Here is an 89,823-nt window from a genome sequence, read left to right on the forward strand (position 1 = left end):
AAGTTTTCTTCATAAATTACGTAAGTTTGCCTGTTCATTTATTTGTTCCTTTCACCGGAACAAAATCAAATATAGTTGATAATTTTCAACTAATCAAAAAACTTTTGAAGATAATTATCTTCTATATGAGAAATATTTTACAAGTTTTCACTGATATCGCCCAGAATGAAGGGATAACTATTACCAATTTAGAAAAGAAAATTGGTGCAAGTAAGGGTGTCCTTTCCCGTGCAATAAGTAAAGGCACAGATATTCAGGCAAAATGGCTAATTGCACTAGTTGATAATTATCCCCTATATAGTGCTGAGTGGATACTAACCGGTACTGGTCCGATGCTTCAAAGAGATTCCGCTGAATCTATTAGTAAAGAAACCGATCCAGTTGTTCTTCGTGAAAAATTAATTAATCTCCAAAATCAATTGGATGCTCTTGAAAAAGCAAATAATGCTTTGGAAGACGCCAATGAATCTCTAAAAGAAACTAAATTGATACTGCAAAAACGGATTGCGGAACTCGAAGGTAAATAACAGATTGAAAACTTTTTGATAGGTCAGAAGATAGACCTGTGACAAAAGCCGATCTAAAGGATGCTGGAGATAGATTTGAGAGAATAGCTTGACCTGAAATGGCATTTCCGCCTTTAAGGCCAATACTCAAAAGTCACCCAACTAGCAAAAATGAAGAGAATGGCATTAATTGAAATCTGCCTGTAATAAACATTGAGTTATCATTTAATCATAAAGTCGTGAACCGATACCAATTCAAAATTTCTCTTCCAATGTTGGGTTTTAATTGCCTGTGTTCAAGAATATTTAATCTCCCAACAGCACACTGATGTTCCCGTTGTCTAAAATTTTTGAAATCCGGAGGTACTGAAGCTTCCGAAGGATAGAGCAGCATGGCACGAACCGACTTCCAGTAATCATTATAAACATACATCTGCCGCAGGTCCTGGGTGGAAGGATTGAAATTCTGAATATTCTTCCATTTAGTATCGATGACAAAATACTCGTCATCCTTTTTCACCACGATATCAGGGCGAATGGTTATCCCCTGCCAGAATTCTCTTGACTGCTGCCCGTAAACCTCCACATTTTCAAGTGAAGCAGCCTCCTGTTTTAATTTTACCAGCACATATTCTTCCCATAAGTTATTCATATCAAAGAGAAGTGCGAGCATCTTTTCATCGCCTGCAGAAATATTGGGTGCATAATTCAAAATGATGAGACGGGCGATTTCCAAAGCAGTAGCATAAGGAGCTGTTTTTCTACCTTTTTTGACTCTCAAAAAAGTGGTCTTATCTACTTTGATCTCTTTCACCTCAGGAAAATCCAGGCGGACAGATTTACACATGGAATACAGGTAAGTACCTTTCGTAAAATCTTCTATAATATATAAAGCTTTAGAAAGTATCCGGTGAATGAGGTGATCCTTGTCGTAGATCTGGTGTGTAGTATAAAAACGTTCCTTATGGATCAGGTTCTTCCTAAGGTGGCCGGCAAACTCCAGTTTTCCTTTAAGTGTCTTTACATTCTTCGTTTGCTTGTAGTACTGCTTAATTAGGCCGTTATGGATCAATAGCTCCAACTCATTGAGAAACCATTCGAAATATATATCGAGGAGGTGAATGTTTTGCCGGGAGACATTCGCGTTTCCCACTTTTTGAACCTGTAGCTTCCGGGTGGTCTTTAGCATCTCGATGAGAACCGACTGCCATAGCTCTTCATTGGTTTCAGCAGCATCGATCTTGGGAAGGATCTCGACCGTCAAACCATCTACCTGGATCACCCCAACAAAGTTTTTGAATTTTATCCCGTTGTACCGGAGATCAAAATACATATCATTATGCAGGGCATTCAGTTTGGAAAAAGCCTTTAAATGCTTTTGCTGAAACTGCTCCCCTACCTGCAGCAATTCATGCTCAAAAACCTTTATGATCTTATTCCCCTGCCTCATCTTCCCGGTTGAGTAAGATTCGGACAGCTGATTCTATATCCTCCACTTCTTTAAGATGATAAGAAGGTAGAACTTCCGGAAGATCCAATTTTGGAAATTTCGCGAAGCTAACTTTACCCTCTTTTCGCTCCACAAATCCGGCACCGAGTATAAGAGCAACTTTTTCGTAGTCATGATAAAAATACTCCTGCAGTAAGGGAATGATCTTATTCTCAAACGCCTCCTGAAGTGCTTCGGTATCTCCGCTATTGGTCTTAATGAAATAGGAATGCCCAATGGTATGGTCACGATCCAGAAGGGCCTCTATTCTTTCGTTGATCGTACTTAATAACTCCTCTAGGTTGAACCTTTTAAATTCAATATTTCTCAGCAGTTCGGGGCGAGGCATGATTTCTTCAAAGACAAAGCGCCTTCTCAAAGCTGTATCCAGGGCTTCAACTGAACGATCGGCGGTGTTCATGGTACCAATGATATGAAGGTTTGGCGGCACTCCTAATTCAGTTTTTGAATACGGCAATTTTGCCCGTAGTTCATTTTCTTCTCCTAGCCTCTTATCATCTTCTATAAGGGTGATGAGTTCGCCAAAAATAGACGAAACATTACCGCGGTTTATTTCATCTATAAAAAGAGCATAAGGATTTTCCCTGTCAGCATCTGCTTTTAGACACATTTTTTTAAAAATTCCATCTTCTATACGATACGAAACATTGTTTTCTTCCTCATCTAAATTGGGTTTGATTCCCTCAATAAAATCTTCGTAGCTAAAGGATTGATGAAAAGTCACAAATTCATAGTTCTTTATAAATTTATCTGGATTAGGATGGTAATTTTTTACCTCTTCCAAAAGAGTATAAGCTTCGGGGTAAAACTGCTCTAAAAGATCTTCCTTTACTTCCCAATATGAATTTTGATCTTTATAAAAAATTGGATTCGAACTCCTGTCCGCGACCTTTACATACTCACATTCGGGATCAGTATAATGCTGTAAATAGCCCCAAATTGTGGCATTAGGATTTTTACTATTCGAGAGCTTTGTTTTTATCAGCAAAAGCTCATGAGAAACAATATCAGTTACTTTTGATTTCTTAATATCCAATAAAACTATAGCAGCAACCTTCCACCATTTTAAATCTGAAACTATGTTTTCCAGGTATTGCTCTCTGCTCAAGGAAGTTTCCTGAACAGTGAATTCTTTGAAATAGCTATCCTGTAATTGAAACGTTTTTCCGGTTCCGGGAGGTCCGTAGAGGATCCGGTTTAATTTTTCGCTATAATCCATTCTTGCCGCTGACTTATCTCCTGACATAATTCCCAGGAGTCGTTCGTAATAAGTATTATAATTTGGATCCTCTGTTTTGTACGGAGTAATATCGGTAAGGGTTTTAGTCACGATATCAAACTGAGTATTCCAGGATCCTTTTTGTCTCCAATCCACTTTTCGGCATTTTTGAAAGTATGGACGCTGTGCATCGTAAAAGTAATCTGATGTTACCACACCATAGCCAAGTAGGGTTCGCTTTCCTTTTTTAACAATGATAACATCTCCGTTTTTTACCTTTTTCAAAAAGTCATCACAAGCAGTTGCATCGTTTTTTTTAGAAGAATCGGAATTCTCCCATTCCTGAAGTTTCTCAATGATTTCTTCCTTTGTGGAATATTTTTGGAGATCTCCAAGTCGATCCCAGCCTATGGCTATTATTCCTTCTGAATAGAATTCTTCCCAGTGCTTAGCCTGTTTTCCTGGAGAATATAACCAATATTGCCTATGAGAAATCTTGACAGACATCCTTTTGATTTTATTATATTCCTCTTCGGTAGCCGTGAAATTAGTACCCTGGTTCCCTGCTTTAAAGTGCTGAAATTCGGGCAGTTCTTTAATGTCAGCCCACAGCACGGGATCATCTGCCAGATAGTCGATAACTTTGATTTTTACCCGTTCTTCTTCTTTTGAAGCTGAAACAGGACCTTTATAATACTGTTTCTCATAACTTTCTTCCTCGATATCTCCCACCTCAGAAACAACGTCGGCCAACGCATAACACCCTGCTTTATCTCCCGTTTGCCAAAGAATAACCTTGTCACCGGGTTTTATTCTGTCTTTATGAGCTGCAATTTTCCAGGATTTAAGATGTCCTGCACGTAAGGCTCTTTCAATATCATATATTTCAGGACTTCCCTGGAAGATCCAATAGTTGGGCTGGTCTAATGACTTGGAACTAAATTTTTCCTCAATAAATCTGAGATAGTTCTCCTTTCCTAAAAGTGCTCGCGGGCGGTGATGGCTCACTCCGGCGCTATAGCTATTGAAGGCTCCATCTTTCCGATATAATTCTTTTTTTAGATAGCTGAGGATTTCCTTGTAATTTGACTCCTGTACGTCAAAAATATTTCGGTCAAATCTCTTATTTGATTCTTCCAAATCCTGAGAAACAGTATTTTCATTTAAGGATGAATATCTCCCGTTAGCATTCTTAAAAAACCACTGTATAAATTCTTCTTTAAGACTCATTTGTTTAGGTATTGGTTCTACTTAAAAAGCAGCTGCAGTCATATGTTTTACCTCATCTTAACAAAAGCATTTGCTTCGGGATCATAGCGCAAAGTATCTACCCTGTATTTGCCTACCGTAATTCTGAGAATAAACTCCAGCTGAAATAACTCCTCTGTATTTCCTTCAATTAAAATTTGAATATCTCTTTCCAGCCTGAAAGATTTAATGTCAACTAGTTTGATCTGACTATTCGTTATTATAAAAAGTTCAATACTTCAGAATTTTTCATGTCTAGTCAATTTTTTATTCTTCGACAATTAGATTATATTCTTTATAGGCGTAAATCTCGATATGTTTTTTAATTCTTCTAGATTGTACAAATGGTAGTAAGAACGTCATTAACAAGAATACAAAGGAAATGGTGGCAATGAAGGTATCTTTCTCATCTTTAATGTAAAAAGCCAATAACAGTAAAATGAAGAATAAGAAGACCTGACCGCTCAACAAAAGTAATTTCAATCTTTTCATTTTTTTCCTTCCTTTTTCTTTGGCCTCAGCAATTTTTTGCTCTTTTAACTCTCTAATTGTTTTTTCTTGTTGCTCGGCAGTTTGCTTCAACTCATCGATTTTCTTTTGTCTTTCCGCCAGTTTAGTATTTTTGGCTGATTCATTTCTTAGATAATCTTCTAAATCATTTTTCTTATAAATAAATTCAATCTGCTCTAAAATATTTTCTTTGTTTATGTCCTCTGGGCGGAAAGTATTATTTCTTAATCTTAAATAATAATCTTTTACTTCTTCTTCCTTTCGAACACCACTTTTTACATCACCTAAGAGTTTCTCGTACCTCTGTCTTACATTGTTATTTATTTGACCGGTAATTATTATCTGAGCCTTGTTGACAATGTCTAAAGTCGCAGGTAATTTTGATGTAAATCCTAAACCGCGATTTAACCTATACCAGAGCTTTTGAGTAACATAATATATATCTGTAGCAAAAGAAAAATCCAGATCTTCCACCTTTACATCAAGATCTGAACTCATTAACCTAGTGATCCTATCACCTGTAAGGATAATATGTCCTATTTTCTCAAATTTCCGGTTATTCCTTCCTCTCCTTAAAATATTTATGTATGTAAAGCTTTCAAGAATTTTGTTAATCTCTTCTTCCTCTTTTTCGTCTTTATATTTATTTAAGGCTTTCTCATCTACAACATTAAATTCAGTATTTTCAAATAAATCAATTTCATCAGCTAATAGAATATTCAAATTCTTAAGGTCTGAGAAAAATTTACTTTCTTTTTGAGTTACGTCTGTACGAGTTTCACAACCTTCAATAATTGACATAATTGCAGTCTTCCCAGGCTTAACAGCTCCATTACCTTCAACTATCTTTTTACATGCATAAAATAAATTTTCTACTTCTGACCTAACAGAAGAAGTGTATTTCAATTTTATTAAAGACTTTTGATATTTTTCTCTTGTTATTGCATTTATTTGTCTTACAAGCTCATAAAAATCATATAGAATACTCTTAAAAGTTTCACCATTAAATCCAATGATGCTTAACAAATGCTCTGTATCTAAATACATTGTAAGCTCATCATTCCAAATACTAGTATCATTAAAATCAGAAGAGTATTGGATACCTTTTAAAATAGTAGCTCCTTCTCGGATTAGATTCAAGGCCGTTAAAAATTCAGGTCTATCTTCATTTCTTACAATAAATGCACTTACGAGCGCAGCATATTCATCATCAATATTATTATCGAATAAAAATTCTATAAAGGTGGATTCTAATTTCTTGAGCTGGTCTTCGTTTAGTGGTCCCTTTTTCCATTCAATAAACTTTATTAAATCTTTAAACAAGTCAGAATGTTCTTTTTGTTTTTTAAGGAAGTTATCATTTATATGGGTTTTTGCACTCTTCGCCTTGGGATCAATAATGTATTGTCCATTGACATTATCAAAAATTCCTTCACGTCTCAGACCTTTTAATTGAGTTCTAATTATAGCCTCAGGGATATTTAGATCAAACAACTGAATCAAGTTATTTCTTATTTCCGTCGAATCCTGTGAATATTTTTTAATTAAAACAAAAGTGGAAATAATAAACTCATCGATAATTTTTTTTAAATCGATTTTGTTATTTGCCATTTCAGCAAATAGTGATGTTGATGCTAAAAATTCTTTATTCATGATATTATTAATATTTTGTCAGCGCAATTATCCTCAATTTTTACGTAGTATATTCACCTCTCGACATCCACATTAAAAATTGGAAAAAGGTCTGCAACCATTTTATCCTCAATGTAGAATCTGTTCAGAGAGTTATTTACCTCTTCGTTATCTTCCAACTCCAGCCAGGAGATGGCAATATTTTTCTTTATATAATCTAAAGAATGATCATGGAAAATACGCTCTAAGCCAATCCTCAACTGGCTAACTGTATTTGGTTTTTTCTCAAATGAAAAGGGTTCTTTAGTTCGGCAATTACCCTTTGAATCCGTCCAAATGTCTTTAACTGTGTATCGCAGATGGCCAGAAATCCTTTGGTTCAAATTGGTGGTTTTCCCAACGTAGAGGCAGATCCTGTCCTCACAGGTGGCTGCTTTTATCCAATCCTCACAAATTATAATTTGAATATGATCCTCCCGGTTTGCCGGTCCCTTTAATTGGTAACGCTGTTTATTTATTTCTTTCCTTAATACTGTAGAATCACCTACCCACCAGAAGGCGTACACTCCTGCTTTTTTCCTAAGCCGCAAGAACTGATCTTTAGATTTTCCTTCAAAAAATTCTTTTACGCGGACCGGTGAAATAGCCTCTAATTTTTGAACTGATTCATCTATGGTAACTTTATCAAAGGTTGCTGTGGCTGACATTATTTGTTTTTATTGCTGTAGCTGGATCCACTCTCTGCTGCCGTATTAATACTTTCGTGGTCCACGGGGTATTCCGATGACAACGTTTTATTAATATTCTTCATTAACATTTTACGAACAGAAGCTTTTTGAACCAGGCTTTCTGTGGTATTTCTAATCTCCTCCAACAACTCCCTCGCATCTCCATCACTTTCCAATTGCGGCACTAACTCTCCTTTAAAAGCCTTTTGTAAAATGGTTTGAGGAAGACTATTTACTTTACTTTTAAGAGATTCGAATTGCAGTTCGATAGCATCAGCTTTCACAAAAAATCCCTTAAGTCGTCTGACAATTTCCTTTTGTTCTTCTTCGGATGGAACAAGAACTTCCATGTTTAAAAGCTGTGTTTTGGTAAGAGCCTGACGTGTAACACCGTAATTTTCTTTGAAAATAAAATCCTGAATAACATTTGAGGCGAAATAGAAATTTAAGAATTCCGGAGAAACAGGTTTTTTTGGTCTAATGATCGAAACATGTTGGTTTACTCTTGCGCCATGAAATTCCTGAGGTGCCAAGCAGACCCTTCCAATTGAGGCACCAGTAATGTTTAATAGAACATCATTTTCTTCAACAATGACATTTTTAAGTCTAGCTCCCTGTCCTTCGTCAATAAAAGCCAATCCCTTTTTCTTGATCCCTGAGAAATGTATATTCATAGATCGAATTAAAGGTATTCCTGAAGATTTATACGCTTCACTGCCTCCTCTAGGAGTAGACCCACTTCCTACTTTAGAAGTAAATTGCTTTACCTTTAGCTTTTTCCATTTATCTACCTCCTTCCCTTTCCTCCATTCCTCGGTCAACTTCCCGGTTACCGCCTGAGTAAGCACCTGCTGCCTGAAATTTTTAAGCAGTCCCGGAATTCTTTCTAAACTGGTATTAATCCCCTCGAGCTGCTCAAAAAGAGTATCCAGTTTAGCTACTATTCGAATTTGTTCAGGAAGAGGTGGAAGGGGAAACTTTAGTCCTTCAATGTATTCCTTTCGGATATTATTAATATTTATTCCTCCTGCTAACTCTCTAATTTTTTCTCTATAGTTATCACTTAGAAAGTAATAGTCAAAAAAGCTGGCATTAATGCCTTTTACTGGTCGTATCACCATTAGAAAAGCCCCAAAAGAAACATTCTCATAATCTTTTTTAGCGATACCAGCCTTGCCTATTAGCTTCTTACTTCCAGTAGAACCAACAATTACAACATCACCTTTATGAATTTTCTGATTCTCATTTACAAAGCTTCCATTGACATATACCTCTCCTTCATTATCGACTATTACTCCGTCTTGGATATTGCCCCCTCTGAGTATGAGATAATCATCTTTCTCCTTCGTGGACTTCGCATCAGCCTTTTTATATGAAACACCTCTGATTAAGTAAGAGAGTACTTTTACTTCTGTTTCGATCCAACTTTTTGGCAATTCCTTCTCCATTAACTCAACTCCTTTATCATTGCATTCAACTGCTTTGTAATTTCCTGAATTTCTGCCAGTGCTTCCTTTGCAATTTCAACCGGTTCTCCCAGATCTTCTCCATTGCTAATGCTGCTATCTGCAATTAAACCCAAATCCAGGCTGTCGTTCTTTTTTGCAATTTTTTCACGGGAGATTTTATTCCAGCGTTCGTCTTTAATTTCCTCTCGCCTTTCATTACTTACCAGTCCGTCGTAATTTTCCTCTACTTCATCATAACCTATCCCGCCGGTGTAAGCCTTTATAAAATCTTCAAAAGCTTTTTCTGTAAAAGGGGTGCGTTTACCGTAATTGGGAACATTAGTCCGCATATCGTAAAACCATACATTTTTAGTATTGCCGGTTTCGCTGGTACCACGGGTAAAGAACAAGACATTGGTTTTTACACCTGCGGCGTAAAAAATTCCTGTGGGCAAACGAAGAATGGTATGCACATTACATTTATCCATCAGGTCACGCCGAATTCGCTGACCGTCGCCATCCTCAAACAACACATTATCCGGTAAAACGACCGCTGCGCGAGCTTTGCCGTCTTTCTTTAAACTTCGATAAATGTGTTGTAAAAAATTGAGCTGTTTATTACTCGTAGGAAAGGTAAAATCGTCCCTTGTTGGTCGTTCACCGCCTTTTTTGGTTCCGAAAGGTGGATTGGCAAGTACTCCGTCGAAATTTTTGAGCCCTTTACCAAATTCAGTTAATGTATCTGCCAGATAAATTTTGCTTTCCATTCCGTGCAGACGGGCATTCATAAGTGCAAGGCGGTGCGCATCTCCTACCAGTTCCACTCCACTAAATGCCTCCTCTTCCTGGAATTTTCGCTCCTTCTCCGAAAGTTCGTAATAATCATCATGCTTCTGCCGTAGATAATGATCTGCAGAGATCATGAAACCAAAAGTTCCAGCGGCGGGATCATTCCATTTTTCTCCCAGTTTAGGAACTAACAGATCCACCATCACATTGATGAGAGGCCTAGGTGTAAAATACTGTCCTGCCCCACTTTTCTTTTCTCCGGCATTTTTTTCCAAAAGGCTTTCATAGATGTCACCCATTACATCCCGGTCATTCTCTTCGTACCAGTCAATTTTATCAATCGCCTGAACAAGTGTATTAAAGTTCACCGGCTTCCGAAGACTTGTAGAAGCATCGGCATAAATCTCTTTAATGCTGTCACTGCTAGTTTTGTTACTTATTTCTGCCAGGAACTTCCGATATCGAACAAAAGCTTCATTATTATCTGTCTCATTTACAAAGCCTCTCCAACGATATTCTTCGGGGAGATGTACTTCAAAACCTTTGACTTCAGATAATTTTAGAAATAGTATATAAGTTAACTCGTTTAAATACTGGTGGTAGGTTACTCCGTCATCCCTTAGTACATTACAAAGGTTCCAGAGTTTATTGGCAATTTCTTCTGCGCTCATGTGTCGATTCTCAGTTCTTAGTTTTTAATTACTTTCAGCATTGGCTACTGCTCTACATCTAGCTTTATCTTCTATTAATTCTTTTAATCTCAAGGGATTATGAGTATCATTAAGCAAAGGAGTATACTTTCTAATCAAATCATTTTCAATATTAAAATTGCCCGTATAGTGTATAAAGCTTACTTCAAGATTTTCATTAATCCATTTTATTATTTTATACTCATCTGCCGGTGCGAACTTGTAATTCTTCTTATTCTTATAGCTTAACAATGAACCTTTTTCCGGACAATATCCTAAAACAGCTCCTATACTTCTAAAGAAGGTACCATGTCCTCTGGCTCGTAATTCCTGGTTTAATAATCTCTTGCGGAGAGTCTGTCCTTCAGCCTTACCAAAATAAATGATGGAATGCTTTCGCTCAGCCAAATGAACCTGATATGGTTTAGGAAGTGTGCTTCCACTTTTAAGTTTTATCGAATAAAATCCGGAACAATCGAGATTTTGCTTACTATCGAGGTAAGCTGCCGAGAAATACTTTCCTTTTATTAGTTTCTCTTCTAAATACAAAAGAACCTCCTTTTGTTCTTCTGGTTCTTTAACTGAACCCTTTGACTTCTCAGATTTATCTATAATAAACCTATTCTTCTCTTTTATGACCTGGATCCTACCTGCTTTAATTAAAGATTCAAATTGACCAATGTCAATATTCTCAATACCAAAATGAGAAACATAAAATCCCTTATTCCTAAATTTCCGCCTAATAGTTTTTCTTTCTCCAGCAGTATTGGCCTGACTAAATTTTTTAACTAAAACTCGCAGTTCCTGTAATTCCTCTCTGTTAAATTCGTTTTTCCTCTCCATCTCTTAAGCTGAATATAGATTTTCATTTAGCCTTTCAAGGATCTCATCCAGGTTATTTTCAAAAATTTTATTAAGGCGCTGATAGCCACCGTCTCGTTTAAAGGGATCGTCATTAAGATCCTGTTTTGTAAGTACTGTTTCTTTTAAAAGTTGCTTTTCAAACCTGTCAAGCCACCGCAGCTGAATCTTATTCCAGTTCCTCATGGTTTTTATCTTTTCCATGGCATTTTGAATCCGCTTCTCATGACTTACCAGATCCTGATCCAGAGCCATGGTTCGAATAAAGGAAATGATATCGGCAGCAATGTCTTCGTTCCTGGTCGATTTCCAGGCCGTGCTTAAGGTCCGGGCGTTATAACCTTCCTGATCAAGTGCCAGTTTTAATTCCTTCAGAGATTTTCGGTCAAGTTCTGTGGGTTTGGTGCAGATGATTTCAAGTGCGGCAAGTCTGTTGCGGTTTTCACTTATAAAGCTTCTGAAATCTTCAATGTAATCTTCAGGTTTTTTTGCTTTTCCATAGCCTCTCTCCACTCCCAACACTTCATCTTCATGCTCGGACACCAACTGAACTTTTGGATTATAAATTTTTGTATCAAGAAAATCCCATAGCCTGCCATATCCAGACAATACCGCCTGCACCTGCTCTCCTTCAACTGCTTTAAAGGATTGGATTAATTCCTCCGGACTTTTTCCTTGAGCTACATACATAAACTCTTCAAGGCTGCCGGCTTCCAGTTTCTTCTTTTTTCGCTGAAGTTTAGCAATAATTTGTTGCATCTGCTTCTTGGCCCTATCAGGCGTTTCAATATGTTCCAGCTCCTCCACAAGCTTTTTAAAAGTAGCATGAGGATTAGAAACGGTTTTCATTTGAGTATAATCTTCTAATGCCTCATAAACACGTACGGCGTCAAAAATGCGGAAAAACTGCTTGTCTATATCGGGACATAATCTGGTGGCCCGGCCCATCATTTGTTCAAATAAAATTCGGGAGCGAACTCTTCTAATAAACACAAGATTTGTGATTTGGGGCACGTCGATTCCGGTAGTCAAAAGGTCAACAGTAACTCCGATATTGGGGAATTTCTCATTTTTGAAACGTTTGGTGAGATTTTCAGGGTCATAAACATCTCCCGTAATCTTTGCAATAGCATCATTAGGCACATCCACTCCTATCGCTGCGAATTCCTCGAATAACAAATCCACTATTTTGTCAGCATGACTGTTTCTAACAGCAAAAATTAAAGTCTTTTCATCACTTTCTGGATCAAGTTCCTGCACAAGCTGCCTTATCACAACCCGATTAAAAGGTTCTGTTATAACCAGTTTATTGAACTGCTCGACTTCAATACGTAATTCATCTTCAAGCGCAGATAGCTCCTCAATTTCATTTGTTTCGGGATTGTAAGCTTTAGGTTTCTCACCCTTCTCCCAGAGAATACCCTCTTCACTTAATCTCGTTTTAATGAGGTATGGAGGCTCATGATCTACAAGGAAGCCATCAATCACAGCTTCTCTGTAAGAGTAGCTGTGAACAGGATCACCAAAGATTTGTTTCGTGTGAAGCGCCGGAGTAGCCGTAAGTCCAATAATGTAAGCATTGAAATATTCTATCACCCTTTTGTACTGGCCCACATAATCCTGTTCGTCTTTAAAGTGTAAATCTTCCTCATCAATTTCCTTATCAAGATTGTAACCCCGGTGTGCCTCGTCTATAATGATGCAGTCATAAGTGTCAATGGGTAAAGGATCATTTTCGGAATAAAAGAGACGTTTTACCATACTTTGTACAGTAGCAAAATGCAGCCGTGTATTTGAATCCGGTACTGAAGTACCTAACTCTTCCAGCTGATAGGTTTCCGCAAAGGTGTTCAGGTTCTCAATCTTGTTATCCTTAAAACCATCTGATGCCTGGGTGGCTAGCAACCTGCGATCTGTAAGAAAGAGGATTCTTTTAAACCTGTCCGATTTAATAAAGCGATATGCCAGCCCCATTACTGTCCTGGTTTTTCCAGTACCGGTAGCCATCACTAACAAAGCTCTCTTATCTTCAGGAGTGGAAATGATCTTATGTTCAATTCCTTTTATAGCATCGATCTGATAATATCTCAGATTTAGGCCATTCTTACTTTGCAAATAATCATACTCACTTTCCTGTAGCCGTTGATTGGCCTTGTCAATATCCCTGTTATATAGCTCCACCAATCCATCCGGAGAAAACCAGCCTCTTAGAGCATCAGCGTGATTTCGGGGGTTTCGAATATCAAGAAACCATATTCCACTTTTAATTTTAAGTTGCTCCAGGTAAGAACGTCCGTTGGTCGAAAACAGAAACGGAACCTTATATTTTTCCCAAGTCCCTAAAAGTTGAATTTCAGATCGGTCTTCAATACATTCTGCATATACTTTAGACTGATGAAGATCGGTTGAAATGTCTGTAGCGTATTTTTTTGCTTCAACGATTCCGTATAATTTAGTCCCGATGAACAAAGCATAATCTGCCCATTTACCTTTACATGGCCATTCGGCGATAGCCATGTTTCTACCCTTTTCAGGAAAAGTTTTATTAGATTTAAAGTTTAACTCTGCTGTATCACATTCCCAACCTGCCTCCCGCAGTTTCTCATCAATAATTTCCCGGGTTTCTGCTTCAGATTTCCCAAGATTTTTTGCAACACGGTATGACCGTTCCTTCCTCTCCTCTACAACAGTTGCAGATTGGTTAAAGGCAGCAATTTTTTCTTCATAGTTGCTTACCTTTTGCGAAAGAGTAGCCAGTTCTTCTTCAAGACTCTCAACAGATTTTTGTTCCTCATTTGCAGGAAGAATATAATCTTCTGGTTCTAAATAATCATTTTCATATGTTTCGTAGAACCACCTTGCCAGCTGAAAAGATTTTTTTAGAATAAATAATGCCTCCCGTTCCGAACTGTTTCCGTCATGTGTAGCTTTATTCCCGGATTTCCGGATTATATGCAGAAGATCTTTTATGATCTCCGGGATATAACTTCTGTAGAAAAGCTGATTAATCCGCTCAACCTGTGTTCCCTCAAATCCATCAAGATTCTCGAAGTCCCAAATCAGGACCGTTAATTTCTCAGAAAACAATCTAGATTTCGCTAATGAGGAACTTGGATCAATGTGGATCAGCCGTTCTGACAATTCACTGACTTTGAAAAGCTCAGGATACGAGGACTGTAAAAAAGAGAATTTGGAGGAGTTATTCATAGTTGCTGAGTTTATACTCCTTCAAAGAATTGAACTGCAAATTTACAGAACTCAATAATGGTTTCTTTATCTAGATCAAATTCATTTCGATTACCTAAATAATTCTGCGACTTAGGTGTTATCTCTTTTCCCTCATACAGCTCATCAACAGTAATACATTTAATATGTTTTTTCGAGACTAATATGATGAAAGCGTTCTGGTAAGGGTAACTCGCCGGAAGATCTTTCAATTTAAAACTCCCATTAGCCCGGAATTTCACTTCAATAAAATATACCTTTTTGTCATTAGGATTTTGAATTACAAAATCAGGCATTCTTCTAATATCATCCGCAACATCAGTACGAACGCCTTTTAGAAGATCCATAATCCCGGGAATAGTATTTTCCATTCCGTAACGGAATACATTATAATCAAGGCTAAGAAACAATTCCTGAATTAAAGTTTCAGCAATCCTTCCTTTAATCATGTTGTAACGATAATTTCTATCACTTTCAGAAAGACCCGTTGTTACCTCTTCCTGGTTTTCCTCCAGAACTTCAACTTCATTCGCATTATCGGCTTTGTAACAGGAGTAGCAAAGTCCGCCATTAAATTTTGTATAAGAACCGCATTGAATACAAGCTGCCATTAAAAAATTCTTTTAGTGGTTATATTGCGGTAGGGACGCAGGTTAGTGCAGTAAATATAGGAAAAATCTTATAGGAATATTAATTTACCGCGCTGGCAGAATAAGGTTTCTCATTTTCTTTAAATAGGTAAGCCAGAATTTTATTTTTCTCAATTTCCGTTCTGCTCTTACAGGTATTTAAATTCCACTCCGGATAGGTAAGATGGAAGTTCTTAATAAATGGAAACTTGCTTGTATGATATTGCTTTATCTTTTCTATGTAAGGTTTATTTTTAATTCCTCTATTAATATTGGATTCTAATATTATTAGATTTCCTAAGGAATTAATGTCTTGTCCCCATTCTGCATGTAACTCGACTCTCTTTGATTCTTCAATGTGATTGTAAGCTTCTATATGTTCTACATCTAGAGGTTCATCAAAAATCCTATTAATTATGTCCTTAATTTGAGACTGTTCTGTGGATTTATAGTTTTCTTCCAACATTGCTGATAACCGGCAAATCAGATTTTTTCGTTTAGCATTTTCGACAAGATTAGTAGTTAGAGAATAGTTCAGATTTTTCCATCCTGTATTGTGAGAAGTTTCCTTGCCAATTTTATCGTTAATTATGGACATAACCTCCTCATAACTTCCGTTCACCAATCGGTCAATTACCCGGTGCATCAGGGTAGAATAAATTTCATTAATCCTTTTATCAAAGCGTACACTGTAAATAAAGAATAGCCTGTTTAGTTGACGAGTAAAATACAGCAGTTTTTCCCAACGATTCTCATCCTCCTTCAACTGGAAAAGAAAAACAGAATATAAATGCCAGAATCTACCGTAACGCGAATTCCAAATCAATTTGACAGCACCAGCATCCTCTGCACTGAAGTTCTTTTTATACTTCCAGTTTCTATGCCATAAGAACCTGCAGTCAATAATTTCATCCAACTCCTTTAAAGAGATCTCAACATTGCTTGCTTTGGAAAAGTTCTCCCATTTTTCAATTTTGAATATGCTATCAAACAGTCTTTCAAAAAAAGTATTTGCTCCAAGAGAGTAAAGTGTACCAGGTAATTGATGGCGTGCAACAATTACGTATTGATAAATGGCTAGAATCTGCTGGATGTCAGTCACCTGATCTCCAAATTCCTTATTTTTTTTATCAATTTTTTCATATAAAGCGCTAATATCTTCAAAAATGGATTTTTCCTGCTTCTTTATGTCGTGCAAATATTCATACATCCTAATCTTGAAAACATCCCCTCCATTTAGGTCGAGCCCCGTGGTATTTATCGCATCAAAAATTTGTAAATTTTTGGACAATCCCGCGCGAGTTTCAATAAGTACAAAATATACTTTTGAAAAAAGAAAGTCTAAAAAATCCTCAATATTAAATCCGAGCTCTTCCTCCATGGACTGCATTTGCTCCTCGAAGAAATGTTGAATTAAGTTATAGTTATTCTTATAAGGGTTTAAAGAACCCTCTACTGAAGATGGGCTCTCAATTACCTCTTTTAGGAATTTTTGTTGCTCTCCATTATTAACCTCTGTTCTTAACCAGTCAAATTTCTCCTCTTTAAGAACTGAACTCTCAGGAAATTTTTCTTTTAAAAATCTCAGCAGCAAAAAAAAGGTTGTAAGTCGTTGTTGTCCATCAATGATTTGGTGTTCTCCTTCTTTTATGGCAGATATCTGCATAGTACCAATGAAAATTGGCTCAGCCTCGCCTTGTTCCACCTTGGAAGAAAAGGCACTAAAAAGATCACTTATAAACTTCTTCAACTGGATTTCGGTCCAAGAGTATGTACGCTGATAAATAGGGATACAATATTTTTTATTTTCTCCTAAAATAATATTACCTCCTTCCTGAGAATTTTCCTTTAAGGTACAACTGGAGGCCTTAATTTCAAAAGCTCGTTGTGCAGAAGCTTTAGTATTAATAGATTCTACAAAAGCGGGAGATGTAACTGGATTATTCATTATTTTCTTAAAATTTATGTTGGTTAATTCTGTTTAGGATATGATTAAAGGATTCAGTGCCCAAGTTGTTTTCAGACATAACAATATTGCCATAGCTGTTGGTAAAATGTAAATCAGGATAATGTGCCAGCTCCGGTATAGCCTGAAACCAGTATTTCTTGCTTCTGGGAATTATAATAGAGGAGTTTCGTTCTATAGCTTTTCTCACAAGGTGAAAATTGTATAACTGGCTTACAAGATAATGAGATGAAAAACCATCTTCTTTTAAAAGCTTTTTTTAAAGAGTCTTGAATTTTTTAGAGTGATACGGAAAGAACTGAATTTTAGCTAGATTAGCAGCGACTTTTTCTCTTCCTACTAATGCTATTAAAGGCTTCAGTTTTTGACCCCAGTAGGGAGACTGTTCTTCATATTCCTTCTCAAGGCAGAACAGAGGCCATTGAGGGCAAGGCAGCTTATGTTGAATTTGCTGCATCCACCAGTTTTCATATTTACGATAATATCCTCTTTCTTCCTCCTTCTCATCATATCCCGGATTTAAACCAAGAACAACTACAGGAGCAGTGTGAACATTTCCCATAAATGGGGCTGGGAAAATTGAGCTGTGAATTTTATATTGGCTCGAAACTTTAGTGTTAAATTTCCGAATGATAGATTGTTCTTCTCGTAAGATGAAACTCTGATTATTTTCACCATTAGCTAACTCGATCCACGGATTTAAAGTAGTTTCCATACGTTCTCCTTAAGGATTAGGCTTCCTTTAATCTTTGAATAATTTCTTTTTCAATTTCTAAAGCCCTATCAGGCAATATTCCTAAGTCATCTCTCTCTAGCTCCAGTAACTGACGTTCTTTGTCGCTTATCTCACCATCATCCTCAAGGCAAAATTTTACTTCTTCAAGGTACTGTAGTTCCTCACTGGAATAAGCAGGTACGAATTTTTTAAGAACCTGTTGCTCTAATTCAATTGCTCTTTTCTCGGTAATATTTAGTTTCGCTCTTACACGGTCAAGTATTCTTCTGTCTTCATCCAGAATCTCCCGATTATCATCTACTAAAATTTCTACTCTGGACTGATATTTAATTTCTTCGGCGGTAAGAGAATCTAAGTTATCACTCATTTGTTCCCTTACATTCAGCTTCTCCTGAACAATATCTTGAGATGTTAACTCTGTATTAGTCAGATCACTGCCCTTTTCCTTTAAAGTTTCTATTGGGGCAAATTCAACATTTATTACCCATTCAGTAGTTTCTTTTTCACGGAACATGTGATCCGCATCTATAGAATGTGAAGCTCCTGCTTCTACCAAATAATATTCTAAAGATTGCTGAATACTCCTTTTTTCATTCTTGGTGATCACCTGATTTTGTTCTGTGGAAATTATTTCACTGTGGTTAAGAATGTTGCCATTTACTCTTTGCTCATACAATCTTTGCCATGATGTCTCGTGGGGATACCATACCAGGTTAGAAGGAAGGAAAGGCTTTTTGACCGGAGAAAACGTTTGTGTTCTGGAAATATGCTTGAAGTTTTGAGACTGTAATTCCTTCTTACTGGAATACTCATTAGTTGTTTCCGATTCTGCAACTAAAGTATTAATCTTTAATCCGGTTCTGCCGGAAATTTCTCCCACTTCTCCTAATTCTCCACCTCTTTTATTAACAATGGAAATTTTAGTTGCTCCCAGGGATTGAAGAAAATAAGAAAACTCCTGAAACCGATCCATGAAAAGATTTTCTTCAAAAGTTGAAACAGGAATATAGACATCAGCATTATATGGATGACCTACATAAAGTTCTTTACTAATTGGATGTCCCACAGGAAATTTTAAAGCAGGTAATTTGTCTTTAAGGATTACTTTAAATTCTTTTGAAGATAAATCTGCTTGCTCATTATCTACAAGAATTAATTTTCTGCTCGAATAATTTAATTTTAAAAAGTTTTTTTGAAGTTGCAAATTAGCCGCTCCCACTTTCGCTCTGAATAAATTTACCTGGGCATAATCCGAATAATTTTTTAAAACTCCCGAATAAGCTGTCACAGCTCCATATTCCTGGCCTGATTTTAACAGTATATCTCCTTTTGTTTTTAAGACATCAATGGCAAGATTGTCATCAGTAATAAAACCTTCTTCCAGATGATGTTCACAACACTTAACTTCTTCTAAAGCATTATCAAATTTATTTTCTCTGAAAAAATATTGCGCGCGCAGCAAATGAATGTTATTAGAAAAGTCGCCGTCCTCACCATAACATTTTAAATACTCACTGGATGTTTGTTCGAAGGATTTTGTATCCCCTTCCTTAAGTGAAGCCTTAACTTTTTCAAATTTATCTTGATCTTCATTTTGAAATAATTTAGCAATCTCCGTTAATAGAGCGGCGAAATGATTTCCAAGATTACTATCTGATAAAAGACTTGGTAAAATATCATCTTTTTTAAATTGAAAATTCCTACTTGGATCAGAGCTACTATACACAAAGTCGAATTTATTTCCGTAATAACGTACTTCTTGAATCTTGTCCCATCCCATTTTAAAATATTCATCCAGATCAGAATTCTTAAATGAGAAGTATTTATCAGTTATAACACAACTAGAATGAACAAAACCTAATAAGGAACCGACTGAATGAAAATAGACTTTTTGTCCATACTCAATAGTATGGTTTTTAATCAATTTGTTTAACTTTTTTTCTGGTATGTTCGGATAGAAGTAGGCGTCGGATACTTCTACAAACCTTGGCTTATATTTTTTTAAAATTGATTTTATTGAATTTTCCATTTCTAATATTATGATTTAACTAGCTTCAATTCTTAATTTCCTAACGAAAATTTCTAATCTACTGAATGATGAACAGACTTGATCCCATAAAAAAACAAACGAAATTCCTGAGATATTTAGGGATATATCCGTGATAAATTTCGCTGAGAGATCCTAAGGAAGGGGCTTAAAATCGTGTTAAATATAAGCTAATATATTTAATTAAAGTAGGAAAAATCCTCTTCAATATTTTAAGAAGTTGAGTAGTTTTAAAGTCTAAGAAATTTAACAATTGAAATTCCCCACATCCTGGGCGGTATGCGCTAATTTGAGAAAACCGGCATCTATCTCGAGTATCTGCTGTTCAACCTGCCCGGCACCCGGCAGAATTGGAAAGTAAGAATTCCACAAAAGGGTATAGCGATATTATACAATATTCATTATACAATTTAAAACGTCAGCTTTTGTCGCTACCTCTCTCTATCTTTAGTCAAATAATTATTAGACAATAAACCTTAAACCTTAATTCTTCATGAGCCGTTTCCTCACCAAATCCCGTTTTAAACAAGCCCTGGAATGCCCTAACAAGCTCTTCTACACCAAAAAAGAGGAGTACGCTAACAGCAAACTGGAAGATCCCTTTTTAGAAGCTTTAGCCCAGGGCGGTTTTCAGGTGGAGGAACTGGCACGGCTGCATTATCCTGATGGAATTCTGATCGAGAACAACGACTGGAAATATGAGCTTTTGGCTGCGCAGACAGAAGAACTGCTGCGGCAGGAGAACGTGGTGATTTTTGAAGCGGCTTTTAAATTTGAAGCGTTGTTCATTCGCACGGATATCCTGGTGAAGCGGGGAAATGAGATCGAGCTGATAGAGGTCAAGGCGAAGTCTTTTGATCCGGAAGATGAAAATCTACTGGTGGGCAAGCGCGGAGGTTTGAACGGTAGTTGGAAACTTTATTTGTTTGATGTGGCTTTTCAGAAGTATGTGATCCAAAAATGTCATCCTGAATGGAAAATAAAGTCCTACCTCATGTTGGCCGATAAATCGAAGGAGTCTCCCATAGAAGGTCTTAATCAGCTATTCAGGATCAGTAAGACAGCAGAGAATCGCACAGGAATCACGAAAAAGATGAACAGCCTGGACGAGATTGGCGGCAGCGTATTAGGCAAAATAAACATAGATAAGATCCTCGATGAAATAGAAGCAGGAAAGCACCTGTGCTATGAGAACCTGAATCTGGAACAAAGCATCAAGATTTTTTCAGAGCATTATGCCGCCGATAAGCTTTTCAATTCTCCTGTCTCCTACTCCAACTGCAAAGGCTGTGAATTTCAGGCCACAGAAGAAGAACTGGCCGCAGGCAAGAAGTCCGGCTTCAGGGAATGTTGGAGCAGTCAAATGGGATGGACAGAAAAGGAATTTGCTAATCCGGTGATTTGGGAGATTTGGAAGCTACATTACTTAAAAGGTCCAAAGCTTTTCAAAGATGGGAAATATTTCTTCCAGGATCTCAATGAAGATGACATAGGAGTAAGACCCGAAGCGGGAAAGCTTTCTCCTTCAGAGCGGCAGTGGATACAGGTAGAGAAAACCAGGACCGGAGACAGCGAACCTCATATTTTAAAGGAAGAGCTAAGGCAGGAAATGAGCAACTGGAAATATCCACTCAACTTCATTGACTTTGAAACCAGTGCCACTGCCCTGCCCTTTAATAGAGGTCGGCGGCCTTATGAGCAGGTGGCGTTTCAGTTCTCCCATCACACCGTAGACGAAGCCGGAAATGTAAAGCACGAAAGCGAATATATCGACTTCGAGCCCGGGAACTTTCCCAACTTTCAATTTGTGCGGGAGCTAAAAAAAGCCCTGGAAAAGAATAACGGCAGCATCTTTAAATACGCGGCTCATGAAAACACGATCTTAAACGTCATTTTTCAGCAGCTAAAGGAAAGTAACGAACCGGACAAAGAGGAACTGCAGGAATTTATAAAATCCATCAGCCATTCTACAGGAAACGGTCCGGAGGAATGGTGTGGAGAAAGAGACATGATCGATTTGTGTGAGGTGGTGAAGCATTATTATTACGACCCGCACATGGGCGGCTCCAATTCCATTAAAGCCGTGCTGCCGGCAGTGCTAAACTCCTCTAAACACCTGCAGCAGAAATATTCAATGCCGTTGCAGGAAATCGACCTGAGCTCCATGAATTTTGATTCCGGACACGTATGGCTACAAATAGAAAACGGCAAGGTTTTGAGTCCGTACAAGATGCTCCCACCCCTCTTCGCCGACTGGACCGAAGAACAACTTGATGCCACAGTTTCAGGTATGCAGGACATTGCCGACGGTGGTGCTGCCCTAACCGCCTATGGCAAACTACAGTACACGGACATGCCGGAGGAAGAGCGCCTGGCAATTAAGCAGTCGCTCCTTAAATACTGCGAATTGGATACGCTGGCAATGGTGATGATTTGGGAGTATTTCAGGGAGGTTGTAAGCCTGTAGTCTTTCTTAGCTCAACCTCCTTTTAACACTATCAATTGCTTTTAGAACAAACAGAACAGCAAAAAATTGATATATGATAGAAAATAGTGCAATAGAAAAGCTACTTCTGGTCCAGGTAACAAAAAATGTCCAAATCCAAAGGATAAAAGCAGCGATTAACCACACAAATAGGGATCCATCTCCTGTATCAAGCATAACAGCAAAAGTGAGGCAAAAAAGGGACGCCACCCCTCTTATAATTACTCCAATTCCAAATATGTTATGATCATACTTCTCGAGTGCCGTATTCCATAAATAATAGCCAAGCCATAGGAATGCGAGGATACTAAGGATTATTCCTATAATTATTAGTGCTGTCATTTTTTTTGTTTTTTGCTACTCATTATTTCATATAACTTTAAATTTTCTTTTTTTACCATATTGGGAAGGGCAAAGAAAACTTGTATAGCCCAAGCTATGAATATGGTAGAAAGTATTAACATTACCACAATATCCGCGATCTCGGTTTCCGTATCATCAATAACCCCGAAGAGAGTTAATGTGGCAGAAAGAAATGCCATGGCACATAGCCAGTACAAGAGCTGGTATACCCATTTATTGAAGTAAGCATAAGGAGCCTGGAAAAAAAAGCATAGATATGCCACTGATAATTTGTGGGATTCTGCCTTTAAAATTTTTGTATTCATACTGTCGTTAAAATTCGGTTTAATTTAATTTTTTATAATCCTGGACGCTTGCAGGAGGTCGTCTGCCGTTGTGGCTTCGTTTAAGCTACTCCCGACGGTTTCTGCCTCCTGCCGGTCTTTCTCAAATCTAATCTTCAAGTCGTCCATCGCTCTCTCGAATTCTACGATGAATTCCTGATCCAGCCTCTTGTTCAATTCCGCAAGAAAATTGGTTTCGGCCTTTATTTCCTGAGTTCTGAGAATACTGAGAAAAATTTCCGACCCCAGGTCCACCAATCTTGCAGCTTGAATATCATCTAGTTTTGAATGCCGGGAAATTTTGTTAGTCAGATGGGTCCTTACTTTAGCATATTGTTCTGCTATGATCTGCTGTTTCTTCTCCCCAACAAAATTGCTGATAATTTCTCCGGTAAAAGCCATCTCTGTAAATTTCAGCAGCTCGATCTTCACCTGCATTTTCTCATGTTTATCAAACAGGTAAGAAACGGATTCATTGGAAACTCTCGGCATGGTGGTAGCTGGAATTCCTGTAGTGCCTTCAGAAAGTGAACTCCCATTAAGGATCCCCTGCGCCTGCACTTTGACCAAGTCCTCCTGAATACCCCTGGACATCAAATTTCTTGAAGCTTCGGAGATCTTTCGAATGTTCTTTTCCAGAGATTCCAGCTGCGGTTCGAAATTGCCTATTTTGATACCTTGCGCCTGTATATTCGCTTTGTTGGCTTTTCGAAGTTCTTTTATTGTCTCCAGCCGGTTTTGCATTTCAAAAATAAGCTGATTGTACTTTTCTATGGTTTCTTCTTCCAGTTTTATGGATTCGACGTAAGAAAAATAGGTTGACCTCACAGGCTGTGTAATTGTTTCCCATTTGGCCAGATGTTTCTTGTACATGCCTGTTGCCAATCCAAAGGAAAGCTTGTTGTGAATATCTTTGGGAGGATCTGGTTTAATAGAATTCACATAATCATATTCCTCCTGAATTTCGGCAATTAACTCCCTATATGCTGTTATTTCCTCTGCACAAACCTGTTGCCCTTCCTTTTTGTCTTCGATCTCCAGGTGGATACGTTTTTCTTCTACAACCAGCTTCCTGTTCTCCTTACTCAATTCGGCAATATTTCCACCTTGCACTAATTGAGAATAGGTATCCTTAATGGTGGCATTATAGATGCCGTTGGCCTGTATAATAAATTTCCTGGCTTCGGGAATCAGGATGACCTTCAGTCGGTTATAAACTTTCTGTAAACGCAACAGGTCCACGGCTATTTTCTGGGCATCTTCTTTAAGGCCCAGCTTCATCTTTTCCACATCCCTTTTAATGGCAGCCACCGTTTCTTCGGCATTCTTTCTGGTTTCCATTATTTCCAGAGCAGCATCGAAGGCAAATCCTATGGCGGCAGTGGCTACTTGCCCCTTAACATCTGCTTTTGAAGCATAACCTTTCCTTTTCATCGTTTTGGAATATCGTTTCAGGGCCTTATCGGCATGCTTTTCTCCGGCGCGTTTTATGTTACTCATACCAAGCTTATAGGCTTCCTGAAAAACCTCGAAACTGTTGTGTAAGGTATTATATGCAAGATCAATATCCCTCAGTATTCTGCCGGTCTCGACATACTCAACTTTGGAAAAATCAAACAGTTCCGGATGAGCTTCCTTCTTGTCTTCCCCTATGATGTCAAACAGTAATTCGGTCACATCATTTCGGAACCGCCCCAGTTCATTCCGCAGGAACTTAAAATCCTCGATGAGTTGTTGGTTCTGTTCTTTTGCCCAGTGATAATACGCAACGAGGTTTCCGTAGCCCTCCAAGACCTTTTTCCCGTAGTTAAGGTTATCGTTCACCTTGGTTTTTCCGGTAAGGGAGAAGTTGTTTTCGGGAACAAGACTTTCTATGGCGGTCTTCATATCGGTTATTTCCGCAACGGAATCTGTATCGCCTAATGCTACCATTTTCCTGTCCAGGATATCGCTGATCTGGCTAAATTTATTGAGGTTTACCATAACCTCGCCCGAGCAGGTGAGGCTCAAACTCACGTCCGAGATACTCTCCGGATCATAGACAGGTCTGTCGGTAAGATTGTTTCGGAAGCTCTCTGCTATCGCTTTTTGTAACACCGGAGAAGGAGTTTGCAGATAGGTTTCTTTTACCAAAGAATTCACAATCAATCCGTCAGTAAGGTGCAAGCCGGAAATTTTGGAGTCCAATTCCTTCACCAGATGTCGTCGGGTCATATATTGATCATTCTGGCTTAGCCGAATGGCCACCTCCTGAATCTCCTCAATTATACGAGGCAAGAAGACCCGGTTCTCTCCTAAAGTTAGTTCGTCAAGATTCATAGTAAGAGTTTTGGGCTAGTTGTTATTGGATATTTTTGTCCACGAATGGTGAGAAAGTGAAGCAGGGGAATTTACAGGTCTGCATCTTCCAAGAACTGTCATTTTAGAAATTAGAGTGTCGTTTTTTGTTATTCCACAAGTTCTACATTGGTAAGTTGCCATTGTTTCTGGTTTTATTGGGGTTAATAAGAATTTTTCTAAATCTAAATTTTCTGTTAAAGCAAAACAGGCCGGTTTAGTAAACGTGTGGATATGGAATGTAATCGTAAGAATTATCTTATCAAAATAACGAGATGCCTCTGATTCGAACCGATTTATAGGTGCTTTATCGTAAGACTAACAAAGTTTTAGAGCTTCATCACAGCCTCATCTAAACCCCACCGCCTTCCGCTGCGGACTCTTATACTGTTCTTCTTCGCTTATGTTGTAGATATCTGCCAGGGTCATCTCTTCACTTGTAGAGTAGTTTCTGTTCTGTTCTTGCAGTAGAAGGTTTGCTTTTTCAGCAGTAAGGGCTTTAAATTCATAAGCCGATTTTAATCGGCCTTTACGCTTCAGGGCCGGATCAATATTCTCGACATTCGTATTAAAAGTTGCGATGATTTGAATGTTGAGGGATTCTCCCAAAATACCGTCGGTGATATTGAGGATCATCGCCAAATTGGAATTTCGTTGCTGGCCACGTGAGACTATGAGCTCTTCGGCATCCTCAATGACCAGAATACAGTTTGCATTATCCTTCAAATATTTGGTCATGGCAATATTATCCAGGTTCTGTGCCATCTGTCCGGGGAGAAACACGATCTCTTTTTTTACGAGTCCGCACAAATACCTGATGTAGGTGCTCTTTCCGGTTCCCGGTTTTCCGTAGAGCAGGTGGAGCCCGCTTTTGTCCTTCTCCTGCAGGATCTCCAGGATCTTGTAATGAAAAACAGAGAAATCGTTATTATAGCTTTTCCTGAGATCGAGACTGGGTTTATTAAAATCAATTTTTTTATTGTCAAATCCATGGGGCTGCATGATGATCAGGTTGATATATGCCTTGTCGGGTTTTTCCTTCCTATACCGCTTTATAAAATCCAGCAGTTTAGGCAGCAGAGTTGTATGTTCATTCTGAAAATATACAATGACTTCATCTTTCTCCTGCTCCAGCATGATCTTTTGCTGCAAAAATTCGGGTTCTTGATTATTTCCGTAGTTCATGATTTTTCCGAGTTGGTTTGGTGTTAGGAAATAAAAAAATTCCGCCCCGGTTTACTTTTTCGTTACCCCTACATCACGAAGAAGCAGTGACCGAAGCGGATTTACTTTTTGATTCTGTGATCCAAAAATGAAAATGGACAGCGCCAAAGGATGACGCTAAAACTTTATTTGTAAATTTCCAAAGCCTGCTGTAACTGTTTCATAATAGTTTTCTTTAAATCAGCAGGCTCTAACACCTTCACCTGATCCCCAAATGAAAGCAGTTCCATTCGAAAATCATAGGTAGGCCTGATGAAATATCTGAACCTGATCTCCCTGTTATTTTCCAGAACCAGCTCCTGACTGTGATGCAATGGGAGCGATTCCACGTACCGGCCTTCCCTGGGAGTAAAAGAAAGAATTACTTCTTCTGCCTCTTCATCGGTTCCATTGATGATGCCAAAACTGTCTCTGAATTCCCGGTGAACATCATATGCTACAGGAGGAAATTTATATTTAGAAATGACTAAATTTCTTATTCTGTCCAATGCGAAGTTTTTCACCCTTTCCCCATCCAAGAATCCACTTCTTCCGGATTCCCCAGGATTTTGCGTTTCTTCGAGCTTAAGTTACTTTTCAATCCGTGCAGGTAAAGAATGTTCATAGTTGATTCTCTTGGTTACGGAAGTAAAGAAAAATAAATATAGCGACAGATTATGTCGCGCGAGAAGGCAATTAGATTTATTTAGTAGTATGAGGATTAAAATGACACTAATATTATGTGATTTTCTTACTTTTATACTGCATTATCAGTTAAGCAATTATTAGTAATAATATGTAATGACTAAATATTTGGTAACATTTTATCATTTTTTTTCAACATGTTGCAATGGCCGTGTACCTAGATTACACCTCAAAATCTGCTAATCCCGCAGCCTGCTCGAAAAGATAACTTCTGTATTGGAAAGTAATAAATTCAGAATAAATTTTTCTTAATATTCTTATCGGGTGACTTCAAAAATATGTGGTGAGATTATTAAAAGAAGTTTTTTGTAACCCTCAATCCTATTCCGGCGTTAGATGATTCAGAGGAGTGAAGATCGGCTCCAATCTGTACGTTCACATCTACATATCTCTGCCAAACATTTGCGTCAAGGTACATAGATATAATTCGTTCGATGGGTTTGGAGGTACCACTTTTAGCACCATAATTTCCACGATAACTGGCCAAAAATTTATAAGGATATTCATAAAACGCCGTACCAGTTAACCCTATGTGATGTGCAACAATATTATTATGTGCCACTCTGAATCTATCTTCGTCGAGCATTATGAAAGGTAGCCCTATAATTCTATTTTCATAAGTCCAGCCAGAACGATAAAGATTATTGTTAAAATAATTATCCTTTCCGTCTATAGTTGGATAATTTTTACTCTGATTGCGGGTAAAATAGTATTCATACATAAAAGCCTGTATCCATTTTTCTGGCTCCCTATCAGAAATATAGATACCATAGCGACCGTCCGGAGTATTTCGAAGTTTTATGCCAGAAAAATCTTCAAAAATAGTATTATAGATCAATGAAATATCGAAATGCGAAAATGTGGTATTTAATTGGATTTCATACCCTCCCAGGTGATTTCCCAATCCGTTAATTTCCTGTTCACCTACAAGGCCACCACCTCCTGCGAGGCTACCTCCTGTTATGACTTTTATGTAGTCGTTAAGTCCTGCAGGTAAATCACCATATTCTGAGGACTTTCCACCCCATTGAACGTAATGATGTCCACCTGCTATTAATTCTACATTATCAATTCCAGTATATATTAAATGAAAACTTTTATGATGGATTCGGGGCATTTGAATAAATCTGTCACGTTCTTCCGAAAAAAATTCTTCCCAGGAAGCCTTTACTCCAATTCCGGCACGTTTAAAAAGCATTAAAGGCTTCACCTTAAAACTCAAACCTGGAACTGGTCGTGAATTTAAAGACCATAACACACTTTCATTAGTAGCACTAATTCCTCTAAAAAGTTCATCTCTTTGTTTTCTTCCTGCATATGCTTCAACCCATTTGTTTTCGTAGTTTATAAAAAACTCGTCCAGTTTCATTTCGTCCGAATAACCATCACTGTAAAGAAGTCCAATACCTACAGAAAGAACTCCGTCATTTCGAAACTTGTAGGTTCCTATACCGGTTAACCATGAACTTAAATTAGTTTTTTCATCGATCCTTCCACGTTGATTGGAATGTAGCCAGAAAGGACTTTCTTCACCCGAATAGACAAGACCTTGAGCAGTACCTCTAACTGAGTAATTTATTTCCTGTGAAAAAGCTGCCGAAGCAGACAGCAGTATCAAAAAGGTGAGCTTTCTTATCACATTTTTATTTTGTATCGTAAAAGTAGTATTCTTCTGCTAAAGCCCAATAGACTATGAAATAAAAACATTAATTTTAATCTATAAAATAATTAAATGTTTAGTTTCTTTCAGAAAAAAATATTCCTCAAAGATTACCTTGACGGTTTTATTGATATCCACAACCACGTTTTGCCAGGAATTGACGACGGCGCATCAGATGTAGATACTTCTATTCATCTTTTATATGACTATCAAAAACTGGGAATTCAAAAAATAATTGCCACTCCCCACGTCATGAATGATTACTACGCTAATACTCCTGAAAGTATTAACAAAGCTCACAAACTACTTATGACAGAGTTAAATAAACTTAATGATTTGAAAGTGGAGATAAAGGCTGCAGCTGAGTATATGATGGATCAAGATTTTATGGCCCTTATAGAGAAAAAAGAATTACTTTGTTTAAAAGAAAATATGGTTCTGGTAGAAATGTCTTATTTTCAGCCACCAATAAATCTTAATGAAATTCTATTTCAACTTCAAACTTTACAATACAAACCGGTTCTCGCTCACCCGGAACGCTATGCTTTTCTACATTCTAATTCTCTTAGTAATTACAAAGAACTTAAAGACAGGGGATGCCTCTTTCAGTTAAATGCCCTTAGTCTCATCGGCCATTACGGAAAAAATATGAAAGATATAGCTTTCCGGCTTTTAGAAGAAGAGATGATCGACTTTATAGGTACTGATACACATCAGAAAAGACATTTAGAAAAACTTTCAACAGCCAGCATCTCTTCAAAAAAAGTAGAGATGCTGCGTTCTATAATAGAAAATACAAAAAAAACGTTTAAATTTTAACTTCTTCCGAAGAAACGTTTAATTGAACCGACAAAACCTTTCCTGTCGTCATCAGCACCATATCCATAACCATACCCATAGGAATAACCGTATTTAGCTCCATAAGAAAATTTGGAGTAATCAACATCATTAAGAACAATAGCCAAACCTTTAAGTTTACCTTGTTGTTTTAGATCTTTAGGAAAATCAAGTAATTTCTTTTCGGTGTAACCTGCTCTTACCACATAAAGAGTAGTATCGGCAAGTTGGCTAATAAGAAGGGTATCAGTAACTATCATCGTTGGTGCTGTATCTACAATGATAAAATCATAATTCTCTTTCTGACTTTTCAGTAGTTCCTCCATTCGGTCATTCATCAGCAGTTCTGCAGGGTTTGGAGGTATTGCTCCTGAGAAAATAACATCTACAGGTATATCATCCTGTTTCATTGGCTGAATAACATTTTCAGCTCTAATGTCCATATCATACAAAAAATCTGAAAGACCTTTTGTTTCTAAAGAATTACCAGCAAATTTGTGTAACCTTGGATTACGCACATCTGCTCCAATCAAAAGAATCTTTTTACCTGTACTGGCTAAAGTGCGTGCAAGGTTAAAGGAAATAAAAGTTTTCCCTTCCCCCTTTATTGTTGAAGTAACAAAAAGCACTTCTGCTTTATCTTTATTTCTTGACTGAACCAGATAAGCAAGATTGGTTCTGAGAATCCTAAACGATTCTGCTAATGGGGAACGGTCATTTAATTGTATTAATTCTGCTTCATCTTTCGAGATCTTTGGAATTTCTCCCAAAAATGGAACATGCTTATTCAGATATTGTAAATCACCTTTATGGTGAACTTTGGTGTCAAGAAAATTAATTACAAAAATAATTAGAAGTGGAATTAACAGACCAATTATCCCTCCACCCGTAAGGACCAACCATGGCTTAGGATCTACTGGTTGATTATAGGTAAAAGCTGGATCAATAACTTTAGCTACCGGAGAGGTAGCTGCAAAAGAAATAGCAGATTCTTCACGCCTCTGCAGGAGAAAAAGATAAAGCTGTTCTTTTATTGCCTGTTGACGTTCAATACTTCTTATCCCTTTTTCAAGTCCCGGAAATGAACTAAACTGTCCTTCTGCTCTCTGATCTAACTGATTTAATTCCCTCAATTGAATACGAATAGAACTACGTGTCTGCTCAATATTATTTAAAATATTTTCCCTTAAGGCATCCAATTGATCACTAAGAGTCTGCACAACGGGATTCTGGGTAGTACCAGTTTTTAAATACGCATTCCTCTGAAGCACTAGCTCGTTGTACTGTCCTATGGCAGATCCCATCCCCCCTTGTTCCAATCCGATTCCTTCAGGTAAAAGCTGATAAGGTTTAGTGGAACTAAGCGTGCTTTCAATTCCTTCCAAAATCATGAGTTGGGTTTCCAAAGTGAAAATTTCTTGTTCAGCCATAGTAGATTTGGCCATATACTCACCTGCACTACTTCCCACATCCATAAAGCGATTTTCACTTTTAAAATCTGCTATTCCCCCCTCAACAGAATCAAGCTCCTGGGAAATCAGTTCCAATCGCTGTCTTATAAACTCAGCTGTATTTTCGGCTACCTGCCTTTTATCAGCTACTCCATCGGCATTAAAATGAACCATAAGAGTATTAAGAAAATCTCTGGATTTTTCGGGCACTTCTCCTGTGATGCTAAGTGACAGAATGTCTTTAGCTTTTCCTTGTGGTGTTACGATCATCTTTGAGATATACTCATTGGCTATCGTACGTATGGGACGAACAACAATATTTACAGTATTATTAGCCCCTAAAGAAATTTGATTTGGAGCAATAAGAAAACGAAGCCCTCCCATTTCAAGTGGCTCACCAAATTCATAAATTCCAGAAGAACCATTTTCGGTTTCTAATCGAAAAGTCGTAGCCGACTGGGGTGTAACTAATATATTTAGCGAAGATTCATGAACAACTTTTACATCAGTTAAGAACTCAATTGAAATGGGATTATTTTTATAAGCTTCTACAGCAATAACCTTTCCTTCTATAAAATAGGCAACATTGAAATTTAAATCATCAATCACCTTTTCAACCAAACGTTTGGATTTGAGTGTGACTATCTGATTATCCAGCGAGTTATCATTAATAGCTAAAATTGAAGTACCACCAGAGGGAAGGGCCCCTACCATTCCATTTTTTTCATCACTTAGAATCATCATTGACGCCTCTGTAGTATAGGCAGGAATGGTATAACGGTTATAAAGATACGCAATGAATAGGCCGAGTAAACAGCCGAACACCAGCCATTTCCAGTGTTTCAGATATTTAAATATCTCTGCCTTGAGATCGAAATTGGATTCTTCTTTCTCTGAAAATTCCTGTAATTCTTCCATTAAATGTTATTGAATAATACAAATAAACTAAATGCTGTGGTAACAATAGAAACCAATCCCTGCCAGCTTGTTATAAATCCTGCAGATTTCACTTTGCGATATGTAGGCTCCACATACACAATATCATTTTGTTTCAAATAATAAAAAGGGTTTTGAAAAATATCAACACTGGTGAGATCAAGTATTTCATATTTCAACTCTTGGTTTTCCTGCCTAATGACTAATATTTTATCCCTCTTCCCGTCATAGCTAATGTCACCTGACATTGCAATAGCCTGAGGTACTGAAATACGCTCATCTGTAACATCTATTACCTGACTTCCCGTTTCTCCCATCACAGTCACTTTAAAGTTCACAATACGAACTCTAACTACAGCATCTTTCAAATATTTTTCACGAAGCTCACTACTCAATTCTTCCTGAAGTTCTTCCCTGCTTTTCCCTGCAACATGGAGTTCTCCTAAAACAGGAAAATTTATATTTCCATCGGAATCAACTAAATACCCTGTTAATGCAGCGTTATTACTTCCACCTCCACTACTTTGGTTATTAACATTAAGCTGAAAAGGTGCCGCCAATTCTTCATTCATTGAAGAAACATCAATACGTAAAATATCATTAATTTCAATTTCAGCCTGAAAATCATCAGGGGCAGCCATATTAGGAAGCCGTTCATAATCTTGAAAATAAACAACATCTTTCCTGCTAGAACATGAAGAAATTAATAAGACTGCTAATAATACTATTATGTAATTAGACGAAGTACATTTTATGGACAGAAAATTATAAGATTTAGATATTACCATTGTTTATTTGGATTTTTCTTGGGAAGGATGTTTTACTGGTTCCTTATCTAACTTTTCAAAAGTGGAATTATTGCTCTTAAATTCAGGAACTAGAGCTTTTAGTTCTGCAACAACCTTATCGCTTTTCAATTTTGCGGCCACCCTGATAATTGTTTCTATCGAAAAATTTATTTTTTCATAATTTCCGGGTTGATCAATTGCAATCATGATCTTCTTGTGATGCGTGGGTAAAGTTTTACTTTTATTGCTCAAAAGTTCTTCAAATAACTTCTCTCCAGGCCTAAGACCTGTAATTTTTATACCAATTTGTTTGTTGGGAACAAAACCTGCTAATTTAATCATCTTCACAGCCAGATCCATAATTTTTACCGGCTCGCCCATATCAAAAATAAAAATCTCTCCTCCATTTCCCATTGCTCCTGCTTCAAGAACTAGCTGGCAGGCTTCAGGAATAGTCATGAAATAGCGAATTATATCTGGATGAGTTATAGTTACAGGCCCGCCATTTTCTATTTGCTTTCTAAATAGCGGAACCACAGAACCATTTGATCCCAAAACATTTCCAAACCTGGTTGTTATAAATTTAGTTTGCCCTGTTTCTTTACATGCTGAATGATAAAGAGCCTGCACATACATTTCAGCTGCTCGTTTAGAAGCACCCATAACATTAGTTGGATTCACTGCTTTGTCTGTAGATACCATTACAAAATGTCCCACATTATGTTCCACCGCAAGATCTGCAAGATTTTTTGTTCCCTGAATATTTACAAAAACTGCCTCATGAGGATTCTCTTCCATTAAAGGAACATGCTTGTATGCTGCCGCATGATAAATCACATCTATTGATCTTCTTTTAAAAAGAAGATCAAGCCTTTTACGATTTCCAACATCGCAGATTATACATTTAAAATTTAGATCGGGAAACTTAGACTGAATTTCTAGTTGTAAATTATGAAGTGGGGTCTCAGCCTGATCTAAAATAAGAAGCAACTTTGGCCCATATTCCGCAACCTGCCTGACTATCTCACTTCCGATTGAACCCGCACCACCAGTCACTAATATTACTTTCTCTGTTAGTTGCTGGCGCTTATTTTCCTTGTTTAGCAAAATAGGCTCACGATCTAAAAGATCTTCTATCTGCAAAGATTTAACTTTGTGAGAAACAGACCGCTCATCTTCATAATCGGCCACAATAGGAGCATTAAAAACTTTAATATTGTTTTCCAAACAATCTTCTACGACCGCGAATTTTTCTTCAGCGGTTAAAGTATTTTCAGAAAGAATTAGAGCTGAAGCTTCTAATTTTTGCGCCTCTTCACTTATCTTTAGACCATTATATATAACGGGTTTACCTAAAATCCTGATGTTTCGCCTGGTATTATCATTTGTAATAAACCCCCTTATATCAAAACGCTTTGGATGCTCAATTTCCAAAGCACCTGCTATAGAAATGGCGTTTTCATCGGCTCCAAATACTATAGCTTTCTGCAAACTTTGGCTTCTTTGAGTCCTTTTAAAATATTCATAAACCTGTTTTACTGAAAGTCGAAAAAGAAACAGGAGAATAAAAGACACAAGAAAATAAAAAATAAGACCAGCTACCAGATAAATTTTTTCTCCAATAAGAAAAAAAGTAAAATAATTTATAAACAATAGCGTAATAAACGTGCTAAAGCAAGCGAGCATAATCTTTAGTGCATCCAGATACGAGGAGTGTCTTATCAATCCGGCGTAAGTTCTAAAAACAAAGAAGAAGAAAATATTAACTCCTATTGCAAGAAGCATTCGCTGGGAAAGAGATAGAAAATTATAAAAATGAGAAGTGAGATCCTGTAAAGCTACGACAGTTAAAACATCAGCCATTACAATTATGGCAATATCAATCCCCAAAATAGCCCATCTGGGTAGATATTTAATATTTCTAATATCCAGCCGATTTTCAGAGGCCAAGATTTGCTCAAGGGCTTTATTTAACTTCTTACCCATAACTTTTATTTAGAGCATCTTTGTTTTCAAGAAACTTAAAATAGCATCACTAATCCGTTTTTTTTCTTCTTGACTTAAATTTGAACCGGAAGGGAGACACAAACCATTTTTAAAAGCTGATTCAGCTACTCCATTACCGTAAAACGGAGCATCTTTAAAAACTGGCTGCAGGTGCATGGGTTTCCATAAAGGTCTGCTTTCGATGTTTTCATTTTCTAAAAACAATCTCAAATCCTCAGTTTTAAAAACTCCATTTTCTTCTGATTTGATAACTGTGAGCCAATGATTGCTAAAGTACGTATTTTCGGGCTCACTAAATACTTTTACTCCCTTAACTGTGCCAAACAAACCTTTATAAAATTGATTCATCTCTCTTCGTTTTGATACATGTTCCTCCAAAACCTCCATCTGTCCTCTTCCAATCCCCGCAGCTATATTACTAAGCCTATAATTATAGCCTATATGGCTGTGTTGATAGTGAGGAGCCTCATCTCTTGCCTGTGTCGCCAAGAACACGGCCTGTCGTTTCAATTCTTCACTTTTAGTCACCAGTGCCCCACCTCCCGAAGTGGTTATTATCTTGTTCCCGTTGAAGGAAAGAACAGCAAAATCTCCAAACGTGCCACATTTTTGCCCTTTATAGGAGCTGCCAAGTGCTTCTGCACTGTCTTCAATTACAGGAATACCATAGCGAAGAGCAACTTCATGTACCTCATCTACTTTATAAGGCATTCCGTAGAGGTGAACGGCAATAAGAGCTTTAGGTTTTTTACCTTTTGAAATTCGATCTTGAATGGCTTCTTCCAGAAAAACAGGAGAAATATTAAGTGTTTCCTCTTCACTATCTATAAAGACAGGAGTTGCCCCCTGATATACTATGGGATTTGCCGAAGCGGCAAAAGTAAGACTTTGACAAAGCACCTCATCCCCTCTTTCAACACCTGCTAAAATCAGGGCCAGGTGAAGTGAAGCTGTTCCTGAACTCAAAGCAGCTACATGGATGTTCTCCTTCTTTAAATAACTCTGTAAATCCTTTTCAAATCCATTAACATTGGGTCCAAGGGGAGCTATCCAATTCTGATCAAAAGCCTCACTAATATATTTTTGCTCGCTACCTCCCATATGAGGTGAAGAAAGCCATATTTTTTTTTCACTCATCTTCTTTATTCAATATTTTAATAATCCTACCTGGGTTACCTACCACCGTAGCATTATCTGGTACATCTTCAATTATTACAGCACCAGCACCAATAGTACACCATTTTCCTATTTTTATTCCTGGAATAACAAGGGCACCAATACCTATATGGGTTCCTTCTCCTATTCTAGCACCCCCAGCCAAAATTGCCCCTGGAGAAACGTGTACAAAATCTTCCAAAAGACAATCATGCTCAACCACACATCCTGTATTTAAAATACAATGTTCCCCTAGAATAGCATCAGCATTAATGGTAGCACTAGCCATTATAACTGTTCCTACACCCATCTCAACAGTTTCATCAACCACTGCCTCTGCATGACTTATACCACGATAAAAATTCCCCTTGAGCATTGATGAGATTTTCTTTCGTACCCTATTATTCCCAACAGCGATTATAGTTTTTTTTTTTAAAATTTCCGGAGTTACTTCATGAACTACAGGGTAATCGTAAATCCCTGTTATAGAAGCATTATCATCAATAATATTATGTATTTCTAACAATCTAGAATGTATTAAATTTATGATAACCTTTGCATGACCGCTAGCTCCGTAGATATTCATATCAGTTATTTCCGTTAAAGGGTTCTGTTGTTGCCATATTCGCTGTATTTACACCTTCAGATTTAATTACTTTTAGAAGTGTCCTCCACAAAATTTTTATATCTAAAAAAAAAGAAAGGTTTTCAACGTACCATACATCCAGATCCAGTTTCTTTGTCCATGAAATGGCATTCCTCCCGTTCACCTGTGCCCAACCAGTTATACCCGGTCTTACTAAATGCCTTTTATGTTGCCTTGAGGTATAGAGTTCTAAATATTCAGGCAATAGAGGACGTGGGCCTACCAGACTCATATCTCCTTTTAAAACATTAATTAGTTGCGGAATTTCATCAAGTGATGTTTTTCTTACAAGCGAACCAATCACGGTAAGACGCTGCGCATCAGGCAGCAGCTCTCCATTCCCTCCTCTTTTATCATTCATTGTTTTGAACTTAATTATCCTGAACAATTTTCCTTCTTTACCAGGTCGCAATTGAAGAAAAAAAGGATTACCCTCATTTGCCAGGATCAATAAAAAAGTTAATAATAAGAATACAGGAAAAAGAAAAAAACAAGCTAAAATCGCAACAGAAAAATCAAGAAATCGTTTAAAAAATATTATGTACACAAAACTTTTTTTCAGGGACAAACTAAAGGATTTATAGCTTTAATTAAGTGCAAAGATATGTTAAAATGATCTTTTAAGGTTACGGAAATACGTAATTGTCGTAAAATCGTTAATTCGTTAATTCGAGATTTGCAATTCATTAACTGGTTAATTTGGTATGTTAATTTAGGAAACTTTCATCTGATTACTGAATCATCCTCTCCCCCCACCACGGCGTACAGACTCTCCTTAGAAGAGGGAGCCTATCCTAAATTTTCAACAAAAATTGAACAGCCAACTTCGATTTGCCTGATCCCTGAAAACCGCTTTTTTTAAGTCTCCTTTTTTCGTTTTACCCCTCACCCTAAAGCCCGCCTACCGGCCGGCAGGGGAGCCGAAAAAAGGATTCATCCAGGTTCTTTAATCCTAAAAAGTTCCTCAACCTCAAGTCTATATATTGATTTGGCTCTTGGAGCTTGAAATTTTTGAGGTATCGTCACGGATTACAAATCCGCCCCAACGGTACTCCTTAGTTCCCGGTCTCCAGTCACCTCCTCTCCTAGTCCTCCCGACCTAATCCCGCTTCCTTCATCTGTAACCAGTATTCCTCCAGCAATAGATCCCAAAAAACTTTTCTTTCATACTTTTGAGTTATCACCTCACGGGAATTTGCGGCGAGCTTTTGGCGCAGTTCAGCACTTGTTGCCAATTTCTTCATAGCTAATAAAAGAGCTTCCTGATCTTTTACCGGAATAATTAGTCCGTTCTCATCTTCCCGAATAATTTCATTGCACCCATTAATATTTGTCACGATAGATGGCAACCCCATGGCACCGGCCTGCATCACCACATTTGGAAAGCCTTCTCTATAACTTGGAAAAACAAGCACATCTGCAACAGCAAAATAAGGGCGGACATCGACCTGATAACCTGTAATGACAATTTTAGGATGATTCCTTATCATCTCAAAATTTTCTTCTGTAATAGGATCCAGGTCCTGTTCAAAGGGTCCCACCAGAAGTAGGCTGACATTTTTATTTTCTGAGGCTAATTGCTTAAAAGCCTGCACCAGTTCATTGATCCCTTTATCCCTAACTAATCTGCCGACAAAAATAAAAATCAGATCATCTGAGCAAATGCTTAAAGATTTACGGATTTGCTCCTTTTGTTCTGCCGTAAAATCTTCCGGATTGAAATATTGAGTATTAATTCCGTTAGAACTCCCCTCGCCTAAAACCTTTAATTTTTCTGTTTTAGAAAAGTTTTGATCCAAAATGACATATTTGAGACCTTTCGAGTTTGGATAAATTTTTGTTGCCAGGCTATAGGTAAGCTTTTCAACCTGCTCCAGAATTTTTCTTTTAGTTCCGGTTGCTTCCATCAAAGGCATCCCTGCCACTGTATGCAACCTGATTGGCACCCCGGCCATTTTGGCTGCCATCATACCTACTATCCCGGCTTTAGGAGTGTGGGTGTGAACAATAGCAGGTTTTTCCCTTTTAAAAAACCTGTAAAGTTTAAATAAAGCTTTTAGGTCTTTTGCCGGAGTAATTTCACGGGTCATCTCCACATGAAATGTTTCCACTCCATTGTCAAGACCAAACTTCTCAAGACGACCTTTTTCAGAAGCAACAGCAGTGACCTTGAAATAATCATTCATGAAGGTTAGCTGCCCTTCAAGGAGCTTTTCTAAAGACAGTGGAATGGTGGTAATGCGGATAAGCTTTTGGGACATGAAAAATTTTAGACAAATATAATTTTTCCTTCTGTGGAAAAAAATAAAGGCTGTCAATTGACAGCCTCTTCTATGAAAATTTTAAAGCTATTACTAATCCTGGATTACATAAATTGTTAGTTCAATTGAATCTGAACATTCTCCTTCAACCAGGGTATATGTAGTAGTATAAGAACCAACTCCCCTTTCATTAAAGTCATTAATCAGGTCCCAAATGGAGGGATCAAATGATCCACTTCTACTTACTCCCTGTGGCAGAAGGCTCAAATAAAGTTTTCTGACTTCATCCCAACTGGGAATAGCCTCAGCTTCGGAAAAAGTTATAGACTTTGAGCTTTCTGTTACTGAGATTAAATTACAGGATGGATCTGCTTGAGGGTCTGCAACCACATAAACAGTTAGCTCCACCGAATCTACACAACCCCCTTCAGTTACAGTATAGGTAGTAGTATAAGTTCCCGGTCCTGTGTAAGAATTAATAATGTCCCAAATAGAAGGATCGAATTCTCCGTTGCGTGAAACTCCCGGATCTAATAAACTTAAATAAAGTTTTCTAACCTCGTCCCAACTCGGAACTGCATCTGCCTCAGATTGTGTTAGAGTTATAGAAGCGTCTGCCCCTGCACTTAATTCACAGGTAGGATCTGAAGAACCATCAGGAACCACGACAATAGTTAACTCAACTGAATCTGAACAATCTCCATCAGTTATAGTATAAGTAGTAGTATAACTTCCGGGGCCAGTATAGGAGTTGATTATGTCCCAGATAGAAGGATCAAATTCACCATTACGTGCTACACCTTCTTCTAAAAGGCTTAAATAAAGTTTCCTGACTTCATCCCAACTTGGAACAGCATCTGCTTCAGAGTTGGTAAGGGTTTTTGAAGCATCGGCACCTGCACTCAGGTCACAGGTTGGATCCTCAACAGGCAAACTTTCTACCACGTTTATGGTAAGCACCACAGAATCGGAACAATCACCTTCGGTCACAGTATAGACAGTAGTAAATTCTCCCAGAGGGTTTTCATTAAATGCGTCAATAAGATCCCAAATGGAAGGATCAAACTCTCCGTTCCTGCTCACACCTTCCTCTAGCAGGCTTAGGTATAATTTTCGCACTTCATCCCAACTTGGAATCGCTTCGGCCTGTGCAACTGTAATAGTAGTTGATTTATCGGCTCCTGCGCTCACTGCACAAACGTCATTTTCCTCAGCAGAAGCAGTTAAGGAATGAAGGTCGCCATATTCCATATAGCTGTCATCTTCAACAGAACAGGAATAAAAAATTGTGACTATAACTAACAAGTAAATTTTTTTCATAATAAATTGATTGAGTTTCTATTATGATGAATTTACACCTTAGATTTACTTGTGGTCTAAGGAAAAATCTAATTTCGATTAAGGGATAATTACCTCGGGAGAAGGCAAAATATTTAGATATTTTAATAAGAATTTACAGGATCCTTATAGGAAAAGGATGTCTAATATTTTCTGCAATTCTGATAATTTTATTAAAAAATATGTTAAAGAAACTTCTCACTCCGACAGCTGCAGGTCTTTTAGTCCCAAAAAGAGAATAAAAAGTTCCGCTTTAGCTATATTTGACAGAGAACAGATTAATTCACATGGAGAAAAAAAAACTCATTATTTACGGAGTAGGACGATTTGCAGAGTATGTTCAATATGTATTTGAGCAAGATAGCAGTTACATAGTGGAAGCATTCTGTATTGAAAGCAAACTAATGGATCTTCAGACATGGAAATCCAAAATTCCATTAATTTCTTTAGAAGTTTTTTTAAAGGAATATTCTGTTGAGAATTATTTTGTATTTGTAGCTGTAGGAAACAATAATATCCGGAAACATTTTTTTTTACTTTTTAAAGAAAATGGATTTAGCTTGGCTAACTATATTTCTACCCAATGCAGTTCATGGCCTAATCTTAGGCTTGGAGAAAATATATTTATAGATGAAGGATGCGTACTCCAACCTTTTATTGAAATTGGTGATAATTCCATATTATTTACATCGCAAATTGGCCACCACACCCATATAGGAAAACATAGTTTAATAAGTGGAGCCAAAACCGGAGGTAATGTAAAGATAGGAGATAACTGTTATGTCGGCCTTAATGCATCCATAAAACAAAACATTTCTGTAGCAGATAATTCGATAGTAGGGATGGGCTGCATTATAGAAAAAGATACAGATTTAAATGAAGTATATACCCATAAAGGTACGGTTAAAAGAAAAATTGATGCTACACAAATTTCATCCCGTTTCTTAAGGTGATGAATTTCGAAGCTTTTAAAAATAAATATCAAAAGACAGAGGTAGAACATTTTCCCCATCAGGTACCTTCTAATCCCACAGTGTCTGTACTTGTACAAGCTTATAACCATGAAGCTTTTATTGAGCAGTGCCTGGAAAGTATTCTAGTACAAAACACTGATTTTGATTATGAAATTTTGCTGGGAGAGGATTATTCTACTGATCGCACCAGGGAGATTTGCCTGGAATACGCCACTAAACACCCTGAGAAGATCAGGCTCTTTTTACATCACCCTGATAACAAGATCAAGGTTCTTAACACGACGACAGGAAATTTCAATGCTTTTTACAACTTGTTTTCAGCCAGAGGCAAGTATATTGCTTTTTGCGAGGGAGATGATTATTGGAATGATCCTGCAAAACTTCAAAAGCAGGTAAATTTCCTGAACTCTAATCCCTCCTATGTACTGGCATATCATGGCTTTAAAGAAGAGTTTGAAGAGGGGGGAAATCGAAAACCTTTAGAACAACCTTTAATCGATCTTTCCTCAAATGAATTGGCTAAACTTATCTACCATCCTTTATTATCTACGACATGTTTTAAAAATTTTGGAAAAGAACTACCGGAAGAGATATTTGAAGTGCTGAATGTGGACAGTTTTATTTTGAGTTTATTGGGAAATTACGGGGAAGCAAAATATTTAAATGTAGTAAAATTAAGCTCATACCGTCGACATCTGTCCGGTGCCTGGAGCTCAAAATCAGGAGATCTACGACTTTTGCAAAAATTAAATACCCTAAAGAAAATCCAGTTATATTACAGAAATCTGAATAAGTCTAAACTTGCATTCCATTTTAAGAGGCAATCTCAACTATATTATAAAGCTTTGAGTCGTCATTATTTTTTAAAAGCTGATTACAGAAATTTTTTAAAATATATCTTTAAAGCCATTTAAACTGGAGAACTTTAATAAGTGCCTTAAGATATACGGGCCTCACTTTCCAGGCCTTGTAAAAATATTCTCTAGCTTCAGAGTTTTTATTAATTTTTTCAGATAAATAACCTAATTGATATAACAAGCGGGAATAGGAAGCAGGGTCTTGCTCATACACATACTTATGTTTTTTTGCCAGGTATTTTAGGGCTGCTATTTTATTTAACGGCAAGGAATTTTCACGAATAGCTTTTATTTCATAGATCAAAAATATATCATCAACGACTTTATATTTTAACTCCTGAATTTGAGCAATGCGCATTCCCAGTTCATAATTCTCACCGAAATGTAATTTTTCATCAAACCCCCCGGTTTCTTCAAAAAGTGATTTTCTATAACACGCACTTCCGGACAAAAAGCTAGCAGTAATATTATTGTAGATCTTTTCCAATTTAGATGGTTTCCAGACCTCTGTTCGGTCATCATAAAGTTTTCTAACCTCCCAGAAAATAAGATCTAAATTTTCCAAATTTAAGGAATTGAGCTTCGTGATCAAACCCGGTAAAAGAAGATCATCTGAATCCAGAAAAATTACAAAGTCCCCATTAGATTCAGCTAAGCCTTTATTTCTCGCAGCGGAAACTCCCCTGTTTTCCTGAAAGTAATACCTGATCCTTTTATCAGCCAAATATTTTTGAATTGCATCACCAGTATTATCTGTTGAACCATCATCTATAATAATTAATTCCCAGTTTTTTGAGGTTTGAGCTAAAACACTCTCTATGCTCTTTAATATCAAATGGGAACGGTTAAAAGTCGGTATGATAATGGAAAAAAGTCTATCCATTTGAGCCATTATTGTGCAGAGATGAAAGCGTCTCCATTGTGACTGAACTAAAATCATACTTAACTTTCAGTTTTTTATAATTATCCAGAATATGAATTAACTCCTTCATATTATTTTTCGGATCTCCTCCAAAATTATGCGGATGCCACCAAAGATGATAGATCTGATTGTGTTTAGCAGCAGCTTCCATTTCAGAAATAATCCTTTGAAGCCTCTTTTTATTCTGAAACCTTTTGCGACTATATGGTCTTAACAACCTGCTCGCTTTTTGTCCTTGTATCCCCGGAAAGATCTCGGGCAGATCTGAATAGGATTTATCATTCAGGCCAAAATAAGCATCGCCTGTTCTGAAGACTTTTTGCAGCAAGCTATCCTTTTGGGTATCTTTCCAATACCAGTTCTCGGGATTGGTTCTAACTGCACCCAAGCCAATCTGTCTGCAAATCTCGAGGTATTCTTTATTATATTGATTCCTAGGGAAGACCAGGGACTTTAATTCTATCCCGAACTTCTGCGCTATCCAACATGCCATTGTGAGGTCGGCATTAAAACCATCAATACCCTGCCCCGGTTCAAGACAATAATAATGAGAATAGGTATGGGTACCTATCTCCTGTCCTGGTGTTTCTTTAATTCGTTTTATTAGATCTGGTGCGAAACACAATTCTTCGGTTTCCTTACTTTGGATGGATTTCCCATAAGAATAAGCAGAAAGTTTCTTGTTCTCGTATTCCGGCAGGACATCGGGAATATTCTGGTTCCATTCTTCCCAGCTCTCATTGAACAACATGCCCACCGTCGCCCAGGTGCATGAGATTTCGTTCTTTTGAAATAATTGAAGAATCTGAGGAATAACTTGTCGGGTCTTCAGAAAGTATTCTTTCTTCTCTCTCCAATCCACCTTATCAAAGACGCCCCACAGCAATTCAAAATCCAGTGATATTACTAAAGCGCCGTTACCTATCATGTTAATTGGTTAATTAGTTTCTTGGTTAATTTATTAATTGGCGCATAAGATACTCTAAATTCCCAAAGCTTTCCATACCATAAACTCCATGTCCCCTCGTCTCAAAGTCTCCCTGTCTCAAGTAGCAACTTCCACCTTTCTTGACTTTAATGTTCTAATCCGTCTTAGCCTCATGATTCTGTCATACTTTTGTTGTGCTAAATAATAATAGATCACAAAAAACAGAAAGTACATCACCATTGATTTTTGCCGCATAATGATTCCGAGGTTTGACATTACAAAAGACATTGCAATCGAAGCTAAAAGAAAAACTGCAATGCTCATCTTTACACTTACCGGCGATTTTTTTAAGAAACTCAAAAAATTTTTCTTCAGAATTTTAAAAAATAATAGTAAATATACAAGATTCTCAATAGAAACTATCAACCCTAATAAGCCCGGGGCATCTATGAATAAAGGCCTAAACCAAAAGGTAAAAAGTTTTAAGAGAAGTGGATAATTTGCCATATCAACTCCTGACCCGGATTTCGCGAGCTCTGCTCCACGATCCTCAGAAAATTGTTCAAAGCCTTGCACAAGATTTCCGGATTCTTCCAGTCCTGCCATTCCCAAAATAGTATCCTGTACCAAAATTAAAGCCCCAATCATTCCTGCATAGATCGTCACTTTTTTCCACAAAGCAACTTTCTCTCGTCCTGTCATATAGCCCAGTACTGTTCCAATACCAACGAAAAGGAACACATGTGGTCTAACGTAGTAAGTAATAATTGAAGAAATAATTAAAATGCCCCATCTACTTTTAGGTTTTCCTATTGCATAAGCAAACATCATTAGACTCATAAAGATGGGAGCCCCCTTTCCAAGTGAGGCAGTCCAGAAATGCATATTGGGAAGAAAAAGAACTAATGTCAGAAAATCAAAATTAAAGACTTTGATTTTCACAGGAATGTTTTCCCTAAAAAAAAGATAAGCATAAACAAATCCAATATATCCAAACCATGCAAACAGCAGCATCATCATTTCATAATTAAAGCCCAATATATTCACGAAAGGCCAGGTCAAAAAGTCAATAAAGGTCGTACTCGTTCCAAAGTGATTGAACCAACTTCTACTGACTTCAACTCTTCCGAAATAGCCATAGGAGTCAGAATTATTAAATTGTGCATAAGTGTAATAAACACCGAAAAAGAACAGGTGATATACAAATAAGATATTCATCAATTTCTTAGAGAACCAGATATGCTTTTGGGCAAAAGCCTTGAATAGCCCTTGATTAATAAGAAACAGGATTAATATGAGAACAATGGCTCCTATCATCTAAAACAATTCAAGATCTCCCAGGCTATAAGCCCAGGATTTGAGGTTTAAAAACTCCTGTTGATGTTCCTTTATTGGCCTATAGGTAAGAACCGGACCAAAATTCCCAGTAATTCCGGTTTTAAAAGGAATTACTGTATCCGGAGAAATACTTAAGAATTTTGCACCCGATAACTTTGCTAACCGGAGAATAGCTATTTTAGCCGGTTTCGTACCGGACTTAGCAAGAATAGCATCCGACACTCTTAATTCATTAATTTTTTTACGTTCTTTCACGTACCCGGCTATAAAATATTTCTCATCGAATATCACTTTGTATTTCTGTAATGGATTGTCAAGATAACGCCATTTAATATAAGCTATATCCTTCGGAGTAAAAATTTGCCCGCTTGCCTTCAACTGCTCATGGTGAGTTTTTAGCAGCTCGTTAATCACATCTTTATTACCGGAAACCCCATATTCCATTTTACTATTACTAAACTGCAACAAATTCAGAGGACGTAATGTTATTTTAAGCTTATCTACTTCTTCCCATCCCATTTTTAGGTATCCAGGTTTGCTTTGGTCATTCGGGGTGTTGAAGACAAAATGATCTCCTCTTTCTTTCCCTATTTCCAGAGCCTGTAAAGTTAATTTTTTAAAAATTCCCTTTCCCTGGTGTTTCGGGTGGGTTGCAGTATCAACTGCCCGAAAAGCAGAAAACACCTCTTCCCCTCTCTGCCACCGCCAACGCATAAAGGCGCGAACCCCAACTATTTTTTTTTCCTCTTCAGCCACCAACACCAAAGATTCTCCAAAAGGATTATCAATATGCTTATACCGCCAGACCTCTTCAGTTTTTTTAGAGGAAGTTTCACCCAAACTGGCTTTAAGTACCTTTAGGATTTGAGGGATGTCCTTGTGTGTAGCTTCTCTAATAGTCATCGGGGATTGATTAATTTGGGATTCGTTAATTCGTTAATTCGGGGTTCGGTAAATCCTTATTTCGAACTCCAGATATTATCATTTCTTTACAAAATCACTATATATTTTTTCCAGCTCATCAACCATCTTGGTCAAACTAAAATTATCTACAACTCTTTCTCGGGCGGCTCTTTTATAGTTCTTTAATTTTTCAGGATCATCTATAAGGATTTGACAAAGCTGCGGAAGTTTTTTCCATTTATCAACTTCACAAGTCAATCCGTCTTGTTCATTTCTGATCACCTCTTTTATCCCACCGGCATCTGTGGCTACCACAGCGCACTCCATACTCATGGCTTCCAGTAAGGCTATTGGTAGTCCTTCAAAGGAAGAGCTCATCATAAAAATGTCCATAGCTTCAAAATAAGGCTTAACATCGGTTTTTAGCCCCGGAAAAAACACCACATTTTCCAGGTCCAGATCTTTCCACTCTTTTTTGATCTCCTCTTCCAGAGGGCCGGCCCCTACAATTATACCGTAAACATTTGAATTCTCTTTCCGTATCTTCTTAATTACCTGCAACCATTCCACCAGGCGTTTCTGAAACCTGAAAACAGCGACATTTCCAAAAACAATCGCGTTTTCCGGAATCCCTAATTCTTTTCTAATTTGTGAATCACCTGTTCTTTTGAAGGATTCTGTATTCACACCATTTAAAAGAGTTTGGACCGGAATTTCAGGATGGATATTTTTATTAATTGAGCAGGTCACATCTTCTGAAACCCCCAGAGCCAGGCTTTGGGAGTTAAATGTTAGTTTATTAATATTTTTGGTGGCAATATGATAGCGTTCCTGCATATTGTGCTCGGTATAAACTACAGGGATTCCTATCCTGGCATGAACCAGCCGGCCTACAAATCCGGCCCAGGGAAGATGACAATGAATCAGGTCAATTCCATGCTCTTTGGTATAGGAAATGATATTTTTGTACTGAAGCAACAATCGAATATTGTCTTTCGCCTCCAGACAAGTTATCTTCCCGCCGGCTTTTTGTAGCGCCTCTACCATTTGATCCTTCCAGGGTAGAAAATAGATGTAATGAAATTCGAAATTTTCCCTGTCGTGAAGCTTCAGGGTTTCAGGAAGTAACATTTCCGCCCCTCCTCTTCCCAAAGATTTAATGATGTGAAGTATTTTAGTTTTTGCCATAGCTACAGCAAAGTTAAGGCATTATGGCCCCTGGCCAAGATTTTAAAATATAATTAGTATTCAGTGATGCTCAGGTCTTAAGTTGAGAGGGTTTTCTCCCCTTTCCAACTCCATATAACTGGTTAAGAAATCTTCTTTAATATCAGTATTCAGGAAATTTTCGCATATAAGGGCATAAGCATTTTGGACTATGGAAACCATAAGTTCTTTATTCCTCTTTAGCTCTATAACCGCATCGGAAAAACCTTTTTCGTCGTCAAACTTAATAAGTTTTCCGGTCAGATTATTTGATAAAACTTCAGAGACTCCACCGACATTATATGCCACAACGGGAGTTTTATAGTACATAGCCTCCAATATTACGCCGGGAAGACCTTCTACCAGGCTCGGTAATAAAAAGGTGTCAGAAAAAATTAAATAATCCCGGGGATTTTCAATTTCTCCTAAAAAATCAACGTTCTCAGAAAGTTCAAGGTCTGATACCAATTTCTTGATGTTGGGGATTAAAGGCCCTTCTCCGATTAAGCTCAGGTGAAAATTATTATTCTTAGCAACGGTTTTATTAAAAATCTTAATAAGGCCTATGTGATTTTTTTCCCGTGTAAAGGAGCCTATATGTAAAAGATTGAATTTCTCTTTGTTTTTAAAGGGATTTTTTATTTTTTTTTTATCCAGATCCAATGTTTCTTCAACACCCACTGGAATAACTAAACTTTTATTTTTTGTAAAAGGAAATAAAATATTCAGGTCCTTCAGGGAGGCCTGGGAAACTGAAATGATCAAATCTATTTTTTTCAATAGAAAGGCATTTACATTTTTGGTGAGTTTATTTTTTATATAGAAACTGGAAGTACTGGCATTTCGATAGACCAGGGGGGCTTTCCATCTAAAAAATAATTTCGAAAGCACTGCATACTTTAAAGTATCAGAAGCATTGGCCTGAATTATATCAGGTTGAAAAGATTTAACGATCTCATTAAGTTTTCTCCATCCATTTGGATCAAAGCTCCTATGCCGTTTATTCCGGTTCAGGGATTCTATTTTCCCGTCAAATGGAAGATGGGCCGTACCATCATATATACTGATGATCTTAACTATATGCCCTGAACTCTGAAGGTGGTTACCCAGTTGAGAAGCAAATACCTCTGCCCCCCGCAGTTGTTTTTTTTGTATAATTTGTAAGATCCGAAGTTTTTCCTTTTCTAATCGCTTATTTGCTAAACGGGTATATAAGACTTCAAACTTCCTGGCATTCCTCAAAGGATTAAATTCATTTTGAACCAGCCTAAAGGCATTTTCTCCCATTTCCTTATTGATTTCAGAATTGGAAACAAGAGAAATAAGACGTTCTTTAAATTCCTTTTTGTCAAAGTTATCTATAATAAACCCTGTCTTCCCATTAATTAATACTTCCGGCACTCCACCCACATTAGTGGCCACACTGGGAACCCTTTGACTTGCTGCTTCCAGGATCACTCCGGGAACTCCCTCTATTTTACTTGCCAAAATAAAACAATCAGCTTGAGACAATAATTCAGGGATGTCCTTTCGAAACCCCAGCAAGAAGACAGTATGCTCAAGAGACTGCTTTTTTATCTGGTGTTGTATCGAAGAAAAGTTTATCCCATCTCCTACACAAACTAATTTTATTCCGGAATTTTCCTTCTTTATCCTGGAAAAAATATCTAAAAGAAACTCATGATTTTTCTCGGGACTAAAATTCCCTATATGCATTACAATCTTGTCTTTATCCTTTAATTTTAATTCATCCCTAAGGCTATGATCAATTTGTGATGTTTTTATTTCCTTAATAGGAATGCCACGCCTTATAACTGAAGTTTGCCCTTCAGGATATCCCAAAGTATTTATTAGATCCTGTATAGATTCAGATCCCACTGATGTCACGTGAGCTACTCTTTTGAATAGGTACTTGTATACCTTTAGCTTGATGGGACTGTCTATCCATTCGCTGATAGTACTTATGTTGCGGTAAGTTATCGGGGTTTTTGGAGTAAAGAAAGAGGCTACCACCATATATTTGAGGGTGTCGGAGCCATTACATTGTACTACGTCCGGTTTTTCTTTCTTTATGAGTGCAACCAGGTTCTTAACCAAATAGAATGAAAAATTCCCTGTTTTTTTGGTACAAAGGTCAATATTAAGTGCATTTTCAACCTCCAAGATATCAGAATCATGCTGATAGAGCCCTGCAAAGATAATTTCATGCCCGAATTCTATAAGTTCAGAACTTAAATTTGCTGCGAAAACCTCTGCTCCCCTGTATTGCCTTTTTGTTACTAATTGTAGAATTTTCATCGTTGCAATAATTGATCATAGGTCAATTCATACTCATCAACAATTTTATATATTGAAAAATCGGTCAATGCTTTTCTATATGCTAAATCCAATTTTCCATTCCAGTCAATCGATTTTGCCATTTCCATTTTGGAAACCAGATCCTTAATATTTCCCGGTTCAAAAATTAAACTTGTCTCTTTGTTAATACATTCCAAATTCTCAGGTATGTTGGAGGCTATTATCGGAGTCTTGGAGTACATGGCTTCAACCAGAGCACCGGGTAATCCTTCATAATACGATGGGAAAATAAAATAGCTTGATTTAGATAATAATTCCGGAACATCACTTCTCTGACCAAGTAATTCAACTTTGTCTTTAAGATTTAATCTTGTTATTTTAGTTATCAACTCTTTTCTTAGAGGCCCTTCTCCTACTAAAATTAATTTAGAATCAGGAAATTTGATCAAATGTTCGGCAAATGCATGAACTAAATCTAATTGACCTTTTCTTTTAATCAATCTACCTACACAGATATAAAGATCAATGTGATTTTTACCTGAGTTACTAGGCTGTTTCTCGATATTTACCTGATCGAAAATTTCCGGATCTCTTCCACGGTAAATCACTTTTACTTTACCAGGATTAAGCCCAAGGGCACTAGATGTAGTTTTTTTTATAGTTTCTGAATTGGAAAAATAGAAATCGACCTTTGAAGATGATTTTGCATCTTTAATTTGAGTATAGAATAATTTTAGGGCTCTTATAGGTGACAACGTTTTGTAACGTTGCATGCCATAGGTGTTATTTACCAAGCTGTTTATTAAAACATATTCATGTGATCTACTTATTTCTCGGGATAATAAACAAGATCTGATTAAAGTTGCATGAATAACCAAAGGTTTTATACTGGAAACGATTTTATCCAACTCCGTTTTAAGAAAAGTTTGTTTTGTTTCTTTTTCAAAATCAAGACTGATTACCTTAATACCTCTTTGAACATACTCCTCTTTTAGATGTGAACCTTTAAATAAAGTTACAACGATTGGTTTATATCTTTTAAATCTACTTGAAATCTCTAATATGCTGCGTTCTGCACCCCCAATTTCTAAAGTATCCAGTATAAATAAAACAATAGGTTTCTCTTCCAAAATTTCCATTTTAACTAGACAACTGTTTGTGAAGCTGGATAGCTTTCTTTTTTGGAAACATTTTAAACAACATATATAGAATAGTGGGTTTAACGCCGTCAAATCTAATTATTGAATAAGCTTTCTTGGCTAATTCTATATCTCCATCGTATAACGAAAGCCAGAGCAATTTATAATACCATTTAAACCTTAATATGTCATCATTTAGTATTGTCTCTTTATTTTTTTCAATTATTATGTCATAAGATTTTTTCTTTTCTGAAAAGTCTGATCTAACACTCCCGGGCTGAGTATTTATAGAAAGTAATATTTCTTCTAATACAGTATATTGAAATTTCATCCGGAGCCTGATTAAAAAATCCGTATCTACTGCTGTTCTCAATCTTTCATCAAATCTTAAATCCGAAAAACATTTTCTTTTAATAAGAAAACCTCTACCAATTCCTACATGTAACTGATAAAGAAATTGATCCGGATGGCATTTTGTCTTTGGTATCCAAATTGAATCAGTGTAACTTCTATCTATTGCAACGGTTCTTGTACCGGACCAGAGAAAATCAGCATCTTTACTATTGCTCAGTTTATTAAAAGCCTTTTCTAAATAATCCGGTAAATATTCATCATCACTATCTAAGAAAGCGATATAATCACCTTTTGCGTTTTCCACCCCCACATTTCTGGCTACAGCATTTCCTCCATTTTCTTTATATCCAATAAAGCGAATTCTTGGATCCTCAAAACTCTTTACTACCTCCTCAGTATTATCGGTAGAAGCGTCATCAACTATTAAATATTCAAAATTATCATAGGTCTGATCAAGAACACTTTTTATAGCCCGTTGAATCAGGTGCCCACGATTATAGGTAGGTGTAATAACACTAATTAATTTCGGTTCCATTAAACTATATTCTTAATTTTTTCTATTGTAAGATCATTTTCAAAAAGTGATTTATTCCTTTTGATTCTTTCCTCATCCCAATCCCACCATTTAATTCTTTCCAGCTCTTTTTGAATTTCTTCATCAAATCTGTATTTAATTATTTTTCCAGGATTACCTCCCACAATGGCATAATTCGGTACATCCTTCGTAATAACTGTATTTGCTGCAATTACCGCTCCATTCCCAATCTTAACACCAGACAGAATAACAGAATGGGCCCCTATCCATACATCATTTCCAATAATAATATCACCTTTAGATGATAAATCCTTTTGAGATTTATCATTGAAAAATCTTTTAAAAATGAGATAAGTCGATAAAGAATGGAATTTATGATTAAACTCCTGTATTGATACATTTCGGGCTATAGAACAGAATTTTCCAATTTTCACTTTATTTATCCCCGAAATAATATCAAGATTAGGACCATTTATAGATGTATAATCATCAATCTCAACATTTCCCGATACATAAACTCCTCCAACGAGCCTAACACTCCTTCCAATCCAGATCTTTCCCTTTAAATTTACCTGGTTTAAATAAGCCGAATTGTCTATATAACTCCCTCTGGTAAGTTTTCGATAATTATAGAATCTTAATAATCTAAAAAGGTAATTACTTATTATTGTTTTTATTTTCCCTAGCATAAGAGTTTTTATCTAAATGGATCCTTTTTCATAAACCTCCTCATTTTTTAAAAGCTTATTAAAATGCCAAACTAAAAGGCTTCCAGTGAGTAAAGTAAAAAGGGAGATGAGCAACTTTATATAAAAATTTAATTCAACAGCAAAATAAGCAATCACCGTAAGGACTATTGTTGTAAAAAGCCATAAGAGAGGATAATACTTAACTTCTGTATTATCTTTAAAAACCTTAAAATAATAGCCTGCATAGCCCATGAACATATAAGCTACAAATGTGGTGAACGCAGCTACTTCAAAACCAAATAATGGAAGTAATAAAAGATTTAAAATTACATTTATTATTCCTGCTGTTAGAGTCAATTTCCACATTACGTTTGTAAATTCATAGAACATCGTCTTAGAACTAAATGCTAAATACATGGGGCGATAATTATAAGCCATCACTATAACAATCCCCAGATAGTACATTTTAGCTAGTTCCTCATTTCGAATTAGAAAATCAAAAGCCTCTTTCATCCATAAACAAACACCAAATGTTAAAAGAAAAAAGCTGGTTTGTAAAATAAAAATTAGATTGCGAGCTTTCTTTTCCTGTTTTTTTTTATAAAATCCATTAATCAAAGGCCCCACCGCCAGGCCACTCGCAGTCCCCAATGAATTCATCACGTTGCCAACCGTATAGGCAACATTGTATTTTCCAATATCTCCTGTTCCTATTTTCATTACATCCATAACCATCTTATCAGAGCTATTTAGAAGATAAGAAGAGTAATAATGAGGAACTAGTGGAAGGCTTACCTTTAGAGAGTTCCTTATAAGCCTCCTTTTAAAATTATAAATAGGTTTAAACCCAAGAACAAAGTTCAATGGATAGAAAAAAGAAACATTATATATCATTCCAACTATAAATGATGACCAAAACCAACCCATATAACCCATTTTATAATGGGATATAAAAAGTATATTTAAACCAATTCCAAGAAAACCAAAAATGGCACTTCGGGATGCGATTTGAACAGGTTTCTGCTTCAGTTGATAATAAGCCGTACCAATAGATTTTGTGGGCCCAAAAAATATAAGAGGCCCCATATTTAGAAATAATATGGTCCACTTATCTTTTTCGGCAACATCTGGGATTACCATATAAATTAAAAGTCCTAAGATAAAAGCATATATAATATTCCAATAGTTAAGAAAACCATATATCTGCCTCCAGGCCCATTTATATTGACCCGGGGATTTAAAAAATGCATTTACCAGAACAACTTTTAATCCCAAAGTAGCTAATACTGATATAGCCGAAGTATAGGCTGTTAGGACTCCTGAAACGCCATAATCAATATCGGTTAGATCTTTTGTGATAATAGGAAGAGCGAGAAAACTGCCGATCTTGGTTATTTGAGGTGCCAGGCCATAGATAGCTGTATGAGAAAATAGTTTTTTTATCATTCAGATTCTTTCTTCTTATGGGTTTGATTTAGGCGTTCCAATCTCAGTTTACGCAGCAAAATAATAGGTTTTATATTCCCTACTTTAATAATAATTCAATCGCAGAAATCATTTCATTTTTTACACTAATTTTTTTTCTTCCTTCCAGACTCTCAATCAAAGGCCAAAGATCTCCTTTAGTTTGTTTAAAATTCATCTTCTCATCTATGATATCAGAAAAATACACTTCACCTAGCGGATCAACTATTATATTTGGAGTTCCCAACATAGAAGCTTCCAATACACAGCCCGATGACTTTGAAATATGTACACTTGCATTTTTTAAAACAAGAGGTAAGGGCAAGTTTGTAGCGTCATCAAGATTAACTAGATGATCTAAACTACGTTCATTTATCACTGCCTTTATTTCCAGAATATCATTCTCCGTCATTCGGGGGTGCATTCTTAACCACCATTCGTATCCATCCTTTGTACTCTCAATAGCATCTAAAAGGATATCTGGAAGAAAGGGTAAAATTGGTTGCAAAGAAAAAAGGAGTATTTTTTTTTCTTCAAAATGCTTTAGGTCGTAATGTTGTGATTCCAGAAAGTATACCCATGGATTCCCCCCCTTAATCACATTGTGGAATGAAGTATTATTCAACCTATTTTGTAAATTGCTTAAAGACATGTCATCCCAAACCCAGAAATAATCAGGCAAACAGGTATATCCGGCATTGGGTACCTTATTAAATCCTGTATATGCCGCATGTAGCATACCCTGAGGGCCATGTTGAACATCAACTGATCGAACTCCCTTTCTACTAGCGGCCAGATTTAAACCATACATCGCATCGTGATAATAGCATAATTCAAAGCAAAGCTTTGCGTTTGTAGCCTTTAGTAAAAGTTCATAAACTTTCGCCCAGTTTAACACTGCGATAATTTTTTTAAAAAAAGCCTTTTTATTAAAATGAACTTTAAAAGAATGTTCATACTCAGCTATTATAATTTGTAGTAGCTCATTGTTTGCCAATGAAGTCCACGTATCTTTTCTTTTAGTTATTCTTTTAAAAAAATAATAAATCGAGGTTAAAGGAAAATGATTTTCTTTGAGTGTATAATCCTTTCTATTTTTTACAGAATAGTCTGCGTTCAAAAATTTTACTTTCTCATGATCTAAATATTCACTCATGGGATCATAAAACCTGTTTACGAACTTACTCCTATAATATGACCTGTGAGTATGAGAAGCAGCAAAGATCACATCAACTTTGTTTATAAGGCCAAATTTTAGCTTTAAATACCCAATAAAACCTTTTACATTTTCTAGAATATTATATAATTTAAATTTTAGAGCTTTTGAGCTTTGTATGGGTTGATTAGTATTCTTTATATATCCTTCTCTTTTTACAATATCCTTAAAAAGAGACCAACGTAATATCGGCCAAATATGAAGATCATTTTGCTTAAGTTTCCCACAATCATAATTTACTTCTACCTCATTAAGCCAATCAATAATCTCTTTTCTTTTTTCAAGCATATCCAAACTTTTCCTAAATTAAATTTTAAATGGCTCACCTCTTTTAAAGCTTCGAGGAGATTTAGTCCCAATTAATGATTTTAAATGCTTTGGATGCATACCGAAGCCAGGTCGAATAGATTTGACATTTTTTTCAGTAATAGGCTCTCCCTCTTTTATATCATCTACTACATATAAAGATCTCGAGAATTCTCTTCCTTTTTTCTGTTTTTCTGTTAGATGATAGTCCACCTTTCCAATTGCCTTTCCAGCATTACGAACAGCCTTTACCATTTCAGAAAATTCTTTTTCATCTAAGGAAAAAGAGGCATCGGGACCTCCAACATTCTTATCCAGAATAAAATGTTTTTCAATCACCCTTGCTCCAAAACAGGTAGCCACAACCGGCACCGTAATACCAAGTGTATGATCAGACAAACCACTAATAACATTATATCTTTCTGCCAGGTCCCTTACCATTACCATATTTGCTTCTTCTATAGGCGCCGGATATGAGGAAGTACACTTGAGTAATATGATATTATTATTACCCATTTTTTTACAGGCTTCCAGTGCTAATTCAATATCCTGTTGTTCTGCGATCCCGGTGGAGATTATAACCGGTTTACCTTTAGACGCTACTAATTCTATAAGTGGTATATCGGTTATTTCAAAGGATGCTATTTTATATGCAGGAACATCAAGGTTTTCCAGGAATTCCACCGAAGTAGGATCAAACGGTGAAGAAAAACATTCAAGACCTTCCCGTTTCGCTTCTTCCATTATTATGGGATGCCATTCCCAGGGCGTATAAGCTTCTTTATACAGGTCGTACAAATATTTTCCGTCCCAAATTGTACCCTGTTTTAACCTGAAATCTTCCCTCTTGGAATCTATTGTTATGGTATCTGCAGTATACGTTTGCAATTTAATGGCATCCGCGCCCGCCCTTTTTGCAGCTCTTACAGATTCCAGGGCGGTATCCAGACTACCATTATGATTGGCTGATAGTTCCGCTATGATAAATACTTCATTACTATTCTTACCAATTGAAAAGTTTCCTATTTTCATTTCCTAATCTCCTTTTTAAATTTTACTTCATTTCCACTGCCAAAACCTTCTTCATAACCCAGTTTTCGAAAAATTTTTAATGATGCAATATTATTGTTCATAACATAGCCGGTTACATACTTAATATTATTATCAGTTATTTTAAGTTTTTCCACACCTAATTTTAATAGGGATAGCCCGAGGCCTTTGCCATGAAATTCAGGATCTAAAAGATAACTGACTATTGCCTCTTCTCTATTATGTTTGTCAAATCTAATTGAACCTACAGCACAATCATTTATTCTTGCAATAAAATAATAACAATTATCGTCTTCTATTTTTGCAAATAGCCAATTTTTATGTTCTTCATAACCAATTTCTGATTTTGAAAAAGAATATGCCCTTACCTCGGGATTTTTAGCCCAGTTATATGTGACCTGCAAATCATCAGCCTTAGCTTCTTCTAAAGAAACGTTGGCCTCTTCTAATAGTGCAGAGAATGTCTTTAATAATCGCTGGGAAGATTTGCCGTCGATTAAATTGGAATTCTTTTTTTTAGTAAACTTTAAACTTAGCAAGGCTTCTCTTAAATCCCTTTCTTCAAAATTGCCTGCATCGGCAAACGCGTTTATTGCCTTATAATTTTCATAAATAAATTGCTGATTATTTATATACATGCCAGCAACAGGAATTAATCCTAAGGCCATAACTTCCAGTAAAATGCCGCTTGCAGGTACCAAAGCATGACTACAAGACTTCATTACAGCAATCATAGCTTCGGCCTGCAAATTCTGGTACAAAAAAATCTTGTCATCTTTTTTTGAGGAAATATAGTCTACCAGTAGTCCATAATTTGAATAAGCACTACCGGTCACAATTTTTATTTCATCAAATAATTTGATGTCAATTAAAATATCCAGACTTCTTCTTGTTAAGTCCTCAGGGTCACTCCCGCCAAAGCAAACAAAAACCCCTTTTTTAGATAAGTTTGTTTTCTTTTCTTTTTGTCTGGCTAATTTTAGAAATTCTGGCCTTAGCATTGCATATTCTATTCCAAGAGCATACTGGGTATAGCTTTGTGCTTTATAATCGGAGGGAAGTATTCCTGGAGCGTGGTTAATTATCAAATCTGCATAAAATTCTTTCTCATGAAGATCGTCTATACACACTAATTTATTGCCTTTTTCCTTTATGATTTTCTGGAAGGCGGTATCCAATCCGTAATGGTCCAATACCACAATCCCATCACCATTTAGTACCTCCAAAAACTCATCTTCTATACTTATTATATTTACCGCCAAATTCTTTTGTTTAAAGGCATTCAAAAGAGAATTTGGCACTTCCTTACAAAAAAAATCAACAGTAAATCGAGATTTTAGCATTTCGGCCAAAGCATAACAACGCATTAAGTGTCCATGACCAATACTTGAATTTCCATCCACCCGAAACAATATTTTATTTACCATTATATTTTTGAATAATTTTAATATTTAAAAATTAATGAGTGTTCTATTAATCCAATTTATACACAAATCCTTCATACCCAATATATTTTTGACCTTATAAATAAGAAGATAAAATTTGGTTAGGATGTTTTTAATCAAATAACTTTGAAACAATTAGATCAAAATAATCATGCTGATCTTCTTTAGTTAATATTAAGCTGGGCGTTAATGCTAAACCCCTTCTTTACGCCACCGCATAATATCATAGCGGTCTTCATATCGAATTGGAACAATTGATAAATTTCCTGATAAAAATACCTGATTACTAAGTGCCTTATAGTTATTCACGTATGTTTATTTAGTAATGAAAGGGTCCGAGTAAGCTCATATTTCTTTAATAATGGTATAGCAATCGAAAGTTCTTCTGATAAGGAATTAAGTTCAGATTTTTGATAATTATTAAGGTTTACTTCAAATATCCAGGGATATTTCTCCAAACATAACTCCACTAAATCCATTCCTCCCACTTCCATATCATATTTTAGGGCAATACTTAAAACAGATGAAAGAACTAAAAAATCTGATGGGTAATCTAATGTTAATCTTAAATTGCTTAAGTCTTTATCCTTAAGAGGGTAAATAAAATTAACTCGGTACTTTGAATCCTTTTTAAAAAAAGCAGTTACATGCTCCTTATCATGTTCCGATAATTGCTCATGTTTCAAACCCAGTAATTTTTCAGTAGTTATTATTTCCATATTCATCCCTGCTGGTAAACCCTTTGTATTGGTATAATCAGCATTAGCTGAAAAATGTTCTCGCAAAGCTGTATTTAATACTTTTAAATCAACGAGGGGGTTATCGCCTGTCAGCCGCACAATAAAATCAAAATTATTTTTGGATGCAATTTCGATGTAACGACTTAAAACATTTTTTTCATCTCCTCGAAAACAGTTAACTCCCTTTTCCTTGCAAAAAGATTCCAAAACATCATTTTCTTTGTTCTTTGATGTAGCTATATATATAGACGATTGGGGTATATTAAATTTCTTTAATTCATCAATTATCCAATCAAGTGTACAAAGTTCACTACCAAATGGAATAGGCATCAAAATCTTACCCGGCAATCGTGTAGATTGCATCCTGGCTTGAATAATGAAGCCTATATTCAATTTATTTAATGCTCCACCCTCCATCTACAATAATATTTTGTCCTGTAATATAATTTGAAGCATCTGAAGCCAAAAAAACAAAAGCTCCGGCAAGATCTTCAGGTTTTCCTATTCGACCCAAACAGGTTTTCCTTTCCAGGGCATTCACAAATTTCATATCCTGCTGCACTGAAGAAGAAGGAAAGGGACCAGGCGTAATAGTATTAACATTAATATTTCGGTCACCTAAATAGCTGGCATAATACTTAGTCAATTGGACGATTCCTGCCTTTGCAGCACCATAATGAGGTGGATTCAAAAAATCTGGAGATGCCTCATAGACGTTAAAATCTGGGGCAACAATCCCATACATGGAGGCAACATTAATAATTTTACCACCTTTATCGAAAAACGGTATAATTTCCCTTATACTATAAAAAACGGAACTTAAAGAACCGTCTATCCCTGAAGACCAGTCCTGATCACTCATTTTTTCAGGTGATTGGCCGGACAAATAAAACGCATTATTAATTAATACATCGATTGGAGTAATTTCGTTAATAGAGGAAAAACTTTCTCGAATACTCTGAGAATCCGAAATATCACAATACTGGAATTTAAGTCTTTGGTTTAATTCAGGATTCTGAGCAAAGGTACTCTCAAATTTATCCTTACTTCTGGCCAACACAAAGACCTTGGCATTATGATATATTAAACTTTCGGTAATGGCCTTCCCTAAATATCCATAGCCACCGGTTATCAAAACTATTTTGCCGTCTAGATCAAAATTATAAATCATACTTCCTTTAATTTGGCCAGTTGCTAGGCATTAATATTTTTTCACTAATATTTTTATTAAGACAAGGCAGATCAGCGGCATTTTTCAAACTCAAAATATTCCGTAACAGTTGATCGGAATTTTCAATACCTATTACTACCTGATGTATAAAATCTTTCTCAAGCACAAATTTCAACAGGCTTCCCGGTAAATTATCAATGGAGTTTTGTAACTCTCTTAATAATGGCTTAATTTCTTCAAAATAATTATTCAGTTTGTCCGGGGGCATAAAAAACAATCCCTGCATAAATACAGACCTGGTATGGATTTCACAAGTATTGCTAATCTGTTTCAAAATAGCTTCAAATCTTCTATCAAAATAATTATATGGCACCTGAATTAGATCTGGCTGAAATCCTATATCCAGTAATTTGGTTAGCTCATTTGGGCTGTTTAGTGAATAACCAATCTTTTTAACCAATCCCTTCTCTTTCAACAAAACTAACTCTTCCCATCGTTCAGGTTTCTCCAATAAATCCTGAGGTCTATGTGCTAAATAAGCATATAATTGGTCTATCCTTAAGTTATTTAATGTCAAACATAATTGATCTTTTATATGGTTTTTGCCTTCAGGCGGTAAAAATTTAGAAATAATCTGAAAGGAGCTTAAATCATATTTCCCTAAAATTTCTTCAGCATTTCCATAAGCCGAAGCAGAATCTAAAAGAGTAATATTACTTTCTTGGGCTAATTGGAGTATTTGTAAAACTTCCCTTTCAGATGTTTGACCATTTTTATTGGAAATTCCATATGGCATTCCAAATTGAACTGTTCCTAAACCTATTTTAGAAAAGTCTTTACCCATAAAAAGATTTAATTATTTCTATGACATATTTCTGTTCCTCTTCAGACAGGGTAGGATACATTGGTAAACTAATACAATGCTTATAGTAGTTTTCGGCAGAAGGCATGTCTCCTTCTTTCCATCCAAACTGACGATAATAAGGCATCAAATGACAGGGGATATAATGAATCTGGGCAAAAATATTATGATCCCTTAAGTGATTATACAACCCAAGCCTATCCTTAACCTCTATTATATACAGATGATAGGCATGACCCTTTACAACTCCTGACTGGCCAAGAATAAATGGTTTCTCCTTAAAGGCTTCATAGTAACCGGCGGCTATCTCACGTCTGCGTTTTATACCTTCATCAGCCCTTTTTAACTGACTTGAACCAAGGGCCGCCTGAAAATCGGTAATCCTGTAATTAAAACCAAGCTCCTGCATTTCCATATACCAGGCAGGGTATTCCCCATTGCCTCCGGCAAAATCAATAGAATTTTTATAGAGTTGGTCTCCCTTTACTATTCCATGAGTTCTGAGCTGCTTCAATTTCTCATATAACTCTTCATCGTTGGTGGTTATCATACCACCTTCTCCACTGGCAATATGTTTTACCGGGTGAAAGGAGAAAATTGCCAGATCGGCGAATTTTCCATTGCCACAGAATTGTTTTTCACCTTTACTATCTTCAAAAAAACCTCCTGGAGCGTGGCATGAATCTTCAATAATCCATAGATCATGTTCATCTGCAAGTTCTCTCCATTCTTCTAAATTTACGGCTCTGCCGGCAAAATCCACCGGAATTACTCCTTTATAGGTGCCTTTCGGGGAATTTTGAAGCAAGTCCCTTGTATTATCAATATCAAGCAAATAGGTTTCGGGGTTAATGTCTCCAAACACAACTTCTCCTCCACAATAGCGGACACAGTTGGCAGAAGCTGCAAAAGTTATGGGAGTTGTAATCACCTTATCTCCCTCTTTAATATTTAAGGCAAGAGCACATAAATGAAGGGCAGCAGTGCCATTAGAAACAGCAACAGCATACTTACTTCCAATATATTGCGCAAAAGCCTCCTCGAATTCATAAATCCTGGGACCCTGTGTCAAAAAATCTGATTTAAGGGTTTCAATTACCGCAGCAATATCTTCTTCTGTGATATTTTGCCTTCCGTAGGGAATAGGTTTTTGCATAAATCAAGCTTCAAAATTAGAATCTACGTGTTCTTTTATCAATACCCTTAAATTCTCCACAGTCTCCCAATCATCATTCTCTCCCGAATTATACTGGAAACCTGGTTCAACCTTTTCAGCATTAAAGGTTTCAATGAATTCTTCAAGTTTCCATTTTCGTGTGGCTGGAAGAATGGTATAATATTTCCCTAAATCGTAAGTATAATAGGAATCTGAAGAGGTAATCATTTCTTCATGTATCTTCTCTCCGGGTCTAATCCCAACCACCGGCTTCTCACACTCCGGACCAATAGCTTCAGCAATATCAGTTATTCGATAAGATGGAATTTTTGGAACAAAAATCTCTCCTCCCCATGCATTTTCAAGCGCATGCATAACCATATCTACCCCTCCCTGTAGGGAAATATTAAACCTTGTCATTTTTGGATCGGTAATAGGAAGAATACCTTCCTTCCTTTTTTTAATGAAAAACGGAATAACGGAGCCATTCGAGCCCATTACATTTCCATAGCGCACTACAGAAAATTTGATTGGATTCCAACCTGTAATATTATTTGCTGCCACAAATAATTTATCGGATGCCAGTTTAGTGGCTCCATACAAATTTATGGGTGCAGCAGCTTTATCAGTAGAGAGGGCAACAACTCGTGTTACATCTGTTTCCAGGCATGCATTAATAACATTCTCTGCACCAAGAATATTAGTCTTTACACATTCCATTGGATTATACTCAGCAATAGGGACATGTTTCATTGCTGCTGCATGAATAACATAGTCTATTCCCTTCAAAGCTCTTTTTAATCTTTCAAAATCTCGAATATCGCCAATAAAAAAACGAATTTGAGGAAATTTCTCAGGAGGATATTGTTGAGCCATTTGAAATTGTTTCTGCTCATCTCTAGAAAAAATAACTAGTTTTTTTATATCCGGATAATTCCTAATGATATGAGAAGTTAATGCCTTACCAAGTGAACCAGTACCTCCGGTAATTAACAATGTTTTATTTTTTAAATCCAGCATTTTTTGTCTTTTAAATATTGTATAAAATATGTTATTCTAGGTAATACGTTTTATACCAATTTACAAACTCTTCTACCCCTTTGGATATAGTCGTATCTGGTTTGTATTCAAAATTCCTTTTTAAAGATTTTACATCTGCCCAGGTTCTTTCCACATCTCCAGGTTGCATAGGATACATTTCCTTCTGTGCAGACTTCCCCAGTTTCTTTTCTATTTCTTCAATAAACTTTAATAGGTTTACGGGCTCACTATTTCCAATATTATATAGGGAATAACCGTGGCTGTTTTTTTTATTAACAATTTTGACAACCCCTGCAACAATATCATCAATGTATGTGAAATCTCTTTCCTGATCTCCATTGTTGAATACTTTAATAGGCCTGCCATTTATTATAGCATCGGTGAAAAGGAACATCGCCATATCGGGTCGACCCCAGGGGCCGTAGACGGTAAAGAATCTTAATCCTGTAGTTGGAAAGCCATACAAGTGACTATAGGTATGAGCCATCAGCTCATTGCTTTTTTTTGTTGCAGCATATAAGCTGATAGGATGATCTACATTATCCTCAGTAGAAAACGGCACCTTTTTATTCTTTCCATATACACTTGAACTACTGGCATAGATCAAATGCTTAACACCATGCTGCCTGCAACATTCCAGTATGTTTGCAAAACCTACAATATTACTATCGATATAAGCAGCGGGATTCTCTAAACTATAACGAACTCCCGCCTGTGCCGCAAGATTAACTACTTTGTAGAACTTCTCCTGAGAGAACAAGACAGGAAGATTAATACGATCCTCAAGGTTTAACTTGATAAACCCAAAGTTTTCAAATTTATCACTCCCGATCAAAATATTATAGTCTGATAACTCTTCAGCGGGTATTCCTAATTCTAAAAGCCGGTCCTTTTTGAGCTGAGGGTCATAGTAATCATTCAGATTATCTAATCCAACAACCTGATAACCTTCTTTAATTAGAATTCTCGATAAATGAAAACCTATAAAACCTGCAGAACCTGTAACAAGAACTTTTTGCCGCTTTTTATTCTCTGACATTATCTCTTAAAATTTTAATCGCAAAGATAGAATAAACAACCGGAGCCTACTCTAATTAAATCTTAAAGAACTGTGAAAGTAAAGCTTTCTGCAACTCTATTTGACCAAACAGGAGAAGGATCTTTAGGAATTTATTATTTGGCACATTACATCTAACTGGCTTAGAGTCATGTCATATGACAGAGGTAAACAAAGAATATTATTTGAACTTTTTTCTGATACTTCACATTTTGTAATTTCCACATATTTTAAGGTATTGAGGGCGGGATAAAAATACCTTCTGGGGAAAATATAATTGTCTTCTAATGCCTTCTTAACTTTAAATAACTGTTTTTCATTGTCTAAAAGAATGGGATAATAAGAATAATTCCAGGCCGTGCTTTTTCTCAAGGTCATTGTAGCGATAGAAGAAAAATTCAAACGCTCATTATATCCCTCAGTAATCTCTCTTCGGGCTTCCAGAAGTTTTGGCACATAAGGCAAAACGGCTAATCCCATGGCGGCCTGTAATTCACTCATTTTGGCATTTATTCCCAGGCCATAAAATTCAGTTGCTCCTTTATGACCGAAATTATGGCTGTAAAATAATTTCTTAAATAATTGTGGATCTTTACAAAACATAGCACCTCCTTCTCCTGTATGGAAGATTTTGGTTGCATGAAAACTACAGGTACTCACGTCTCCAAAGTTAAAAATGGACTGACCTTTATATTTTACCCCAAAACAATGTGCTGCGTCATAGATTACCTTAAGGCCGTGCTTCTTTGCTATTCTATCGATCTCCTCCACATTACAGGGATTCCCAAAAACGTGGGTCGCCAGGATAGCAGTTGTTCTTTCTGTGATTGCAGCTTCTATTTTTGTCTCATCAATAGTAAGATATTCAGGATGAATATCTACAAAAACGGGTTTGCAGTTTTCCCAGACAATCGCTGCAGTTGTGGCCACATAACTAAAAGGGGTGGTAATTACCTCTCCGTTTCCTGCGAGCACTTTTAAGGCTATCTGTAAAGAAAGGGTACCATTAGCGGTAAGAATAAGGTCCGGGGATTCAAGATACTCTTTAAGTTTTGCCTGTAATTCATACCAGAGTTTTCCGCCGTTCGCGATCTGATTGGAATCCCAAATCTGCTCCAGGTATTTATGATATTCCTCCTGCGGGGGAAGAAAAGTTTTTGTAACGTTGATCATTCAATTTTTATTATCTCCTCCCAAAAAGTGAGGAATTTGATTATTTTCATTAATCGGAGAAAAATTATTATTTCCCGAATCTCTCTTTAAGTAATTCTTTCAATTGTGCCAATTGTTCGAACCTACCAAGAACCGAAAATAAAAAATATACTCCCAGGCCAATAACTCCTCCTGCCATTACCCGAATGAAATCTGAATAAGAAAAAAATAAAAGACTATCTCCCAGCCATACAATTAGGCCACTCAGCGTTGTTATAAGATAAATAGGAAAAACATCAGACAGTTGCTCAATAAGAGGATAAGTGATAAACTTTTGAGTGTAATACGCATTGACAAAATATGCTATCATTGAGAAAACGACCTGCCCCCATAACAGACCATAGATCCCGAATGGAATAATTAATAGAATTGAACCCACGATTAAAACTTTTTTAATGATCTCCAGCTTCAGGAATAGATCACTTCTACCATAAATATTCAGCAGGCTTAAGTTATAGCTGTGCAATGGCAACAGTAAGCCACCCAAACATAATATTTGAAAATAAGGTACTGCCGGCAACCACTTTTCGGTAAAGAAAAAAACAAATAATGGCTCTGCTATTGCAGCACCGATCAAAAGCACTGGACTCACCACAAAGACCACCATCTTTAAAAGTCTTCTAAAGACATTTTTCAGACGCTCCGGGTCATGTTTGATCCCTACAAACATGGGAAAGCTTACTTTGTTAAGAGCTCTCTCAATATTGCTTAGGGGTAGTTGTTTAGTACTTTCTGCACGACTATAAAAACCCAACAAGGCCGGTGAAAAATATTTTCCTATTACTACTAAATATAGATTATTAAAAATTCTATTGAGTAAATTAGCCAGTCCAAGCTTATAACCATAATTCCAGTGTTTTAAAAAAAGAATTTTATCAAAACTACGGGAAGGGTACCAGTCAGAATATTTCCAGATAAGCACAAAATTAAGTATGGAATTCAACAGACTGCTATAGACAAGGCTCCAAACTCCGTAGCCTTGAATAGCCAGGACAATTCCCAAAACACCACTTATTACTGCTGCAGGAATAGCAGTAAGGGTTTGAACCCTAAAATTCATGTTTCTTGTGAATAAGGCTATATGAACGGAAGTAGCGGCAGAGAAAATAAAGGTTAAACAATACACCCTGATAATTTTGGTGAGTATTTCCTGGTCATAAAATTGTGCGATAAACGGAGCTGCGATAAATATACTAAGGTAAATTATAGCGCCTGCAACCACATTGAAAATGAAAACAGTAGAAAAATCTTTGTCCCCCGCTTCGGTATCACGAATGATGGAGAGACTCAACCCACTATCCATAAGACCATTTCCCACAGCAACAAAGACAGCGATCATGGCAATTAAACCAAATTCTTCAGGAAGTAAGAGTCGGGCCAGAATTAGTGAGACAACAAACCCAATGATCTGGTTTCCGAATTGCTGCGTAAAAGTCCATACCAGTCCCGAAGTAACGACCTTTTTTAATGCCATTGAATTAGTTGGTTGTCTTTAGAAGATAAAGCGAAAGTAAAACTTATTCCCTGAAAAAAGACAAAAGTGGGTTTTAAAAGGAAAATATATCATATTAATCCTAATTTTGGGGTACAACCTACTACAATTGAAAAACTTAAATAACATTGAAAAATTACGCAGGTATAAGGAGTTGAACAATTCATTTGAAGAGAAACTCACCTTCCATTTTGGAGCCAATGCCGGATTCTTTTCTGAATTTAATAATATGGTTTTTGCCATTCTTTACTGTTTACAGAACAAGATTGAGTTCAGGTTATATTCGAAGAGGGGTAATTTGGCTTATAAAAAAGGCTGGCAGGATTTCTTCTCACCTTTTTGTGAGGAAACTGAATTTTATCTGCACAGCAGGTACAACAGAAGAGCCTACCAGATGGAAAGAGCCAAGGCCTTTCCTCCTGCTCTATTAAAAATCATTTCAGGCGACCGCTATTTAACCCAGGATATCTGGGATAAATTTCGCAGTAGGAAGTTCGAATTGGAAACTTTTAATATCCCGGAATTGGAAATAATTAACGAAACCCTTCTGCGTGCAGCCCAGTCTGTTATTCAGATGATTTGGCATTATAGGGAACCTGCTAAAACTTATGTTGAAGAATTCAAAACTTCAATTTCTTTACCTGAAAGCTATTTAAGTATGCATGTTAGGGCCGGAGACAAAACAAAGGAAAGTAAAATCTTTAATACTGAATTTTACATGGGAGAGGCAGAAAAATTAGGAATTTCTAAAAATGTTTTCGTTTTAACCGATGATTACCGTCTCATCGTGGAACTTGAAGAAAAGTATCCTGACTGGAATTTTACAACTTTATGTCATCCCTCAGAAGAAGGATATGTACACAACGAATTTCTTAAACTCGGCAAAAAGGAAAAGTATTTTCGACTATTGAAGCTATTAGCGAGTATTGATATATGTGCTGCTTCTGAACACTTTATTGGCACCTTTAGTTCTGGTCCCGGTAATTACCTGGGCATGCGAATGGGAGAGGAGAAATGTACAGGTATTGATTACAAAAGCTGGTTACTATGGTAGTAAATAAAAGAAACGTAGAGGTAAACTCATTGTCAAAAAAAGTGTGGTTTACGGATTTCTATCAAGGTTTTGATCCATCTAATAATTATTTGCACGATCTTTTAAGCCGTCATTACGAGATCATTCTTGATCCTGAAACACCTGACTACCTCATTTATTCCTGCTATGGACGGGAGTTTTTGAACTATAAAGATCCGGTGAAGATCTTTTATACGGGAGAGAATTTAATCCCGGATTTTAACCTTTGTGACTACGCAATTGGATTTAGCCACTTGGAATTTGGAGAGCGTTATTTAAGATATCCAAATTTTGCTCTAATTCCCGACCAGTTTAAAGAGCTCCTGAAGCCCAGGTCCTTTACAACAGAAGACGTTGAAAAAAAAGAATTTTTCTGCAACTTTATTTATTCCAATTCACAGGCAGACCCTGTGAGAGATGAATTTTTTCATCTATTAAACAGCTACCGGAAAGTTCTTTCTCCGGGCAGGCATCTCAATAATGCTTCCATGGATATTGGGGGAAGGTTTACCGAGGACTGGATGTATTCAAAACTGGAATTTCAATCCAAATGTAAATTTTCCATAGCTTTTGAGAACTCCTCTTCTCCCGGCTATACTACAGAAAAACTGATGCACGCTTATATCACTAATACAATTCCCATTTACTGGGGAAATCCTGAAGTAGTCAAAGATTTTAATCCTAAATCTCTTATTAACTGCCATGAATACGGCAACCTTGAAGAAGTTGTGGAAAAGGTGAAGGAAATAGATGAAAACAACCAGCTTGCCTCCGAAATATTAAATGAACCTCCATTCCGGGAAAATATTATTCCAACTAATTTAAGAGAGGAAACCCTGGAAAAATTCCTATACTCTATTTTTGACAGGGACCCAAAAATGGCATTTTTGAGACCCCGCTTTGGAACAACCCGAAACTACGAACAGGAATTGGTCAAAAAATTTCATCCGGAGAAACCGGGAAGACTTTATTTATTAAGAAGATTCTTGAAACTCTAAGAGAGATAAAAGGGAATTTATATGATTCCAAAGATTTCATCTATTTAGATAATCATCCCAGCCGCTACCGTTTCATTAGTTGATTCGTCGATCAATATAATGCTACCGGTATTTCTGTTTTCTCTATAAGAATCTGACATAATTGGCCGGGTACACCTTAATTTGACCCTCGCTATATCATTTCGAGATAGATTTTTATCATCAGCTATTCTATCGTATGTATTGATGTCCACCTTGTAAACAACCTCCTTAATCATCGCCCTTTGCTCATTGCTGGTATGCATAAGGGTATATTTTGCACGAGGTCTGGCTGCTTCATCATGAAGCCAGCATAGCATAATATCAAATTCCTGAGTCAGTTCTGGCTGATTATTTACCCTAACTATCATATCCCCCCTGCTCACATCAATATCATCTTCAAGAGTCATTGCAACCGACATGGGTGCAAAAGCCTCCTGTACTTCATCCTCACCCGTATTGATAGATTTTATTTTGGAAGTAAAACCCGAAGGCAAAACTGCCACTTCATCTCCCACACGATATATTCCACTTGCAACTCGCCCGGCATAACCCCTATAATCCCGATACTTCTCATTCTGAGGCCTCAAAACTGTCTGCACAGCAAAACGTGCATCAATTTTATTGACATCACTACTAATATGTAGGGTTTCCAAGATGTTAAGCAGCGTTCCTCCCTGATACCAAGGCATATTCTTTGACTGATTCACAACGTTATCTCCTTCCAGGGCACTAATAGGAATGAACCGAACATCCTTCATGAGTAGCTTAGATGAAAACTCTTCAAATTGAGAAATTATTTCATTAAACCTTTGCTCATTATAGTCTACAAGATCCATTTTATTCACACATACAATAAGGTGAGGGATATTAAGCAAAGAAGCAATAAAAGAATGTCTTTTTGTCTGTTCAATAACCCCATGGCGAGCATCAATTAATACCACAGCTGCGTTTGCTGTAGATGCTCCTGTAACCATGTTACGGGTATATTGAATGTGCCCTGGCGTGTCTGCGATAATAAATTTTCTCTTAGGAGTTGTAAAATACCGGTAGGCAACATCTATAGTAATGCCCTGCTCCCTTTCATCTCTTAACCCATCGGTAAACAGCGCGAGATCTACTCCCTTATGCCCTTTTTTTGCACTTGTAGCACTCACCGATTCAAGTTGGTCTTCAAAGATTGATTTTGAGTCGTATAAAAGACGACCTATTAAAGTGGATTTACCATCGTCTACAGAGCCGGCGGTTGTAAAGCGTAGTAACTGATTATTATTTATTTGCATTATTTAATATTTTCCCAATTTTTCCGTTTTACCCTAACCCTAAAGAGAACCGGAAAAGCATAATTGAATAATTGTAAAATTAATTCCCTCCCTTTAGGGCAGGGGATAAAGGAATTAATTTTTTAAAAATATCCCTGTTTTTTTCTGTCTTCCATCGCCGTTTCACTCCGTTTATCATCACTCCTATCTCCTCTTTCGGTCTTACGCATTGCTGAAACTTCCTGAACAATCTTTTCCAACGTATCGGCTTCAGATTCTATTCCTCCAGTAATGGTAATATCTCCAAGTGTTCTAAAGCGGATTTTTTTAATTTCCGATTTTTCATCTTGTCCCAACTTCAAAAATTCAGAAACGGGGATCCAGGAATTATTCCTCCATACTACTTCCCGCTCATGTGCAATATAAAGCGACGGGATTTCAATATTTTCTCTTTTTATGTAATTCCACACATCCATTTCGGTCCAGTTACTAATGGGAAAAGCTCTAAAGTGTTCTCCTTCAAAATGTTTTCCATTTAAAAGATTCCATAGTTCCGGACGCTGGTTCTTTGGATCCCACTCTCCAAAATCATTGCGGTGAGAGAAGAATCGCTCCTTTGCCCTCGCTTTTTCTTCATCCCTTCTACCTCCCCCTATAGCACAATCAACTTTATGCTCTTCAATAGCGTCTAATAAAGTAGTAATTTGAAGTGCATTTCTGGTAGCATTTTTACCTTTTTCTTCTGCAACTCTTCCTTTATTTATAGACTCCTGAACCGAGCCCACAAGCAATTTTACTCCTAGTTTTTTTACAAGTTCATCTCTGAATTGAATAGTTTCAGGAAAGTTATGCCCTGTATCTACATGAAGTAAAGCAAAAGGAATCTTAGCGGGAAAAAAAGCCTTTTTCGCCAAATGAGTAACAAGAATAGAATCCTTACCACCGGAAAACAAAATCACCGGATTTTCAAATTGAGCCCAAACCTCTCTTAGAATAAAGATCGCTTCAGATTCTAACTCATCAAGATAGTTCAAATAATATTTACTCATCAAATTTCAATTTTTGTTGCAGAAATTCATAAAGCCTCTCGACAGCTTCTTCTGCAGATTCCTCTTCAGTATTAATTTTAATATCTGGATTTTCAGGAGCTTCATAAGGAGCACTTATGCCCGTAAAATTCTTTATTTCCCCCTGCCTGGCCTTTTTATAAAAGCCTTTTACATCCCTCTCTTCGCAGACCTCGAGCGGAGTATTTACAAACACCTCCACAAAATTTTCTTTCCCTATTATATCTTTCGCCTGCTCCCTATCCTCTTTAAGGGGAGAAATAAAAGCCCCTATAGTTACTATTCCTGCGTCAACAAACAGTTTAGCGACTTCTGCTATTCGCCGGTTATTTTCATGACGGTCTTCCCTGCTAAAACTTAAACCTTTACTCAGTCCGCTGCGGATGTTATCCCCATCAAGAGAATAAGTAGATATTCCCTCTTTAAAAAGGCGTTTTTCAAGACTGTTTGCAATAGTTGATTTTCCTGAACCTGAAAGCCCTGTAAACCAAATAACCATAGATTGGTGCTGATTCTTCCTGGTGCGATCTTCCCTCGAGACACTATATTTATGTTCTACGATATTCTTTTTCATGCTATAGACAGCTTTCTATTTATTTGAGGCAAGAATATTCATCTTAGATTCTTTTGATTTTCTTTTGTGAGCCACCCCATAATCAATCCTGTACCATGCTCTTTCGTGAAAATAGTACAGCAACATTTTTGTCACTACCTCAGCCAGTCCTATTTTTAATCCCGTAACAGGATTCCCTGTGATTATCCAGGCAAGCAGCATAGTATCTACTGTTCCTACTATTCTCCAGGAAATAGTCTTGGCAAAATGCCTTTTTCTACTACTCCATTTTCCTGAGGATGCCAAAAACTCCCCTTTAAACCATAATCTTTCATGAAAATAGTATAGCGTCATTTTTGTTATTACCTCGGCCAAACCAATTTTAAGACCTGCAAAGGGATCTCCGGAAATCATCCAGGCCAGGAAAAAAGTATCCATGGTTCCAACGATTCTCCACGTAATTGTTTTAGCTAAATGCCTTTTATAAGATCTATCCTTCATAAACAACAGAAAAATGGTCGTTTTTAAGGTTTTCCCTGTTATAGGTGATACGCTCTCCTGAAGCTGCCCATCTGCAGGTAAAGCCAACGGCTTCACAAATAGCCTGTCCGGCAGCGGTATCCCACTCCATGGTTGGGCCAAATCTCGGATAAACATGGGCTGCGCCCTCGGCAAGTAAACAAAACTTAAGAGAACTTCCTTTGGATAATACTACCACTTCTTTCCCTTCTTCTTTGAGCTTTTCAATAAAATCAAGGGTTGCCTGGTTCATATGCGATCTACTACCCACAACTTTTATCTCGGATCCTGCCTGTTGAGGAAAGATCTGGGTTGAATTAGTAAGAATCAGATCCAGATCCAAATCTTCATTTTCTAAGGTTATCTGATAAGCCTTAGATTCAGATACTTCAGCAAAATATAGCGACTTTAGAGCAGGAGCATAAATTACTCCCAGCACAGGATTCCCTTCAAATACCAAAGCAATATTGACGGTAAACTCCCCATTTCTTTTTATAAATTCCTTGGTTCCATCTAACGGATCTACAATCCAACATCTTTGCCAGCTTTTTCTTTCTTCAAAAGATAGTTGGATATTCTCTTCACTTATTACAGGTATTCCGGAAGGAATTAGAAACTCATTAATAATATCATTCGCTCGTCGATCGGCAATGGTTAGAGGAGAGTCGTCTTCCTTCAGTTCAACCTGAAGATCCTTCTGCTCATAAATTTTCATGATCTCCCTGCCGGCTGCGATGGAAGCCTCTATAGCTGTTCTTAAGTGATTTTTCATAGAGGGGCTAAATATACCGAAACCTGTAGAAACAGAGAAAGAGAATCATAAAAAAGATAGATCTATCTCTTTAATAGGTTTTATGATCCTCTTTCCCTTTCTTAATTCCCAATGGCATAGAATTCAAACCCAATCTCTTTCTTGGTTTTAGGCTCTAAAAGTCTTCTCCCATCGAACAAAAATGCAGGTTTAAGCATTTGATCATAAATCTTTTTCCAGTCAAGTTGTTTGAATTCATCCCATTCTGTAAGTACAGCTATGGCATGTGCATTATCACAGGCTTCATAAGAAGATTTCACTACAGTAACCCCTTTCCGGTTGGCATCTCCACTTCGGCTTCCGAGGTAATCAAGATCTGAATAGATCTGTTCTTCTGTCACTTTTGGATCATAAACCACTATTTCTGCCTGCTCATTCAGAAGATAATCTGCTACATAAATAGCTGCAGATTCACGGGTATCATTGGTGTCTTTTTTGAAAGCCCAACCTAAGATAGCAATCTTTTTCCCGGCCACTGTATTATACATCGTCTGGACCATATTAGCTGCAAAACGCCTTTTTTGATGATCATTCATAATGATCACCTGCTCCCAATAGTCTGCCACCTCCTGGAGATTATATGTTCGGGCAATATAAACGAGGTTTAAGATATCCTTCTGAAAACAAGAACCTCCAAAACCTACAGAAGCTTTAAGAAATTTAGGCCCTACCCTACTATCCATCCCCACAGCTTTGGCAACTTCATTTACATCTGCTCCGGTCTTTTCACATAATTCTGAAATTGCATTAATAGAAGAAACCCGCTGTGCAAGAAAGGCATTTGCAGTAAGTTTAGACAATTCTGAAGACCACACATTGGTAGTAAGAATCTTTTCTTTAGGTACCCATGATGCATAAATATTAACCAGGGCTTCCATAGCCTCCCTGCCTTCTTCACTCTCAATATCACCTCCAATTAAAACCCGATCAGGACTTTTCAAATCTTCAACCGCTGTACCTTCAGCTAAAAACTCTGGATTAGAAAGAATTTGATATTTAACACCATTCCCAGTGTTATCAAGGATATTCTTTAAAGCAGCTGCAGTTCTAACTGGCAATGTTGATTTTTCAATGACAATTTTGTCATTTTTGGCAACTGCAGCAATTTGCCTGGCACAAAGTTCAATATATTTGAGATCGGCCGCCATTCCTTTTCCAATTCCGTAGGTCTTGGTGGGGGTGTTCACCGAAATAAAGATCATATCGGCTTCATCAATAGCTTTATCTACATCTGTGGAAAAGAACAGGTTTTTATCTCTTGTTTCCTTAACAATAGAAGAAAGACCGGGTTCATAAATAGGAATCTTCTCTACATCGGGATCATTCCATTGTTTAATCCTTTTTTCATTGATATCAACAACAGTTACTTTAACACCCGGACATTTTTCAGCTATTACTGCCATTGTGGGGCCACCAACGTAACCGGCACCAATACAGCAGATGTTTTTTATTTTCATTTTAATTATAGTTAATTGGTGATTGGTTAATTAGATTACCTCCTTCTATCTAATCAGCCGTTTAATTCATTCTGTTTTCTTAGATATTTTATATAACCATTCAACAACCTTATACAGGGGTCGGTTAAATTTTTTATTCCTTATAAAACCTCTTCTGTTATATAGCTCCAGGAACGTGCTTCAATAGCATGTTCTAAAATTTCAGCCACGGATCCCCGGGCATTCAGAAGAAATTTGATGTTTTCTTTGTAATGAAAACTCCACCATCCTTCAGCAATATTTGCAGTTGCTGAGTAGGATGCCCTCAATAATTGCAACCGCAAATCAAATTTTTCAGAATCCGGTAAAGTTGTAATAACCTTTTCTTTTTAAAAGCTTCAGCTCAAAACACTTCTTCCAGTACTCCAATTTTTCAAAATTGTCAGCCATTGGTTCGAATTAATTAGTTAACGGATAAATTAGTTAAGTGGTTTTATTTTTCTAACAAGATATCTTTACTAATCAATAAGATCATTCTCTAGTCCGGATTTCCCCACCACTAATTAGTTCATCCCAAATCACCAACCCCCACTTAACCATTCCCTTATTGACTAACCACTAATCACAGCTTTTTATCACACTTTTTACCCAAGACTCCTTTAACATCATAAACCACCGTTTGTCCATTCTTCAATTTATCCAAATCTAAATCGAGAAATTCCTTATGAGCTACCGCGAGTACCACAGCTTCAAATTTTTCCTGCGGAAGATCCTTGGTGGTAGTGAGTCCGTATTCATGCTGCACTTCCTCAGGATCGGCTAATGGATCATAAATTGTGACATTGGTACCATACTCCTTCAGGTTCTTAATAACATCAACAACTTTAGTGTTACGGACATCAGGACAATTCTCCTTGAAAGTTATACCCATAACAAGAATATTCGCCCCTTTTACCTTTTGATCATTCTGAAGCATTAATTTAACTACTTCCGAAGCTACGTACTGCCCCATAGAATCATTCATGCGCCTACCCGCCAGAATGATCTCGGGATGATAGCCTATCTCCTGTGCTTTTTGCGCCAAATAATATGGATCTACACCTATACAATGCCCACCAACAAGCCCGGGTTTGAAAGGAAGGAAATTCCACTTGGTACCGGCAGCTTCAAGTACCGCCTGGGTATCAATGTTCATCATGTTAAAGATCTTCGCCAGCTCATTTACAAAAGCAATATTTATATCTCTTTGAGAGTTTTCAATAACCTTTGCTGCTTCTGCCACCTTAATAGTAGGCGCGAGATGAGTTCCGGCTGTAATAACTGAAGCGTAAAGCTCATCTACCTTTTTCCCAACTTCGGGTGTTGATCCTGCAGTCACTTTTAGGATCTTTTCAACCGTATGTTCCTTATCTCCCGGATTTATCCTTTCAGGAGAATAACCTACAAAGAAATCCTCATTGAATTTAAGTCCGCTAGATTTCTCTAAAACAGGGACACATTCATCTTCAGTAGCTCCAGGAAATACTGTCGATTCATATATCACTATATCACCTTTTTCTAATACCTTCCCAACAGATTCACTGCTCTTGTACAAAGGTGTAAGATCGGGGCGGTTGTTTTTGTCAACCGGAGTCGGTACGGTGATCACGTAATAGCTACAATCTTTAATATCTTCCAGATTTGCACTACAAAAAAGTCCATTATCTTCTGAAGGACTCTCTTTAAGTACAGATTGAAGAACATCATTCTCCACCTCTAAGGTGGTATCCTTTCCCTGACGTAGCTCTTCAACTCTTTTTTTATTAATATCAAATCCTACAACAGAATATTTTGTTGCGAATAATCTTGCCAACGGCAGGCCGACATAACCAAGTCCTACTACAGCTATTTTTTTATTTTTCATATTTACTTTCTATAAATTCTTATAATACCAGTCCACAGCTTCTTTTAGCCCAGCTTCTATTTTGTATTGTGGATCATACCCTAATAAAGTTTTAGCTTTATCAATAGAAGCCAGGGAATGCGGAATATCTCCCGCTCGATTTGGGCCATACTCAACTTCTACATTAGCAATCTCTGGATCATATTTTGAAAGGTATTCTTTAAGTAGCTGGGTCAACTCCTTGAGATTTGTCCTGTCGCCTACTGCAGTGTTATAAACCTGATTTAGTGCTTCTTTATTGTCTGTAGTCAAAGCAAGCAGGTTCATTTGAATCACATTGTCTATGTAAGTGAAATCCCTGGAGTAGGTACCATCTCCATTAATGACCGGACTCTCGTGATTCATAAACTGAATTACGAACTTAGGGATCACAGCGGCATAAGCACCGTGAGGATCCTGTTTTCTTCCAAAAACATTAAAATAACGAAGCCCAACAGTGTCCAATCCGTATGTGGAATGAAAGATATCGGCATACAGCTCATTTACGTATTTTGTAATAGCATAAGGTGATAAAGGTTTGCCAATGTGATCTTCAACCTTCGGAAGTGCTTCAGAATCGCCATAAGTAGAAGAACTGGCTGCATAAACAAACCTTTTAACCCCGGCATCACGCGAGGCTATCAGCATATTGAGAAAACCTGAAATATTTACATCATTACTGGTTATTGGATCATTTATAGATCTTGGAACAGATCCTAATGCCGCCTCATGTAAGACAAAATCTACTCCGGAAACGGCCTTTTTGCAATCCTCAAGGTTACGAATATCTCCTTCTATTAAAGTGAAATTTTCATGATCTTTAATTGCTGAAAGATTCTCTCTTTTTCCAGTTGCGAAATTATCGAGACATACTACATTGGCATTTAAATCCAGGAGCGCTTCACATAAGTTAGAGCCAATAAATCCTGCACCACCTGTAACTAATACTTTTGAAGAACTGAGCAATTCAAATTGTTTGCTGTTCATTAAATGAAATTTGGGTTGGTTTAAATTTTACGTGCCAAAGGTAAAATTTTCATAAAAGGTATTTACTAATTTCCTCTTAAAGAACTTCATTATTTTAAAATTGAGTCGACTCATAATGCACCACTTCTGTTGCAATGAGTATCTTTTCTTTTGGACCTGTATTTTTTTTATTGATTCGGTTGATAAGGATATCCATCGCCTTTGCTCCAATCTTGTCGGGAGATTGATCTACAAAGCTAACAGAGGGAGTGAGATATTTTGCAAGCCCCCCACGAATAAATCCAATTATTTTAAGGTCTTCTGGTATTCTTAAGCCATTCTCAAAAGCCAGTCTATAGGTAAGCATAGTACTGTCAAAATCACTACATAAAACCGCTTCCACCCTATCTTCCAATAGCATTTTGAGAGTCTTTTCTTTCAAACTTTGCAAGTTGGCTGAATTTGCTAAATAAAAGGTATCATCTTCCCTTAAAGCATTCTTATAACCTTCTATTCGGGCTTTACCCACCCCCATATGATGTACAGAGGTAGCCAAACCTATCTTTTTCAATCCTTTATTTTGAAGATCCCGTGTGGCATCATAAAATACCTTTACATCATCTATTCCTACTTTATCTACAGGCATATCAAAATCGATGCGGTCGTAAAGCACAACCGGAATATCATATTGAATGATATTTTTAATATGTTCAAAATCCTTTTTTCTTTGTGTTTCTTCGGCTATAGCTATTAGAACACCATCTACAAAACCGGCAGTTAGCATCTCAGATATTTGCTTTTCCCGATCATGTGATTCATTTGAAATATAAGTAATCACCTGTAAACCCTCTCGTTGTGCACGCGCCTCCATTCCTGAAAGCACTTTAGCAAAAAAAGAATTTGCAATATTTGGAATCAGCACACCAATAGTTCCGCTTTTACTGCTTTTTAAATTGACCGCAGTTGGATTAGGACGGTATTTATGAAGGGCAGCAAGTTCTTTTACCCTTTCAATTGTTTTCGGACTGATCTCGGGACTGTCATTTAAAGCTTTCGAAACTGTCGAAACAGAAACGTTCAGTAATTTGGCCAATTCCTTGAGGGTAATTCTGGTTTTCATTTAAAAAGCATATAGGGGTTAGTTACAAATTTAATAAAGCCGGGTGAAATTCTGCATTTTTTGTTTCAAACTTAAGGGCTTTTTTATAAATTACAGTAAAGTTGCGTAAAAAATGAAGTTTTTCAGAAGTGATTGGTTATATGTTATTGCTGCTCTCATCACCATCTTTGGCATCATTACGGGGTGGTATTTCTTTTTCTTTTTAGCCATACCTCTTGGACTATGGGATTTCAGGAATAAAGATGGCAGGAAGTAGCTGCGTTAAATTATTACTAATCCAGCGCATATCTTTGCAAACACCAAATTAGGAGCGTAATTTAATCCTGAACCAAAATAAGCGCATAATGAAACAAAAAGGAACCCTATCACAGACCCTCAACATGCTTCGCACCGAAGAAGGATATGAAGAAGATTTCAACCTTCTCGATGAGGAACTAAAATCTCCTGAAGAAAGAGAAAAATTTCTGTCTCAGGATTTTGTTGTAGATGAGGTCTATCGGTTTGAAGGCCCTTCAAATCCCGGTGATGAAGCTACTTTATATGCCATCACAACTTCTTCGGGAAGAAAAGGAGTGCTACTTGATGGGTACAACTATTCTTCAGGACAAATTTCAGAAGAATTACTTAAAAAACTGGACCTCAAGAGCAACCGTCCTACTTCAGAATAAGCTTGTATTTACAGCATAATTATCGTATATTTGAATAGTAAATAACAAAACCATAAATAAAAACTATGAGTTACTTAGGTTTAGACGCCAAAGAGACGTCAAATACAGTTCAGGAACTTAATGTTCTTTTAGCCGATTATCATTTATATTATCAAAAACTCCGTAATTACCACTGGAATGTAATTGGTAAGAATTTCTTTGACCTTCATGAAAAATTTGAAGAGCTGTACGATGATGCTAAAATAAAAATTGATGAGATTGCAGAGCGCATACTTACTTTAAGGTACCAACCCACCAGCAATTTAAGTGAATATCTAAAGAAATCTAATCTAAAAGAATCAGAGTCAGATCTTTCCGATTCAAAGATGATTGAGAACCTACTTAAGGATCATGGCACAATCTTAAAACAGATGCGACAGGTAGTGCAGGTAGCCGAAAAAGGAGGTGATGAAGGTACTATAGACCTTATTGGTGCTTACATTAGGGAGCTTGAGAAGACCAGCTGGATGTTGGATGCCTGGAAAATGAAAACTGCAGAACAACATAAGCCGGTATAAAACTAAATGTCGCAAGAAGAATTTGACATACAAAATTCCGTAGAAGGAATTTGGACGAAATTAGGCGAATGGCTGGATTCTATAATCCTGGGTTTGCCTAATTTCATTTTGGCCGTTCTGGTCTTTATTCTTTTTGTCCTGGCTGCCAAATACCTGGGAAAACTTCTCGATAAGCTCCTTAGATATAAAGTAAGACAGGCCTCTATACGGGAGATCACCATTAAGATCCTCAAGGTAGTTGTCATTGCCATAGGTTTCTTTGTTGCCCTTGGTTTACTCAATCTAAATACTATCCTCACGTCTGTACTGGCTGGTGCCGGGGTCGTGGGTTTAGCAGTAGGTTTGGCACTGCAGGGCACACTAAATAATACCTTTTCAGGAATCCTGCTAAGTTTTCTTCCGGAGTTACAAATTGGCGACTGGATTGAAAACAACGGTTTTGCCGGAAGGGTCGTGGAAATCAACCTGAGAAGTATCGTCATTAGGGAAGCCGATAATAATTATGTTGTTATTCCTAATTCCCAGGTCATAGACGCCCCTTTTAAAAATTTTTCCCGTACCTCACGTTCCAGGATCACTGTGAGTTGTGGCGTGGCTTACAATTCAGATCTTGAACTTGTAAAAACCATTACACTAAATACAATCTCAGAACTTTTTCCTCAAAAGAAGGGAGAAGAAGTAGAGTTTATGTACAATGAATTTGGCGACAGCTCAATCAATTTTGTAGTGAGATTCTGGAGTGCTGCAACCAACAACAGGGACATTCTTTTTGCCAGGAGTAGTGCCATTATTGCCATTAAGAAGGTGTATGACCAACACGATATTAATATTCCTTTCCCAATTCGTACACTCGAATTCAACAACAGACTCAATATTCAAAAACCTTCTGCGGAAGGAGATGCATAATTCACATTTTAAAAGATTTACCCATCTCCCCCTTCAAAAATGGCAAAAACAAAAGGCATTTTTGGAAGTTGCCAAGGAGAAGCTATTTCTATGCTAAAACCCTTTAAGTTTAAGCAGATTTTTGAACCTGAAAATCATAACTGCTGAAAAAAACACGAGCCTCACCCTTCAAAAATGGCAAAAAAGTAAAACATTTTTGGAAGTTAACCGATAAGAAGATATTTATTGGAAAAACAGAAACTGAAAGATTAATTTTGCCTGTTTTCCCAGCCTAAAATTGATGTAGCTTAATGTAGCTTCGAATAATCTATAATTTCCCCTTCAAAAATGTCAAAAACTAAAGGTATTTTTTGAAAGTTGCCAAGGAGAAGCTATTTCTATACTGAAAACTCTTCAAGTGTAAGCACATTTTTGATCCTGAAGATCATAACTGTTGAAAAAACACGAACCTCACCCTTCAAAAATGGCAAAAACAGGAAGGCTTTTAAAAGTGATTAATTCACTTTTCAACCCGCATTCTATTCTTTAAAATGCAGGCTGAAAAGCTATTTTTGTATCTCCAATCTTTACTTCATCGTCTTCACTTGTTCATAAGAATGGCTTCAGCTATCCTGTAATATTCAGGGATCATCCTTCATATATTCAGAATCTATTTTACTTCCGTAGAAATTAGAAGCTCATACCCACACTAAAACTGAAACGCAGTTTTTCGCCTCCAGTAAACAGATTTAATTTAGCCGAAACAGCCTCTGCCCCTGTCACCCACAATCCGCCGCCATAGCTATCATGCCACAGGTTGCTGTCTTCGCCATCAAGCCATACCCTACCAAGGTCGTAACCTGCAAAAACACCTATTTGAAAAGGCACAAACGAGGTCTTAAACTCCTCAAAACTATACCTCAAATCGTTACCCCAAACAAAAGCACTTTCACCAGAAAATCTTTCTTCTCTAAAACCTCTCAAGCTTTCGGCGCCACCTATTGTAGCAGCCTGGTAGAATTCAAAATCGTCTCCCCAAAGCACTTCGGCATTCACCCGAGAATTGATTACCAACTTATCATTACGGCTCACGGCTTTGTAGAATTCGAGATATGGTGCGACATATCCATAAATATTGTCAGTTTCACCTGTATTAATTTTTCCGCCGCCAATAAATTCGAATTTCATACCATTAGTAGGATTAAGGATGTCATCATAACTTTCGTATCTAAAAACTCCTTCAAGACCGGTAAAATACTGGCGGTCAAAAAAGTTGGTGTCCTTCATGTATGATTCAGAAAGAAAACGATTTGTACTTTCCTCGATCTGTACCCCTTCAAAAGATGCAGTTAACTGATAGTAACGACCAAAAGGGGTATTTTTCACAATACCGGCTTCTCCACCTATCCTGCTAATGCGCACTCTGTTGAATTCTTTCCCCAATTCCTCTTCAAAATTTTCTGTCTCATTTCCCATTCCGAAGAAATTACGGGTGTAGCTGGGATTCGTAAAATGTGCTTTTAACAGGAAGTTATATCCGCCAAAAACATTAGCAAATTCACCCCGGTACCTTAAATCAAAACTTTGAGTGGCAAAATAATACCCGGCCCTAAACTTATGTTGAGCGGTAAAAGGATTCCTGCGGAAGCCATATTTACTGAAAGTCGCACTTAGACCTACCTGGAAACCATCATCTGGATTGTATCCCACGGCGGGAAGCACAGAACTTGATGAATAAACCTTACGATCTTTATCGAAGACATTCACTTCATAGTCATCGGTAAAGGTAATATCTGCACCATCGTTGATCTCTACAGTATTAGGAAGGGACTCGTGATCATAAACCTTAACTTTTTTGCCATTTTTGATCCTGTAAATATCGTTGTTTTGACCACCGATGATCCTTACCAGAATTTTTGCAGGTGCATCTCCAGAAACCTCAAATATATCATCATCATCAAGACCATAGACCCAGAGTTCATGCGTTACATTGGGATCATAAACCCTACTGCTCACAACATCGGCCTTTTTACCGTCTTTGATCCTGTAAATTGTTACCCGGGTTTTTCCTTCAGGAAGGCGTTCAATTTCGATATGATCATCTTTATCTGTTGCAGTGATCATAGCATATTTCGCAAAATAATTATAGTACCTTTCAGCAATATCAACAATATTGTTTCTTCTTGCTTTCAGGTTTTTAATAATCCGCTGAGTGGCTTCTCCATGGGTTTCCTTCGGAAGTTCTTCAAAGGCTTCTTCAATTACTTCATCTGTAATATGCTCCTGAAGGTATTTTGCCTGCTGCAGCCACTCTTCCTTTGGAGAATTCTGGATAAGGCTTCTGTCCAAACCAACTGCAGCCGAATTGAACCATTCAATATTGCTGATGTCTTCATCATAAACAGCAAATTGATTGGCAAAACCGGTCAAACCTCTTAAGGTATTAAAGAAGGCGCCGTCAAAATTTGAAAAAACCTGATCTCTATCGCGGGGAATTGGCTTAAAGAGATGATTCCCATCTTCATCTTCAATTTCGGCCCACCGCCATTGATCTTCGTGCCTGTCCCAATCGCCTACCAGCATGTCAAAAATTCTTGCTCTTATATACGCAGCTTCGTCCAGGGTATATTTTTCATCACGCCGCAACCGCTCAAACACGCCCGATGTACTTTCTATATCGTGGTTGGGGCTGCCAAAAGATTCATATCCAACCCAGCCCTCTTCAGGGCGCTCCACGATCATATAAAGCTCATCTCCATATTCGCTGTTGAAATCTCCCAAAGCTTTTTGCTTTGGGACGTAAAATATTTGTGGATTGGTATGATAAATTCCGGCTGCATCTGATAATTTCGGAATAGCCAGGAAGGCATAAGGATGGGCAGAAGTATAAAAATCTTTGATCACATCTTCTGCAAGGGTATTTTCAAACTTTGTCTCTACAGGTGTGTCTTTGTAAGCCACCGTCTGGATAAATTGCACGGCGCTTTTCTCTAGAGCTCTCAGGTTATAATCTCTGCCCTGGGCATCTTTTAATCTAAGAGATCGGGTTTGATGCCCTCCCCCGGCACGTTCTACTGTGAGTCCGCCGTACAAAGTATCGAGTATGGCAACAGGAACTTCTACCTGGGTTCCATAAAGATCCCTGTACCTGTCCCCCCAAATACTTTCGTAAGTCGCTGACACATCAGTGTCTGCAGGTTTATACACTGAGGCCTGTATAGTTTGGGGAAATGAAGTTGATAATGTGTCGGTACTAAAAGGTTGCGGCGCAGCGATGACTTCTTTTTGGTATAAAAGCTTAGGTTTCTTTTCTTCACTGCCATAGACGCTTACCCACGAAGAACCATCTTTAAAAATATCGAGAGCGGCAAAGCCCTGACCTGAATAGGCGAATAAACCATCGCTCCCCAGCCCCACATAAGAAGCTTTGGATGCTGAGCCCGAAACAATTTGCTTTACCTTGTCGTGCTCTATATATTGTAAGGAGTGATCATGGCCCGAAACAAATACTACATTACCCCACCGGGAAGCAATAGTTTCAATGCGTTTTCTCATTCCTTTATATCTCTCATTTTGAAGATCGGTACTGGTAACACCTCCTGTAGTTCTAATAAAATTTGCCAAAGTACCAAGAATGGGCAGGGGCAGTTTTCGTTGAGTAGGATATAGATGGTCGGTTAAACTGAAGTTTCCGCCATGTAGTCCATTAGTGTATAGAGGATGATGAATTACAAAAACCACCGTCTTTGTCTGATTTTTCTTTAACTCACTATCAATCTCCTGAAAAAAGGCTTCTCTGGTCTTTATTTCGTCACAATCATCATTGATCTTTGGATGTTTATCCCAATCTTCGAGGAACCACTGGGAATCGGCCACCAGCACCTGGATATTCTCTGTTACCTCAATAGAGGTCAAGCCACAACCGGCTTCAGGAAAGAAAACATCCTCTCTCTCCAGCTTCTCCCGAAGATAATCGGCCTGGCGTTCCAGCCCAACTAATCCCTGTGCATACCAGTCGTGGTTGCCGGGTACAAAGAAGAGGTTGCCTTCATAGTTCTCTACAGCATCTATTTGAGCATCAATACGGTATTCCATGAGCTCTCTTTCGGGATGATCTTCGGAAACCAGACCGGCGGGATACACGTTATCACCAAGAAAAATAGTGTAATTGCCCTTCTGTTTTACAGAATCTATATAGGTTTTAAAAGCAAGTAAAGCTTCTGAAGAACCTCCCGGAGGTGAATAACCTCCATCTCCCAATAAATAAAAAGATTTTTCAATCTCCTTTTCCTGGGGATAACCAAAATCTTCTGAAGGTTCATCTTCGGCAAAGTAAAGCTGATTAATATGTGGTGAACAGCCTGTAATTGCAATAAACAGGGCCAGTGTTAGAAATATGTTATTTTTTCTCATACAAAATTATTGGGGGGATTTTTTTGTAATTTGGTGAAAATCTAACCACAACTGAATGACAACTCTTACTGGTAAAGCTGAAAAATTCGTACAGGATCTATTCAGTAAAAAACTACCCAATACATTCATTTATCATAACTTTAAACACACTCAGAGGGTAGTTAAAAGTACTAAAGAATTAATTGAAAAATCTCAAATTCATGTTAAACAGGAAGAGCCCCTGATCCTCGCTGCATGGCTACATGACACGGGTTACACAGAGAAGTATGCTGGGCATGAAGAAGAAAGTGTTGAAATAGCCAAAAGCTGGCTGCAAGAACAGAATGCAGAACAGGATCTTATTGATACTGTCTCTAAGCTCATTATGGCAACAAGAATGCAAGCCGAACCTAAAGACCTTGCTGAAAAGATCATTAAGGATGCCGACACCTCACATTTAGCGAAAGATTACTTCGAAGAAACCAGTGAATTTCTTCGGCAGGAGCTAAAACTACAGAAAATAAAAAACTACTCACACCAGGAATGGATTGAGAAAAACATTGAGCTCTTTACAGAGAGACATGAATTCTACACCACCTACGCAAGAGAAAACTGGAAAGAGCAAAAAGATAAGAACCTTTACGACCTGCTTAATAAAGAAAGAAAGGCAAAAAAGAAACTGGCTAAAGAAGAAGCCAAAGCCCGCCTTAAAATAAAATATAAGGATAAGAGCGCAGACAGGGGGATTCAAACCCTTTTTAGAGTAACCATGCGCAACCACCTAAAATTAAGCGACATAGCTGATGCTAAAGCAAACATTCTGCTCTCGGTCAATGCCATTATTATTTCCCTGGCCATTGCCAACTTCATTCCAGATCTTGCCACACCCGAGACTTCTAGTCCGGCAATTATGATCCCTATTTTTATTCTCATGATCTTTAGTGTAGCATCAATAATAGGAGCTATAATGTCTACAAGACCTAATGTGACATCGGGGGAATTTACCCGGGAGCAAATTAAAAATGGGGAGGTAAACGTGCTGTTCTTCGGAAACTTTCACCGTATGCCTTACGAGCAGTTTGAATGGGCCATGCACGAAATACTTGAAAACCAAAGCGATGTTTATGAATCTTTAATGAAAGATCTTTATATGCTGGGAGTGGTACTTAACCGCAAGTATTATTTATTGCGGATTACTTATACCATTTTCATGGTAGGAATTATTCTTTCTGTGCTCAGCTTTATCGCCACTTACTACCTTGCCTAGAACTTTTTCAAGATCTTCATATGTAAAAACCTGCTCTTCGTGTTGTTCACTTTCCAGGTGGTATAAAACTTCCACCCTCAGCGCCTTGAGCCCTATCACCCCCTGAACATCTTCGAGTTCCAGTTTCTCTACTTTGTCTCCAAGGTATTTTTTAGACTGGAGATATTTGATGTAACGCAAATACTCTCTTTCATCTTTTCTGTTGGAATAAACAATGGCAATTTTGCCCTTTTGCGTCACCCTTTCCTCAGTTCCTTTAATATTGGCTTTATCAATCCTTTTTTTAATGATCTCATACCTCGCATTATAAGTACCATCAACATCAAATTGCTTCTCATCCATTCTATACCGTATAGAAAGAGTGGTATTGTACACAAGGATTAGAGAAGCAGCCTGCAGCTTTAGCGGCATCTTTTCCTGAATCTGGTAGAACCTGTTTTCCATTTCACACATGGTGGTTAATTGCCATAACCGCAGATTAAAAAGATAAACCTCGTCAAAAGGTTTTATTTTCTTATTTGAAAGAGATGCACCTATGTAAATATTATGTTCAACCCCATCTGTTTTATATCTCTCAAAGTAATGTGGGTAAATCTCCTGCGCATCTATTTGCCGCCGGTCAATATATCTTGACATTGTACGGTTTATTTGTTGCACCGCCTCGTCATAATTTTTACGATGGTTATAGATTATACCGGTTTCGGAGTTGATATTTTTCCGGTATAATTTCACCTGTTCTTCTAAATGAGGTGTCTGCTTTTCTATATGATCCATTACAGGGTTAATTTCCCTTTGTAATAAGTTGAATACCTTCTGTTCACTGGAAGTACTTAGGCTGCCGGCCAAATCATCTTTAAATTCTTTAATCCGGAATTTCACCTGCTCGTAGATATCCAGCTTTTCAGTTTCTTCGGCTTCACATACAATCTTTTCAATAGACTCAAGTTGATCGAGCAGGTCTTTCTGAATAGCATCATTCCTTGCTTCCGAAGAAGCCACGATATCTATCTCTCCATATAAAGGATAAACATCTTCAAAAGTGATATCTTTAAAAGATGCAAGCCCATCTTCATCAAGATCTCTTATGAACTTACGGGCTTCCATTTCAAAGATCCAGAGTACGCTGGGATGAATAGATGTACATTCACTTTGTATAACGGCTTTCACCCGGTTTTCAAATTCAGATTTACTTCGTTCTACCGCTGTGACGATATATGGCAAAATATCTTCCAGCTTTGTCGCATTGATACTATTGAGTTCGTTCTTTTCAAAAGACACCAACTCCAGCAGCCCCAGCAAAACATTGTTTTTGGCAATGGGTGCTATAATGGCACTTTTGACACCTGCATCAACAAGAGATTTTATAAGAAGGTTTTCTGAAGCTTTACCTGAATATTTTTCAACATTGGGAATGCTAAAGTATTTATGTTCGTCCACCAGGCTATGATAAGCTTCCTCCCCAAGCACCTTTTTGCAGTTTAATATTTTTCTCTCCTGAAGCAAAAAACTGGGAGAACGGTTCCCTATCATTCGTTCAAAAACAGAATCCTGTTCATTGTACATCGTAAATCCTATCCGAAGATTGGGAATCTTATATATAGACTTAAAGATTTCTTCAAACTTCTCCATCTCTTCCTTCCCGGAGGTATTTCTTTGCAATAGCGTAGTCTTAAGGTCAGAAATTGCATCATCTACAGTCACATCGGTAAGGGAGATGATGGTAAACCCTTTAAAAATCCAGCTGTTGGGTGGAAATTTTTCTTTCCACAAAGAAATGTTTTCAATATTCTGAATTAACTCATCAACATCTTCTTTAGTAATTTCCCTGGCGCTTTTTCCAGGTTCAAGCTCCATAAAATTAGAATCGAGCTCAATTCTATAGTGCCTTAAAATGCCATTTTCATCGGGTATATCGTAATAAAAAGGTCTTGAAAAATCTATATCGTAGCCATAGTATTTATTTAGAATAAGGATACAGGCATAGATATAATCAAGATCATGATTAAGATTCCTCATATTCAAGGTAAAATTATTACCTGCCCCTGCCAGTATTTTCCTGAATTTTTGGGTAGAGTTAAAAATCAGGTTATGAAATGGTACCGAAATGGCTTTGATCTGCGTATCAGATAGAATTTCAGGAAAAAGATCTTTCATTAAAATCCTTATGGGGTCTTTGTACCTTTTGAGATCTTCAGATTTTAGTATCCCTTCTTCCAAAGCAGGAAAAGTGGAAATGTACTCCAGCATATTTTCGAGATAATCTTTAGATATCTTACTCGACTCTTCTTGGAGCTGATGACGATATTCCTGTATGATCTTGTGGAAACTTATCTTTATTTCCAGTGGAAATTCCTTTTGATGCTTCATGTGTTAAAATTAAAGGATTTTACCCCCTGCCCTGAAGGACTTCTTCATATTAACATTAATTTATCTCTTTCGATCCTTTCTCTCCCCTATCTTCCTTATTTTTGTCGAAAATGTAACAAATTATGCGTAAAATATTATTAGCCGGACTCGTGATTCTCATGGCTGCTTGCGAAAGTGAAAATGAAGGATACCAGATTAGCGGAACAGTCCAAAATGCCCCAGACGGGCAAAAGCTCATCATTTCTGAATTAAATGACAGCAACACCCAGGTAGTACATATTGATACTATAGAAATAAAAGAGGGAAAGTTTGAACTTGACTTACCTGAAAAAGAACAACCTACCATTAGTTTTCTTACTGTAGAAGGAACCCGGGGTAATGTAGTTTATATAGCAGGCAATTCTCCTGTTGAATTTACGGTATATCCAGACAGTATTTATTCTTCTGAAATATCGGGCGGACCAGATAACGAAGTGCTTTCAACTTATCTTAAAAGTGTAAAAGGAGTAAGCAAAAAAATGGGAGAACACCGCAATGCCGCGAGGGAAGCCATGATGAACAAAGACTCTGTTGCCCTGCAAAACCTTCAGGCGTTCCAGGAGCAGCTATTTGAAGAAGACAAACAAACCAAAGCAAGTCTAGTTGAATCAAACCCCAATTCTATTGTATCGGTAATGATCCTCCAGGATATGCTAAACACTTCAGCCTATTCTTCTGCTGAATTAAAAGGATTTTACGAGCAGCTAAGTCCTGAAGTTAAGGAACTCCCTCTGGCAAAAATCGTAAAGACAAGGCTTGACAAAATGAGCAAGACCGCTGTAGGAAGCAAGGCGCCAGAATTTAGTGCCCCTACACCTGAAGGAAATGAACTCGCGCTTAACGACGCTCTTGGAAAAGTTACTCTGGTAGATTTCTGGGCCTCATGGTGTAAACCCTGTAGAGTTGAAAACCCCAATATTGTTGAAGTTTATAAAAAATATCACGACCAGGGATTTAATATTATCCAGGTCTCTCTGGATCGTCCCGGCCAAAAAGACAAGTGGATCCAGGCTATTGAAGATGATAATCTTGGAGCTTGGAACCATGTCTCAAACCTGATGTTCTGGCAGGATCCTGTTGCAGTTGATTATGGTATTCGTGCTATCCCTGCTGCCTTTTTACTGGATGAGAATGGGAAGATCATTGCCAAAGATCTAAGAGGTGATGCCCTGGGTCAAAAGGTTGGAGAAGTTCTAAACAACTCCTCTTCTAATTAATAAAGTGCATAAAAAGCAAAAAGAGGCTGTCTGAAAAGGCAGTCTTTTTTTGTATAAAAAGGTGGAGCTGCTTATTTTTAAAGTATGAGCAGAAA

General features: G+C 37.2%; 73 protein-coding genes (1 of these 73 cut by a window edge). 13 read left to right on the forward strand and 60 right to left on the reverse strand.

The genetic code is table 11. The features are described from left to right. Window positions 1-13: the 5' end (the start) of a hypothetical protein gene (locus OQ279_RS06850; RefSeq protein ID WP_266069120.1), read on the reverse strand. 167 nt of this gene lie to the left of the window's left edge; the window shows 13 of its 180 coding nt (coding positions 1-13); its start codon is at window positions 11-13; its stop codon lies beyond the left edge, outside the window. A 13-nt stretch (window positions 14-26) separates the two neighbouring features. Here OQ279_RS06850 and OQ279_RS06855 point away from each other — a divergent pair, with 13 nt between their 5' ends. Then, on the forward strand, window positions 27-527 hold the full coding sequence (locus OQ279_RS06855) for a hypothetical protein (protein WP_266069121.1): 501 nt from the start codon (window positions 27-29) through the stop codon (window positions 525-527). Window positions 528-735: 208 nt separating this feature from the next. Here the strand turns inward: OQ279_RS06855 and OQ279_RS06860 are convergent, their stop codons facing one another. From OQ279_RS06860 to OQ279_RS06915, 12 genes are all read right to left on the reverse strand, one after another. Then, a complete protein-coding gene (locus OQ279_RS06860; protein ID WP_266069122.1) occupies window positions 736-1,956 on the reverse strand; it encodes an McrC family protein in 1,221 nt (406 codons plus the stop codon). Beyond that, a complete protein-coding gene (locus OQ279_RS06865) occupies window positions 1,940-4,465 on the reverse strand; it encodes a DUF8426 domain-containing protein (protein ID WP_266069123.1) in 2,526 nt (841 codons plus the stop codon). Before OQ279_RS06865 ends, OQ279_RS06860 begins: the two co-directional genes overlap by 17 nt. Window positions 4,466-4,750: 285 nt before the next feature. Then, on the reverse strand, window positions 4,751-6,646 hold the full coding sequence (locus OQ279_RS06870; RefSeq protein ID WP_266069124.1) for a hypothetical protein: 1,896 nt from the start codon (window positions 6,644-6,646) through the stop codon (window positions 4,751-4,753). 53 nt (window positions 6,647-6,699) lie between these two features. Beyond that, on the reverse strand, window positions 6,700-7,332 hold the full coding sequence (locus OQ279_RS06875; protein ID WP_266069125.1) for a GIY-YIG nuclease family protein: 633 nt from the start codon (window positions 7,330-7,332) through the stop codon (window positions 6,700-6,702). Continuing rightward, a complete protein-coding gene (locus OQ279_RS06880) occupies window positions 7,332-8,801 on the reverse strand; it encodes a restriction endonuclease subunit S (RefSeq protein ID WP_266069126.1) in 1,470 nt (489 codons plus the stop codon). Before OQ279_RS06880 ends, OQ279_RS06875 begins: the two co-directional genes overlap by 1 nt. Further along, window positions 8,801-10,261, reverse strand: coding sequence for a type I restriction-modification system subunit M (locus tag OQ279_RS06885; protein WP_266069127.1), 1,461 nt, complete (start codon window positions 10,259-10,261; stop codon window positions 8,801-8,803). The genes OQ279_RS06880 and OQ279_RS06885 overlap by 1 nt, the downstream gene beginning before the upstream one ends. Window positions 10,262-10,285: 24 nt before the next feature. Then, a complete protein-coding gene (locus OQ279_RS06890) occupies window positions 10,286-11,122 on the reverse strand; it encodes a GIY-YIG nuclease family protein (protein WP_266069128.1) in 837 nt (278 codons plus the stop codon). Between the two features lie 3 nt (window positions 11,123-11,125). Further along, window positions 11,126-14,281, reverse strand: coding sequence for a type I restriction-modification system endonuclease (hsdR, locus tag OQ279_RS06895; RefSeq protein WP_266069129.1), 3,156 nt, complete (start codon window positions 14,279-14,281; stop codon window positions 11,126-11,128). A 77-nt stretch (window positions 14,282-14,358) separates the two neighbouring features. Then, window positions 14,359-14,976, reverse strand: a complete 618-nt coding sequence (locus OQ279_RS06900) for a VRR-NUC domain-containing protein (protein ID WP_266069130.1) — start codon at window positions 14,974-14,976, stop codon at window positions 14,359-14,361. A gap of 79 nt (window positions 14,977-15,055) precedes the next feature. Continuing rightward, the gene (locus OQ279_RS06905; RefSeq protein WP_266069131.1) at window positions 15,056-16,942 is read right to left on the reverse strand and encodes a DUF262 domain-containing protein; all 1,887 of its coding nucleotides are present in this window, start codon (window positions 16,940-16,942) and stop codon (window positions 15,056-15,058) included. A gap of 277 nt (window positions 16,943-17,219) precedes the next feature. After that, the gene (locus tag OQ279_RS06910) at window positions 17,220-17,675 is read right to left on the reverse strand and encodes a hypothetical protein (RefSeq protein ID WP_266069132.1); all 456 of its coding nucleotides are present in this window, start codon (window positions 17,673-17,675) and stop codon (window positions 17,220-17,222) included. Window positions 17,676-17,691: 16 nt separating this feature from the next. Next, a complete protein-coding gene (locus OQ279_RS06915; RefSeq protein WP_266069133.1) occupies window positions 17,692-19,725 on the reverse strand; it encodes a hypothetical protein in 2,034 nt (677 codons plus the stop codon). A gap of 511 nt (window positions 19,726-20,236) precedes the next feature. On the opposite strand from OQ279_RS06915, the gene OQ279_RS06920 reads away from it, so the two are divergent. After that, window positions 20,237-22,210, forward strand: a complete 1,974-nt coding sequence (locus OQ279_RS06920) for a DUF2779 domain-containing protein (RefSeq protein WP_266069134.1) — start codon at window positions 20,237-20,239, stop codon at window positions 22,208-22,210. A gap of 6 nt (window positions 22,211-22,216) precedes the next feature. On the opposite strand, the gene OQ279_RS06925 is transcribed toward OQ279_RS06920, so the two are convergent. The 6 genes from OQ279_RS06925 to OQ279_RS06950 all read right to left on the reverse strand — a co-directional run bounded on the left by OQ279_RS06925 (window position 22,217) and on the right by OQ279_RS06950 (window position 28,798). After that, window positions 22,217-22,570: a hypothetical protein gene (locus tag OQ279_RS06925; RefSeq protein WP_266069135.1), complete on the reverse strand. Its 354-nt coding sequence runs from the start codon at window positions 22,568-22,570 to the stop codon at window positions 22,217-22,219. After that, window positions 22,567-22,896 (reverse strand): hypothetical protein, encoded by a 330-nt coding sequence (locus OQ279_RS06930; RefSeq protein WP_266069136.1) that lies wholly within the window; start codon window positions 22,894-22,896, stop codon window positions 22,567-22,569. Before OQ279_RS06930 ends, OQ279_RS06925 begins: the two co-directional genes overlap by 4 nt. A 24-nt stretch (window positions 22,897-22,920) precedes the next feature. Continuing rightward, window positions 22,921-25,233 (reverse strand): hypothetical protein, encoded by a 2,313-nt coding sequence (locus OQ279_RS06935; protein WP_266069137.1) that lies wholly within the window; start codon window positions 25,231-25,233, stop codon window positions 22,921-22,923. Between the two features lie 366 nt (window positions 25,234-25,599). Continuing rightward, window positions 25,600-26,436, reverse strand: a complete 837-nt coding sequence (locus OQ279_RS06940) for an AAA family ATPase (RefSeq protein WP_266069138.1) — start codon at window positions 26,434-26,436, stop codon at window positions 25,600-25,602. A 164-nt stretch (window positions 26,437-26,600) separates the two neighbouring features. Next, window positions 26,601-26,963: a helix-turn-helix transcriptional regulator gene (locus tag OQ279_RS06945; RefSeq protein ID WP_442476010.1), complete on the reverse strand. Its 363-nt coding sequence runs from the start codon at window positions 26,961-26,963 to the stop codon at window positions 26,601-26,603. 488 nt (window positions 26,964-27,451) lie between these two features. Continuing rightward, window positions 27,452-28,798: a capsule assembly Wzi family protein gene (locus OQ279_RS06950; protein WP_266069140.1), complete on the reverse strand. Its 1,347-nt coding sequence runs from the start codon at window positions 28,796-28,798 to the stop codon at window positions 27,452-27,454. A gap of 93 nt (window positions 28,799-28,891) precedes the next feature. Here OQ279_RS06950 and OQ279_RS06955 point away from each other — a divergent pair, with 93 nt between their 5' ends. Then, the gene (locus tag OQ279_RS06955) at window positions 28,892-29,638 is read left to right on the forward strand and encodes a tyrosine-protein phosphatase (protein WP_266069141.1); all 747 of its coding nucleotides are present in this window, start codon (window positions 28,892-28,894) and stop codon (window positions 29,636-29,638) included. Here OQ279_RS06955 and OQ279_RS06960 read toward each other — a convergent pair. The 8 genes from OQ279_RS06960 to OQ279_RS06995 form a co-directional block, all read right to left on the reverse strand. Beyond that, window positions 29,635-32,025, reverse strand: a complete 2,391-nt coding sequence (locus OQ279_RS06960) for a GumC family protein (protein WP_266069142.1) — start codon at window positions 32,023-32,025, stop codon at window positions 29,635-29,637. The two genes, OQ279_RS06955 and OQ279_RS06960, sit on opposite strands and share 4 nt — an antisense overlap. Beyond that, entirely contained in the window at window positions 32,025-32,831 is an 807-nt protein-coding gene (locus OQ279_RS06965; RefSeq protein WP_266069143.1) for a polysaccharide biosynthesis/export family protein, read from the reverse strand. Before OQ279_RS06965 ends, OQ279_RS06960 begins: the two co-directional genes overlap by 1 nt. Before the next feature lie 3 nt (window positions 32,832-32,834). Next, window positions 32,835-34,322: a polysaccharide biosynthesis protein gene (locus OQ279_RS06970; protein ID WP_306419752.1), complete on the reverse strand. Its 1,488-nt coding sequence runs from the start codon at window positions 34,320-34,322 to the stop codon at window positions 32,835-32,837. A gap of 504 nt (window positions 34,323-34,826) precedes the next feature. Next, complete coding sequence (locus OQ279_RS06975; RefSeq protein WP_266069145.1) at window positions 34,827-35,975, reverse strand: DegT/DnrJ/EryC1/StrS family aminotransferase; 1,149 nt, start codon at window positions 35,973-35,975, stop codon at window positions 34,827-34,829. After that, on the reverse strand, window positions 35,968-36,579 hold the full coding sequence (locus OQ279_RS06980) for an acetyltransferase (RefSeq protein ID WP_266069146.1): 612 nt from the start codon (window positions 36,577-36,579) through the stop codon (window positions 35,968-35,970). The genes OQ279_RS06975 and OQ279_RS06980 overlap by 8 nt, the downstream gene beginning before the upstream one ends. 1 nt (window position 36,580) lies before the next feature. Beyond that, entirely contained in the window at window positions 36,581-37,186 is a 606-nt protein-coding gene (locus OQ279_RS06985) for a sugar transferase (RefSeq protein ID WP_266069147.1), read from the reverse strand. Window positions 37,187-37,724: 538 nt separating this feature from the next. Continuing rightward, window positions 37,725-38,900 carry a glycosyltransferase family 4 protein gene (locus OQ279_RS06990; protein ID WP_266069148.1) on the reverse strand — a complete coding sequence of 392 codons (1,176 nt, stop codon included), beginning with the start codon at window positions 38,898-38,900 and terminating at the stop codon, window positions 37,725-37,727. A gap of 93 nt (window positions 38,901-38,993) precedes the next feature. Next, window positions 38,994-40,220, reverse strand: a complete 1,227-nt coding sequence (locus OQ279_RS06995) for a hypothetical protein (RefSeq protein ID WP_266069149.1) — start codon at window positions 40,218-40,220, stop codon at window positions 38,994-38,996. A 305-nt stretch (window positions 40,221-40,525) separates the two neighbouring features. Between OQ279_RS06995 and OQ279_RS07000 the strand changes: the two genes are divergently transcribed. Continuing rightward, the gene (locus OQ279_RS07000) at window positions 40,526-41,191 is read left to right on the forward strand and encodes an acetyltransferase (RefSeq protein ID WP_266069150.1); all 666 of its coding nucleotides are present in this window, start codon (window positions 40,526-40,528) and stop codon (window positions 41,189-41,191) included. Beyond that, a complete protein-coding gene (locus OQ279_RS07005; protein ID WP_266069151.1) occupies window positions 41,191-42,126 on the forward strand; it encodes a glycosyltransferase family 2 protein in 936 nt (311 codons plus the stop codon). The genes OQ279_RS07000 and OQ279_RS07005 overlap by 1 nt, the downstream gene beginning before the upstream one ends. Here the strand turns inward: OQ279_RS07005 and OQ279_RS07010 are convergent. The 21 genes from OQ279_RS07010 to OQ279_RS07110 all read right to left on the reverse strand — a co-directional run bounded on the left by OQ279_RS07010 (window position 42,113) and on the right by OQ279_RS07110 (window position 66,575). Beyond that, window positions 42,113-42,952, reverse strand: coding sequence for a glycosyltransferase family 2 protein (locus OQ279_RS07010; protein ID WP_266069152.1), 840 nt, complete (start codon window positions 42,950-42,952; stop codon window positions 42,113-42,115). The two genes, OQ279_RS07005 and OQ279_RS07010, sit on opposite strands and share 14 nt — an antisense overlap. Beyond that, on the reverse strand, window positions 42,945-43,919 hold the full coding sequence (locus OQ279_RS07015) for a polysaccharide deacetylase family protein (RefSeq protein ID WP_266069153.1): 975 nt from the start codon (window positions 43,917-43,919) through the stop codon (window positions 42,945-42,947). Before OQ279_RS07015 ends, OQ279_RS07010 begins: the two co-directional genes overlap by 8 nt. A gap of 117 nt (window positions 43,920-44,036) precedes the next feature. Then, window positions 44,037-45,137 (reverse strand): hypothetical protein, encoded by a 1,101-nt coding sequence (locus tag OQ279_RS07020; RefSeq protein WP_266069154.1) that lies wholly within the window; start codon window positions 45,135-45,137, stop codon window positions 44,037-44,039. 99 nt (window positions 45,138-45,236) lie between these two features. Continuing rightward, complete coding sequence (locus tag OQ279_RS07025; RefSeq protein WP_266069155.1) at window positions 45,237-46,160, reverse strand: GNAT family N-acetyltransferase; 924 nt, start codon at window positions 46,158-46,160, stop codon at window positions 45,237-45,239. Between the two features lie 78 nt (window positions 46,161-46,238). Further along, a complete protein-coding gene (locus tag OQ279_RS07030; protein WP_266069156.1) occupies window positions 46,239-47,348 on the reverse strand; it encodes a glycosyltransferase in 1,110 nt (369 codons plus the stop codon). 60 nt (window positions 47,349-47,408) lie between these two features. Continuing rightward, window positions 47,409-49,664 carry a glycosyltransferase gene (locus OQ279_RS07035; protein WP_266069158.1) on the reverse strand — a complete coding sequence of 752 codons (2,256 nt, stop codon included), beginning with the start codon at window positions 49,662-49,664 and terminating at the stop codon, window positions 47,409-47,411. After that, window positions 49,661-50,803 (reverse strand): glycosyltransferase, encoded by a 1,143-nt coding sequence (locus OQ279_RS07040; RefSeq protein WP_266069159.1) that lies wholly within the window; start codon window positions 50,801-50,803, stop codon window positions 49,661-49,663. The genes OQ279_RS07035 and OQ279_RS07040 overlap by 4 nt, the downstream gene beginning before the upstream one ends. Window position 50,804: 1 nt before the next feature. Continuing rightward, window positions 50,805-51,692: a glycosyltransferase family 2 protein gene (locus OQ279_RS07045; RefSeq protein ID WP_266069160.1), complete on the reverse strand. Its 888-nt coding sequence runs from the start codon at window positions 51,690-51,692 to the stop codon at window positions 50,805-50,807. Further along, entirely contained in the window at window positions 51,692-52,381 is a 690-nt protein-coding gene (locus OQ279_RS07050; protein ID WP_266069161.1) for a CatB-related O-acetyltransferase, read from the reverse strand. The genes OQ279_RS07045 and OQ279_RS07050 overlap by 1 nt, the downstream gene beginning before the upstream one ends. 12 nt (window positions 52,382-52,393) lie before the next feature. After that, window positions 52,394-53,827, reverse strand: coding sequence for a lipopolysaccharide biosynthesis protein (locus tag OQ279_RS07055; protein WP_266069162.1), 1,434 nt, complete (start codon window positions 53,825-53,827; stop codon window positions 52,394-52,396). Between the two features lie 79 nt (window positions 53,828-53,906). Beyond that, window positions 53,907-55,349 (reverse strand): hypothetical protein, encoded by a 1,443-nt coding sequence (locus tag OQ279_RS07060; RefSeq protein WP_266069163.1) that lies wholly within the window; start codon window positions 55,347-55,349, stop codon window positions 53,907-53,909. Window positions 55,350-55,367: 18 nt separating this feature from the next. Then, window positions 55,368-56,399 (reverse strand): pseudaminic acid synthase, encoded by a 1,032-nt coding sequence (gene pseI, locus OQ279_RS07065; protein ID WP_266069164.1) that lies wholly within the window; start codon window positions 56,397-56,399, stop codon window positions 55,368-55,370. Then, a complete protein-coding gene (pseG, locus tag OQ279_RS07070) occupies window positions 56,396-57,844 on the reverse strand; it encodes a UDP-2,4-diacetamido-2,4,6-trideoxy-beta-L-altropyranose hydrolase (protein ID WP_266069165.1) in 1,449 nt (482 codons plus the stop codon). The genes pseI and pseG overlap by 4 nt, the downstream gene beginning before the upstream one ends. Window positions 57,845-58,167: 323 nt before the next feature. After that, a complete protein-coding gene (locus OQ279_RS07075) occupies window positions 58,168-59,019 on the reverse strand; it encodes a cytidylyltransferase domain-containing protein (RefSeq protein ID WP_266069166.1) in 852 nt (283 codons plus the stop codon). Continuing rightward, window positions 58,997-59,773 (reverse strand): SDR family NAD(P)-dependent oxidoreductase, encoded by a 777-nt coding sequence (locus OQ279_RS07080; RefSeq protein WP_266069167.1) that lies wholly within the window; start codon window positions 59,771-59,773, stop codon window positions 58,997-58,999. The genes OQ279_RS07075 and OQ279_RS07080 overlap by 23 nt, the downstream gene beginning before the upstream one ends. Window positions 59,774-59,780: 7 nt before the next feature. Then, on the reverse strand, window positions 59,781-60,617 hold the full coding sequence (locus tag OQ279_RS07085; RefSeq protein WP_266069168.1) for an aldo/keto reductase: 837 nt from the start codon (window positions 60,615-60,617) through the stop codon (window positions 59,781-59,783). Further along, a complete protein-coding gene (gene pseC, locus OQ279_RS07090; protein WP_266069169.1) occupies window positions 60,610-61,791 on the reverse strand; it encodes a UDP-4-amino-4,6-dideoxy-N-acetyl-beta-L-altrosamine transaminase in 1,182 nt (393 codons plus the stop codon). The genes OQ279_RS07085 and pseC overlap by 8 nt, the downstream gene beginning before the upstream one ends. Window positions 61,792-61,794: 3 nt before the next feature. Beyond that, entirely contained in the window at window positions 61,795-62,811 is a 1,017-nt protein-coding gene (pseB, locus tag OQ279_RS07095; RefSeq protein WP_266069170.1) for a UDP-N-acetylglucosamine 4,6-dehydratase (inverting), read from the reverse strand. Between the two features lie 31 nt (window positions 62,812-62,842). Beyond that, a complete protein-coding gene (locus tag OQ279_RS07100; RefSeq protein WP_266069171.1) occupies window positions 62,843-63,871 on the reverse strand; it encodes an NAD-dependent epimerase in 1,029 nt (342 codons plus the stop codon). A gap of 123 nt (window positions 63,872-63,994) precedes the next feature. Beyond that, entirely contained in the window at window positions 63,995-65,062 is a 1,068-nt protein-coding gene (locus tag OQ279_RS07105; protein ID WP_266069172.1) for a DegT/DnrJ/EryC1/StrS family aminotransferase, read from the reverse strand. Between the two features lie 67 nt (window positions 65,063-65,129). After that, entirely contained in the window at window positions 65,130-66,575 is a 1,446-nt protein-coding gene (locus OQ279_RS07110) for a lipopolysaccharide biosynthesis protein (RefSeq protein WP_266069173.1), read from the reverse strand. A gap of 127 nt (window positions 66,576-66,702) precedes the next feature. On the opposite strand from OQ279_RS07110, the gene OQ279_RS07115 reads away from it, so the two are divergent. Next, complete coding sequence (locus OQ279_RS07115; RefSeq protein WP_266069174.1) at window positions 66,703-67,647, forward strand: O-fucosyltransferase family protein; 945 nt, start codon at window positions 66,703-66,705, stop codon at window positions 67,645-67,647. Then, window positions 67,641-68,663 carry a glycosyltransferase family 10 domain-containing protein gene (locus OQ279_RS07120; RefSeq protein ID WP_266069175.1) on the forward strand — a complete coding sequence of 341 codons (1,023 nt, stop codon included), beginning with the start codon at window positions 67,641-67,643 and terminating at the stop codon, window positions 68,661-68,663. Before OQ279_RS07115 ends, OQ279_RS07120 begins: the two co-directional genes overlap by 7 nt. 44 nt (window positions 68,664-68,707) lie before the next feature. Here OQ279_RS07120 and OQ279_RS07125 read toward each other — a convergent pair whose 3' ends face one another. From OQ279_RS07125 to OQ279_RS07170, 10 genes are all read right to left on the reverse strand, one after another. Continuing rightward, window positions 68,708-69,964, reverse strand: coding sequence for a sulfate adenylyltransferase subunit 1 (locus OQ279_RS07125; RefSeq protein ID WP_266069176.1), 1,257 nt, complete (start codon window positions 69,962-69,964; stop codon window positions 68,708-68,710). A 122-nt stretch (window positions 69,965-70,086) separates the two neighbouring features. Then, window positions 70,087-70,992 carry a sulfate adenylyltransferase subunit CysD gene (gene cysD, locus OQ279_RS07130; protein ID WP_266069177.1) on the reverse strand — a complete coding sequence of 302 codons (906 nt, stop codon included), beginning with the start codon at window positions 70,990-70,992 and terminating at the stop codon, window positions 70,087-70,089. Continuing rightward, window positions 70,985-71,584: an adenylyl-sulfate kinase gene (gene cysC, locus OQ279_RS07135; protein WP_266069178.1), complete on the reverse strand. Its 600-nt coding sequence runs from the start codon at window positions 71,582-71,584 to the stop codon at window positions 70,985-70,987. Before cysC ends, cysD begins: the two co-directional genes overlap by 8 nt. A gap of 15 nt (window positions 71,585-71,599) precedes the next feature. Next, entirely contained in the window at window positions 71,600-72,064 is a 465-nt protein-coding gene (locus tag OQ279_RS07140) for a DUF2061 domain-containing protein (RefSeq protein ID WP_266069179.1), read from the reverse strand. Next, on the reverse strand, window positions 72,054-72,854 hold the full coding sequence (cysQ, locus tag OQ279_RS07145; protein WP_266069180.1) for a 3'(2'),5'-bisphosphate nucleotidase CysQ: 801 nt from the start codon (window positions 72,852-72,854) through the stop codon (window positions 72,054-72,056). Before cysQ ends, OQ279_RS07140 begins: the two co-directional genes overlap by 11 nt. 101 nt (window positions 72,855-72,955) lie before the next feature. After that, the gene (locus tag OQ279_RS07150; RefSeq protein ID WP_266069181.1) at window positions 72,956-74,350 is read right to left on the reverse strand and encodes a nucleotide sugar dehydrogenase; all 1,395 of its coding nucleotides are present in this window, start codon (window positions 74,348-74,350) and stop codon (window positions 72,956-72,958) included. Window positions 74,351-74,490: 140 nt separating this feature from the next. Next, window positions 74,491-74,673, reverse strand: a complete 183-nt coding sequence (locus OQ279_RS07155) for a four helix bundle protein (protein ID WP_306419753.1) — start codon at window positions 74,671-74,673, stop codon at window positions 74,491-74,493. A gap of 278 nt (window positions 74,674-74,951) precedes the next feature. Further along, window positions 74,952-76,232: a nucleotide sugar dehydrogenase gene (locus OQ279_RS07160; RefSeq protein WP_266069182.1), complete on the reverse strand. Its 1,281-nt coding sequence runs from the start codon at window positions 76,230-76,232 to the stop codon at window positions 74,952-74,954. Window positions 76,233-76,241: 9 nt separating this feature from the next. Continuing rightward, window positions 76,242-77,237: an SDR family oxidoreductase gene (locus OQ279_RS07165; RefSeq protein WP_266069183.1), complete on the reverse strand. Its 996-nt coding sequence runs from the start codon at window positions 77,235-77,237 to the stop codon at window positions 76,242-76,244. Between the two features lie 94 nt (window positions 77,238-77,331). Continuing rightward, window positions 77,332-78,336 (reverse strand): LacI family DNA-binding transcriptional regulator, encoded by a 1,005-nt coding sequence (locus tag OQ279_RS07170; protein WP_266069184.1) that lies wholly within the window; start codon window positions 78,334-78,336, stop codon window positions 77,332-77,334. A 112-nt stretch (window positions 78,337-78,448) separates the two neighbouring features. On the opposite strand from OQ279_RS07170, the gene OQ279_RS07175 reads away from it, so the two are divergent. The 4 genes from OQ279_RS07175 (at window position 78,449) to OQ279_RS07190 (ending at window position 80,467) form a co-directional block, all read left to right on the forward strand. Next, window positions 78,449-78,592 (forward strand): hypothetical protein, encoded by a 144-nt coding sequence (locus OQ279_RS07175; RefSeq protein ID WP_266069185.1) that lies wholly within the window; start codon window positions 78,449-78,451, stop codon window positions 78,590-78,592. Window positions 78,593-78,680: 88 nt separating this feature from the next. Then, window positions 78,681-79,004, forward strand: coding sequence for a phosphoribosylpyrophosphate synthetase (locus OQ279_RS07180; protein ID WP_266069186.1), 324 nt, complete (start codon window positions 78,681-78,683; stop codon window positions 79,002-79,004). Window positions 79,005-79,069: 65 nt separating this feature from the next. Further along, entirely contained in the window at window positions 79,070-79,561 is a 492-nt protein-coding gene (locus OQ279_RS07185; RefSeq protein ID WP_266069187.1) for a Dps family protein, read from the forward strand. Between the two features lie 6 nt (window positions 79,562-79,567). Continuing rightward, complete coding sequence (locus OQ279_RS07190; RefSeq protein ID WP_266069188.1) at window positions 79,568-80,467, forward strand: mechanosensitive ion channel family protein; 900 nt, start codon at window positions 79,568-79,570, stop codon at window positions 80,465-80,467. Between the two features lie 669 nt (window positions 80,468-81,136). Here OQ279_RS07190 and OQ279_RS07195 read toward each other — a convergent pair. Next, window positions 81,137-84,859 (reverse strand): metallophosphoesterase, encoded by a 3,723-nt coding sequence (locus tag OQ279_RS07195; protein ID WP_266069189.1) that lies wholly within the window; start codon window positions 84,857-84,859, stop codon window positions 81,137-81,139. Window positions 84,860-84,914: 55 nt separating this feature from the next. On the opposite strand from OQ279_RS07195, the gene OQ279_RS07200 reads away from it, so the two are divergent. After that, complete coding sequence (locus tag OQ279_RS07200; protein ID WP_266069190.1) at window positions 84,915-86,105, forward strand: Pycsar system effector family protein; 1,191 nt, start codon at window positions 84,915-84,917, stop codon at window positions 86,103-86,105. Here OQ279_RS07200 and OQ279_RS07205 read toward each other — a convergent pair. Then, on the reverse strand, window positions 86,022-88,472 hold the full coding sequence (locus tag OQ279_RS07205; RefSeq protein ID WP_266069191.1) for a GAF domain-containing protein: 2,451 nt from the start codon (window positions 88,470-88,472) through the stop codon (window positions 86,022-86,024). The genes OQ279_RS07200 and OQ279_RS07205 overlap by 84 nt on opposite strands. 122 nt (window positions 88,473-88,594) lie before the next feature. On the opposite strand from OQ279_RS07205, the gene OQ279_RS07210 reads away from it, so the two are divergent. After that, entirely contained in the window at window positions 88,595-89,728 is a 1,134-nt protein-coding gene (locus OQ279_RS07210) for a TlpA disulfide reductase family protein (RefSeq protein WP_266069192.1), read from the forward strand. Window positions 89,729-89,823 lie beyond the last annotated feature (95 nt).

This window comes from Salinimicrobium profundisediminis (genome assembly GCF_026241755.1).
Taxonomy (GTDB): Bacteria; Bacteroidota; Bacteroidia; order Flavobacteriales; family Flavobacteriaceae; genus Salinimicrobium; species Salinimicrobium profundisediminis.

Excerpts from the sequence above, each read along its gene's own strand:
- OQ279_RS07080 (WP_266069167.1), bottom strand. The coding sequence starts at position 59,773 with ATGATTTATAATTTTGATCTAGACGGCAAAATAGTTTTGATAACCGGT.
- OQ279_RS07050 (WP_266069161.1), bottom strand. The coding sequence starts at position 52,381 with ATGCTAGGGAAAATAAAAACAATAATAAGTAATTACCTTTTTAGATTA.
- pseC (WP_266069169.1), bottom strand. The coding sequence starts at position 61,791 with ATGCAAAAACCTATTCCCTACGGAAGGCAAAATATCACAGAAGAAGAT.
- pseB (WP_266069170.1), bottom strand. The coding sequence starts at position 62,811 with ATGCTGGATTTAAAAAATAAAACATTGTTAATTACCGGAGGTACTGGT.
- OQ279_RS06890 (WP_266069128.1), bottom strand. The coding sequence starts at position 11,122 with ATGGAGAGGAAAAACGAATTTAACAGAGAGGAATTACAGGAACTGCGA.
- OQ279_RS07040 (WP_266069159.1), bottom strand. The coding sequence starts at position 50,803 with ATGGAAATTTTGGAAGAGAAACCTATTGTTTTATTTATACTGGATACT.
- OQ279_RS07010 (WP_266069152.1), bottom strand. The coding sequence starts at position 42,952 with ATGGATAGACTTTTTTCCATTATCATACCGACTTTTAACCGTTCCCAT.
- OQ279_RS07060 (WP_266069163.1), bottom strand. The coding sequence starts at position 55,349 with ATGCTTGAAAAAAGAAAAGAGATTATTGATTGGCTTAATGAGGTAGAA.
- OQ279_RS07055 (WP_266069162.1), bottom strand. The coding sequence starts at position 53,827 with ATGATAAAAAAACTATTTTCTCATACAGCTATCTATGGCCTGGCACCT.
- OQ279_RS06990 (WP_266069148.1), bottom strand. The coding sequence starts at position 38,900 with ATGTCCCAAAAGCTTATCCGCATTACCACCATTCCACTGTCTTTAGAA.
- OQ279_RS07045 (WP_266069160.1), bottom strand. The coding sequence starts at position 51,692 with ATGGAACCGAAATTAATTAGTGTTATTACACCTACCTATAATCGTGGG.
- OQ279_RS07170 (WP_266069184.1), bottom strand. The coding sequence starts at position 78,336 with ATGAAAACCAGAATTACCCTCAAGGAATTGGCCAAATTACTGAACGTT.
- OQ279_RS07165 (WP_266069183.1), bottom strand. The coding sequence starts at position 77,237 with ATGAACAGCAAACAATTTGAATTGCTCAGTTCTTCAAAAGTATTAGTT.
- OQ279_RS07195 (WP_266069189.1), bottom strand. The coding sequence starts at position 84,859 with ATGAGAAAAAATAACATATTTCTAACACTGGCCCTGTTTATTGCAATT.
- OQ279_RS06910 (WP_266069132.1), bottom strand. The coding sequence starts at position 17,675 with ATGGAAACTACTTTAAATCCGTGGATCGAGTTAGCTAATGGTGAAAAT.
- OQ279_RS06980 (WP_266069146.1), bottom strand. The coding sequence starts at position 36,579 with ATGAATATCTACGGAGCTAGCGGTCATGCAAAGGTTATCATAAATTTA.
- OQ279_RS07205 (WP_266069191.1), bottom strand. The coding sequence starts at position 88,472 with ATGAAGCATCAAAAGGAATTTCCACTGGAAATAAAGATAAGTTTCCAC.
- OQ279_RS07105 (WP_266069172.1), bottom strand. The coding sequence starts at position 65,062 with ATGATCAACGTTACAAAAACTTTTCTTCCCCCGCAGGAGGAATATCAT.
- cysQ (WP_266069180.1), bottom strand. The coding sequence starts at position 72,854 with ATGAAAAATCACTTAAGAACAGCTATAGAGGCTTCCATCGCAGCCGGC.
- OQ279_RS07075 (WP_266069166.1), bottom strand. The coding sequence starts at position 59,019 with ATGGAGGGTGGAGCATTAAATAAATTGAATATAGGCTTCATTATTCAA.
- OQ279_RS07035 (WP_266069158.1), bottom strand. The coding sequence starts at position 49,664 with ATGAAAATTCTACAATTAGTAACAAAAAGGCAATACAGGGGAGCAGAG.
- OQ279_RS07210 (WP_266069192.1), top strand. The coding sequence starts at position 88,595 with ATGCGTAAAATATTATTAGCCGGACTCGTGATTCTCATGGCTGCTTGC.
- OQ279_RS07120 (WP_266069175.1), top strand. The coding sequence starts at position 67,641 with ATGGTAGTAAATAAAAGAAACGTAGAGGTAAACTCATTGTCAAAAAAA.
- OQ279_RS07015 (WP_266069153.1), bottom strand. The coding sequence starts at position 43,919 with ATGATAGGTAACGGCGCTTTAGTAATATCACTGGATTTTGAATTGCTG.
- OQ279_RS06880 (WP_266069126.1), bottom strand. The coding sequence starts at position 8,801 with ATGGAGAAGGAATTGCCAAAAAGTTGGATCGAAACAGAAGTAAAAGTA.
- OQ279_RS07190 (WP_266069188.1), top strand. The coding sequence starts at position 79,568 with ATGTCGCAAGAAGAATTTGACATACAAAATTCCGTAGAAGGAATTTGG.
- OQ279_RS06870 (WP_266069124.1), bottom strand. The coding sequence starts at position 6,646 with ATGAATAAAGAATTTTTAGCATCAACATCACTATTTGCTGAAATGGCA.
- OQ279_RS07085 (WP_266069168.1), bottom strand. The coding sequence starts at position 60,617 with ATGGGTAAAGACTTTTCTAAAATAGGTTTAGGAACAGTTCAATTTGGA.
- OQ279_RS06900 (WP_266069130.1), bottom strand. The coding sequence starts at position 14,976 with ATGGCAGCTTGTATTCAATGCGGTTCTTATACAAAATTTAATGGCGGA.
- OQ279_RS07175 (WP_266069185.1), top strand. The coding sequence starts at position 78,449 with ATGAAGTTTTTCAGAAGTGATTGGTTATATGTTATTGCTGCTCTCATC.
- OQ279_RS07110 (WP_266069173.1), bottom strand. The coding sequence starts at position 66,575 with ATGGCATTAAAAAAGGTCGTTACTTCGGGACTGGTATGGACTTTTACG.
- OQ279_RS07005 (WP_266069151.1), top strand. The coding sequence starts at position 41,191 with ATGAATTTCGAAGCTTTTAAAAATAAATATCAAAAGACAGAGGTAGAA.
- OQ279_RS06935 (WP_266069137.1), bottom strand. The coding sequence starts at position 25,233 with ATGAATCTTGACGAACTAACTTTAGGAGAGAACCGGGTCTTCTTGCCT.
- OQ279_RS07020 (WP_266069154.1), bottom strand. The coding sequence starts at position 45,137 with ATGAATATCTTATTTGTATATCACCTGTTCTTTTTCGGTGTTTATTAC.
- OQ279_RS07180 (WP_266069186.1), top strand. The coding sequence starts at position 78,681 with ATGAAACAAAAAGGAACCCTATCACAGACCCTCAACATGCTTCGCACC.
- OQ279_RS07150 (WP_266069181.1), bottom strand. The coding sequence starts at position 74,350 with ATGAAAATAAAAAACATCTGCTGTATTGGTGCCGGTTACGTTGGTGGC.
- OQ279_RS06930 (WP_266069136.1), bottom strand. The coding sequence starts at position 22,896 with ATGAATACAAAAATTTTAAAGGCAGAATCCCACAAATTATCAGTGGCA.
- OQ279_RS06955 (WP_266069141.1), top strand. The coding sequence starts at position 28,892 with ATGTTTAGTTTCTTTCAGAAAAAAATATTCCTCAAAGATTACCTTGAC.
- cysC (WP_266069178.1), bottom strand. The coding sequence starts at position 71,584 with ATGAAAAAGAATATCGTAGAACATAAATATAGTGTCTCGAGGGAAGAT.
- OQ279_RS06865 (WP_266069123.1), bottom strand. The coding sequence starts at position 4,465 with ATGAGTCTTAAAGAAGAATTTATACAGTGGTTTTTTAAGAATGCTAAC.
- OQ279_RS07000 (WP_266069150.1), top strand. The coding sequence starts at position 40,526 with ATGGAGAAAAAAAAACTCATTATTTACGGAGTAGGACGATTTGCAGAG.
- OQ279_RS06995 (WP_266069149.1), bottom strand. The coding sequence starts at position 40,220 with ATGAAAAAAATTTACTTGTTAGTTATAGTCACAATTTTTTATTCCTGT.
- OQ279_RS07140 (WP_266069179.1), bottom strand. The coding sequence starts at position 72,064 with ATGAAGGATAGATCTTATAAAAGGCATTTAGCTAAAACAATTACGTGG.
- OQ279_RS06920 (WP_266069134.1), top strand. The coding sequence starts at position 20,237 with ATGAGCCGTTTCCTCACCAAATCCCGTTTTAAACAAGCCCTGGAATGC.
- OQ279_RS06915 (WP_266069133.1), bottom strand. The coding sequence starts at position 19,725 with ATGGAAAATTCAATAAAATCAATTTTAAAAAAATATAAGCCAAGGTTT.
- cysD (WP_266069177.1), bottom strand. The coding sequence starts at position 70,992 with ATGAGTAAATATTATTTGAACTATCTTGATGAGTTAGAATCTGAAGCG.
- OQ279_RS07125 (WP_266069176.1), bottom strand. The coding sequence starts at position 69,964 with ATGCAAATAAATAATAATCAGTTACTACGCTTTACAACCGCCGGCTCT.
- OQ279_RS07030 (WP_266069156.1), bottom strand. The coding sequence starts at position 47,348 with ATGGCAAAAACTAAAATACTTCACATCATTAAATCTTTGGGAAGAGGA.
- OQ279_RS06875 (WP_266069125.1), bottom strand. The coding sequence starts at position 7,332 with ATGTCAGCCACAGCAACCTTTGATAAAGTTACCATAGATGAATCAGTT.
- OQ279_RS06965 (WP_266069143.1), bottom strand. The coding sequence starts at position 32,831 with ATGGTAATATCTAAATCTTATAATTTTCTGTCCATAAAATGTACTTCG.
- OQ279_RS06960 (WP_266069142.1), bottom strand. The coding sequence starts at position 32,025 with ATGGAAGAATTACAGGAATTTTCAGAGAAAGAAGAATCCAATTTCGAT.
- OQ279_RS06975 (WP_266069145.1), bottom strand. The coding sequence starts at position 35,975 with ATGAGTGAAAAAAAAATATGGCTTTCTTCACCTCATATGGGAGGTAGC.
- OQ279_RS06885 (WP_266069127.1), bottom strand. The coding sequence starts at position 10,261 with ATGAGCGCAGAAGAAATTGCCAATAAACTCTGGAACCTTTGTAATGTA.
- OQ279_RS06925 (WP_266069135.1), bottom strand. The coding sequence starts at position 22,570 with ATGACAGCACTAATAATTATAGGAATAATCCTTAGTATCCTCGCATTC.
- OQ279_RS07200 (WP_266069190.1), top strand. The coding sequence starts at position 84,915 with ATGACAACTCTTACTGGTAAAGCTGAAAAATTCGTACAGGATCTATTC.
- OQ279_RS07160 (WP_266069182.1), bottom strand. The coding sequence starts at position 76,232 with ATGAAAAATAAAAAAATAGCTGTAGTAGGACTTGGTTATGTCGGCCTG.
- pseI (WP_266069164.1), bottom strand. The coding sequence starts at position 56,399 with ATGAAAATAGGAAACTTTTCAATTGGTAAGAATAGTAATGAAGTATTT.
- OQ279_RS07025 (WP_266069155.1), bottom strand. The coding sequence starts at position 46,160 with ATGACTATTAGAGAAGCTACACACAAGGACATCCCTCAAATCCTAAAG.
- OQ279_RS07100 (WP_266069171.1), bottom strand. The coding sequence starts at position 63,871 with ATGTCAGAGAATAAAAAGCGGCAAAAAGTTCTTGTTACAGGTTCTGCA.
- OQ279_RS07185 (WP_266069187.1), top strand. The coding sequence starts at position 79,070 with ATGAGTTACTTAGGTTTAGACGCCAAAGAGACGTCAAATACAGTTCAG.
- OQ279_RS06940 (WP_266069138.1), bottom strand. The coding sequence starts at position 26,436 with ATGAACTACGGAAATAATCAAGAACCCGAATTTTTGCAGCAAAAGATC.
- OQ279_RS06860 (WP_266069122.1), bottom strand. The coding sequence starts at position 1,956 with ATGAGGCAGGGGAATAAGATCATAAAGGTTTTTGAGCATGAATTGCTG.
- OQ279_RS06905 (WP_266069131.1), bottom strand. The coding sequence starts at position 16,942 with ATGAATAATCCAGTTACATCTCCCGCTTTTGTAGAATCTATTAATACT.
- pseG (WP_266069165.1), bottom strand. The coding sequence starts at position 57,844 with ATGGTAAATAAAATATTGTTTCGGGTGGATGGAAATTCAAGTATTGGT.